The sequence below is a fragment of the Bacillus sp. MRMR6 genome (assembly GCF_001940785.1).
Taxonomy (GTDB): Bacteria; Bacillota; Bacilli; order Bacillales; family Cytobacillaceae; genus Neobacillus.
The window spans coordinates 57,672-173,014 of sequence record NZ_MSLS01000005.1 but is presented as its reverse complement, the minus strand read 5'-3'; the positions used below and the strand labels follow the sequence as shown (position 1 = coordinate 173,014).

General features: G+C 38.4%; 109 protein-coding genes and 5 pseudogenes (2 of these 114 cut by a window edge). 93 read left to right on the top strand and 21 right to left on the bottom strand.

Annotation, left to right across the window (positions count from 1 at the left end; all coding sequences use genetic code 11):
- From BTR25_RS07890 to BTR25_RS07880, 3 genes are all read right to left on the bottom strand, one after another.
- A protein-coding gene (locus BTR25_RS07890; protein WP_075687517.1) for a DMT family transporter crosses the window boundary here: on the bottom strand, positions 1–141 show its 5' end (the start). 324 nt of this gene lie to the left of the window's left edge; 141 of the gene's 465 nt are visible here — the first part of the coding sequence; the start codon lies at positions 139–141; its stop codon lies off the left edge, out of view.
- An 11-nt stretch (positions 142–152) separates the two neighbouring features.
- On the bottom strand, positions 153–581 hold the full coding sequence (locus BTR25_RS07885; protein ID WP_075687516.1) for a DMT family transporter: 429 nt from the start codon (positions 579–581) through the stop codon (positions 153–155).
- An 84-nt stretch (positions 582–665) separates the two neighbouring features.
- Entirely contained in the window at positions 666–980 is a 315-nt protein-coding gene (locus BTR25_RS07880; protein WP_075687515.1) for an ArsR/SmtB family transcription factor, read from the bottom strand.
- Positions 981–1,161: 181 nt separating this feature from the next.
- On the opposite strand from BTR25_RS07880, the gene BTR25_RS07875 reads away from it, so the two are divergent.
- Positions 1,162–1,473 carry a hypothetical protein gene (locus BTR25_RS07875; RefSeq protein ID WP_075687514.1) on the top strand — a complete coding sequence of 104 codons (312 nt, stop codon included), beginning with the start codon at positions 1,162–1,164 and terminating at the stop codon, positions 1,471–1,473.
- A gap of 225 nt (positions 1,474–1,698) precedes the next feature.
- Here the strand turns inward: BTR25_RS07875 and BTR25_RS07870 are convergent, their stop codons facing one another.
- On the bottom strand, positions 1,699–2,451 hold the full coding sequence (locus BTR25_RS07870; protein ID WP_083652283.1) for a response regulator transcription factor: 753 nt from the start codon (positions 2,449–2,451) through the stop codon (positions 1,699–1,701).
- Positions 2,423–4,195, bottom strand: a complete 1,773-nt coding sequence (locus tag BTR25_RS07865) for a cache domain-containing sensor histidine kinase (protein ID WP_075687512.1) — start codon at positions 4,193–4,195, stop codon at positions 2,423–2,425. Before BTR25_RS07865 ends, BTR25_RS07870 begins: the two co-directional genes overlap by 29 nt.
- Positions 4,196–4,612: 417 nt before the next feature.
- Here BTR25_RS07865 and BTR25_RS07860 point away from each other — a divergent pair, with 417 nt between their 5' ends.
- From BTR25_RS07860 to BTR25_RS07795, 16 genes and pseudogenes are all read left to right on the top strand, one after another.
- Positions 4,613–5,962, top strand: coding sequence for an ABC transporter substrate-binding protein (locus BTR25_RS07860; protein WP_075687511.1), 1,350 nt, complete (start codon positions 4,613–4,615; stop codon positions 5,960–5,962).
- A gap of 68 nt (positions 5,963–6,030) precedes the next feature.
- A complete protein-coding gene (locus BTR25_RS07855; RefSeq protein WP_175596727.1) occupies positions 6,031–6,972 on the top strand; it encodes a carbohydrate ABC transporter permease in 942 nt (313 codons plus the stop codon).
- A gap of 1 nt (position 6,973) precedes the next feature.
- Positions 6,974–7,810 carry a carbohydrate ABC transporter permease gene (locus BTR25_RS07850; RefSeq protein ID WP_075687510.1) on the top strand — a complete coding sequence of 279 codons (837 nt, stop codon included), beginning with the start codon at positions 6,974–6,976 and terminating at the stop codon, positions 7,808–7,810.
- A 44-nt stretch (positions 7,811–7,854) separates the two neighbouring features.
- The gene (locus tag BTR25_RS07845; protein WP_075687509.1) at positions 7,855–8,211 is read left to right on the top strand and encodes a cupin domain-containing protein; all 357 of its coding nucleotides are present in this window, start codon (positions 7,855–7,857) and stop codon (positions 8,209–8,211) included.
- Positions 8,212–8,250: 39 nt separating this feature from the next.
- Positions 8,251–9,336, top strand: coding sequence for a Gfo/Idh/MocA family protein (locus BTR25_RS07840; RefSeq protein ID WP_075687508.1), 1,086 nt, complete (start codon positions 8,251–8,253; stop codon positions 9,334–9,336).
- A 12-nt stretch (positions 9,337–9,348) separates the two neighbouring features.
- The gene (locus BTR25_RS07835; RefSeq protein WP_083652280.1) at positions 9,349–10,266 is read left to right on the top strand and encodes a sugar phosphate isomerase/epimerase family protein; all 918 of its coding nucleotides are present in this window, start codon (positions 9,349–9,351) and stop codon (positions 10,264–10,266) included.
- Positions 10,259–11,494: a Tm-1-like ATP-binding domain-containing protein gene (locus BTR25_RS07830; protein WP_075687506.1), complete on the top strand. Its 1,236-nt coding sequence runs from the start codon at positions 10,259–10,261 to the stop codon at positions 11,492–11,494. Before BTR25_RS07835 ends, BTR25_RS07830 begins: the two co-directional genes overlap by 8 nt.
- Positions 11,487–12,332 (top strand): phosphoenolpyruvate hydrolase family protein, encoded by an 846-nt coding sequence (locus tag BTR25_RS07825; protein WP_075687505.1) that lies wholly within the window; start codon positions 11,487–11,489, stop codon positions 12,330–12,332. Before BTR25_RS07830 ends, BTR25_RS07825 begins: the two co-directional genes overlap by 8 nt.
- Before the next feature lie 141 nt (positions 12,333–12,473).
- Entirely contained in the window at positions 12,474–13,397 is a 924-nt protein-coding gene (locus BTR25_RS07820; protein WP_075687504.1) for a DMT family transporter, read from the top strand.
- Between the two features lie 231 nt (positions 13,398–13,628).
- The gene (locus BTR25_RS27475; RefSeq protein WP_175596726.1) at positions 13,629–13,772 is read left to right on the top strand and encodes a hypothetical protein; all 144 of its coding nucleotides are present in this window, start codon (positions 13,629–13,631) and stop codon (positions 13,770–13,772) included.
- Complete coding sequence (locus tag BTR25_RS27470) at positions 13,765–13,938, top strand: hypothetical protein (protein ID WP_175596725.1); 174 nt, start codon at positions 13,765–13,767, stop codon at positions 13,936–13,938. Before BTR25_RS27475 ends, BTR25_RS27470 begins: the two co-directional genes overlap by 8 nt.
- 71 nt (positions 13,939–14,009) lie before the next feature.
- Positions 14,010–14,324 carry an Ada metal-binding domain-containing protein gene (locus BTR25_RS07815; protein ID WP_075687503.1) on the top strand — a complete coding sequence of 105 codons (315 nt, stop codon included), beginning with the start codon at positions 14,010–14,012 and terminating at the stop codon, positions 14,322–14,324.
- Positions 14,325–14,431: 107 nt separating this feature from the next.
- Positions 14,432–15,361, top strand: a complete 930-nt coding sequence (locus tag BTR25_RS07810) for an HNH endonuclease (protein WP_075687502.1) — start codon at positions 14,432–14,434, stop codon at positions 15,359–15,361.
- Positions 15,362–15,586: 225 nt separating this feature from the next.
- Entirely contained in the window at positions 15,587–15,991 is a 405-nt protein-coding gene (locus BTR25_RS07805; protein WP_075687501.1) for an SRA domain-containing endonuclease, read from the top strand.
- Between the two features lies 1 nt (position 15,992).
- Positions 15,993–17,849: pseudogene (locus tag BTR25_RS28050) on the top strand (DNA/RNA helicase domain-containing protein).
- A gap of 663 nt (positions 17,850–18,512) precedes the next feature.
- Complete coding sequence (locus BTR25_RS07795) at positions 18,513–22,277, top strand: AAA domain-containing protein (protein WP_075687500.1); 3,765 nt, start codon at positions 18,513–18,515, stop codon at positions 22,275–22,277.
- A gap of 1,210 nt (positions 22,278–23,487) precedes the next feature.
- On the opposite strand, the gene BTR25_RS07790 is transcribed toward BTR25_RS07795, so the two are convergent.
- Positions 23,488–23,688 carry a hypothetical protein gene (locus tag BTR25_RS07790; protein WP_139311196.1) on the bottom strand — a complete coding sequence of 67 codons (201 nt, stop codon included), beginning with the start codon at positions 23,686–23,688 and terminating at the stop codon, positions 23,488–23,490.
- Between the two features lie 562 nt (positions 23,689–24,250).
- On the opposite strand from BTR25_RS07790, the gene BTR25_RS27465 reads away from it, so the two are divergent.
- The 15 genes from BTR25_RS27465 to BTR25_RS07725 all read left to right on the top strand — a co-directional run bounded on the left by BTR25_RS27465 (position 24,251) and on the right by BTR25_RS07725 (position 37,849).
- Positions 24,251–24,424 carry a hypothetical protein gene (locus BTR25_RS27465; RefSeq protein ID WP_175596722.1) on the top strand — a complete coding sequence of 58 codons (174 nt, stop codon included), beginning with the start codon at positions 24,251–24,253 and terminating at the stop codon, positions 24,422–24,424.
- The gene (locus BTR25_RS07785; protein ID WP_075687498.1) at positions 24,424–24,726 is read left to right on the top strand and encodes a hypothetical protein; all 303 of its coding nucleotides are present in this window, start codon (positions 24,424–24,426) and stop codon (positions 24,724–24,726) included. Before BTR25_RS27465 ends, BTR25_RS07785 begins: the two co-directional genes overlap by 1 nt.
- An 18-nt stretch (positions 24,727–24,744) precedes the next feature.
- Positions 24,745–24,885, top strand: a complete 141-nt coding sequence (locus tag BTR25_RS27460; protein WP_175596721.1) for a hypothetical protein — start codon at positions 24,745–24,747, stop codon at positions 24,883–24,885.
- Positions 24,886–25,304: 419 nt separating this feature from the next.
- Complete coding sequence (locus BTR25_RS07780) at positions 25,305–26,345, top strand: LacI family DNA-binding transcriptional regulator (RefSeq protein ID WP_075687497.1); 1,041 nt, start codon at positions 25,305–25,307, stop codon at positions 26,343–26,345.
- A gap of 23 nt (positions 26,346–26,368) precedes the next feature.
- Positions 26,369–27,502 carry a galactonate dehydratase gene (dgoD, locus tag BTR25_RS07775; protein WP_075687496.1) on the top strand — a complete coding sequence of 378 codons (1,134 nt, stop codon included), beginning with the start codon at positions 26,369–26,371 and terminating at the stop codon, positions 27,500–27,502.
- 45 nt (positions 27,503–27,547) lie between these two features.
- On the top strand, positions 27,548–28,870 hold the full coding sequence (locus tag BTR25_RS07770; RefSeq protein ID WP_075687495.1) for an ABC transporter substrate-binding protein: 1,323 nt from the start codon (positions 27,548–27,550) through the stop codon (positions 28,868–28,870).
- 62 nt (positions 28,871–28,932) lie between these two features.
- Entirely contained in the window at positions 28,933–29,814 is an 882-nt protein-coding gene (locus BTR25_RS07765; RefSeq protein ID WP_075687494.1) for a carbohydrate ABC transporter permease, read from the top strand.
- Complete coding sequence (locus BTR25_RS07760; RefSeq protein ID WP_075687493.1) at positions 29,801–30,643, top strand: carbohydrate ABC transporter permease; 843 nt, start codon at positions 29,801–29,803, stop codon at positions 30,641–30,643. The genes BTR25_RS07765 and BTR25_RS07760 overlap by 14 nt, the downstream gene beginning before the upstream one ends.
- Before the next feature lie 22 nt (positions 30,644–30,665).
- Positions 30,666–31,784 carry a galactonate dehydratase gene (dgoD, locus tag BTR25_RS07755; RefSeq protein ID WP_075687492.1) on the top strand — a complete coding sequence of 373 codons (1,119 nt, stop codon included), beginning with the start codon at positions 30,666–30,668 and terminating at the stop codon, positions 31,782–31,784.
- Positions 31,785–31,882: 98 nt separating this feature from the next.
- Positions 31,883–32,833: a U32 family peptidase gene (locus BTR25_RS07750; protein WP_075687491.1), complete on the top strand. Its 951-nt coding sequence runs from the start codon at positions 31,883–31,885 to the stop codon at positions 32,831–32,833.
- Positions 32,834–32,862: 29 nt separating this feature from the next.
- Positions 32,863–34,329 (top strand): alpha-ketoglutaric semialdehyde dehydrogenase GucD, encoded by a 1,467-nt coding sequence (gene gucD, locus BTR25_RS07745; RefSeq protein WP_075687490.1) that lies wholly within the window; start codon positions 32,863–32,865, stop codon positions 34,327–34,329.
- A gap of 38 nt (positions 34,330–34,367) precedes the next feature.
- Entirely contained in the window at positions 34,368–35,321 is a 954-nt protein-coding gene (locus tag BTR25_RS07740; protein ID WP_075687489.1) for a sugar kinase, read from the top strand.
- A gap of 12 nt (positions 35,322–35,333) precedes the next feature.
- On the top strand, positions 35,334–35,978 hold the full coding sequence (locus tag BTR25_RS07735) for a bifunctional 4-hydroxy-2-oxoglutarate aldolase/2-dehydro-3-deoxy-phosphogluconate aldolase (RefSeq protein ID WP_075687488.1): 645 nt from the start codon (positions 35,334–35,336) through the stop codon (positions 35,976–35,978).
- Between the two features lie 371 nt (positions 35,979–36,349).
- A complete protein-coding gene (locus tag BTR25_RS07730) occupies positions 36,350–36,835 on the top strand; it encodes a hypothetical protein (RefSeq protein ID WP_075687487.1) in 486 nt (161 codons plus the stop codon).
- A 252-nt stretch (positions 36,836–37,087) separates the two neighbouring features.
- On the top strand, positions 37,088–37,849 hold the full coding sequence (locus BTR25_RS07725; protein WP_083652278.1) for an enoyl-CoA hydratase/isomerase family protein: 762 nt from the start codon (positions 37,088–37,090) through the stop codon (positions 37,847–37,849).
- 88 nt (positions 37,850–37,937) lie between these two features.
- On the opposite strand, the pseudogene BTR25_RS07720 reads toward BTR25_RS07725, so the two are convergent.
- Positions 37,938–38,144, bottom strand: a pseudogene (locus tag BTR25_RS07720) (transposase); the annotation flags it as partial.
- Between the two features lie 118 nt (positions 38,145–38,262).
- Positions 38,263–38,607 (bottom strand): winged helix-turn-helix transcriptional regulator, encoded by a 345-nt coding sequence (locus BTR25_RS07715; protein WP_075687486.1) that lies wholly within the window; start codon positions 38,605–38,607, stop codon positions 38,263–38,265.
- A gap of 134 nt (positions 38,608–38,741) precedes the next feature.
- Between BTR25_RS07715 and BTR25_RS07710 the strand changes: the two genes are divergently transcribed.
- From BTR25_RS07710 to BTR25_RS07680, 7 genes and pseudogenes are all read left to right on the top strand, one after another.
- Positions 38,742–39,800, top strand: a complete 1,059-nt coding sequence (locus tag BTR25_RS07710) for an LLM class flavin-dependent oxidoreductase (RefSeq protein WP_075687485.1) — start codon at positions 38,742–38,744, stop codon at positions 39,798–39,800.
- Positions 39,801–39,812: 12 nt separating this feature from the next.
- Positions 39,813–40,379 (top strand): NADPH-dependent FMN reductase, encoded by a 567-nt coding sequence (locus BTR25_RS07705; RefSeq protein WP_075687484.1) that lies wholly within the window; start codon positions 39,813–39,815, stop codon positions 40,377–40,379.
- A gap of 307 nt (positions 40,380–40,686) precedes the next feature.
- Positions 40,687–40,971: pseudogene (locus BTR25_RS28395) on the top strand (group II intron reverse transcriptase/maturase); the annotation flags it as partial.
- Between the two features lie 560 nt (positions 40,972–41,531).
- Complete coding sequence (locus BTR25_RS07695; RefSeq protein WP_075687483.1) at positions 41,532–41,978, top strand: hypothetical protein; 447 nt, start codon at positions 41,532–41,534, stop codon at positions 41,976–41,978.
- A 3-nt stretch (positions 41,979–41,981) separates the two neighbouring features.
- Positions 41,982–42,206, top strand: coding sequence for a helix-turn-helix transcriptional regulator (locus BTR25_RS07690; protein WP_075687482.1), 225 nt, complete (start codon positions 41,982–41,984; stop codon positions 42,204–42,206).
- A 41-nt stretch (positions 42,207–42,247) separates the two neighbouring features.
- Complete coding sequence (locus BTR25_RS07685) at positions 42,248–42,967, top strand: DUF4386 domain-containing protein (protein ID WP_075687481.1); 720 nt, start codon at positions 42,248–42,250, stop codon at positions 42,965–42,967.
- Positions 42,964–43,926 (top strand): NAD(P)-dependent alcohol dehydrogenase, encoded by a 963-nt coding sequence (locus tag BTR25_RS07680; protein ID WP_075687480.1) that lies wholly within the window; start codon positions 42,964–42,966, stop codon positions 43,924–43,926. The genes BTR25_RS07685 and BTR25_RS07680 overlap by 4 nt, the downstream gene beginning before the upstream one ends.
- Before the next feature lie 808 nt (positions 43,927–44,734).
- Here BTR25_RS07680 and BTR25_RS07675 read toward each other — a convergent pair.
- Together BTR25_RS07675 and BTR25_RS27455 are read right to left on the bottom strand one after the other, a co-directional pair.
- Positions 44,735–45,058: pseudogene (locus BTR25_RS07675) on the bottom strand (redoxin domain-containing protein); the annotation flags it as partial.
- Between the two features lie 18 nt (positions 45,059–45,076).
- A complete protein-coding gene (locus BTR25_RS27455) occupies positions 45,077–45,244 on the bottom strand; it encodes a lipoprotein (RefSeq protein ID WP_175596720.1) in 168 nt (55 codons plus the stop codon).
- 348 nt (positions 45,245–45,592) lie between these two features.
- Between BTR25_RS27455 and BTR25_RS07670 the strand changes: the two genes are divergently transcribed.
- The 4 genes and pseudogenes from BTR25_RS07670 to BTR25_RS07655 all read left to right on the top strand — a co-directional run.
- Positions 45,593–46,336: an SGNH/GDSL hydrolase family protein gene (locus tag BTR25_RS07670; protein WP_075687478.1), complete on the top strand. Its 744-nt coding sequence runs from the start codon at positions 45,593–45,595 to the stop codon at positions 46,334–46,336.
- Between the two features lie 339 nt (positions 46,337–46,675).
- Positions 46,676–47,362 (top strand): response regulator transcription factor, encoded by a 687-nt coding sequence (locus BTR25_RS07665; RefSeq protein WP_075687477.1) that lies wholly within the window; start codon positions 46,676–46,678, stop codon positions 47,360–47,362.
- The gene (locus BTR25_RS07660; RefSeq protein ID WP_075687476.1) at positions 47,337–49,409 is read left to right on the top strand and encodes a HAMP domain-containing sensor histidine kinase; all 2,073 of its coding nucleotides are present in this window, start codon (positions 47,337–47,339) and stop codon (positions 49,407–49,409) included. Before BTR25_RS07665 ends, BTR25_RS07660 begins: the two co-directional genes overlap by 26 nt.
- A gap of 308 nt (positions 49,410–49,717) precedes the next feature.
- Positions 49,718–50,324 (top strand): annotated as a pseudogene (locus BTR25_RS07655) (cytochrome ubiquinol oxidase subunit I); the annotation flags it as partial.
- Between the two features lie 453 nt (positions 50,325–50,777).
- Here the strand turns inward: BTR25_RS07655 and BTR25_RS07645 are convergent.
- Complete coding sequence (locus BTR25_RS07645) at positions 50,778–51,800, bottom strand: glycoside hydrolase family 88/105 protein (RefSeq protein ID WP_075687474.1); 1,023 nt, start codon at positions 51,798–51,800, stop codon at positions 50,778–50,780.
- Between the two features lie 197 nt (positions 51,801–51,997).
- Here BTR25_RS07645 and BTR25_RS07640 point away from each other — a divergent pair, with 197 nt between their 5' ends.
- The 3 genes from BTR25_RS07640 to BTR25_RS07630 all read left to right on the top strand — a co-directional run bounded on the left by BTR25_RS07640 (position 51,998) and on the right by BTR25_RS07630 (position 55,048).
- On the top strand, positions 51,998–52,846 hold the full coding sequence (locus BTR25_RS07640) for an AraC family transcriptional regulator (protein ID WP_075687473.1): 849 nt from the start codon (positions 51,998–52,000) through the stop codon (positions 52,844–52,846).
- Positions 52,847–52,924: 78 nt separating this feature from the next.
- On the top strand, positions 52,925–53,914 hold the full coding sequence (locus BTR25_RS07635; RefSeq protein ID WP_075687472.1) for an aldo/keto reductase: 990 nt from the start codon (positions 52,925–52,927) through the stop codon (positions 53,912–53,914).
- A 90-nt stretch (positions 53,915–54,004) separates the two neighbouring features.
- Complete coding sequence (locus tag BTR25_RS07630) at positions 54,005–55,048, top strand: oligogalacturonate lyase family protein (RefSeq protein WP_075687471.1); 1,044 nt, start codon at positions 54,005–54,007, stop codon at positions 55,046–55,048.
- Between the two features lie 212 nt (positions 55,049–55,260).
- Here the strand turns inward: BTR25_RS07630 and BTR25_RS07625 are convergent, their stop codons facing one another.
- Positions 55,261–56,631 carry an MATE family efflux transporter gene (locus BTR25_RS07625; RefSeq protein ID WP_075687470.1) on the bottom strand — a complete coding sequence of 457 codons (1,371 nt, stop codon included), beginning with the start codon at positions 56,629–56,631 and terminating at the stop codon, positions 55,261–55,263.
- Positions 56,632–56,705: 74 nt separating this feature from the next.
- Positions 56,706–56,957: a hypothetical protein gene (locus tag BTR25_RS07620; protein ID WP_075687469.1), complete on the bottom strand. Its 252-nt coding sequence runs from the start codon at positions 56,955–56,957 to the stop codon at positions 56,706–56,708.
- Positions 56,958–57,119: 162 nt separating this feature from the next.
- Here BTR25_RS07620 and BTR25_RS07615 point away from each other — a divergent pair, with 162 nt between their 5' ends.
- Positions 57,120–57,962, top strand: coding sequence for a helix-turn-helix transcriptional regulator (locus tag BTR25_RS07615; RefSeq protein ID WP_083652277.1), 843 nt, complete (start codon positions 57,120–57,122; stop codon positions 57,960–57,962).
- A 301-nt stretch (positions 57,963–58,263) separates the two neighbouring features.
- Here BTR25_RS07615 and BTR25_RS07610 read toward each other — a convergent pair whose 3' ends face one another.
- Positions 58,264–58,866 (bottom strand): TetR/AcrR family transcriptional regulator, encoded by a 603-nt coding sequence (locus BTR25_RS07610; protein ID WP_075687468.1) that lies wholly within the window; start codon positions 58,864–58,866, stop codon positions 58,264–58,266.
- 191 nt (positions 58,867–59,057) lie between these two features.
- Here BTR25_RS07610 and BTR25_RS07605 point away from each other — a divergent pair, with 191 nt between their 5' ends.
- The gene (locus BTR25_RS07605) at positions 59,058–59,816 is read left to right on the top strand and encodes an SDR family oxidoreductase (protein ID WP_075687467.1); all 759 of its coding nucleotides are present in this window, start codon (positions 59,058–59,060) and stop codon (positions 59,814–59,816) included.
- A 46-nt stretch (positions 59,817–59,862) separates the two neighbouring features.
- Positions 59,863–61,536, top strand: coding sequence for an FAD-dependent oxidoreductase (locus BTR25_RS07600; protein WP_075687466.1), 1,674 nt, complete (start codon positions 59,863–59,865; stop codon positions 61,534–61,536).
- 290 nt (positions 61,537–61,826) lie between these two features.
- Here the strand turns inward: BTR25_RS07600 and BTR25_RS07595 are convergent, their stop codons facing one another.
- Positions 61,827–62,195, bottom strand: a complete 369-nt coding sequence (locus tag BTR25_RS07595; RefSeq protein ID WP_075687465.1) for a hypothetical protein — start codon at positions 62,193–62,195, stop codon at positions 61,827–61,829.
- 312 nt (positions 62,196–62,507) lie between these two features.
- On the opposite strand from BTR25_RS07595, the gene BTR25_RS07590 reads away from it, so the two are divergent.
- Positions 62,508–62,708 carry a hypothetical protein gene (locus BTR25_RS07590; RefSeq protein WP_075687464.1) on the top strand — a complete coding sequence of 67 codons (201 nt, stop codon included), beginning with the start codon at positions 62,508–62,510 and terminating at the stop codon, positions 62,706–62,708.
- Positions 62,709–63,105: 397 nt separating this feature from the next.
- A complete protein-coding gene (locus BTR25_RS07585) occupies positions 63,106–64,386 on the top strand; it encodes an NfeD family protein (RefSeq protein ID WP_083652291.1) in 1,281 nt (426 codons plus the stop codon).
- 324 nt (positions 64,387–64,710) lie between these two features.
- On the opposite strand, the gene BTR25_RS07580 is transcribed toward BTR25_RS07585, so the two are convergent.
- The gene (locus BTR25_RS07580; RefSeq protein ID WP_075687462.1) at positions 64,711–65,667 is read right to left on the bottom strand and encodes an alpha/beta hydrolase; all 957 of its coding nucleotides are present in this window, start codon (positions 65,665–65,667) and stop codon (positions 64,711–64,713) included.
- Positions 65,668–65,813: 146 nt separating this feature from the next.
- On the opposite strand from BTR25_RS07580, the gene BTR25_RS07575 reads away from it, so the two are divergent.
- Positions 65,814–66,233 (top strand): Rrf2 family transcriptional regulator, encoded by a 420-nt coding sequence (locus tag BTR25_RS07575; protein WP_075687461.1) that lies wholly within the window; start codon positions 65,814–65,816, stop codon positions 66,231–66,233.
- A gap of 123 nt (positions 66,234–66,356) precedes the next feature.
- On the opposite strand, the gene BTR25_RS07570 is transcribed toward BTR25_RS07575, so the two are convergent.
- Positions 66,357–67,118, bottom strand: a complete 762-nt coding sequence (locus tag BTR25_RS07570; RefSeq protein ID WP_075687460.1) for an MBL fold metallo-hydrolase — start codon at positions 67,116–67,118, stop codon at positions 66,357–66,359.
- Positions 67,119–67,246: 128 nt separating this feature from the next.
- Between BTR25_RS07570 and BTR25_RS07565 the strand changes: the two genes are divergently transcribed.
- The 26 genes from BTR25_RS07565 to BTR25_RS07430 all read left to right on the top strand — a co-directional run bounded on the left by BTR25_RS07565 (position 67,247) and on the right by BTR25_RS07430 (position 96,456).
- Positions 67,247–67,657: an Lrp/AsnC family transcriptional regulator gene (locus BTR25_RS07565; RefSeq protein WP_075687459.1), complete on the top strand. Its 411-nt coding sequence runs from the start codon at positions 67,247–67,249 to the stop codon at positions 67,655–67,657.
- Between the two features lie 291 nt (positions 67,658–67,948).
- Positions 67,949–69,292, top strand: coding sequence for a multi antimicrobial extrusion protein MatE (locus tag BTR25_RS07560; RefSeq protein WP_254842652.1), 1,344 nt, complete (start codon positions 67,949–67,951; stop codon positions 69,290–69,292).
- A gap of 479 nt (positions 69,293–69,771) precedes the next feature.
- Positions 69,772–70,359, top strand: coding sequence for a TetR/AcrR family transcriptional regulator (locus BTR25_RS07550; RefSeq protein ID WP_075687457.1), 588 nt, complete (start codon positions 69,772–69,774; stop codon positions 70,357–70,359).
- A gap of 62 nt (positions 70,360–70,421) precedes the next feature.
- Positions 70,422–71,561, top strand: a complete 1,140-nt coding sequence (locus BTR25_RS07545; protein ID WP_217696960.1) for an acyl-CoA dehydrogenase family protein — start codon at positions 70,422–70,424, stop codon at positions 71,559–71,561.
- A gap of 17 nt (positions 71,562–71,578) precedes the next feature.
- A complete protein-coding gene (locus tag BTR25_RS07540; RefSeq protein WP_075687456.1) occupies positions 71,579–73,210 on the top strand; it encodes an AMP-binding protein in 1,632 nt (543 codons plus the stop codon).
- Positions 73,211–73,220: 10 nt separating this feature from the next.
- Positions 73,221–73,988, top strand: a complete 768-nt coding sequence (locus tag BTR25_RS07535; RefSeq protein ID WP_083652275.1) for an enoyl-CoA hydratase-related protein — start codon at positions 73,221–73,223, stop codon at positions 73,986–73,988.
- A gap of 19 nt (positions 73,989–74,007) precedes the next feature.
- Positions 74,008–75,267: an ABC transporter substrate-binding protein gene (locus tag BTR25_RS07530; protein ID WP_075687454.1), complete on the top strand. Its 1,260-nt coding sequence runs from the start codon at positions 74,008–74,010 to the stop codon at positions 75,265–75,267.
- Between the two features lie 65 nt (positions 75,268–75,332).
- Positions 75,333–76,199, top strand: a complete 867-nt coding sequence (locus tag BTR25_RS07525; protein WP_175596719.1) for a branched-chain amino acid ABC transporter permease — start codon at positions 75,333–75,335, stop codon at positions 76,197–76,199.
- A gap of 22 nt (positions 76,200–76,221) precedes the next feature.
- Positions 76,222–77,235, top strand: coding sequence for a branched-chain amino acid ABC transporter permease (locus tag BTR25_RS07520; RefSeq protein ID WP_075687453.1), 1,014 nt, complete (start codon positions 76,222–76,224; stop codon positions 77,233–77,235).
- On the top strand, positions 77,232–77,993 hold the full coding sequence (locus tag BTR25_RS07515) for an ABC transporter ATP-binding protein (RefSeq protein WP_075687452.1): 762 nt from the start codon (positions 77,232–77,234) through the stop codon (positions 77,991–77,993). Before BTR25_RS07520 ends, BTR25_RS07515 begins: the two co-directional genes overlap by 4 nt.
- A gap of 1 nt (position 77,994) precedes the next feature.
- On the top strand, positions 77,995–78,699 hold the full coding sequence (locus BTR25_RS07510) for an ABC transporter ATP-binding protein (RefSeq protein ID WP_075687451.1): 705 nt from the start codon (positions 77,995–77,997) through the stop codon (positions 78,697–78,699).
- An 18-nt stretch (positions 78,700–78,717) separates the two neighbouring features.
- A complete protein-coding gene (locus BTR25_RS07505; protein ID WP_075687450.1) occupies positions 78,718–80,307 on the top strand; it encodes a class I adenylate-forming enzyme family protein in 1,590 nt (529 codons plus the stop codon).
- Between the two features lie 13 nt (positions 80,308–80,320).
- Complete coding sequence (locus tag BTR25_RS07500; RefSeq protein ID WP_075687449.1) at positions 80,321–81,100, top strand: SDR family NAD(P)-dependent oxidoreductase; 780 nt, start codon at positions 80,321–80,323, stop codon at positions 81,098–81,100.
- 1,006 nt (positions 81,101–82,106) lie between these two features.
- On the top strand, positions 82,107–84,089 hold the full coding sequence (locus BTR25_RS07490; protein ID WP_075687448.1) for a sigma-54-dependent Fis family transcriptional regulator: 1,983 nt from the start codon (positions 82,107–82,109) through the stop codon (positions 84,087–84,089).
- Between the two features lie 269 nt (positions 84,090–84,358).
- Positions 84,359–84,625, top strand: a complete 267-nt coding sequence (locus BTR25_RS07485; RefSeq protein ID WP_075687447.1) for a hypothetical protein — start codon at positions 84,359–84,361, stop codon at positions 84,623–84,625.
- A gap of 14 nt (positions 84,626–84,639) precedes the next feature.
- On the top strand, positions 84,640–85,047 hold the full coding sequence (locus BTR25_RS07480; RefSeq protein WP_075687446.1) for a PEP-utilizing enzyme: 408 nt from the start codon (positions 84,640–84,642) through the stop codon (positions 85,045–85,047).
- Positions 85,048–85,060: 13 nt separating this feature from the next.
- Positions 85,061–86,653 carry a hypothetical protein gene (locus BTR25_RS07475; RefSeq protein ID WP_075687445.1) on the top strand — a complete coding sequence of 531 codons (1,593 nt, stop codon included), beginning with the start codon at positions 85,061–85,063 and terminating at the stop codon, positions 86,651–86,653.
- Positions 86,650–87,138 carry an acetyl-CoA carboxylase biotin carboxyl carrier protein gene (locus BTR25_RS07470; protein ID WP_075687444.1) on the top strand — a complete coding sequence of 163 codons (489 nt, stop codon included), beginning with the start codon at positions 86,650–86,652 and terminating at the stop codon, positions 87,136–87,138. Before BTR25_RS07475 ends, BTR25_RS07470 begins: the two co-directional genes overlap by 4 nt.
- Before the next feature lie 22 nt (positions 87,139–87,160).
- Positions 87,161–88,624, top strand: coding sequence for a hypothetical protein (locus BTR25_RS07465; RefSeq protein WP_075687443.1), 1,464 nt, complete (start codon positions 87,161–87,163; stop codon positions 88,622–88,624).
- Between the two features lie 94 nt (positions 88,625–88,718).
- Positions 88,719–90,254 carry an acyl-CoA synthetase gene (locus tag BTR25_RS07460; protein WP_075687442.1) on the top strand — a complete coding sequence of 512 codons (1,536 nt, stop codon included), beginning with the start codon at positions 88,719–88,721 and terminating at the stop codon, positions 90,252–90,254.
- Between the two features lie 37 nt (positions 90,255–90,291).
- Positions 90,292–90,894: a hypothetical protein gene (locus tag BTR25_RS07455; protein WP_075687441.1), complete on the top strand. Its 603-nt coding sequence runs from the start codon at positions 90,292–90,294 to the stop codon at positions 90,892–90,894.
- A complete protein-coding gene (locus BTR25_RS07450; protein WP_075687440.1) occupies positions 90,895–92,988 on the top strand; it encodes a pyruvate, phosphate dikinase in 2,094 nt (697 codons plus the stop codon).
- Between the two features lie 32 nt (positions 92,989–93,020).
- Positions 93,021–93,374 carry a Zn-ribbon domain-containing OB-fold protein gene (locus tag BTR25_RS07445; RefSeq protein WP_075687439.1) on the top strand — a complete coding sequence of 118 codons (354 nt, stop codon included), beginning with the start codon at positions 93,021–93,023 and terminating at the stop codon, positions 93,372–93,374.
- 21 nt (positions 93,375–93,395) lie between these two features.
- Positions 93,396–94,544, top strand: a complete 1,149-nt coding sequence (locus BTR25_RS07440; RefSeq protein ID WP_075687438.1) for a thiolase family protein — start codon at positions 93,396–93,398, stop codon at positions 94,542–94,544.
- Between the two features lie 21 nt (positions 94,545–94,565).
- Positions 94,566–95,921 carry an acetyl-CoA carboxylase biotin carboxylase subunit gene (locus BTR25_RS07435; protein ID WP_139311195.1) on the top strand — a complete coding sequence of 452 codons (1,356 nt, stop codon included), beginning with the start codon at positions 94,566–94,568 and terminating at the stop codon, positions 95,919–95,921.
- 10 nt (positions 95,922–95,931) lie between these two features.
- Complete coding sequence (locus BTR25_RS07430; protein ID WP_075687436.1) at positions 95,932–96,456, top strand: 5' nucleotidase, NT5C type; 525 nt, start codon at positions 95,932–95,934, stop codon at positions 96,454–96,456.
- 28 nt (positions 96,457–96,484) lie between these two features.
- Here the strand turns inward: BTR25_RS07430 and BTR25_RS07425 are convergent, their stop codons facing one another.
- Positions 96,485–96,862, bottom strand: coding sequence for an ABC transporter ATP-binding protein (locus BTR25_RS07425; RefSeq protein ID WP_083652272.1), 378 nt, complete (start codon positions 96,860–96,862; stop codon positions 96,485–96,487).
- A gap of 225 nt (positions 96,863–97,087) precedes the next feature.
- On the opposite strand from BTR25_RS07425, the gene BTR25_RS07420 reads away from it, so the two are divergent.
- Entirely contained in the window at positions 97,088–98,995 is a 1,908-nt protein-coding gene (locus BTR25_RS07420) for a 3'-5' exonuclease (RefSeq protein WP_075687435.1), read from the top strand.
- Between the two features lie 66 nt (positions 98,996–99,061).
- Here the strand turns inward: BTR25_RS07420 and BTR25_RS07415 are convergent, their stop codons facing one another.
- Positions 99,062–99,556, bottom strand: a complete 495-nt coding sequence (locus BTR25_RS07415) for a DEAD/DEAH box helicase family protein (RefSeq protein WP_139311194.1) — start codon at positions 99,554–99,556, stop codon at positions 99,062–99,064.
- 130 nt (positions 99,557–99,686) lie between these two features.
- Here BTR25_RS07415 and BTR25_RS27450 point away from each other — a divergent pair, with 130 nt between their 5' ends.
- The 6 genes from BTR25_RS27450 to BTR25_RS07385 all read left to right on the top strand — a co-directional run bounded on the left by BTR25_RS27450 (position 99,687) and on the right by BTR25_RS07385 (position 104,284).
- The gene (locus BTR25_RS27450; RefSeq protein WP_075687433.1) at positions 99,687–100,244 is read left to right on the top strand and encodes a DUF6155 family protein; all 558 of its coding nucleotides are present in this window, start codon (positions 99,687–99,689) and stop codon (positions 100,242–100,244) included.
- A gap of 217 nt (positions 100,245–100,461) precedes the next feature.
- Positions 100,462–100,749 carry a hypothetical protein gene (locus BTR25_RS07405; RefSeq protein ID WP_139311193.1) on the top strand — a complete coding sequence of 96 codons (288 nt, stop codon included), beginning with the start codon at positions 100,462–100,464 and terminating at the stop codon, positions 100,747–100,749.
- A gap of 61 nt (positions 100,750–100,810) precedes the next feature.
- Complete coding sequence (locus BTR25_RS07400) at positions 100,811–100,990, top strand: hypothetical protein (RefSeq protein ID WP_075687431.1); 180 nt, start codon at positions 100,811–100,813, stop codon at positions 100,988–100,990.
- A 119-nt stretch (positions 100,991–101,109) separates the two neighbouring features.
- Positions 101,110–101,319, top strand: a complete 210-nt coding sequence (locus BTR25_RS07395; RefSeq protein ID WP_075687430.1) for a GNAT family N-acetyltransferase — start codon at positions 101,110–101,112, stop codon at positions 101,317–101,319.
- A 105-nt stretch (positions 101,320–101,424) separates the two neighbouring features.
- Positions 101,425–102,636, top strand: a complete 1,212-nt coding sequence (locus BTR25_RS07390) for a threonine synthase (RefSeq protein WP_075687429.1) — start codon at positions 101,425–101,427, stop codon at positions 102,634–102,636.
- A gap of 502 nt (positions 102,637–103,138) precedes the next feature.
- Positions 103,139–104,284, top strand: a complete 1,146-nt coding sequence (locus tag BTR25_RS07385; protein ID WP_075687428.1) for a GerAB/ArcD/ProY family transporter — start codon at positions 103,139–103,141, stop codon at positions 104,282–104,284.
- A gap of 34 nt (positions 104,285–104,318) precedes the next feature.
- Here the strand turns inward: BTR25_RS07385 and BTR25_RS07380 are convergent, their stop codons facing one another.
- Positions 104,319–104,948, bottom strand: coding sequence for a YesL family protein (locus BTR25_RS07380; protein ID WP_075687427.1), 630 nt, complete (start codon positions 104,946–104,948; stop codon positions 104,319–104,321).
- A gap of 253 nt (positions 104,949–105,201) precedes the next feature.
- Here BTR25_RS07380 and BTR25_RS07375 point away from each other — a divergent pair, with 253 nt between their 5' ends.
- The 7 genes from BTR25_RS07375 to BTR25_RS07345 all read left to right on the top strand — a co-directional run bounded on the left by BTR25_RS07375 (position 105,202) and on the right by BTR25_RS07345 (position 113,335).
- Complete coding sequence (locus tag BTR25_RS07375; protein ID WP_075687426.1) at positions 105,202–106,161, top strand: carbohydrate ABC transporter permease; 960 nt, start codon at positions 105,202–105,204, stop codon at positions 106,159–106,161.
- A gap of 19 nt (positions 106,162–106,180) precedes the next feature.
- Positions 106,181–107,014: a carbohydrate ABC transporter permease gene (locus BTR25_RS07370; RefSeq protein WP_075687425.1), complete on the top strand. Its 834-nt coding sequence runs from the start codon at positions 106,181–106,183 to the stop codon at positions 107,012–107,014.
- A gap of 72 nt (positions 107,015–107,086) precedes the next feature.
- The gene (locus BTR25_RS07365; protein ID WP_175596717.1) at positions 107,087–108,412 is read left to right on the top strand and encodes an ABC transporter substrate-binding protein; all 1,326 of its coding nucleotides are present in this window, start codon (positions 107,087–107,089) and stop codon (positions 108,410–108,412) included.
- A gap of 86 nt (positions 108,413–108,498) precedes the next feature.
- Positions 108,499–110,301 (top strand): cache domain-containing sensor histidine kinase, encoded by a 1,803-nt coding sequence (locus BTR25_RS07360; protein WP_075687424.1) that lies wholly within the window; start codon positions 108,499–108,501, stop codon positions 110,299–110,301.
- A 6-nt stretch (positions 110,302–110,307) separates the two neighbouring features.
- Positions 110,308–111,903, top strand: a complete 1,596-nt coding sequence (locus BTR25_RS07355; protein ID WP_075687423.1) for a response regulator — start codon at positions 110,308–110,310, stop codon at positions 111,901–111,903.
- Positions 111,904–112,105: 202 nt separating this feature from the next.
- The gene (locus tag BTR25_RS07350; protein WP_075687422.1) at positions 112,106–113,014 is read left to right on the top strand and encodes an acyl-ACP desaturase; all 909 of its coding nucleotides are present in this window, start codon (positions 112,106–112,108) and stop codon (positions 113,012–113,014) included.
- A 36-nt stretch (positions 113,015–113,050) separates the two neighbouring features.
- Positions 113,051–113,335 carry a hypothetical protein gene (locus tag BTR25_RS07345; RefSeq protein WP_075687421.1) on the top strand — a complete coding sequence of 95 codons (285 nt, stop codon included), beginning with the start codon at positions 113,051–113,053 and terminating at the stop codon, positions 113,333–113,335.
- Between the two features lie 178 nt (positions 113,336–113,513).
- Here BTR25_RS07345 and yeiL read toward each other — a convergent pair whose 3' ends face one another.
- Complete coding sequence (gene yeiL / locus BTR25_RS07340; protein WP_075687420.1) at positions 113,514–114,185, bottom strand: transcriptional regulator YeiL; 672 nt, start codon at positions 114,183–114,185, stop codon at positions 113,514–113,516.
- Between the two features lie 84 nt (positions 114,186–114,269).
- On the opposite strand from yeiL, the gene BTR25_RS07335 reads away from it, so the two are divergent.
- On the top strand, positions 114,270–115,343 hold the 5' portion of the coding sequence (locus BTR25_RS07335) for a 3-phenylpropionate MFS transporter (RefSeq protein WP_075687419.1). It continues 129 nt past the right edge of the window; 1,074 of the gene's 1,203 nt are visible here — the first part of the coding sequence; it begins with the start codon at positions 114,270–114,272; the stop codon falls past the right edge of the window.

The following is a 115,343-nucleotide window of genomic DNA, read 5'->3' as shown; positions in this document are numbered from 1 at the left end:
TAGAAACATTGTTCCAGTTAGAAAAGTTAAAAGTGTCGTTTCGATTGTTCCAGCTTTACGACTGAATGTACCATTAATAGCTGACTGTGCGCTTAATGTGATACCACCTAAAAAGGTGAATAGAATCATTAATATACCCATTCTTAGACCTCCTAGTAAACTAAAACAAGTGCTATAATCATTGAGATGATAGCTACTATTTTTTCTTTATTGATTCTAGATTTCTTGCTTCCAAGCCAACCATAATGTTCAATCACCATACTCATCACTAATTGACCAATAATTACTGCAACCATAGTTATTCCGACACCAACAAATGGAACACTAATCACAATAGATGTTAAATAAACAACCCCCAAGACACCACCAAGTAGTGTCCATTTAGGTGCTTCAACCGCATAGGAAAGTTTACCTTTTCCAAAGAAAAGCCATAATAATCCGAGGATGATTGAACCCACAAAGAAGTTATAAAAACTTGTTTCGAGCTTTCCTATCGTTTTCCCTAATTCACCGTAAATAGCTCCTTCAAAACTAAGCGCTGCCCCTGCTAATAACGCTAATATATATGAGATGTAACGCATTAAATGAATCCCTCCTTAGTTCGTCATTTTTAAATATCTAGAATAATCGATATACTTTTTATAAAAAAACAGAAATCAACCAACTCAGATTTCTGTTTTAAGATATTCAGCAAATTGACGAATGACTTCTTCGTTTCTTCGATAGTACGTCCACTGACCATAACGATCAGATTCAAGAAGACCAGCTTTCTGCATCATATTTAAGTAGTGAGATACCGTAGATTGAGAAGCCTCGGCTTTTTCTTGAATGTCTCCTACGCATACTCCGCCCTTATAACTTACCTCCTTTGGCAGGTGAGCGCCTTGTTTAGGAAAATGCTTCTCTGGTTCCTTCAGCCACTGTAAAATGTTAAGTCTAGTTTTATTTGATAACGCCTTAAATACATCGATTGGTTCCATAGTTGTTATTATATATCGACTTATTTCGATATGTCAATTAGCAGAGATTAGGTGCACCTAAGTTTACTTATTACAAATCATTTATTTAAATAAGGCATGGCTTACTTAACTAACTGGGTCCTGCACAGTACAACGAAACTGTTCAGCAGGAAATACCAAAAGGAGGATAAGGTAAAATAAAATGGAAAATAACATTGAAAAAAAGATTGGTGAAATTTTCAATCGTATTGAAAAATATCCATCATACTCACCAGATCCAATTAAAATAACCAAGTTTTCATTGAATCAAAATGTGGAAGATTTTAAGGTTGTATATTACTTGGCTGATCAAAAATATGTGTTTCATTATAATGAACAGATCGCCAGCCGAATAGGAATTCATTTTTCAAATAATCCTTTAGAGCAACTGGAGAACGAGGTTCTTTACATTAAAAGGATGTACGAGCGAGGGATTGGGGCTAAAGAATATTATCCATTTACGGATTTTGAATAATTAATTTTTAAAGATAATCAGCTAGTCCAAAAATGCTAGAAGAGCAGTTAAACCCAAAGCTGCTCTTCTAGCATTTTTTTCAAAGATTTAACGATCGGTTACAAATTTTCAGGACGTACTTACCGATAAATTACTTCCTTAATCTTTTTTAATCTTTTATTAAAATTCCGTGATGCTTGGTACTAAACGGTAAAAAAGGGGATACAATCAACATCCTGATGTATATTATTCAACCCTAAAGAATTGTTTTCGATAGTCTCTTGGTGTCATACTGTATAATTTTTGGAAGGTTTTTGTAAATGATTTCGTATCCTTGTATCCCACTAACGTCCCAATTTCATAAATTTTGAGGCTTGGGTTTTTGGTTAATTCACAAGCTTTCTCCATTCGAACCCTTGTTAAATATTGTAAAAATGTTTCGCCTGTAATAGATTTAAAAACCTGACCAAAGTAGTGATCTGTAAGATGCAATCGACTTGCAATCTCTTTTAATGTTAGCGGTTTCATTAAGTTCGTCAATATATATGATTGGGCACTCAAAACAAGCCGTTCGTGATAGGTGGTTGGTTCATTTTCAGACTCGTTGTCCTTATTTGTAGGTTTGTTAATGTCTGTTTGAATCCGATCTACTGCATCCATTAGTTCATCCGTATCGATTGGTTTAAGCACATAGCCTTTGGCATTGTATCTCATTGCTTTTTGAGCATAAGAAAATTCCTCATATCCACTCATAATAATCACTTGGATGTTAGATTTCTTTTCATAGATAAATTTGGTTAATTCAATACCATCCATTTCAGGCATTCGAATATCAGTTAGAATGATGTCTAGTTTTTCATTTTCGATCCAAAAAATAGCCTCTTTTCCATTTTCCGCAGTACCAATAACATCGATATTTCGCTCGTGCCACTCATCCAAAGATTTCAAACTATCTGATATAAGCCAATCATCATCTACTATTAACATTTTGAGCATCATGTACCTCCATGGGGATTGAGATTGTCACCGTTGTGCCTGCATTTGGCCGGCTATCCATCAATATTCCAAAAGACTTATCATAGTGTGCATGTATTCTCGTTTGGACGTTATAAAGGCCAATTTTATTTTTATATTTTGCTAAATTCATTGAGTTGAATTTAAGCTGGTGCCGAATCTGTTGAAGCCTTACTGCATCGATTCCCACCCCATTATCTTTAATGGTAAAAATAATCGTTGAATCCTTGGTCTCCCCAATAATCTCTAAAATCCCCTTTGATTTAATAGGGTCAATCCCATGAATAATCGCATTTTCAATAATTGGCTGTAGAATCCATTTGACCGTTAAATATTCTTCTATTATTGGATCAATTAATAGTGTATAAGTGAACGGTTCTCTCATCCGTGCCTTCTGAATTTCTAAATAATTAACGATGTAATTGATTTCCTGTTTAATTGGGATTTTTTCTTCAAATGAACTTATACTTGATCTTAAAAGTCTTCCGAGAAGGACAATTAAACGACTAATCTCATGTTCTCTTTTTTTCCGAGCTAAAGAATTAATCGTTTCTAAGGTGTTATAAATAAAATGAGGATTAATCTGTAGCTGTAGGGCGGTAATTTCGGCTTCTTTCTTTAATTTTTCTTCGTGTTTAACAGCCTGAATGAGTTTCTTTATTTCGACAATCATCGTATTAAAGCCTTTTCCAAGGTCACCAATTTCATCATTCGAATGGACAACAAATTTTTCATCAAGATTTCCCAGTTCCACCTTTTTCATTACTCGTCCAAGTTTCTTAATGGGTGAGGAAATTCGATGTGAAATAAATAAAGCCGCAAGTAAACAAATGAATGCTGTGGTTAATGTAGCGATTAAAGCGATTTTTTTAAAATCATTAACAGGCCCATAGAATGCGTTCTTCTCGAAATACTCTGTTACAAACCATCCTGTTTGTGGAAAGTGTTTCGAGAAAATAATAAATTCGTCTCCGGAACGACTTTGAATCGTAGAACCGGTTTTAGCCGCTGCTACATCCTTATATTCTAGTGTATTGGCTGGTGCTAAAACAAAACCAAGCTTGTCATGGATAAAGGTACCCGAATTATTAAAAGAATTCCCACCATCATTTCTTAGAATATCTTTTAACAGATCCTCTTTAAAATCGATGATAAGGAATCCATAGGACTTTAAATTTCGATCCCATACTTTTTTAACATAGGAATATACTTTAAGATTTTTATCTTGATTTGAATAAGGTCGATTATGTAGGGTTGTAATTTGTGGGGTTAAGTAATTATTTTGTCCTATATCTTCGATCCACGGAAGCTTTCTAAAGTGCTCGTGAGAAAAATGTAAATCATGAGAATATCCATAATTGTAAAAAAAACCATTGTTACTTACGATCATGATTCCAGCAGTTTCAGGCCTTATATTTTGAATACTAGTAAGCAGTTCATCAAGCTCTAAATAATGCCTCGGTTGTTCTAAAGGATTGGTGTTTTTTAGAAATTCAGAAAATACCTTGCTCTGAGTGATCCCTTTATCCATTCGTTCTAAATCCTTTAATAGCAGTGAGAGTCCACCTATCTTTTGTTCCAATATATCATCTGCATGATATTGTAAATTTTCAAATAAGGAGTTAGAAATTATTTTATACGCAAATGAGCCAACAATAGTCGTTGGAATAAAGGAAAAAAGAACAAAAGTAACCAATAGCTTTATAAAAATAGAGTTAATTAATTTCATTATATTTCCCCCGAGGATTTGGTATATTTAGGAATCTAAGAAATGAATACCCACGTTCAACCCACCTTTAACCATCTTCCACACCATTGAAAGAAAATTCTAATCATTTAGAATTATTAGTAAGCAAACTAGTTCTCATTCTCTAACGAAAGGATTGTGATAGGTAAATAATATTTTCGTTATTCCAATAAGTAAATGAACACGAAAAGAGATCGGGATGTTAATGAGGGGGAAAATATTCACCATGATTCACCACCCATCTAACCATTATCTGCACTATTGAAAGAAAGTTTAAATCATTTAGAATTATTAATAAGTAAATGTTACTTATATCTTATGGAAATAATCTTTAAAAGTAAATAATAGTTTCATTATTCTTTTATATGTGCCTAATACAAAAAGGGGATGGGGATATTTATGAAGGGGAACAAACATAGGATTGCTCTTTTACTAGTATTATTAATGCTTTTTACTGTAGCTTGTCAAGCACCCACATCATCAACTGATAATCAAACAAAAACAGGTTCGAATCAAGGGAATAATGAAACAGCAAGTGGGGATGGTGAGACACTCGATCTATTAATTCCAAACTTCTACAACGATGTTGAGAAGCAGCAGTGGACAAATGTTGTTGCAAAGTTCAAGGAAATTAATCCAGGGATTGAAGTGAATCTTACCAACGGGGATGTACAAGTAGAGTCTGGAAAATTACCAACCCTGTTACAATCAGGAATTGAACCTCCAGATGTAATCTTAATGAATGCTGGTCCTGGAAGGGTATCGATTCTCTCAGATGTTAATCTTATCCAACCTTTAAATAATCTTTACCAAAAGAATAATTGGAAGGATGCTCTTAGACCATTTGCCTATGATCTCATTTCAAAAGGCGAAAACATTTATGAGGTTCCACACATGTTAGATGCCATTGGAATGTTTTATAACAAAGATATTTTTGAACAGCATGGTGTTGAAGTACCAACAAATAAAGGCGAATTTTTGAAAGCGCTTCAAACCCTTAAAGATAAAGGTGTTGCACCAATAACAGTTGGGGCAAGAAATGGATATGCGATTGGTTGGATTTTCGGGGTCATGATGGAGAGTGTGATGGGGACTGAGAAGGTAGAAGAATTATTATATGGCGATGGAAAATGGAATGACCCAGAAGTAGTCGAGGTTGCTGAAATGATGTCCGAATGGGTAGAAAAGGGATATATAACAAAAGAATCAGTTACACAAACACAAGCGGATTCAAAGTTCAGATTTTTATCGAAACAAGCCGCAATTGAAGCGGAAGGAACTTATCTAATTACTGATTTAGCTGACCAAAAACTTGAGAACAGTGTAAATATGTTTATGATGCCATCTTTTGTTGATGGAGAGGTTGCACAGCCTGTCGGTGGAGTAGGGTTAACATGGGTAGTTCCTACAAAGGCAAAAAACGCAGATTATGCTGAAAAATGGATGGACTTCATACTATCTGAGGATTATAGCAATATCGTATTAAATCTACCGGATTATAACTTTATCCCAGCTTCAAAAGCCTCTATAAATATTGAACCTGTAGGGGAAGTATTAAAAACAGCCATGAAATCTATTGAAGAGGGATCTGGCTACAATCCAAGTGTATTTATCGGTGTAGAAGCTAAGGAAGCCTACTATCAAAACCTACAGGGTCTTGTTGGTGGATTGATTACCCCACAAGAGGCAATGGACAATATAGAAAAAGGAGCAGAAAAAGATCGAGCTAATGGATTTAGTCTAAAATAACAATTTGTTTATGGGACTTTAGTTCATGTGTTCATATGACTAGGTCCCATAAAGGAAGGAGGTTATTAATGAGTTATTCACCGCCTGTATTAGAAATGGATAATAAAAAAGGTGTAGCATTCGTTACTAGTAAATCGAAGATGAAGATGAAGAAGGCGATGACAATTGCTTCTTTTCTTCTTCCAGGATTGATTTTATATGCAGTCTTTATGCTATATCCAATGATCGACGCATTCCGATACAGCTTCTTTAATTGGGATGGAGCATCGCCAACGATGAATTATGTAGGATTGGAAAACTATGCCCAACTCACAAAGGATGACATATTCTTAAGATCATTGGGTCATAACTTGTTATGGGTTGTACTAAGTCTTGCTCTTATGGTGGTTCCCACATTAGTGCTAGCAGTATTAATCAGTAGAGTAAAGAAAGGGAAAATGTTTTTCAGAGCGGGATTTTATCTGCCAAGTGTTCTTTCTCTAGCGGTTGTCGGAGTACTTTGGTCGAAAATCTATGACCCGATGATGGGACCAATTAATGTTTTTCTAAAAGCAATTGGGTTAGAGAGTTTAGCAAAAAACTGGTTGGGCGAACCATTATTTGTTATACCAGCTCTAGTTATTGCCAGTACCTGGGCATTCTATGGACTATACTTAATCCTTTTCCTAGCAGGTTTGCAGAGCATTGACTACAGTCTCTATGAAGCTGCAGACATTGATGGTGCTGGTCCATTGAGCAAGTTTTGGAATATAACCATTCCTAGCTTGAGAAACACATTAAATGTTGTCATCAGTATGGTTATTATCCACGCACTTAAAGGGTTTGCATTAATTTGGATTATGACGCAGGGTGGACCCTTCTACATGAGTGAAGTTGTTTCCACTTATGTGTACAAAGCGGCATTCAGTATGAATAAAGTAAGCTATGCAACAGCTGGTAGTGTGGTATTAGGAATTATTGTAATCGGGTTCACAATTGGATTTAACTATTATCGAGAAAGGACTGATTAGTATGGTGACGCGATTGAGACAGTTAAGAGGATCGCAAGTAACACTCTGGCTTACGTTATCAGTATTGTTACTTTTTATTACAGCACCTATTTTCTACGCCATATTAGCTAGTTTTAAATCGAATATGGAGATTTTTTCTTCCCCTTTCTCATTGCCTAAATCGTGGAACTTCGATAATTATATTGGCGCTTGGAACTTAGGAAACTTCAAAACTTACTTTCTAAATAGTGCTTTTATTACGATAGGTGGCATGGTGCTAGTCGCACTAGTTGCAGCACCAGCAGGCTATGCGTTTGCACAGCTTTCATTTAAAGGAAATAACCTTATTTTTTACTTAGTCTTATTAGGAATGGCACTTCCAGTTCAGGCCATTATCATTCCGATTTTTTATCAGCTTAAGGCTATGGGAATGGTAGATACTTTAACTGGTGTTACGTTAGTATCAGCAGGGCTTGCACTTCCGTTTTCCATATTCCTTATGAGAAATACGTTTCGAGATGTACCGAAGGAATTGCGTGAATCAGCTGCAATTGATGGAGCCGGAGAATGGCGAACCTATTGGTCCATTATGTTACCTTTAGCAAAACCAGGATTAGTTGCTCTACTAATCTTTACTTTTATGAATATCTGGAATGACTTCTTACTTCCACTCGTTCTATTAATCTCTCAAGAAAAATTTACGATTTCGTTAGGCCTTTATTCCTTCCAAGGAGAACAAGCAACAAACTTTGGACTTATCTTTGGAGGAACAGTAATCAGCATGGTCCCAAGTATTATTGTTTATTTAATCTTTCAACGTTCCTTTGTTGAAGGAATGGCTAGTGGGGCAAATAAATAATACTTGTAGATTTATATTTGAAACTAAAAAAGGAGCGATTTAAAATGGCGACAATTACAGACTTAAATCAGGAGAAACACTTGTTACCAATGGATTGGGGGGGGATTCAATGGTTATGTGGAGAGGAAATCGATCCTGAATCCGAGATGACGTTTGGTATGGTGTATATCAATGCAGGTGAGTCAAATCCACGACATATACATCCAAATTGTGAAGAAGTGATCTTTGTACTTTCTGGTGAGTGTGATCATACCCTAGGTGACGAAACCTACCACCTTAAACCAGGAATGATGTTACGCATACCAAGAAATGTTCCTCATAATGCAACGGTTACTAGTTGGGAACCATGTAGAATGATCATTGCCTATTCCGCACCTGACAGACAAACAATTGGTGAATAAGACCGAAGAAAACATTCTAATGAAAAGGGAGTCCTGACAATGGAACCAATTAAATTTAACTATGAGTATACGAATAAACTTCGCATAGGCTTTATCGGCTGCGGTGCACATGCATATCGTAATGTATTTCCTACATTTGATTATTCACCTATTGATCTTGTAGCTGTTTGCGACTTAAATCTTGAAAGGGCAAACCTTTATAAGAACCGTTTTGGAGCTAAAAGTGCATATTCCGATTACATGGAAATGATCAAAAAAGAAGACCTCGATGCAGTATTTGTTGTTCTCAACTTTGATAAAAATGGTCATCCACTCTATCCGAAAATTGTTCCAAATATCCTTAAAGCGGGGCTCCCTGTATGGATGGAAAAACCACTTGCTTATACGACCAAAGAAGGCGAAGAATTACTCGAACTAGAAGCTCAGACAGGTCAAACTGTCCTGGTATCGAATAAACGCTATTTTTATCCTACCTTTGTAAAAGCAAAACAAATCTTAGAATCTAGCAGTTTTGGAGAAGCAGCTTCCGTTACCGGGAGATATCCATTAACATTATCTCCGTTTGATGAGAAGCTTGGAGAAAGAACGGGGTTACATTGGTTCTTAGATATTTGTCATCCAATGTCAGGAATCCAGTACCTTATGGGTGATGTAAAGGAATTGCTATTTATCGAGCATCAGCCAAGCGGAAATGTTCAAACACTCTTAAATTTCAAATCTGGTGCAATTGGTAATTTAGAGCTGCCATCAACACAAGCAGATACTAGTCCATTAGAGCGTTATGAAGTGATTGGCAACAAAGAAAATGTTGTAATTGATAATGCCATTCGCCTTGGTTATTACAAAGGATCAAAGGGTAGTGGAGAGTATGGAAAAGCTCCTATTTACATAGGGGATAATCCGGTAGAAGGTCCAGTGCACTGGGAGCCAGAGTTTTCACTAGGCCAGGTTTATAATAAAAACCTGTTTTTACAAGGAATGGTTCAAAGTGTAAATCATTTCGCCCATGCCGTATTAAATGATAGAAAAGTTGAACGTGCTACATTAAAACAAGCTGTGCATTTAACGAAGATATTTGAAGCTTATAAGAACAATCGCTCAGGCAAATGGATCACAATCGAGTAGACGGGGGGATTAATGATGATATTTAGTATTTTCACAGACATGTTGGGTACTGAGTCCTTTAAAGAATCATTGGTGCATGCAAAAAGCTTGGGTTTTCCAAATATTGATTTAAGAGCAAAACTAGATGGGTCTACCATTGATGATATCACACCTGAAAAGGCGAGAGGATTAAGTGAATTGATTCAAGAGCATGGCTTGCAGGTTAGCAGCCTTAGCTCTTGGGCAGTTAACTCTTGTACCTTCTCTGGACCACCTAAATATGATAACCATGATGAAGAGCACCATAAGAAGATGGGAGAGGTTCTGGACCGACTATTTGATTTAGCTGATATTTTTGAAGCCAAATATATTCGTATATATTCCCTTTATCGTCAAGAGGATTTTAATCTTCTATCCGATCAAGAAAAGGATACACAATATCGTCATAATGCAAATGTCATGCTGCGGCATGCTGAGCATGCAAAATCTAGAGATAAAATTCTCTTGGTGGAGAACGAGCCTCCAACTCTAACGAACAATTGCCAGGAACTCGGGATTCTTATCAAATATACCAACCATCCGAATCTAAAAGTGAACTGGGATGTATTAAATGGTTGGAGAGCAGGAGAGTACCCTTCAGTTGAAACATATGAGCATATTAAAGGCTATGTTCATCAAACACATTTAAAGGGTGCATACCGTTTATCAAACTCCATCACCAAAGAAAATCCAACCGGCACTTTTGGTAACTTTGCAATCGCTGGTAAAGATGATTATGATCATACACCTGTTATGAAGGCAATTGTGGAAAGTGACCCACAAGCGATTTTAACCATTGATACCCACTATCCATCATTCTATGTTCAAGATCGGATTGGTGAGGTAGAAGTAGTTCGCCAAACGAAAGCATTCTTTGAAGAGACAGTTGCGAAGGAGGGGGCACATGACTAAGAAGATAGTATTAATAGGGTCATTGGATACGAAAGAAAAAGAGTTTTTATATATCAAAGGGATCATTGAGGAGAACGGACTCGAAACAAAGTTAATTAATACAGGTGTCTATCCTGCCTTCTCTGAAGGAGATATTACCAGTGAGCAGGTCGCAATCGCTGGAGGTTCATCGTTGGAGGAGTTAAGGAAAAAGAACGACCGAGGTACTGCTGTTACAGTTATGGCCAACGGAGCCCGAAATATATTAAATCGATTGGTTCAAGAAGATAAGGTTGCAGCAGTGTTCGGTATGGGGGGGACTGCTGGAACGACAGTAGGAGCTACAGCAATGAAGGATATTCCCATTGGAATCCCTAAGCTGTTAGTTTCAACGGTTGCTTCGGGAAATACAAGACCTTACGTTGGGGAAAAGGATATTATCATGATGTATTCAATCGTGGATATTGCAGGTATTAACAGCCTTTCTTCTCTTATCTTAAAGAATGCAGCTAATGCTCTAAGCGGAATGGTTAAAGGAAATGAAATTAGAATAGAGGTTGAAGAAAAGCCAATGATTGGTACAACCATGTTCGGGGTTACGACACCATGTGTAAATAAAACAAGAGAAATCCTGGAGCAAAATGGATACGATGTTCTAGTTTTCCATGCAACTGGTTCAGGTGGAGATTCAATGGAAGCGTTAATTAAGGAAGGTTTCATTAAAGGGGTTGTAGATATAACGACAACAGAATTAGCAGATGGTCTTGTTGGTGGAATCTTCAAATCCAGTGAAACTCGACTTGAAGTTGCAGGACAGATTGGTATTCCGCAGGTAGTTTCAGTTGGAGCAATTGATATGGTGAACTTTGGGGCACCAGAGACCGTTCCTAATCAGTTCAAGGATCGAAAATTCTATCAACATAATCCAACAACAACGCTAATGAGAACGACTGTAGAAGAAAATTACAAATTAGGTGAAATCATCGCTCAAAAATTGAATAAGAGTATATCACCTGTTGTACTTGTTTTTCCAAAAGGCGGGGTTTCTCTATTAGACCGTTCTGGTCAACCTTTTGATGGTCCAGAAGAGCGTGAAGCGTTATACACTGCAATTAAAGAGAACTTACAAGACCATATAACTTTGATTGAAGTAGAAGAAGATATAAATAATCCGAGTGTTTCTGAGTTAATGGCTGCAAAATTATTAGAACAAATAAATGCAAAGAAAGGAAATACTACACATGTCTAAAACTAGAGCGGAAGTTATTCAAAAATTAAAGGGAAAAATTCAAAACAACGAGGTTATAATCGGTGGGGGTGCAGGTACTGGCCTATCTGCAAAAAGTGCTGAGACTGGAGGAATTGATTTAATTATCATCTATAACTCAGGGCGTTATCGTATGGCTGGCCGTGGATCATTAGCTGGACTCATGCCATATGGTGATGCAAACCAAATTGTTGTTGAAATGGGCAATGAAGTTTTAACAATTGTTGAGGATACTCCTGTACTAGCTGGTGTCTGTGGTACAGACCCCTTCAGAAATATGGATGTATTCTTAAAACAACTTAAGGAACAAGGCTTTACTGGCGTTCAAAACTTTCCAACAGTCGGTCTTATAGATGGTCAATTTCGACAAAACCTTGAAGAAACGGGAATGGGTTACGACTTAGAAGTTGAAATGATACGCAAAGCACATACTATTGGTCTTGTAACTTCACCATACGTATTTAGCGAAGAAGACGCGATCAAAATGGCAGAAGCAGGAGCAGATATTTTAGTAGCTCACGTAGGGCTGACTACAAAAGGTGCAATCGGTGCACAAACTGCGATGAATATTGATGATGCTGTTGAATTAGTCCAGAAGATTCATGATGCCGGTAAATCAGTTAACCCAGATATTATTGTATTATGTCATGGGGGTCCAATCTCAGAACCAGAAGATGCCGCATATGTACTTAGCAGAACAAGTGGGGTTTCGGGATTCTTCGGAGCTTCTAGTATTGAAAGATTACCAACTGAACAAGCCATTTCTGGTCAGGTCCAACAATTTAAAAAGATTGAACTAAGCTCAAAGGTTCAATCGTAAGGATAATATATTAATTTAAAATCTTCACCCTTTAACCAAACTAATGACCACTGTAATCTCCTATTCTTGTGAGTAATTGCAGTGGTCTTTTTGATGGAAAAATAGTAAAAGAGGAAGATTTTATGGACTGGAGAGTATTGAATGAGGCAGATTAATCTATATTTAATGCTAACCGCTATGATGGCCGCATGGGGCTTTAATGTAATTGCTGTAAAAATCGTTGTCATTGAATTTCCACCTGTTACAATCACAGCACTTCGTGTTTTTATAGCATTTCTAGCACTAGTACCATTTATCATCTATAAAAAATTGTATCGTAAATTAACTAGAAAAGAATGGTATTACGTAATTGGTATTTCCGCTTTTGGTATATTTGGTTTTCAATACTTTATGTCTGTTGGATTAAATTATACAACGGCAACAAATGCGGGGATACTATTAGGGGCATCACCCATAGCGACTGCAATTGCAGCGGCTATTTTTCTCAAAGATAAATTTACTTTTCTAAGTGGTTTAGGCTTTGTATTAGGCTTTATAGGCGTTAGCATTATTGTTATAGCAGGAAGTAATGAAGGATTTTCGATTTCAATTGGTGATTTGTATCTTTGCATCTCCGTCATTGTTCAGACAGTTAGCTTCGTGTTGATCAAAAAAATTTCTGAAACACTGAATACGACTTATATGACTGGAATGACCCTATTAATAGGTTCATTTATACTATTCTTTCATGCAATTATCACTGAACCTAACGGTATCTCACAAATACCTGAGGGTAGCGGTGTTGCTTGGGTACTATTGATTTTCTCTGGTTTTGTTGCCACTGGATTAGGCTACTTAATTGTGAATTCTGCCATCCAACAGGTAGGTGCTGGTAATTTCGCAATCTTTTTGAATCTGTCTCCTTTCTTCGCAGTAATTTCTGCCTATTTCGTATTACATGAAAGGATTTATATGTCACATTGGGCAGGATTTGTTTTAATCGTAATCGGTGTACTTCTAGGAGCTAGAATAAGGCAATTCAAACGAAATAAAGAAGGTACTGTCAGTACTACAATAAAAGTATAAGTGAACAGAAAAAACGTAAAACTATTCTAATCTTGGGTACTCAAGATAAGATATTACTTGGGGAAAGTGGGTTAAGTACAAAGGAAAGAAAAGCGTATGAACTGATAAATAAGGGAAAAGCAATAAGAATTTTGAAGGAAGAGGAGTTTATGGAATTGCTTAATCAAGTAATTAGTTAATCCACTTCAACATTAAGAACAAGAGACTGATAATGTTAAAGGAAGATCATAAATGAAAAATATTGAAGAAAAGATTAGCGAAATGTTTAATCGTATTGAAATTTTCCCACCATACTCACCAGATCCAATTATAATTACACAGTTTTCATGGAATCAAAAATATGGAAGATTTCAAGGTTGTTTATTTTTTGGCTGATCAAAAATATGTGTTTCATTATAATGAACAGATCGCCAGCCGAATAGGAGCTCATTTTTCAAATAATCCTTTGGAGCAGCTGGAGAACGAGGTTCTATACATGAAAAGGATGTACGAGCGAGGGATTGGGGCTAAAGAATATTATCCATTTACGGATTTTGAATAATTATTACTTAAAGAAAACTCTAAACTTTTTGCTGAGGCGGAAAATTGAAATAGCAGTTGAAGGAGATGAATATGGTGGGAATAATCAATAAGAGTTCAGAAGATAAACCCAAAACCTATACACTTTTGGGAGTAGATAATCTTCCATATGTGAGTGAGACTCCAGGTTTATTGGGAGGAAATAGCAAAAGTAAAATTTATGGGCGTTTTGATTGTGGTGCTGCAAACCGTGCTTTAAAAATTGGTGGGTATGAAGAATATCGAGTATTCTTTGCCGATGAGGAGACTGCCATTGCGGCAGGGTATAGACCTTGTGGAACATGCATGCGTGAGCAGTATGCAATATGGAAAAACCAAAAAGGCAAGTCTGTTAACAAGAATCTGTAGGTATACTTGGCAAGGAGAGTAATTTCAATTCTTTTCAATAAATCACATGATTCAAATCAAATTGAACAAAATGGTTAACAATTAATTTTGATAAAGCTGGTGAAACGATGGACAATATACTGGATCTTTATAAACAAGAGCTCAATGATCCTTCTCGAGGGTATTTTATTTTTGATACAAAAGGAACTGCCAAGGACCATGATGATGTTGACTTTGTCTCCTACAATTGGTCACCAAGCAAATTTAATCGTGTAAAAGAGGGAGATTTATTTCTGTACCGGAGGCCGAGTTCGGCTTCAGAAATTAATGGGAAGTTCTATTTTTTTGGAGCAGGAAAAATAGAATCCATTGAATTTATTGGCGAGGATCGAGTGAAAGGGATTATACGGAAACCGATCGCCTTTACTCCCGTCCTGCTTCCTAATGATGTAGAGGATTTCCGGTGGACGTTTAAAGAAAGAGGGAAAAACTGGGGATATTTCTTTAATCAATATGGGATGACGACGATTACAAAAGAAGATTTCATGGGGATTGTTCAAGAAGCTTTTGCCCAACGAATGGATGCCTTTCCCACAACAAAAGCAGAACTGTTATCAGAGGTTGAGACCATTCAAGAACTGCAAAGACAGCATTATTTTGTGGATGATCATTTTGGCCAACAAAAAAAGCGGGTCGGACAACCTGTTTTTTCAGAACAGGTAAAGAAAAATTACGGGTACGCTTGTGCGATTACCAAAATCCAGACAAAATCCTTTTTGATTGGCTCGCACATCATTCCTTGGTCGGAACGAAAGGATACTCGGTTGGATCCGCAAAATGGCATTTGTTTGTCTGTATTACTAGATAAGGCATTTGATAAAGGGTATATCACGATTACACCTGATTATTTCATAAAGGTTTCAACTAAAATTAACGATGACCCAGCATTAGCTGCGGAACTATCCAAATATCATCTTCAAAAAATGAAAGTACCAAAGTATCAACCACCTAAAAGAGAATATCTCGAGTGGCATAATGAGGTTGTTTTTAAAGGTTAAAAAATGATTTAGGCAAGCCTAAAATAAACCAGAAGGTAGAAAACAATTAAAAGTTGTAGCTACCTTTTTTTCGTCAGAACGTAAAGCTATTCTCCTATATTTATATAACCCTCAATTTACAAATGGTATAATTTAACTAAAATAGAAAAGTAGGTGTCACGATGATGGCTCTATGAAAGACTGGGAGTTTTTTAGGAAATGGGTAAGAGGAAGTGAGGAGTAGAAATGTTAAAAGAAGGGAAGATTTATAGAAGAAAAGATTTGCATACTAAGCTAGGAGGTCAGCAGCAATCTGGTATAAGTACACCTAGTCAATACCCCGTGATTATGATTTTTTCCGGGGAGAGTGGAAAGAATTTTGGATATAATGATGGTTGGCAGGATAACGATGTTTATTATTATACGGGTGAGGGCCAAGAAGGGGATATGAAGTTCACCAAGGGAAATAAAGCGATCAGGGATCATCAGCTGAACAAAAAAGCGATATGGTTGTTTCAAAATCATAAACCAGGTCTGGTTAAATTTATCGGTAAAATGAGTTGTATCGGCTACCATCATCGAAATGCACCAGACCGAAATGGCCATGATCGAGAAGCAATCGTGTTTGAATTGATACATAAGAAAAAGTAAAATGAGTTTCATATTTTCCTACATAGGAGATACAAAAATGGAAACAAGACACTATTTAAGATGTGGTTGGTCAGGTACGATTCATCAGTTTTTACAGCTGGAAGAATCTCAATTTATTGCGAGCTTAACTGAATTTGTTGGTGAAGCAAAAGCTGTGCAGGTGGAAGCCTGGAGAGATTGCTATCACGTATTGCAGAATAGCCTCCTCCCGTTTGAACACGAGAATTGGCAGCTGATCTTTGAATATGAGTTACCTAGGGAAGGAGGACGTCGCCCAGATGTATTGCTGCTAATCCATGGTGAATTACTTGTATTGGAATTCAAAATGAAAGGCAATCCACGTTCATCCGACTGGGAACAGCTCTCTAGCTATGTTCGTGATTTTCATCATTACCATGAAACGATTGCCAAGTATAGCTTACGGGTCAGAGGTGCACTCGTTCTTACTTTTTTTAAAGAAGCAAAAATGCAAGTAAATACAGAAAAACAGCTATATTTAACTTCAGGCACAGGGTTAGGGGATTTTCTGAAGATACTAAAGAAAAACGCTAATGGAAAATTGGTGGATAGCGAAGAGTTTCTTCAAGGATCATACGAAAGATTACCGACCCTTGTTGAAGCTGCTAGGGCGATTATGAAGCATGAGGCCATCCCTTCGATTAGAAAAGTTAACAATACCAATATTCCTCAGGTACTCGAGACACTTGTTGGTATTGTAGAGGAAGCAAAAAAGACGAAAAGTCACCATTTGGTTTTGTTAACAGGAGTACCGGGTGCTGGGAAGACGTTGGTAGGTTTACAGTTCTCACATATGGTCGAAGATGCAGTCTATCTATCTGGAAACGGACCATTGGTGGATGTCCTACAAGACGCCCTTGGAAATAAAACGTTTGTACAAGCATTGAAGAATTTTAAATGGGAGTATCTAAAGCATCGTAAGATCCCAGTGGAGCATATCTTTATTTTTGATGAGGCGCAGCGTGCTTGGGATTCTAAGAAGATGAAGAAGCCTTTTTCTGAACCGGAGCTGATGGTGCAAATCGCACAGGACCAGAAGGATTGGTCGGTGAATATTGGCTTAATTGGCGAAGGGCAGGAAATATATGAGGGTGAAGAAGGTGGGCTTCCGTTATGGAATACAGCCATAAAGAATGGGCAATGGACCGTGCACTCCCATGAAAATTTAGATGGTCAATTTCCCCATGCCACTCAGCACGTAACGCATCCCCATCTAAACTTAAATGTATCACTACGAAGTCATTTGGCTCTTGGCTTGCACGCTTGGGTACACCATTTGCTGACAGGCAAGATCAATGAGGCTAATGAGGAGACAAAACAATTAAAACAAGATCGGTTTACGTTATATGTTTCTAGAGATTTAGAACAAATTAAGAGCTTTGTACGGACACGATATCAGGGGCAGGAGCAGGCGAAACAGTTCGGGCTAGTGACTTCCTCGAGAAGGGAGTATGGTATTCGCCAGCCTTATCATTTTGTAAAGGGTTTACCTCTTCCCTCTAGGTATACAACAAAACCCTATGTCTCTTATTTTAATCACACTCAATCTGATTACTATTCTTCTACACTACAATTTGCCGCTTCGGAATTTGAAACACAGGGGCTAGAGCTTGATTTAGCGGTAGTATGTTGGGGCTATGACTTAACCTGGAATGGAAGAGAATGGATCGATCATTTCTAGGATAGGAATCTACTTGACCCAAAAAGGATCCGATTGAATAGTTATCGTGTCTTGCTGACACGTGGACGGGATGGGATGATTATCTATATTCCCGATGTAGCGCATTTTGATGCCACTTGGTCACTTTTTAAGGAGATTGGTGTGGAAGAATTGAGGTAATATAGACATTTCTACTAAAAGATACTTAGCGTTTAAAGAAACTGAAACATACGATGAGTCATATAAAGAAGAAATTCTTTCTAGATTGAAGAATTCTTACGAGGACAGGAAATTACTAAGCTAACAGTAATTGATATTGTCAAAAAGATTCAAAAGGAGAATCCATCTTCTGAGAGTTTTGTACATTGGAGAAATACCGGGGACTTGGTGAAATATGCTGAGCCACGGCTAGGATCAATGGGATCACAGAGTTAAGATAGAAGTTAAGACAATCAATTTAGATGTATCTTGGTCAGACATTTACAATAAACTGATTTCATTTATAAAATGAAAACAAAACGGTAGATTGGACTCTGCCGTTTTGTCTATAAAGGGTATACCCATAGGTTCAACTTTATTATGGATCAGCATGCCTGGTCTTTTTTTATTGGTTAATAAAAACCGTAAAGGATTTCTTTCTATATATGTTAGTGCTCCTATTGGTTTATTACTAATTCCAGTTGGCTGATTTTGTCAAATCTAGTAGAATTAAGTTGGAGTAGCAATTTTGAAACGACCAGTTTATTTATAGGGAAACCAAAAGTCACATTATACCCAAAGTAATAATAGGGAATATATGAATATATAATGAATGGAATCGGAATTTGAAAAGAGGTCCTGTGAATGAAAGACAAGCTTATACATATGAGGGACAAACTTAATGATATCAGTCGGCGTAATCGTTCCATAAGACTAGTCAAGCTATATAATAAGTGGAGCTTCGATTTAACCGAGCTGGACAATTTATCAAAGCTATCAAAGGAAAAAGTCAGTGAGTCCATTGTCGAGCAAATTATAAGGCGTCCCAAAAATGAACTGATGTTATTAAAGCCAACGCTTGATCATGAAACTTCTATGGCCATTTCTAAAAAGCTGACGGATTTGTATCGGAATATCAAGGCAATAGAAGATGAAACGGGTATTCATGATTTCTATCTCGGGTTTCCCTTTTTATCTGGCACCTTTGCGGATGGGACATTTTTTCAAGCACCATTATTCTTATATCCTGTTAGGTTAGAAAAGAACAATGTCCATTCTCAAAAGTGGGTTCTGAAGATCGAGGATGATGAACCCCAGATTAATCGGACGTTATTTTTAGCGTTTAGAAAGTTAAATAATCTTAACTTTACAGAAGAGTTCTATGAAAAAGCTGCCGAAATGGCTGTCAATTATAACTACGACGATTGGGTCAGTTTTTTAAAGAGCTTTGAAATGAAGATTTCGTTCTCTGCTCAAGGTTTAACGAAACTGAAAGAATATAGAAAGGAAGAAGAGCCTGAAGCTGCAGGATTAACCTTGTTGGAGAATGCAGTAATTGGAAATTTCCCACAAGGCGGGTCTTCCTTAGTCAAGGATTATGAGGACCTTATTTTGTTATCTGAAGAAAGTGATTTATCCTTAGCCGGCGAACTGATTGAGCCTCTAGATCAAGTGGTAGAGGCTGATAGTGAACAAGTGGTATCCGAAAATGCAGCTGTTCAGGAAAAGGAATCAGAGATTTTAAACTTATTACAGGCAGATGGATCTCAAGAAGAGATTATTAAAGAAGCACGATATAAAAAAGGGATTGTGGTTCATGGGCCGCCTGGAACTGGCAAATCACAGGTTATTGTGAATCTGATTACGGATGCATTGCAGCAGGAAAAGAAAGTATTGGTTGTTTGTCAAAAACGTGCGGCCTTAGACGTTGTTTTTCAAAGGCTAGATGGATTGGGATTAAGCAACCATGTGGCTCTTGTGCATGATGAAAAGAATGATCGGAAGAAGCTATATGCAAAAGTAGCAGCGGTTATCGAACAAAATAAAGTTTCATTTGAGTATGCAAATAATCAGCTGAATTCCACTTCAAAGAAGTTGTCGTCACAGGAAGAGCTCTTGAACAGCATCGCTAGTGCTCTATACAGCTACCAAGACTTTGGGCTACGGTTATATGATTTATATGGATTAGCAAAGCCAGTAACGGAAACCACCCAAATGATCGATCTCCATGCAGTGCTACCGGCATTAAATAAAGATGTGTTGGTCGATATTTCTGAAAAAGTTTATACCTATGCCGAATGGTATGAACGATTTGGGGATGAAAATTTCCCGTTAAAAGAGCGAAAGTCCTTCGCTAATTTTAATATGAAAGAAAAACTTGAAGCGATTGAAATCTTGAATGATGTCATCGACAAAGCCAAGCAATCAGTTGAATACATTGAATCACTTGATCATGAGAAAATTACCCCTGGTTACACTTGGCTGATTGAAAATAAATTAGGTAAGATTTATCCAGACCTTGAAGATGGATCGAAAAAGACGTTACAAGGGTTACGACTTTGGTGGTGGACCTCTGTATCAGGTAAAAACATCATCGAAGAGTTACTCGAAGGGGAAAAATTCAAAGGGACAAACTCCACTGAGTGGTTAAAGGTGAAGAAGTCACTCGTTATCATGCATCAATTAGGAAAAGTGACCAAAGCCATGGCGGAAGAAGTAGAAAAGTTGAAGAAGTTCCTTGAGGATTCCAAAATCAACACGCTAAAAACGAGAATCTCAGAAGGCGATATTCCATTACCGGAATTAGATAAAATATTGGAATACATTCATCGTGACTTTGAGGAACTGCAGCAAATGGATGTGTATTGGAATCAATGCAATGAGGTTGAGAAGAAGGTCATTCAGCTTCTTAGTAAGAAAACCGCAGCGAATGAATTAACATTATCGGCATATTGGGTTGAATTATTCCAGAATTCTGCTTATGTGCATTGGATTGATCAAACGGAAAAGCAGCATCCGCAAGTTCAGAAGATCTCCACCAATGAATTTGCAAGAATCCGAGAGTCGTTTGCTGGTTTAATTGAGGAAAAAAGAAAGGTTGGCACGCAGTATTTAATTCATACCTTAACGAAGAAAGTGGATACTGTTCAGAACCTCCATCCAAAGCCTATTAGAGAGTTAAAGCATCAGGTCGGAAAGAAAAGACAGGTTTGGCCGCTTCGACGGTTGGTGAATCAATTTGCCGCGAATGGTCTCGTGGACATTTTGCCTGTATGGCTTGCTTCACCAGAAATCGTGTCATCCATTTTTCCATTACAAGAAGGGTTATTTGATATAGTCATCTTTGACGAAGCCTCCCAGTGTACAGTAGAGAGTGGAATTCCAGCGGTTTACCGTGGAAAACAGGTCATTATTGCGGGTGACGAGAAGCAGCTGCCACCATATAACTTGTTCCAATCCTCTGTTGTAAATGACGAAGACGAGGATGAAACATATGATACCGATGAATCAGTCAGCCTATTGAACCTAGCCAAGAGGAGATTTTCTGAAAAAATTCTACAGTGGCATTACCGTTCGAAGTATGAAGAGTTAATCAATTATTCCAATCACGCTTTCTATAACGGTCATGTTCAAATCGCTCCAAATGTGGTTCCCTTTAAACAGCCGCCGGCCATCCATTGGCAGAAGGTGGATGGAAGGTGGATCAATCAATGCAATGAAGTGGAAGCGATAGAGGTAGTGAATATTCTCAGGGAGATCTTAATCCATCAACCTGGAAAAACAGTGGGGATTATCACCTTTAATGCCAAACAGCAAACGAAAATCCAAGATCAGATTGACAGGCTGCTAGGTGAAGATGAGAAGTTTAGTGCGGTCTATCATCAAATGTTAACCAGGGACCTAGATGAACAGGTTTTTGTGAAAAACATTGAGAACGTGCAGGGGGATGAGCGGGATATAATCCTTTTCTCGATCACCTATGCGAAGAATGAAGAAGGCAAAGTGGTGAACCGTTTTGGTGACCTTAATAAAAAAGGTGGAGAAAACAGGTTAAATGTTGCGGTTTCAAGGGCAAAAGATGCCATTATTGTTGTATCCAGCATTGAACCTGACGAACTTAATGTAACCAACACGGCTAATATGGGACCGAAACTATTCAAAGCATATCTGAAATATGTAAAGGCTGTTTCCAACTCTCAGGTTGATGAAATCAAAGCCGTGGTGCACGAAGTGAATGAAAATGTAAATACCCATGTCCAACAGAAAGAGTTACACTTTGATTCTCCTTTTGAAGAGCAAGTGTATCAGCAGATGAGAAATCTGGGGTATGAGGTAACGACTCAGGTAGGGATGTCGAGTTATCGAATTGACATGGCCATTGTTCACCCTGATGATTCATCTCGCTACATTTTGGGGATAGAGTGCGATGGTGCGATGTATCATAGTTCTAAGAATACGAAGGAAAGGGACGTTTATCGCCAGAAATTCTTAGAAAGTAGAGGCTGGACCATTGAACGAATCTGGAGCCGTAACTGGTGGAAGAACGCATCTACTGAAATCGAGCGGATTGACCAGAAGGTGAAGGAATTGTTGAGAAGTGAAGGGGTAAGAGAGAAGATAGTGAAATAACCAATGAAATAAGGACCAGCACGATCTAGTAAATTTAGTGTGCTGGTTCTTTTTTGTTTTGGGAGAAGGGTGGTACGAAAAGTTGAATATGGTTGTTCCAAACTTTGATGTTGCTGAGCGAGAAGAAGAGATCATAAAAAACTGGACGAAGGAAAGATTTGAATGCCGCTTTCTCTATCATTTTTGAGAGGAATGTAAGGAATTCATACACTAAAAAGACTATGAGCGCTTCATGACGACCGTATTCTTGTATCTCCTTAAGTTTCGGGCCTCATGAACGCTTCATGACGACCGTATTCTTGTACCTCCTTAAGTTTCAGGCTCATGAACGCTTCATGACGACCGTATTCTTGTACCTCCTTAAGTTTCGGACCTCATGAATGCTTCATGACGACCGTATTCATGTTCCTCCCTAAGTTTCGGGCCTCATGTAAATTTAAAACCAGACCATGTATTTGGGATAGTCTGATGAAATGACAGTTAAAATAACAAAAATTGAGTATAAAGTTTGGTACTTAGTTTTAAGTTTTGATATTAGGAAAATTTGTCAGGTTAAATCCTATCCAAATAGAATGTATGTTCTTGTTGTAAGCTTCTTATGATATACTAAAAGAGCAATAGAATAGGTATCTCAAGGGTGGTCGGCTCACTCCCAACAGAAAGGGGGTGATGCTGTATGACGGTATTTGATTTATGATTGCGATTGCTTTTGCTAGTTTAATCGTAGCCGTACTGTCATTTAACCAAAAAAAATAATCCACCCTTGAGTTCACGGCTCTGGTGGATTATCTTCACTATATAGCTGACCCCCATTGAGGGACCGTCTATTGCTGGACCGAACATGTGACTGCATGTTCGGTCTTTTTAAAGTATGCAATTATTAAATATATTATAACCGATAATCGTGGTAAAAAGACAATTAAAAGTTGACTTAATAAAAGTAAAATCAAGAAAACTGTCGAATTAATCTAGTATAATTTCATATGCGAGGTGGATCAAAGTGGATAAAAAAAAGAATTCCATTAGGACATGATTGGCATTTGCCAAAATGCCAAGTGGTAAATGATTACAATGCGAATTGATCCTGAGATGGTAGCTACAGTAAAAAATCAGCACAAAGTTTCATTCTTCCCACACAATAGGCCATCCTTAATGAAGCTGAAGGGGAGCCCAATGATTAGGGAGGGGATGCCTGTCGGCTCTTATTGCATTATAAGGTTTTCGCAGAAGCAAAGGAAAAGATTTTAGTTAGAATAAAGGTGACAGTAGTTACAACAATCATGCTTATGACACTTTCTAAAAACATATCATCACTGTATTCTTCCATTTTAAATCCTAATGATAATGGAGCGCCATCCTCTAGTCCGGTTGGCAGGAAGTACAAGTAATGGTCAATGATCAAGTCCGCCACTCCAAACACCTGAAAAAATACGAAGCCAATTACGGCCGATGTTACGAAAAGTTTACCTGTTTCCGTTTTATTTTTGAGGTAGATTACAGATATAAAAGATAGGGCACCAATGATTATAAAAAATTCTCCCCACTCAACATATAGCGTTTAGTAATCATTAACAACAATAATAGTAATCCAAGTACCAACCCCAGTACCCATCTTTTCATCCAATTTCCTCCCCATGAAAAAAATGTTTATCTCTATACTACCACAAAAACCCATTGTTTCCTCCATTTGGATATTCGTTTAAAAGGGGTACAAATATGTAGGATTAGTTCTTTATAGGGCTTTAATTGAAGTGTTAATGCTGTCACTTTTCTTCATGTTTTATAGTTCTAAACCTATCTTTAATTTCTTCAAATCCTACCATACTTATATCTCACATGTTTCCTTCTACTCTGAACTCCTAAATTTAATTAAAAGATCTAAGGGGTTATTGCAAAGAAGATTGCAAATGGTCTGTTACCTGTTCCTGTTGTTAGAAAGATTGTAGTCAAGCCAAAAAAATGGAGGTATTGTCATGGAAGAAACACTAAATAAGATTCTTTCAGAACTACAACATTTAAATTTAAATCATCAAGATTTAATGGCAGCCCAGAAGGATTTAGTAGGTCGTATAGAAAATCTAGAAAAAGGTCAAAAAAATTCAGGTGCAACTAGTACAAGAAATATAAATAAGTTCATCAAGAGCTAATGTTCGGACAGCAGCAATTAAAGTTTCGGATGGAGGAATTAGAAAATAAATTTTCATTGGGGCAAAAGGAATTAAAAGAATTAATATTACGAACGACCGCTTATATGTCGGGAAGACTGTCTGTTTCGGAAAGAATGAAGATGGAAATCGACTGGTTAAATGAGAATGAGCGACACGAGCTTCTAATTAAAATCAATGTAAAAAATGGTATAAGCAAGGGCCATACTCGGTCAGACGATGGGGTGAAGATCAGTATAATGATTACTAAAGTAATACAAATAATGCAATCCGTTTTATATTAATAAAAACGGGGGTTTATTTTGGAAGAAAAACTAAATAGTGTACTTTTAGAATTAGGAAATTTAAATAAAGGCCAGAAAGAATTAATAACTCGTTCAGATAAAATGGAAAATGGGCAGAAGCAATTTTTGAATCGTACAGACCATCTTGAAAAAGGTTAGGATTTATTGTCCGCAGGTCAAAATGAAATAAAAGATTTAATTAAGCATAGAACCACTCTAATGACCGAAAATTTCACCTATATATTAAAAAAGAGTTGAATGATGTAAAGAGAAAAGTCAATAAACTTGAACAGAAATAATTTTTTTCTCAACTAGAGGGGTTATTTCACCATATAAACAAGTGGAGATTTTGCATGGGTTTTGCATGGGGACGGTTCTCCTGCTTCCTAAGTATTTCAAGGAAGCAGGAGAACCGTCCCCAAGCACTTTCACTATATAGGAATAGTAAAAAAAAGAATAGTAAAAATATTTAAAAAAACTGTATTGACGTTTAAATTTGAAGTTGTTATTATTTAAATCAGAAACCGGTTTCAGAAATCGGTTTCAGAAACCGGTTTCGGATATCTGGGGGAATTGTTGTGGCTACCATTGATGATGTAGCAAAGAAAGCTGGAGTATCAAAGAGTTCAGTATCAAGAGTTTTAAATAATAATTATAACCACATGTCAGAAGAGATGAAAATTAAGATACAACAGGCGATACAAGAATTAAATTACAAACCCAATTCTGTTGCACAAAGTTTAAAAAAGAAAGAGACGATGGTGATTGGTCTTGTTTTAGCCGATTTAGCTCCCTTTTGGGCAGAAGTAATCAAAGGAATACAGGATGAAGCAATGAAAAATGGTTATAGTTTAATGGTAAGTGACTCTTCCATGAACCCATCAAGTGAAGAAAATAATATAGACCTACTCGTCAGTAGACAAGTCGATGGGTTAATAATTAATACAATTAATCCAAATTCAATGATTTTTAATCAATTAAAGTCTGAAAAGATTCCATTTGTTTTTGTTAATAGTAGATCAGAACAGATAGACGAAGATTTAGTGGTTGTAGATAATACGCATGGAACAATTGAAGCTTTGGAATATTTAATTGAATTAGGACATAAACGGATAGCGATTATGCTATATCCAATTGAAAATATTATGGTTCGGCAAGAGAGACTCGATGCTTATCGGAAGGGATTAAGACAAAACAATCTTCCAATAGATGAATCATTAATTAAAATATGTAAGCCCGAAAAGGATAACGGTGTTGAAACCACGTTAGAGCTATTAAAGATGGAAAATAGGCCGACTGCCTTTTTATCTACTAATGCTAATTTAACACTAGAAGTATTAAAAGGTGTTAGAATGGCTGGGCTGCACGTACCAAATGATATTTCCGTCATCGGTTATGATGATTTTGATTGGACCCCTCTACTAGATCCACCCCTTACAACGGTTGCTATCAATGGGTTTGATATGGGTTCAAAAGCAACAAATATCTTAATCAAAAAGATTAAGAGAAAAACAAAGAAGAAACCCGAGACTCTTAAAATCATACCAGAACTTATTATTCGTAATTCTTCGGGTATGTTAAAAGCTAATGCTTTTGAAGAAATAAATTCAAGTATTTAAACATGAGAAGGGGGATCGTACTATTGAAGATTACAAGATTAGAAACTTTACATGTACAACCAAGGTGGATGTTTTTAAAAGTACATACCGATGAGGGGATTGTTGGCTATGGTGAACCGATTGTGGAAGGACATGCTCACACGGTAGAAACGGCCATAAGAGAATTGGAAACGTATTTAATCGGTCAAGATCCCCTTAAAATTGAACATCATTGGCAAGCCATGTACAGAGGCGGCTTTTACAGAGGCGGTCCCATCCTCGTTAGTGCAATCAGCGGGATAGAACAGGCATTGTGGGATATTAAAGGCAAGTATTATAATCTGCCAATCTATGAAATGCTTGGGGGAGCTTGCAGAGACAAAATTAGAATGTATGCCCATTGCCATGGAGATTCGATTCAAGAGGCTGTTGACCTGGCATTAAAAAGAAAATCGCAGGGATTTACGGCCATAAAGATTGCCTTGGATGCCCCGGTTCAGATTGTCGACAATAAAAATTACGTAGACAAGCAGGTTGAGAGACTTTCTGCTATTAGGGCAGCGGTCGGAGATGAAATGGATATTGCCATTGATTTTCACGGCAGAGTTAGTCCAGCGATGGCGATCCGATTGGCTGCAGCATTCGAACCTTTTTACCCTATGTTTATCGAAGAACCCTGTTTGCCAGAAAATGTTGATGCAATGGTGAAAATCGCAAACTCAACCACGATTCCGATCGCAACCGGTGAAAGGTTATTTACAAAATGGGGATTTAGAGAAGTGATAGAAAAACAAGCCGTATCGATTGTCCAACCGGATTTATGTCATGCAGGCGGCATTTTTGAAGCCAAGAAGATTGCGGCCATGGCTGAAACGTATTATGGAGCTATCGCACCTCATAATCCTTTGGGGCCGATTTCATTAGCAGCCTGTCTACAGTTGGATGCATGTACTCCAAATTTTTTAATACAGGAACATCCTACGTTAGATGACCTATCAGACTTAGGAAATGGATTTCTAAAACATCCGTTTAAAATTGAAAGCGGTTTTATTTCTATTCCGGAAGGGCCAGGATTGGGAATTGAACTGGATGAAGAGGCATTAAAAGAAAGAATATTTGAAGGTAAATGGGAAACACCAAGGCTTTATCATGAAGACGGTTCTGTAGCAGATTGGTAAAGATCTGCTTTTAGAATAAAAAAACAAAATATTCGGGAGGTTCCTATGAAAAAGAGTAAAACCTTGAAAATGTTTTTATTATCCATTCTTACGTTGTCTTTACTGTTAGCTGGGTGTTCACAAGAGAGTGGCAGTTCCAATGGAAGTAAGTCAGATGGTTCACCTGAACAAATTACACTGAAAATCCTCTCTCCTACGGTGGTAGAAAATCCTGAAGGTGAAGTCGAGAAACAATATGCAGAAGATTATATGAAAGAAAATCCAAATGTCAAAATTGAATTTATTGGAGTTCCCATGAATGAGGTTTACACTAAGTTAACCACAATGGCTACTGGTGGTGAAGTTCCAGATATCTTTATTAATTCACCAGAATTTTATGGAAAAGCACAGGAAATGGGAATCGTTGAAAACTTAACTCCTCTATTAGGCGAAGACTATGTCAAAGGTTTTTACCCCGCAACTTTAGAACAAGCAACACTAGATGGTGACTTGCAGTTTGCTCCATTTTTTACAATTCCAACTGGATTATTGTATCGAAAAGATTGGTTTGAAGAAGAAGGTTTACAGCCACCAACGACTTGGGATGAATTCTTAGAGGCAGCTCAGAAATTGACAAAGGACACAGACAATGATGGGAAAAAGGATCGTTGGGGATTTGCAATGGTTGGAACCAAGAATGGTTCAGGTGGTTCTCGCTTTATCCCGATGATGCGTACATTTGGCGCAGCCGAATTGGTTGAAGAGTCAGGGGAATGGGAAACTCAATTTGATTCACCTGAAGCGATTGAAGCGTTCAAATTTTTTGGAGAACTGGTTACCAAGCATGACGTAGTACCTCCTGGACCGTTGCAAACTGGCTATCCAGAAGCTGTCAGTTTAATGGCCTCTGAAAAAGCAGGCATGATGATCACTGGTCCACATTCTATTGGTGCAATCTTAAAACAAAATCCTGATTTGAAAGGTAAGATTGCCGGTGTTCCACTTCCAGCTCCAGAAGGAGAAAAAACAGTATCCGTTCTTGGAATGCTAGGATTCTCTATATCTGCAACAAGTGAACATAAGGAAGAAGCCGCAAAATATCTAAAATTCATGTTAAATAAACAAAACCAGTTGAAATGGAATGAGATAACAGGACGACTTCCTGCTCGAATTGAAGCTGGCGATGATCCGCAAGTGAAAACTCCTGAGCTGGAAGGATTTATTGAAGCATTAGACTTTGCATTTGAATTACCAACTGTTCCTTATTATCCGAGTGTTCAACTTATTTCAGCAGAAGCTTATCAAGCCATTATCTCTAAAACCTCAACCCCTGAAGAGGCAGCTAAAAAAGCGGCAGAGTCTGTAAGAACCGAAATAAAAAATAATTAAAACATTGTTTAATAGGGAAAGGTGTTCTTACCTTTCCTTATTAAACTAGTAAGGAGGAAACCGTGAGAAATACATATGCACAGCAAAATAAATGGGCGGGTTATTGGTTCATCCTGCCGTCCCTTATTATCATGATGCTTTTAATCGCGTATCCTTTATTATTTGGTGGATATATTAGTTTATTTAATACCAATCTCCTTAATAAATGGGAGTTTGTTGGATTTGATTATTATCTTCAAGCGATTAAGGATCCTGAGTTTCTCCAAAAAATTGGTTTAACGTTTAAGTATACTGGACTAGTTGTAATTGGCAATTTATTTGTTGGAACATTCCTGGCAATCATCTTAAATATGAAACTTCCAGGGCGATTGATATTTCGAGCTATTCTAATCCTGCCTTGGCTTTTCCCAGATGTTGTGGTGGCACTGCTTTGGAAATGGCTCTTTAATCCTTTATATGGGTTAATTAATCATATTTTGGGTGGAATGAATTTAATTAGCGAACCTATTGCTTGGTTGGATAAACCAGAGTTCGCTCTGTTCGGAGTTGTTATGGCAAGTATTTGGAAAGGTTATCCTCTCGTTATGATTCTTGTACTTGCCGGGTTACAATCCATTTCAAAAGATTTATATGAGGCTGCGGAGATTGATGGAGCGAATAAATGGAAATCGTTTTTACATATTACTCTGCCAGGTCTTATGCCTGTTTTGGTTGTTACCATCATCCTTGAAACTGTCTGGTGGTTTAAGCATTTTACGATTGTTTGGTTATTAACGGCAGGTGGACCAGTAAATGCTACAAGTGTCATTAGTATTGATATTTATAATACCGCGTTCCAGGATTTTAGATTTGGAAAAGCTGCAGCCACGGCCGTCATCGTCTTTTTCATTTGTTTATTAATCAGCTATCTTTACAGGAGGTTTTTAGCGAATGATGACAACTAAAAGAAGAAAAACTCTCCAATATACCGCAGCTTACAGTATTTTAGGTATTGTCTCGTTGATGGTCATTATACCCGTTCTATGGATGCTATCTACCGCTGTCAAAAATGATCAGGAGATCTTCACCGTACCGCCTAAGTGGATTCCAGATCAACTTACGTTTGAAGCATTTTCTAGAATATGGACCGATTATCCATTTGCACAGTACTTCTTTAATAGTTTTATTGTTGTTACTACCGCTACATTTATTTCACTGATATTTTCGTGTTTGGCAGGATATGGTGCCTCTCGGTTTAATTTTAGGGGCAAAGGTGCATTTCTTACCTTTTTATTAGTAACACAGATGTTTCCTTCCATTATGCTGTTAATTCCTTTTTATAAAATTATTCAATCGCTTGGCCTCGTTAATACCTATTTGGGCCTCATTCTAACCTATATTTCATTTACCATTCCATTCTGTTCATGGATGATGATGGGATATTTCCAAGGCATACCTAAAGAATTGGATGAAGCAGCTGCGATTGATGGCTGCAGCAGATTCCGGATTTTTTGGCAGATTATTTTTCCTTTAAGTGTACCAGGAGTGGCTGCAACAGCTATTTATTCCTTTATTGTTGGCTGGAATGAATATATGTTTGCCCTTGTTCTAACTCAATCTGAAACGATGAAGACGGTGCCTGTAGGAATTGGTCAATTGATTGGGCAATACAAAATCATGTGGAACGATATGATGGCAGCCTCGCTTGTAGCCACCATCCCGCTTTTACTTTTCTTTATGTTCTTTCAAAAGTATCTGATCAGCGGTCTCACTGCTGGTTCTGTTAAATCTTAGAAGAAGAAAGGAAACTAAAAAAATGAAAATTACCAAATTGGAAGTTGTGCATGTAAAACCTCGTTATTCTTTTTTAAAAGTCCATACAGATGAGGGAATCGTTGGGTTAGGTGAAGCTTGTCTGGAAGGTCGAGCCCGTGTAGTAGAAATGGCAATTAAAGATTTTGAATATTTATTAATTGGTGAAGATCCCCGTCGGATTGAACACCTGTGGAATCTTATGTACCGAGGAACTTTTTATCGGGCAGGAGCGATACTAAGCAGTGCCATTAGTGCGATTGACCAAGCGTTATGGGATATCCTTGGAAAAAGTCTTAATGTACCGGTCTATAAACTGTTAGGCGGAGCAGTAAGGGATAAAATAAGGGTTTATAAGCATGTGCATGGAGATAATATCGAAGAATTTAAAGAAAATGCAAGAGTTGCTGTAAAAGAGGGCTATACCATGATTAAAACAGCTGTCCATGAAATGGCCCATGTAGTCGAAACAAAAGCGTATATTGATAGACAAATAGAGAGAATGGCGATTCTAAGAGATATTATTGGTCCTGAAAGAGATTTCGGTATCGATTTTCATGGGAGAATCAGTCCTGCATTAGCCATTCAATTAGCAAAAGAATTTGAGCCTTTTAAACCAATGTTTATTGAAGAACCTTGTTTACCTGAAAATGTAGATACTATGGTAACAATCGCACGTTCTACCACGATCCCGGTTGCAACGGGGGAACGACTATACACAAGATGGGGGTTCCGTGAAGTGTTGGAAAAACAAGCTGCAGCCATTCTCCAGCCTGATTTGGCTCATTGCGGAGGAATAACTGAAGCAAAGAAGATTGCGGCCATGGGTGAAGTGTATTATGCAGGATTTGCTCCGCATAATCCGCTTGGACCAGTGAATTTGGCAGCAAGCATTCATCTCGATGCAACGGTTCAGAATTTTGTGGCCCAAGAACAAATAACACTTGGAGAAGGTTTAATTAAACAACCATTCGAATTAAAAAATGGCTATCTTGATCTTCCAACATTACCTGGTTTAGGCGTTGAATTGGACGAGGAAAAGTTTGCTCATCTCTTATACGAGGGGGATTGGCGTCTTCCACATTGGTATCATTCCGACGACAATTCATTGGCAGAATGGTAATGATGATTGAATACTAGTCCTTTGGTCGTTGGCCAGAGGTTTCATTTTTATACTGGCATTAATCAAATATGAAGTACTTATAGATAGGAGATGAAAGAATGAGAGATTCAAGAGAACTTCTTAGTTCCTTAGGTTATCCTGCAGGAGATTTGTATAATCTTCCTTCATCGACAAAACGTTTTCCAGATGGAGCTCAATACCGGATTGAGCTTCCTAGTGTGGAAGGTCCAAAAGCATTAAGAGCAACGTTAGAGGAAATAGAGCGATTGAACCTTACGGTCCATCGTGTATCACAAGGGAGCGGCATCATGCTTTTGACCGATGAAGAAATTAAAGAAATGTGTGAAATGTGTGCAGAGAAAAAAATGGAATTAAGTCTATTTGTGGGACCACGTGAAACATGGGATATTAGTGCACAGCCACATACCTCTGCTGGAAAAGCGATTGCTCTTCGCCATGAAGGAGCCGATCAATTAGTGTATGCAATGGAGGATCTAAAACGTGGAGCAAGCTTAGGGCTACGAGGGGCTTTAGTAGCAGATGAGGGCTTGCTGCTGCTAACTAAAGAAATGAAGAAACAAGGGATTCTTCCCGAAGATTTTGTCATAAAAGTCTCTGTTCAAATGATGGCAGCAAATCCGGTATCGGTAAAAATAATGCAAGATTTGGGTGCTGACACCTATAATGTACCAACTGCATTAACATTGCCCAAACTAGCTGCGATCCGCCAGGCGGTCGATATTCCGATTGATTTATATGTTGAGGTTCCAGATAATCTCGGTGGATTCATCCGGTATTATGAGATACCAGAGCTTATTAGAATCCTTGCTCCAGTGTATATCAAATTTGGATTACGCAACCATCCGGATGTTTATCCTTCGGGCAGCCATTTAGACAATACGAATATTTCTTTATGCAAGGAAAGAGTACGTCGTGCAAAAATCGGCATGCAAATGATGGAACGATATTATCCTGAAGCGGTTACTTCAGAATTAGGTGGTAAAGGTCTTGGTATTCCAGTTGTTAAAGGAAAAGAAGTTGTACTATGAAAATTTTTTAAAAGAAGGTGGTCACAAATATGACAACAACATCAGCAGTTAAGACGTATTTAAATTATATTGATGGTACATGGACAAATTCCTGTTCAGACAAAACCTATGGTAGTATCAACCCGGCAAATAAACATGAAATCGTAGGATATATTCAAGTATCATCCCAAAAAGACCTGGATGGAGCTGTTAAAGCAGCCAAGAATGCGAAAAAAGCATGGCGGAAATTGTCTGGAGCAGCTAGGGGAGAATTTCTTTACAAAGTGGCAGACATCATGGAAAAGAGAATTGAAGATATTTCTCAAACGATGACAAGAGAAATGGGGAAAACCTTACCTGAGGCAAAGGGGGAAACTGCCCGCGGGGTGGCCATTTTACGCTATTACGCAGGAGAGGGAATGCGCAAAATCGGGGATCTGATCCCTTCAACCGACAGTGAAGCGTTAATGTTTACTACAAGAGCTCCATTAGGAGTAGTAGGCGTTATTACCCCATGGAATTTTCCAGTTGCCATTCCTATTTGGAAAATGGCCCCTGCACTTATTTATGGCAATACGGTAGTCTTAAAACCAGCTCAAGAAACTTCGGTTACTGCCGTAAAAGTCATCGAATGCTTTCATGATGCTGGGTTACCAAAAGGAGTTGTAAATCTCGTAACGGGTTCAGGAAGCGTCATCGGTCAAGGCCTGATACATCACAAAGATATTAATGGAATTACGTTTACTGGCTCTGACCAAGTTGGAAAGAAAGTCGGAGAAGGAGCATTTGCTCGAGGAGCTAAATATCAATTAGAAATGGGAGGTAAAAATCCCGTTATTGTAGCTGCTGATGCCGATTTGGATTTAGCTGTAGAAGCAACGATTAGCGGGGGGCTTCGTTCTACCGGTCAAAAATGTACGGCTACAAGTAGAGTCATCGTTTTAAGTGAGGTGTATGATGAGTTTAAGCAAAAATTAATAGAAAAAGTGAAAGAAATTAAAGCCGGAAATGGATTAGAGAATGATACATGGATGGGCCCATGTGCAAGTGAAAGCCAATTGAATTCCGTTTTATCTTATATTGAAAAGGGAATTTCTGAGGGAGCCACACTTCTATATGGTGGAAAAAGATTAACAGATAATGGACTTGATCATGGTTTTTACATCGAGCCAACCGTATTTGAGAATGTTTCTCCAAGTATGACCATTTTCCAGGAAGAGATTTTTGGACCGGTTTTAGCACTGATAAAAGTGGATTCATTAGAAACAGCAGTGGAAGTGGCAAACGATGTAAAATTCGGGTTGAGTGCTTCAATTTTTACTAGGAATATAGGGAATATGCTTTCCTTTATTGAAGACATGGAAGCTGGACTTGTTCGGATCAATGCAGAGAGCGCGGGGGTAGAATTGCAAGCTCCTTTTGGGGGAATGAAACAGTCTAGCTCTCACTCGCGGGAACAAGGGCAGGCAGCAATTGAGTTTTTCACTTCCATAAAAACAGTATTTGTTAAAGCATAAGTGAATTTACAGGTTTAAAAGAACAAAGAGGTGTGGACATGGACGTTGTAAGTATTGGAGAAACAATGATTTTATTTACACCACACACAGATGGTCAAATGAGATATGCTCAAAACTTTTCTACTCGTATCGCAGGTGCAGAAACGAATACATTAATAGGGTTAGCAAAGCTTGGGCACCAAACTGGATGGATTAGCAGGGTGGGGAAGGATGAGTTCGGCTCCTCCCTTTTGTCCACCGTTCGCGGAGAGGGGGTAGATACTTCGCAAGTTATTTTAGATAATCAAGCTCCCACAGGCATTCTTTTTAAAGAAATACAAAATGAAAGTACTATTAGAATCTATTATTATCGTAAATATTCAGCTGCCAGCACTATGAACCCTAAAGATATTAAAGATGACTATCTACTTTCTGCGAAATACCTATATGTAACAGGCATTACACTGGCATTAAGCCCAAGCTGTCGTGATACTGTTTTTTATGCTATACAATTGGCTAAAAAGAATGGATTACGGGTTATTTTTGACCCCAATCTTCGTTTGAAATTATGGGGAGAGGCAGAAGCGAGGAAGACATTACTGGAAATTTCAGCTATGTCTGATGTTGTATTACCAGGTGTCAGTGAAGGTGAGTTTTTATTAGGAACTTCCAATTGTGAAAAGATAGCAGAAGAGTTTCATCAGCTTGGTGTGGATACCGTTATCGTAAAACGAGGTGAAAGAGGGGCTTATTACTCCAATCAACAGGAAAAAGGGTATGTTGAAGGTTTTAAAGTTAATAAAGTAGTAGACCCTGTTGGAGCTGGTGATGGATTTGCTGCAGGCGTTCTTTCAGGGATGTTGGAGCATATGAGTCTTAAAGATTGTGTGAAAAGAGGATGTGCAATTGGTGCCATGGTAACCACCACTAGAGGGGATATCGAAGGGTTGCCTGACCGAGATCTTTTAAATTCATTTATGCAATCATCGAAAAATGATGATGTATTACGCTAGGGGTAGATATGAATGAGTAATTTAAGTAGGAATACTTTAGCAACCATTTTGGAGCACAAAATAGTTGCGATTATGCGCGGTGTAAACCGGAAGGACACACTCCAGATTGTTAACGCACTTCAAAACGGCGGCATCCATGTTATAGAAATTACCTTAAATACACCAAATGCCTTATCCATTATCGAAGAAGTTTCCAATGAATTCGGAGGTAAAGTATTGGTCGGAGCAGGTACCGTTCTAGACCCGGAGTCGGCAAGAGCAGCGATATTAGCTGGCGCTAAATTTATATTGTCTCCAACTGTGAACAAAGAGACTATTAAAATGGCTAAAAGATACGGGGTAGTTAGTATACCAGGTGCCTTTACTCCCACCGAAATTCTAACTGCGTACGAATATGGCGGGGATATCGTAAAGGTTTTCCCTGCAACATTAGGTGAAAAATACATAGCGGATATTCGTGGTCCTCTTTCCCAGATCCCATTACTTCCAACTGGTGGAATAAACTTAGGCAATATTAGAGACTACCTTAAAGCTGGAGCAGTGGGGGTAGGATTAGGAAATTCACTTGTGAACCCAAAAATGGAGATAAATGAACTGTCACTTTCCAAAACAACAGAAGTAGCTAGAGCATATGTTGAAGCTGTAAAAGTAGATTAAACACATACTTTAATCTGTGTTGACACAATCGTTCTGATTTAAAACACAATAGTTGCGTTAATGCGTTGCGATCAGTTTGTTTGGAATGGCTGAGCGGCTTAGAGTGTTACTAGACCAAACTTGTTTTTCTTTGGTAAGAGATAAATTTTCGCATTGCAGCCCAGCTACTTCAAGTGAGAAACCAGATCAAAGAGCCTGCATTTATAGTAAGGGTCCCATTAAAAACCATTTCAAGATAACCGTTTAAATAAAAAACACAGAAAAACTCTCATTGTTCAAAAATGAGAGTTTTTCTATGCTATGTTTTTACATCCATAGTCAGCTAATCTTAGTAATTTTTATTTTTCGAATGGAATCGGGAGTATCTTGATATGCCTTTTGTAATCCGTATGACAATATATTTCCCTTTCCCTGCCATAATGCTTTATTCAATTTATGATTATTTAATGAGTATCATAGATTGGGAGAAAAATACGGACCCAGATTTTTATAAGAATTATTTCATGCCCCCAAAACCTGTCCGTCCGATTGAAGAAATGCAAGAAGAAGGTTATGTAGAAGAATGGATCTGTTACAAAAGCAAAGTAGTATCAGCTAAAAGGCTTACTGTATTCCCAGGACAAACGGTCAATATTTCAGACAAAGCAGCATATGGATTCTATATGCTACAAGGTCACGGTAAGTTTGGAGTATGGGATATTGAAACACCTTCCATGATCCGCTATGGTGAATTAACAAACGATGAATTCTTCGTGACCGCCCCTGCAGCTGAAGCAGGAATCAAAATTACGAACCATTCAAAAACAGAGCCGATTGTACTTCTTAAACACTTTGCAGGTAATAGTGTACTAGAGTAGTTTTTTATACCTTTTCGTGTAGAGTAGACTTCCATGGTCTACTCTATTTTTGTATTAACTGCTAAAGTTAATGCCAGATAGAAAAGTTTTTTAAGACATATTTCCATAGTCATAATCTTTATCAAAAAGAAAAATGGTTATCTCGAAATTCAATGAGTCTTTTTAAAGAATATATTTAGTTAACAACCCGCTTTTAAGAGTCCTCCCTAGAAAAGGAGGACTTTTCATTCATTCAAAGGAAGTAGTGAGTATATGAGATATCAGGAATACCAAACTCTTAAAATAAAGATTAACAGCGGAATAGCGTTTGTTACCAATGATCACCCGCCCATTAATTTATTTGACAGTGTTTTGTTTAATGACCTAAGTAGATTTTATAAAGAGGTGAAAGATGATTATAGTATAAAAGTTATTGCCTTTAACAGTGCAGACCCAGATTTCTTTATCCCTCATTATGACGTTGAAGATATCTTGAAGTTATCCGAACAGCATACAACTGTCCCAAGGAATGGGGCAAAATTAACTTCCTTCAATATTTTATTTGAAAATTATCGAAAACTATCAAAAGTAACAATGGTACGAATAGACGGACGAGTCGGTGGCGGGGGAAATGAGTTTATTCTAGCACTCGATATGAGATTTGCAACCATAGGTAAAGCCTATTTTATACAACCGGAAGTAGGCTTAGGAGTTATTCCTGGTGCGGGAGGGACGCAATATCTCCCAAGACTAATGGGTCGATCTCGTGCACTAGAGGTCATACTAGGATACCAAGATATCGATGCACTAACGGCTGAAAAATATGGAATGGTGAATCGTGCGCTACCAGAGGCCGAAATGGATTTTTTTTTTGAAGAGCTTGCCATTAGAATAGCATCATTCCCTCAAGAAGCCTTACAATTGGCTAAAGAAGCAGTTGATAAGGCAAATACACATATTTTTGATGGACTTCTTGAAGAAAGACAACTTTTTCTTCAATCGGTGATAATCATTCGGCTTCACAGGATAGAATGAGGCGTTTTTTGAAGAAGGGCGGACAAACACGTCAGGTTGAACAAAAAATTGAGGATGTCATTTCTGATTTGTAAAGATATGCGCTTTATTGAATGAATGCCATTTTTATTAATACAACAGGATCTATACTGGGACGTCCGCGTTCAGCAGAGTACATCTCTTGAACAAGAGGATATATAAATGAAAAATCTATAGCAGCTTCCACTTTTCGGACCAAGTGGTTCTCAGGCACCAACTGTTCTAGAGTTACCATTTCTAATTGTTCTCGATTTATCTGAGTATTTTTCGTTAGCATTTTCTTCATCACCTTAAGAATTATTAGTTAATTATACAAAAAAACAGTAGACAAGTCCCCCAAAAAGGGGGATTTGTCTACAGTCTGAAGCTACCATAATGGTAGCTTATTATTATTATTATTTCTTTTGTTTCAATTTCTCCATTTTATGTAAAGTATGCTTTGTTCCCCATTCATGCATTGCTTCTAAAATTGGTTCCAAGCTCTTTCCGTAGTCTGTAATTGAATATTCTACTTTGGGAGGAACTTGGGGGTATACAACACGCAAAATAATATCCTCATCTTCTAATTCACGTAATTGGGTAGTCAACATCTTTTGCGTAATTCCAGGCATACTACGTTTTAATTCACTGAATCTTTGAGTACCCATCTTCAATAAATGCAATAAAATAATTGGTTTCCATTTCCCAACTAAAATACCTAAAGCATCATCCACCCGACATAATTCTGGCTCTTTTTCCATTCTTAATTCCCCTTTAGTATCCTTTTATATACTATACCACTTTAAAGTGCGTACTTCTTAAAAAGATGTTTATAAATCATAATAACAGTGTCAGATAAAAAATAACAACTTTATATAAAGGTAGGTTTAATAATATGGAAAAATATCGAATCGACCAAAGTAAAGGTCTAGAATTTGGTCTTTATACTTTAGGAGATCACATGCCAGATCCTAAAAATGGAGAACGAATTTCAGCTAAGCAACGGATTCACGAAATTATTGAATTGGCTAAGCTGGCTGAACAAGCAGGTATTGACTTTTTTGGTGTAGGAGAAAGTCATCAAGAGTATTTTGCTACTCAGGCACATACTGTTGTTTTATCGGCTATTGCCCAAGCAACAGAAAAAATAAAAATCGGTAGTTCTTCTACAATTATCAGTACATTAGACCCCGTTCGTGTGTATGAAGATTTTGCAACAATTGACTTAATTTCGGATGGACGTACTGAAATCATTGCAGGAAGGGCTTCGCGTATCGGTCTTTTTGAACTACTAGGTTACAATATACGTGACTACGAAGCTTTATTTGAGGAAAAATTTGAATTACTATTAAAATTAAATGAAGAAGAAGTTGTTAATTGGAGTGGTCAGTTCAGAGAACCGTTGAAAAATGGTGAAATTTTACCTAGACCTAAAAATGGTTCACTACCTATTTGGCGTGCAGTGGGAGGTACACCTGCGAGTGCGATAAAGGCTGGTTCTGTTGGAGTTCCAATGACATTAGCAATGCTAGGGGGAGCTTCTAGTTCATTTAAAAGAACAATTGATGTTTATAGAGAAGTTGCAAAAAGTAATGGTTTTGATCCTAACACTTTGCCCGTTGCAACAACTGGTTTCTTTTATGCCGCGAAAACAACTCAGGATGCCTTAAAGGAATATTACCCTCATATTAATCAAGGGGCAATTTTGGCGAATGGTCAAGGTTTTCCGAAACAACTTATGGCACAAGGTACTGATGTTCGTAGCGTGTTGAATGTTGGAAGCCCGCAACAAATTATCGAAAAAATCCTATATCAACATGAACTTTTCGGTCATCAGCGTTATCTTGCTCAAATCGATTTGGGTGGAGTTTCATTTGATAAATTAGCTAAAAACATTGAACTAATAGGTACAGAAATTTTACCTGCTATTAAAAAATATACGGAGAAATATTAGGAGGCGATAAGTTTGAAAATTGTTGGAATTGCAGGTTCAATTGTAGGATCTAAAACCAAAACAGCTATGGATTATTTATCTAAAGAAATTGCTGAAAAATATCCAGAAGCAGAATTGAGTCTTATTGATTTAGCGAATTACAATGTTCAATTCAGTGATGGGCGTAATTATTTGGATTATGAGGGTGATACTGCGTTTGTTACAAAGAAAATCATGGATGCGGATGCTATTGTGATCGGAACACCCATTTTCCAAGCATCAATTCCAGCAACTTTGAAAAATATTTTTGATTTGCTGCCAGTTAATGCATTTCGCGATAAAGTGGTAAGTATACTTGTGACAGCAGGTTCATCGAAGCATTATCTTGTTCCTGAACAACAATTAAAACCTATTATAGGTTATATGAAAGCACAAATTGTTCAGTCATATGTATTTATCGAGGAAAAGGATTTTCATCGAAAAGAAATTATCAATGACGATGTGATATTTCGTATCAATCGTTTAGTTGAAGATACAATAGCATTGACGGAAACATATATCAGCATTCATAAAGCTAAAGAAGAAGAATACGATTTTTAAATGAAAATTGGATAGCAAAAGAGGTACCGACGAAAATTTATGTTCAACTTGATTGTGACTGTGATAAAAAAAGGTTGCTAGGCAACCTTTTTTCTTGTTGAACAAAAGAAGCAAACAACCCTTTCTCTGCTACCGAAAACAAGAGATTGTGAAGCATTGTACTGCGCGAAACGTTTCCTAATAAGTGCCAAAGCACGAAATAGGAGAATTACTAATAAGCAAATACAACTGTTTGATTGAAACTCGGAATGAAAGCCGTCTGAACATATTTTATCCAAAGAAAATATTTAATTAGCCTTTCGAAATATCGAACACAGGTTCAAAAATTGCAGGAACTGATGGCATCACGATTGATAAATATAAGATTGAAAACGCTGATGAATTTATCAAGGATATTCGAAAAACACTAAAGAATTATAAACCTCAAACGGTACGAAGAGTTGAGATACCAAAACCCAATGGCAAGAAACGCCCATTAGGTATTCCGACTATGAGAGATAGACTAATTCAATAGATGTTCAAACAAGTATTAGAGCCAATTTGTGAAGCTAAATTTTATCACCATTCATACGGTTTTAGACCAAATAGGTCGGGATACTAGTCCCCCAGGGAACTAAAGCTTTAATGCACCGGGGGACCAATTTGGTTGTCTCAAGGGTGGTGGCACTCTCCCAGATCGAAAGAGGGTGATGCTGAATGACAGTTTWTGAAACGTTCATGATTGCGATTGCTTTTACTAGCTTAATCGTAGCCATACTGTCATTTAAACAAAAATAATCCACCCTTGAGTTTTAGCGGCTCGGGTGAATTATCTACACTATAGCCGATCCTATTGAGGGAAGCGTCTATCGCTGGACCGGACATGTTACTGCATGTTCGGTCTTTTCTAATATATTCACTTCTTTATTATATTATATCTGATAATAATGTAAGGAAATCGAATATACAAGAGGCTGACTTAAAGCGGTGTCATTCGCCGATCTTATGAGCAGCCTATTTGAAGTTCTTGTATAACTGGCCCGCTTTCAATTAAAAAAGGAAATGTTCTGCCTATTATTGTAAAATGTACTTGACTCGATGTATAGTTTGATTTACATTAAGTATAGTAATTTTTACCAATTGTAAAAATAATCATACATGAAGAGGTGAATCATGACGTATCAAGAAAAGAAAAGTATCGTTTCGATTATGAGTGCAATTCTCATTTTCGTTTTGTATTGTTTGTTCATGTACCCCCGGTATCCGGGTGAGGGGGCGGAGGCGAGTGAGGTTTTTCATTACTGGGGTACCTTTGTCTTGTACCTGACTTTGTTTTCCATCGTCGCACATATCATTATCAGCATTATTTTTAACATTGTCATTCGAATCACGACCAAAGAAAAAGAACCAGGATTTGCGGATGAATTAGATAAGTTAATTGACCTGAAAGCGTTCCGAAATTCATTTTTTGTCTTTGTCATTGGTTTTATTTTGGCCATGGGATCGCTGGTTTTCTATCAACCGTCACATGTGATGTTCATTATTCTGATTTCTTCAGGTTTCATTTCAGATGTCATCGGCTCGGTTACAAGACTTTATCACTATCGGAGAGGAGTGTGAAAAATGGCTAAAAATCTTGTCGGCAATCACATCCGAAAATTACGATTCAATCATGATGAAATGACACAGCAGCAGTTGGCTGACAAGGTGGGAGTAACCAGACAAACGATTGTGGCTCTTGAAAAAGGAAATTACTCTCCATCTTTAGAACTGGCTTTTCGCATCGCTCATGCCTTTAACCTACCGTTGGAAGAGGTCTTCTTTTACGGGGATAACAAGAACGATTAAGCTGCTTTACCGTCTTTGAATTTATATAAGTGAGGGGATTAATGATGAATTCAAAAAAATCAGCAAAAATTGTAGGAGTACTGTTTTTACTCGCAGCTGTTACAGCTGTGATAGGATTAAATTTATACGATCCAATCTTAAAAGGTCCCGATTACCTTATTACAGGCTCCAAACACGCCAACCAAGTGATTGCAGGAGCATTAATGGAATTAATGCTTGTTGTTTCAGCAGTTGGAACTGCAACTACCATGTTTCCATTATTAAGGCAGTATAATGAAACAATCGCTCTTTGGCATGTTTGCTTCAGGTTTCTTGAAGCGATCATTATAACAGTTGGTGTCATTAGTGTCTTATCCCTTTTAACCTTAAGTCAGGAATTTGTCGCAGCAGCAGCCCCAGATCCTTCATCCTTTCACTCTTCAGGTATTATCTTAAAGGCCATCCACGACTGGACATTTATGCTAGGTCCACTTTTCATGCTCGGTATTAATACGGTGATGTATAGTTATATCTTTTATAAAACCAGGCTTGTGCCCCGATTCATTTCAATCCTGGGTATGACAGGAGCTGCTTCTGTTTTCGTTTGTTCTTTGTTCGTCATGTTTGGTGTATTTCCTCAAATTTCTTTTTGGGGTGCTATTTTGGCTGTACCAGTAGCAGCCAATGAAATGATTTTAGCAGTATGGCTTATTGTTAAAGGGTTTAATGAAAATGCGATTGCAACTATCTCTACCAAAAGGAAAGGGGAAGCGGCCATATGAGAGCCATGATTTGCACAGGTTATGGTTCACCGGATGTTTTCCAACTCCAAGAGGTAGATACGCCAATCCCCAAAGATCATGAAGTCCGGATTAAAATACATGCTGCTTCAGTAGGACCATCGGACTGTACGTTTCGAAAAGGCTCCCCAATCGTTAAGCTTGTTTACGGTCTGAAAAGGCCAAGAAACGCTATATTTGGTACGGAGCTGTCCGGCGAAATTGATGCCGTGGGCAATAAAGTAACAAGGTATAATGTAGGCGATCAAGTATTTGGGTTAAGTGCAAAGACGTTTGGTGCCCAAGCAGAATACAAATGTCTGCACGAAGATACACCCCTGGCAATCAAACCTGCAGCCATGTCCTATGAAGAAGCGGTCGCCGTCTGTGATGGTGCACCTACCGCATTGACGTTCCTTCGCGATAAAGCAAAGCTTCAGCGCGGACAACGTATTCTGATTAATGGTGCATCTGGAGCGGTGGGGATTTATGCCGTACAGATTGCGAAATACTTGGGCTCCGAAGTCACAGGAGTCTGCAGCACCGCCAATGTGGAGCTGGTAAAGTCGCACGGAGCCGATCAGGTAATTGACTATACCCAGGAGGATTTTACACAAAACGGTCAGATCTATGACGTCATTTTCGATGCTGTAGGTAAACGCACCTTTTCACAATGTAAAGGGTCGCTCACCCAAAGTGGCGTCTACCTTTCCACGGTACTTTCTTTCTCCGTTTTATTAGACATGTTACTGACTGCAGCGCTTGGTAATAAGAGAGCCATTTTTGTTACTGCGGGACTTATGCAGAACCAAGCAAATATGATCTTCCTTTCAGAACTTTATGAGTCTGGAAAGATTAAAACGGTCATCGATCGACGATATCCATTAGAACAGCTTGCCGAAGCTCACCGTTACGTGGAAAAGGGTCACAAAAAAGGAAATGTTGTCATCACTTTAGAGTAAGATAGAAGCAAATAAGCTAGTTCCAATGATTTGATCTTCTTTCAAATTGCTAATATACCATTTTAATGCACCGGGGGACTGACCCCGATTTTAAAATGACAAACGTTTTGACATAGCGATTGGTATTTTATCGCTAAAACTAGGATGAACACCACATCCCATTGGAAAACCGGAGAAGAAGGTCTTCATAAAGGTGATGAAGACCATTTCACTTTGAAAAACCAGAGAGAAAGGTCTTCATAAAAGCGATGAAGACCATTCCCTTTGAAAAATCAGAGAAAAAGGTCTTCATAGCAAATGCCATTTGTTTTCACCAACCTGAATTGCTTAGCAATTAGAAAACTCTTAACAATTACCCCTAAATCGACATTGAAATTGACAAGTAATTTGGCAATATTTATTAATTGTACAAGAATTATTGTACATCATAAAAATGATGTGAATTGTTATAATCGGAGATATCGAGATTACGTGACACGGGGACGGTTCTTGTGCTTCCTTCGTTATAGTTAAAATACTATGATGCCCGCAAAGTTGTATAATGTTTATATCAATTTTGTATAGAAAGTTAGCATTTTCTAAGAATAGGAGGTATCAAAGCTGGTGATGTACTGTCCTTTTTGCGATGGTCAAGGTATTGTAGTCCATGCTACTGTTAAAAAGTTAAATAGAAACATACATATTTGTGACGAATGCATCCCAATTGTTAGATCGTTATGTCTAACAATTGGGGTGTAGTTCATTCAAGATTAGCTCCTCTTTGCAACCCATTGTTTAAAACTGAAATGTGATAGAAGGTATTGGGTTTTCATTCTAGTTTTTTATATTCCTTATTAATTTTTTCAACCGTGTGATCCATGTTTTCTCCCCAGTGGTCGTTTACCGTTTTGAAAATGACCTTGCCATCCTGGTCAATCATTCCATAACCTCTATAGGCCACATCACCATTTTTCATTCCCATCAAATCAATTAATTCTAAATCAGGGTCTGATACAAAGGTAAGGCTTTTACCATACATTCTTTCTAATTCTTTATATAATTGAAGTTGTTCTTCTGGTGTATCTTTACTAATAACGTACATTTCAGCATCAATGCCTTCAAACCTTCCGAGATTTTCATGCAACTCAACTAGTTGCTGGTGGCAGAGACTTCAGGTATAGGTCGTGATAAAAAAGAAGATCGTTGGCTTGTCTTGTGGAAATGTTACTTCCTGCTGGTCCTGAGTTAATAATGTAATCGGCTCACTAATAGTCTTTTGTCCACACGCTGATAAAACTAGAACAGCTATAAGGAACAAAACGATGATTCTTGGGTTCATATATTACTCCTCACTATGTTTTTTAGCTGATAAGTTCCACTACCATTGTAGTGAAAACCTAAACGTGTATCAATATAATTGCATTAAGATTTCATAAAAGCTAAATATCACCATCCAGATTCTTCATCTTGTTCTTATTTGCTATCTTCAGCGATGGATGCAGTTGCTGTTTAAAGTCATACATTATCAACTCCCTTATTGAGTTCTCCGTTAGCTGATTTATCAATATACTCCCTACACGATAGAAATTGAGAGATGATTGCTTAATTATTTTCTACTCGGGAAGGAAAAGTAGTTCTTAATAGAGAACGTTTAACTGAATAAAATTTAGTAAGGGGAGAGAGAGTTATGAAAATAAGAAAAGGTTTAGTAAGCGCACTGATGATTAGTTCGCTCGTTGTATCAATACCATTTACCGCTTCAGCAAAGAATATCAAAAAGGAACAGTTTGATTATGTCGCTCTAGGTGATTCCCTCGCTGCAGGTCAAACACCATACAAAGAGGATCGGGATGGTTATGTTGACTATCTAGCAAGCCGTTTTGAGCAATCTCAATACCAAGTTGAACTTGATAATTATGGTGTTTCGGGGTATAGGACTACACATATTGTAAATGAGCTCTTCAATCCCATTAATCCGAAGTATGCTAGTCTTCGAGAATCTATTGCTGATGCGGAGTTGGTCACAATCGATATTGGAGCAAATGATTTACTCGCAGAGTTACCTAGAATCCAAGCAAATCCAGCATTGGCTCCAGCGGTATTAAAAGGTATAGGAGAAAACGTTTTTGCGATTTTAAGTGAAATTGATAAAATCAATCCTGATACTAAGGTATATGTAATGGGCTACTATAATCCATTTCCACATTTACCAGTAGAACAACAAGCAGCCCTATTGCCACTACTAGATGCTTTCAATCAAACGATACAAAGTGTAGCTAGTATGAATGGTGATATCTTCGTTCCAACCGCTAAAGTGATTGAWAAACATGAGAAAGAATACCTTCCGAACCCAGCTGACATTCACTTGGACGTAGAAGGATATCAAGTGGTTGCTAAAGAGTTCTGGAAAGCGATTCAAAAAAATAAGTAGGATTCATAGATTTATAGTTTCGCACAAAGGATCATCCTGTAATTGGATCATTCCTTTGTGCTTTTTACATTCCTATTTTTATAATATAGGCGAAATGTAAATGGTATTTCTAATTTAAAAAGTCCGGTCCGGTTCCAGTGTATTCCTTTTTCAAAACCGTTACTCGTTTTCGCCCTATCAATCGTCATAGCATGATAGAATAGGCACGGAAACCCAAATCGTAAGAAAATCTTAAGAATTGCATTCAGTGATTGTTAATATTTGATTGATATCATTTCCTTAGAGCTAATAATAAAGGAGTGATAGAAATGTTACCACCATATATAGGAGTGAACTGTTATGAATATTTTGGTTTGTGATGATGACAAAGCCATCGTAGATGCGATCGGAATTTATTTAGAGAATGAAGGCTACACCATATTCAAAGCTTTCAATGGACTAGAAGCGATTGAGGGAGTCAAAGATCATGAGGTTCATCTGATTATTATGGACATTATGATGCCGAAGATGGATGGGATCAGAGCGACGATGGAAATTAGGAAACGAAATAATATTCCTTTAATTATGCTTTCTGCTAAATCTGAAGATCATGACAAAATATTAGGGTTAAATTTAGGTGCAGATGACTATATTACCAAGCCTTTTAACCCGTTGGAGTTGATTGCAAGGGTAAAATCTCAGCTGAGAAGATATACAACCTTTGGCAGCCTTGAAACGAAAACCAATATATATCAGACTGGGGGACTTTTGATTGACGATGAAAGTAGAACCGTCACCGTTGATGGTGAAGAGGTCCATCTTACACCCGTTCAATATAAGATAGTCAAGCTTTTGACAGCAAATGCCGGAAAAGTATTCACCATTGAGGATATTTATGAAAAGGTATGGAACGAACCATCCTTTAACCCGGAAAATACCGTAACCGTTCATATTAGAAAAATCAGAGAAAAAATAGAAATAAATCCGAAAGAACCAAAATATTTGAAGGTGGTGTGGGGAGTTGGATATAAAATGGAAAAAATATAGCCATTCCATCATAACGAAAACTATTGTTTTTATCATTGCCATCCTATGTTTTACAGGAATGGTTCAAGCAATTGTTAAAGTTGAGATTGTCAATGATGGAGATTTTGGCCGTGTAACCGAGAAAGGTTACATAGAAAGCCGGGCCTATATACAGGAAAGTGAGAAGCTGATTAGTGACCTCACTAGACTAGTAGGGGAATATAAAAATGAAGAATACATTTTAAGCGGCGAAACCATTGGTACGGATGAATGGAAAAGGGTAGAAGAAAACGTATACTACTCAGAATATCAATATTCTAGAAGTTATGACCCTGAGTTAGGAAGAGAAAAGAATTTCGAAAAGTTTAAAGAAGAATTTGCCGACAAACTTACTGAAACGAAAGAACAGATGATCAAGGAAGATATGAGGGAGTTTCATCAGCTCATGCAAAAYCTCGAAGAATATGAGCCATTGTTCTATGCCAGTGATGGTGTCAATGTGTTTGCAAACAGTTCGATGAGTACCAAAGAACAATTTGAAACCTACCCAGCCTATATGACTTTTGAAGAATACAAGAAAGAGCTTTACCCAAAAGAAACAGTAGAAAATGAATATTTATATCGAATTACAGCAAAGTTAGATGGAATAGATATGGAAAACACGGTTGTGTTTGTCGCGTTTTCAGAACCATTTCTCAATCAAAAAGCGGAAGAGTGGAAAAAAGGCAAAGCAATTGCTACAACAAACTTATATCGTTTATTAGGATTTTTGGCAGGATTTATTCTTTCATTTATTTATCTGGTGCTCGTAGTTGGAAGACAGACTTTTAACGATCAAGAGCTACACTTCCGCCCGGTAGAAAAACTATATAATGACATCAATATCGTTCTATGTATTTTTCTTTGGATTGTCTTAGTGGATGAAGTATTTAAAAATATGGTTGGGATGTTTACGATCATCACCATTCCTATTGCCGTACTTGAATTAATGCTGATTCTGTTACTTGTGAAGCATATAAAAAATAGAACACTTTACAAACATTCATTGATCTATACAGTAATCTCCAAAATAGTGAAATTTATTGGAGATGTATACAAAAGTGGAAATCTTGCCGTAAAGACCGTATTACTGGTAATTGGCTACCCGCTATTGGTGGCTGCAACGTTTTTCATGTTCCCGGTTACGATTGGGCTAGCAGCTTGGTTTGCTTATAGAAAGGTCAAGACCTTCCAGAACATCCAACATGGTATAGAAGTCATTAAGGAAGGAAATCTTCATCATCGCATTGAAGTCGCAGGAAATGGAGAATTCGCAAGACTTTCTAGTAACATCAATAGCATTACCGATGGGCTGAAAAAAGCAGTGGATAGTGAACTCAAAAGTGAGCGGTTAAAAACGGAGCTTATTACGAATGTCTCACACGATATTCGAAATCCTCTAACTTCCATTATCACGTACGTCGATCTATTAAAAAATGAAAAGGACTCAACAAAAGCAGACGGATATATCGAAGTGCTTGATCAAAAAGCACAAAGGCTCAAACTATTAACGGAAGATTTATTTGAAGCATCAAAGGCATCAAGCGGAAATATTCCCGTTAACGTGGAGAAAATTGATATCGTGTCTTTACTTACCCAGGGTCTTGGGGAATTGAATGACAAAATAGAAACAATGGGTCTTGATATGAAGGTGAGTCATCCTCCGGAAAAGGTGTATGTGACAGCCGATGGGAAATTATTGTGGCGATCGATCGAGAATGTTTTATCCAATATCTTTAAATATGCACTCGAACGCTCTAGAGTTTATATCGATATCGAGGAAGTTGACAATGAAATCCGAATCAGTTTCAAAAATATCTCGGCCTATGAGCTAAACATCTCTGCAGACGAATTAATGGAGCGATTTAAACGAGGCGATGAATCCAGAACCAGTCAAGGCAGCGGGTTAGGTCTTTCCATTGCAAAAAACCTTATTGAAATTCAAAAAGGCAAATTTACCATTCACGTGGACGGAGATTTATTTAAGGCGATCATCTATTTACCTAAACATAAAACTGAAAATGAGTGATTGCTGTGTTGGCAACAAAAAATAGGATGTCAAAGGATGTCCTATTTTTTTTTGTGCAAAATGAACGGAACTACCTATCTACTTTGCTCTTACAAATTGCCGAATTTTTGTTGAACAAGGGCCAGATCAAATACTTAAACCTCGCCAAATTGCGGCGAGGTTTTGCCTTTTTAATAAGGATTTTCCCTCCCTCTAAGAAAGATAAATTTGCTTATTAATTAAATGAATTGCCTAATCCTAAATCCTTACATATTAATGGACCTATTGGAAATAAATGTCAAAACCATAACACTTGAGAGGTTGTATGGATTTTKAGTGATCTATTAATAGCCCGCTCCTTATTTGGAACGACGATGGCCATATTATTTTTGCAACAATCGGAGTCGGCTTACCGCTAATGATTTTAGCGGCAAAGCTTCTCTATCAAAAAACAAAAGACCTGGACTATGTGGTAATGGCGAAGCGCTGGACAAAGGCATTCGCCGTGTTACTGGGTGTTGGTATCCCTACGGGTACTATTGCGGGAGTTCAGTTATCGTTATTGTGGCCTGGTTTTATGGAAGTGATTGGTCGTGTCATGCCACTTCCTTTCCAAATTGAAATCTACGCTTTTTTTATTGAGGCTTTGTTTATGTCAATCTATGTCTATGCAGCTGAAAGAATTGCCCCTTGGATGCGAATCGTCAGCTTAGTCCTGGTCGCGATTGGAGCACTATCCTCAGCCGTATTAATTACAAACGTCCATGCCTTTCAAGGTACACCAGCTGGATTCCGTTATGAGGATGGAAATTTCTTGATATTGACCCTTGGGCTGCTTTTTTTAACCCAAGCTTCTTTGTCACAGCGGGACATGTGGCATTGTCCGCCTATGTAGTGGGAGCTTTTGTCGTCGCTTCTGTTGTCTCCGTTAATCTAGAACAAACCATTCTATACCATACTGATCCAGCTCTTGTTGGAACAAGGGCAAATAAGAATAGTATCGAAAACGCATTCAAATGATGAAATTGTTGGATAACAAGGTTAAGATGGCCAATCTGGAGCCGTAACTGGTGGAAGAACGCATCGGCAGAATGCAAACATTAATCGTTTGTACAAAGTGTAAAAAAGCTAAGGTTAAGTTTGTTGAAATTAAGGATTCAAATAAGGCTAGCAAAATACATAACGCATAAAACACCATGCTCCTCCTGGTACCCGACAAAAGTGCCAGGCACCATCCATTTAATTGGTGCCTGGAACGGTTTTCCTTTTTTTAGATAAAGCTCAAGAGAGTTATGAACATATGTTCTAATGTTTTTGTGTGATTATAATATAATGTAAAGTAATAAAAATACAAAGTGACGGGTAAAGTTTATGTATTAGTTTTTTAACTTAATTCTTGTTTTCAAGCAGCGCAGCCAGGAATGCAAGAACAAGCCCTTGCCCCCATCCCTGTACCCTTTTTTTAGGAATCAGCTTGTAATCTTCAGCTGTATACATTACTGCCGTACCAGAAGAAACATTTCTAACTGAACCGTCTTCATCAATGTTTGATAATATTCCCTCATATGCTTTTGCTATATATTTCTGATGCAATGGATGTGCGTTTACGGTCAATGCAGCAGCAATACCGGCTGTAGCCGAAGTTTCAAGGTATGAGCTTTCATCGTTTAAGATGGTATGCCACATATTATCTGGAGACTGTAATCTGACCAGTGCACTCAATTGATCTCTTAAAGCATCGCCAATCTGCATCCACATAGGCATAAAGGGGTTGAGCATTCTGAATGCCTTTGCCATTGTATAAGCCGCCCATGCATTTGCCCTTGCCCAGTAAATTCCAGATAAATGATCCTTTCTAGTATTATCCCATGCGTGATAGAACAAATTTGTCTTATTGTCCTGCAAGTACTCCTCATGCCAATAGAACTGCTTCAATGCATCATCAATATATTCCTTGTTATCAAGCTTAAATCCGATTCGAAGCAGGAAGTAAGCTGCCATGAACAATGTATCTGCCCATGCCTGTTCTGGGAAATCATTCTTCGATGAAACCGTATGCTGGAACACTCCATCCTCGAAACGGATCGCATCCTTTCGAAGATACTCAGCCTTCATCACTGCAAGATCAAGGTATTTTGAATCCCCTGTAGCTTCATGCAGTGTCAGCAATGTATGTCCCATAGCACAAGCATTAACCATCAATGGGGGAAGCCCTATTTCAAGATATTCGTCTACCCAGTTGACCAAGAAGTCAATATATTCCTGGTTTCCGGTTACTTCCCAGGCTTTTCCGATACCATAAAAAGCCACCCCACATGACCAGCCCCATGTAAAATCCATATTCATTGTTCTTCGGACTAAGCAGTCAATGATTTCCTTTACTTCGTTTTCATCATATTCAAACCTTTGCATTGCCATCTTCCTCTCTATATACGTTTTTATGTAACCGTTCGACTTTGAACCAGATACAAATCCAGGTCTAACTAGTTATAACCGTGTCGCTCTATTTGCATCTAAGTCAAATTATATCGCCTCAATCAGTGTGAAAACCATGCTAAATAGGCTTTCATTTATGGTATAATGTCAGTATTTATCGAAGGAGGGATGGCGTGAGAACTTATTATTTTAATCCGGAAAAGCCGGACCGCGAGAATTCGGAGTTGCACTTACTTTACTGGGGAAGGGAAGAGTGTGCGCCGGGACATGCCGTTGGCCCGATGGTTCGGGACGTCTACAAAATTCATTTTATCCACAATGGCTACGGCATCGTCCAAGTAGGAAAAAATACCTTTTCCCTTGAAGCTGGGCAAGCCTTTCTTATTTACCCGGATGTTTTGACCTTTTATAAGGCGGACATGCAGAAACCCTGGGTGTATTCGTGGTTGGCCTTCTGCGGTGAGCAGGTCGAACAGATATTGGCGCGTACACGGCTTATCCCAGAGCAACCGGTGTTTCCTATGGACATTAGGTTCATGCCCGATATGTATAATCAATTAACGTTGGTTTCCGGACAAGAAACTGGCTCCGACCTAATGATCAAAGCGCTTATGTATGAATTTTTATCCGTTCTCACAGATACTGTTCCGCTTTCTACTCCTGCAAGTTTAAGCACAAAGAGACATAATGCCTATATTGTGCAAGGTATGGAATTTATTCATGCTCACTTTCATGAACAGGTATCCATAGAACAACTTGCTACGTTTATTCGACTGGACCGCAAATATTTCTCCACCATCTTCAAGGAATCAGTTGGTTTGACTCCGCAGCAATACCTACTGAAATATCGGATGAATAAGGCTTGTGAACTACTTAGTAAAGGGCAGTATACCGTTGGAGAAGTGGCTCGGTCTGTGGGCTATTCCGACGCCCTATTATTTTCAAGAATGTTTAAAAAAATAAAAGGAATTGCTCCGAAGCATTATCGCCAACAGATAATTCATTCAGACATAAATCCATAAACCACATCCTTACTGATATAGGCTTGACCCGCCAAACCCCTTAAAATGGATTTAATTCACAAGGGAGGTTTTCATAAGATGGTCTACAGAGCAAGCACAAAACGGTATGATAGGATGGTTTATCGCCGCTGTGGTTCGAGCGGACTGAAGCTGCCGGCGGTTTCTCTCGGACTTTGGCATAACTTCGGAGGCAATGATTCGTTTGAAAATGGAAGAGCTTTAATTCGAACAGCCTTCGACTTGGGCATCACTCATTTTGATCTGGCAAATAATTATGGTCCACCGGAGGGTTCGGCGGAAGAAATGCTCGGCAGGATGCTTCAAACTGATTTGGCACCCTACCGGGATGAGCTGATCGTCTCGACTAAGGCCGGTTACTATATGTGGCCAGGTCCTTATGGGGAATGGGGCTCTCGCAAAAGTCTAATCGCAAGCATTGACCAAAGCCTGAAACGGATGAAGTTGGACTATGTGGATATTTTTTATCATCATCGCCCGGACCCCAACACCCCACTGGAAGAGACGATGGGAGCACTCGATCAGATTGTCCGACAGGGCAAAGCTCTCTATGTTGGTATTTCTAACTACAAACCGGAAGAAACTCGGGAAGCCGCGCGTATTTTGAAGAGGTTGGGGACCCCTTGTCTGATACACCAACCAAGATACTCGATGCTGACCCGGGACATTGAAAGCRGTCTTCTGGATGTGCTGGGAGAAGAGGAGATCGGTTCAATCGTATTCTCGCCACTAGAAAAAGGGATTTTGACGGATCGCTACCTTAAGGGAATTTCTGCGGATTCGCGTGCGGCGGGGCCAAGCTCGTTCCTGAGACCTGAGGATATTAGCGAAGAGCGAATGGACAAGGTGAGGCGTCTGACCGAGCTAGCTGAACGGCGCGGGCAAAAACTCTCGCAGATGGCGTTAGCTTGGGTATTGCGGGGAGAACGGGTGACCTCCGCTTTAATCGGAGCGAGCAAGGTCTCCCAAATCGAAGACGCGGTCGGTGCGTTACATACCTTAGCTTTTACCAAGGAAGAACTGGCGGCAATTGACGACATACTTATGTAAATTTGGTCATTATTGAACATATAGAATGCGATACAATCCGGCAAATCTACTAATAGCTGTCTGTAAAAGAATGAGAAAAGGGGTGTTTTTATGCAAAATTTAATAACCTACACGGATTCTGTTACAGGATATGAGATACGTCAATATACTCAAGGTCCTGAACGCAATACTAAACTGTATTTCACTACAGAGAATTTTACTACCGATGACCGTTTTTTCTTCTTCAACAAGCAGATTCCTACAGGATTAAAGAATGAGGTCTACCAAGGAAATGGAGAGCTTTACAAAGCGGAGGTTGAAACTGGCGAGCTGAAACTGGTGGCAGGCAGTGAATACAGTGGCTTTGCGATGGACAGGTTTGAAAACTACGGGGTCATGACAAAGGGGAATATCGTTTGCCGCTATGAATGCGACAGCGATAAGATTATTGATCTGGGTGCGCTCCCTGCTGGCGGTCATATTACGGGTCATTTAACTACTAGCAAAAGCGGAATGATCGTTTGTAGTTATAAACAAAAAAACTGCATTTCTGCCTTGGTCACACTTGATCCTCAAACAGGAAAAAGTGAAGTAGTTTATCAGAGTGATTATCATTTGGGACATGCACAGGTTTGTCCCACCGATGAAAATACGATTTTCTTTATTCATGAAACAGGTGGCGACGCATTGCAGCGGATGTGGCTATTCGATGTCACCACTTCTACCGCACGGCCGTACTATGTCGAATCCGAGGGGGATTGGATTACCCATGAGGTTTGGACTGCTGACGGTGATAACATTGTGTTCATGAAGTTGCCATCATATTTAATGATGGGGACAAAAGACGGTCATAATTTTCGCATCATTACTAAGGGAGAGCAGCTGCTCCACCCTGGAGTTACATATGACTCGAAATGGTTTTGCGCTGACCGTATCGGCTACCTTGGAGTAGAAAGCCCTAATCTGGTTTATCTTGTAAATGGTGAAACAGGGAACTCCCTCATTCTCGCCAGCACTGATACACCAAGAAGTGGTGCGGATCATCTTCATCCTTCTTTCAACCGTAAGGGCGATAAAATCTTGTTTAACCGTCCGTTTAATAACGGCAGTACACAGGTTTGCCTTATTGATTTAAATCAGGTTGAAAGRCCCTAGCTTCAATGCCCATTCCAATATTAGGTAAAAGGGGGCTGTCTCAAAGTCCTGCTTCTACCTGGTGGCAAATGATGTATATATAGGGTTTGCTGAAGCGTAAAGACATGTAGGCTATATCTTAAAGAAGACCGACAGAAATGTCGGTCTTCTTGTTGTGGTAAGGACACTATAAAGACTGTAGATGCCAGTCTATGCCAGAATGTTCGAAGTGTTTAAGAAGCACTAGATTGCACCTTCATACTTATCGTCTTCTGACGCCATTTCCCTTGGCGCCATCTCCAAAGCATGAGTACACCCCTTAACCATTCATCAACAATAAATGCAATCCATATTCCAACGAGTCCGAATTCAAAATGTATTCCAAGGAAATAAGCTAACGGAACACTAACTCCCCACATCGAGAGAATCCCTATGAAAACAGGGAAATTCACATCTCCCGCTGCACGTAAAGAGGTGATAACGACCGCATTAAACGAACGGCCTGGTTCAACTAAGGCTGTCAATAACAGAAGGATACTCCCTGTTGCAATGATATTTTCATTGGTTGTAAAAAGAGTTAAGATTGGCTTGCTAAATAGATAAAGAATTAACCCAACTACACTTGTTATGCCAATGGCAATTAAGAGACTATGAACACAGCGTTTATATGCAGCATCAAATTGCTTCGCACCGATTTGATGTCCAATGATAATTTGGTTGCCTTGACCGATGGAGATTGAAAAAAGCAGCACAAACATCCCAATGTTTTGAGCATAAACCTTCGTCGTTATTGCTTCCGTACCAAGCATCACAATAAATGATGTGATAACAAGCTGTGATCCATTAAATGAAAGGTGTTCCCCCGCTGAAGGAACTCCAATTTCAAGTAACTTTTTCAGCTCTATATGTGGGAATTTCTTAAATACATACGAGAAGGGTAGTGTAGGTCTAATTCTTTTATATAAAATGATGACGATGATGGCTAATCCAATGAATCTACTAAGTATAGTGGAAATCGCTACTCCTGTTACACCAAGCACCGGAAGGCCAAACATCCCAAAGATAAAAAGATAATTACCAACGATATTAATAGCATTCATTGCAAGTGTGACGTACATAGCATCTCTCGTGAAACGATAACTACGTAAAATGGCTACCATCGTCATAATACCTGACTGTAAAAAAATACAACCGCCAACAATCTGCAAATAAAGTGTCGCTTCTGAATTAAGATTGCTAGAAACACCCATCATGTAAATAATGTCCGAAGCAAAAAAGACAATTGCTACCCCAATAACTAGCCCCACCAGTATATTTGAAACAATGGAAACAACCGCTATTTGACTTGCTTCTTTGAATGAATTTGCCCCGAGACTCCTAGAAACAAGTACACTCGTTCCAGTAGCTATGAAGCCAAACAACACACCAATTAACATTAATACTTGATTTGAAACACCAACAGCTGCAACAGCATCATCTGAATACTGACTAAGCATAAGTGTATCAGCGTTACCCATCAATAAATGTAACATAGTTTCAATAAAAATGGGCCATGTGATTGCAAAGAGAGTGAGCTTTTGAACTGGATATTCTTTCGTCTTCATGTTGAGCTCACCCTTCTATTCTCAATGATTTTTATAAGTAATTCCTCCTCAGAAGCTTTTATCATCCCTTACCTCTATAGTAAAACTTTTACAACGATACTTCTCTTGGGAGCCGCATCGTTTTTGAACCATGCTACGCCTTCATAGTCGTACATGTTCAGTTCGTTATTCCAGCATGATGGAACATACATAGAGTGGGAAGCTTGTGGAAAACGCTCATACCACTTCTCTTTAACTCCCACATTGGAAGGGTCTTTTAGAAGTTCCACGGACCGTTTAATAACTATGTAGTCCGATATATTATGCTCTTGAAATGTCCTTAACAACTGTATCTCCCCTCAAATCAAAGACCTTTATAGCTATCTTGGTGCTTATTTGATAGTATAGATAGTAACATATGGTCATCTGTTTCTGAATGCAAAAAAACTCAAATAACTTGTAAAAATCAATCTTTTTATTACATAGAATACTAAAGGGGAGATACAGGTTTGGAAATCCGTAAATATAATTTGAATCACCTTGGGGTACATATTCATTTTGTTCTTGATAAATTAACATATCCTGGCTGGGAAGACATTCGAAATCTGGTGAATGTTCATAGTTTGTATTGGATTCATGAGGGTGAGGGGACATTCGTGACTAATACTGAGCACAAGGTACAGGCTGGTATGATGACTTATTTAAGACCAGGTCTAGAGATGTCAATGCGCTCAGAACCACATGCTCCACTCCGTATGACCATGATACTTTTCGATTGTGCAGAGCTAATTTACGATGCAGTATGGAAAGATATAATTCCCATAGATCAACTGCGGCTTCCTTTCCTGAGTCGATACACTACCAAACAGTCGGAGGAACTGGGCCAATTATGCAGGGAGATACATAATGAGTGGGCACCGGGAATTGCCGATGGTGCTTCCATGTCTCAAGCTAAATTACAAATTCTTCTGCACAAGCTTCATCAAATTGAGCAACCTGATTGGAGCATAACTGAATCAGGCGCACTCTCCGCCTTCGAGCATGTTAAAAAACGTCTAGAAAACGGATATATGGAAAACCTGCGAATTGAATTGCTTGCTGAGGAATACAGCATTTCAGCATCATACCTTCGGAAGCTGTTCTTCAAATATACTGGTATGGGACCAAAAGAATATCTTATTCACTTACGTAACGAACAGGCATGCCGCTATCTAATATTTACGGATTATCCTATTAAGGAAATCGCTAAGCTATGTGGATTTTACGAAGAATACCACTTCAGCAAGATGTTCAAAAAGGTAAATGGTGTTTCACCTAGGATCTACCGAAGTATGGAGAGGAGCGAAGAGTAGATCTCCCAGAAGGAAATCTCCCTTTCGTGAATTATTACTTCTTTCGTCCATAACTTGTTGTTAATACTTCTCAAACATCTTTATATGAGAAAAGCACAGGGAGAACCGTCCCTGTGCTTTTCTCCCTTGCCTACGAGGATGCATAAATTAAATGATCGAGCTAGCTTGGAATGTGGTATCTTGGGGGAATATGCGAGTATAAAAAACGTACCTCCTGAGCTGACTTCTCGTGATTAGCAGTGAAAATGGTTAGGCGAGGTGTTCTATTCCCTTCACTTAAGAAAAACCGTCCCCGTGTTTTCTATATCCTCGGTTTATAGACAGGATTTGATTGTTTATTTCTGATAAATTCAAGTAATTGTTCAGCCATGTAAGTGGAGCTGTATTTAAATCCTCCATTGATCCATTCGATTATTATTCCTAGAATGGCGTAGGCTTGATAGCTGGCATTTAATTCTACGTTGATATTGGGATGACTGATTTCATTTTTAAAATCATTTAAAACAACGTCTTTTACTATTCCGCAAAAACGATGTTGAAAACCAGCCAATGTATTGGTTCGAACCATGAGAGAATAAAACTCTGCAAATCTTTTAACGTGGTCGAAAATTTTGATTGCCGTAGAAGTAAGTTTCGTAAGCTCAAACACCTCCATGTTTTTATAGGGCTCGCGAAAGGAATCGATCAAGTCTAGTATTACCTCATCGGTTATTTCCTCTAGTATATCCTCTGTCGTTTGATAATGTTTATAGAAGGTACCTCTATTTATATCTGCCATTCGTACGATATCTGTAACGGTAATGTCTCTAAATTCTTTCTCGGTCATCAATGATAACAACGCAGCCTTCATGGCTTTCTTCGATCGAATAATTCTCCTGTCCATAAATTCATTTTTAATAGACATAACACACCCCCATTGTTCAATAAAAAGGATTTACTGCTCACTCGTTGGTAATGGTGTTTCTTAATAGACATATTGCCGTTGCTCTGCTGATTGTCCTAATATTTCTCCATCATTATACTATAAGTAGAAAGAAAATTATGAATTATTAAAACAAGGTGGAAACGCATACAAAAATAATTGGGGGAATGGATATGAGACTTCAAAACAAAGTAGCGGTCGTAACAGGTGCTGGATCTGGAATGGGAAAAGCAATTGCCCTTCTTTATGCAAAAGAAGGGGCCAGAGTGGTAGTTTCAGATATTAATGTAGAAGCAGCCAATCTGACAGTGGATCAGATTAAGACCAGTGGCGGGGAAGCGATTGCTGTCATGACGAATGTAGCCAAGGAAGAGGACATTCAAAATCTAATGGATACTGCCGTTACGGCATATGGAACATTGGATATCTTGGTGAACAATGCGGGGATTATGGATAATTTCGAACCGGCCGGTGATATACAAGATGAAATATGGGAAAGAGTTTTTGCGGTCAATACAACGGGTGTTATGCGTGCCACTCGGAAAGCTTTATCGATCTTTTTAGATAAACAGTCTGGAGTCATTATCAATATAGCATCCGCAGGAGGGCTTCAAGGGGCAAGGGCAGGGGCAACCTATACCGCTTCAAAGCACGCAGTTGTTGGGTTTACAAAGAATACAGGTTTCATGTATGCCCCGAATGGGATTCGGTGCAACGCCATTGCCCCAGGCGGGGTTGAAACCAATATCGGAGCTTCGATGACAACTATTAACCATTTTGGCATGGGCCGCATTCAGCCAGGACTCGGCTTAAATCCACGCGTGGGCAAGCCTGAAGATATTGCCAACATCGCCCTTTTTCTTGCCTCTAATGAATCCAGCTTTGTTAATGGAACCGTGATTACTGGAGATGCTGGTTGGACTGCCTATTAATCGTTAGGAAAAGCAGAATCGTAAAACAAACACGGGAGGCGGATAAATGGATTGGCAATCTGAATATGATGTAGTGGTCGTTGGTAGTGGTGCAGGCGGGTTGGTTTCAGCCATTACCGCAGCAAATCATGGTTTAAATACACTTATAATTGAAAAAGGAACCGTGTGGGGAGGGTCCTCGGCATTATCAGGCGGTGGTTTGTGGATTCCAAATAATCATGTTTCAAAAAAAGCAGGCTTGCAGGATAGCGAGGAAGAAGCGCTGACTTATATGCAGGAGGTGATTGAAGATACGGGACCAGCCTCTACGTATGAAAGAAAAGCAGCCTATGTTAAAAATGGCCATAAGATGGTCAAGTTTTTAGAAGAGCTAGGCATGAAGTGGGTAGCGGGATCCTTATATCCTGACTATTATCCCGAAAGGACCGGCGGAAAGATTGGGCGTTCGATTGAAGGGGAAATCTTCGACTCTCGGCTACTCGGCGAACTCGAGGAGACACTCCGTAAAGGAGAGATTGAGGCGCCGCTGCCTTTGTATTCAGGAAAAGTATCCTCACTACCGAAAGCCTTCACAAACCTAAAGGATTTTAGTGTGGTAATCGGCATGTTTCTTAACGGCTTCAAACATAAAATAAAAGGAGAGCGTGCGATTTCGATTGGTGCAGGATTGGTCAGCCGACTGCTTAAAATCGCCCTCGATTTAAAAGTCCCCTTATGGCTTTCGACCCCGTTAAAGGACTTAATCATCGAGGATGGCGAAATACAGGGTGTCCAGGTTGAGAAGGATGGAAGGACCTATTTGATAAAATGCAAGGCGGTTATACTGGCGGGAGGCGGGTTTGAACGAAATCCCGAGCTAAGAGAAAAGTATCATCAAATCGGTACGGATTGGACAGCTGCAAGCTCTGACAATACCGGAGATCTGCTCTTAATTGCCCAAAAGCATAACCTAGATACAGCGCTGCTTGACGATGCATGGTGGGGACCAACCGCCATCGATGCAGAAGGTCGCCGGAAGTTTCTTGTTTATGAGCGGTCGATGCCGCACTGTATGATTGTCGATCAAACGGGTGAACGATATTTCAATGAATCTCAGTCCTATACAGACGCGGGCCATGCCATCTTAGAGCGTCAACAAAAAAACGGCAGGGCGATTCCTTCCTGGCTCATCATGGAAAGTAGAAATCGCAATCGGTATTTGTTTGGTGACATGCTTCCTCGAAGGACACCGAAAGATGCCATCGAAAGCGGCTTTTTAGTGAAGGCTGATACGATTGAAGAACTAGCGGAAAAATGCGGGATCGAGTTACAGGGCTTAACGTCAACCCTAGAACGCTTTAACCGATTTGCAAAGGCAGGTATAGATGAGGATTTCGGCCGCGGTAATTCTGCCTATGATAATTATTACGGCGACCCTACCTATCAAAATCCGAATTTAGGTGAAATTGTTAAACCGCCATTTTATGCGGTGAAAATTTACCCGGGTGATTTAGGAACAAAAGGCGGGATTGTCGCAAACGAGCACGGGCAAGCATTGCGTAACGGTCTGCCCATTGAAGGCTTATATGCTACTGGCAATTGTTCCGCATCTGTCATGGGCCGTGTCTACCCAGGTCCAGGATCCACACTCGGACCTACAACCGTATTTGGCTATATTTCTGCTAATCATATTCATCAACATCTTGCGAAACCTGCGAATTCAGAGTTGCATGTCGTGTAGGTAGTCACGAGGGGATTTCGATTAGACTCTTGAAGGAAATAGTTGCTTACTAACCATATAATGGGTTCTTATTTGAGGTGTAAAACAATTGGGTGCTAAGTCGAAATGATTTTAGCATCCTTTTTTGTGGATATGAAGTTTACTTCAACAAGCTACAAAAATGGCTCAGGATGAACTGAGCCATTTTATATTTAATTGCAAAACAAAAGGGTATTCAAGTTGGCTACAATTTCGATGCATTCAAGGGTTTTTACGATACAAAACGGAACTGCTACTAATTCAGAATTTTTTTATTGAATAGTTTTCGCATCAGCAAAGGAAAAGATTTTAGTTAGAATAAAGGTTATTACAACTACTATACACATACTTATAATACTTCCTAAAAACATATCATCACTGTATTCTTCTATTTTAAATCCTAATGTTAAGGGTGCGCCATCCTCTGCACCGGTAGGCAGGAAGTACAAATAATGGTCAATCACCAAGTCCGCCACTCCAAATACCTGAAAAAATACGAAGCCAATTACTTCCGAAGATACGAAAAGTTTACCTGTATCCTTTTTGTTTTTCAGATAGATTACGGATGTCAAAGACAGGGCGCCAATGATTATAAATAACTCTCCCCACTCAACATATAGCGATTTAGTAATCGTTAACAATTATAATAGTAATCCAAGTACTAACCCCAGTACCCATCTTTTCATCCTATATCCTCCCTATGAAAAAAATGTTTATCTCTATATTACCATAAAAAATCAATGTTTCCTATATTTGGATATTATTTTAAAAGGAGTAAAAATATAGGGCTTTTATTGTAATGTTAATGCCTGTATGATAAAAATAGAAAAATGGTAATAAATGATTGCTGGCAATGACGAAAAATAATAGGGTTTGATTTTAATGAAATGTGGGAGTAGCATTGGTTAAAAAGTAATCTTACCTAATAAAAACGAGGAGCAGACAATCTAATTATGATCTCTTTTGAAGCAAATAAAAAATGGCTTGCGATTCCAGTGCAAATACGCAAAGAGCTGGAACGAAATGTTTGGTGTAGTAATTGTTGTGATGTTGTACAAATTGTAAACTTTGAAGTCAAAGAATCACCTCCCGGAATTGTCCTAGAAGGCAAATGTAAAAATTGCGGAAAAGATGTAGCTAGATTCATTGAATAAAAATGCCAAACACATTTAATCTGGCTCCATCCACTTTTGGTTGGTGCCTGTGCAATTGTTCCGGTTTATCGACAACCCCATGAAAAGATGAAATAATCCATTTTGTTCCCCCTGAATTTTTCCTTTCATTCCCCAACCAGCAATTGCACGAGATTCCCTACAATTCAGAATGCTGTCACTTTTCTGGATGTGAGAGTATGTACAGGGACGGTTCTACTGCTTCCTTAGTATTTCAAGGAAGCAGTAGAACCGTCCCCGCGCATTTTTTGAAACCTTTCTTGTATAATAGCCGTAATAAAGCTATATTCTTATGTAAGAGAAAATAAGAAGGGAGGCAAAAAGAGTGAAACGAATTCGGTTATTTTCCATTCTATCATTGTTATTGGGCTTTTCCCTTATGCTTATTCCTGTTGATAGCTCTGCGAAAGGGGAAGTTGTCTATGTTGTTCCGATTGAAGAAACAGTTGAAAAGGGCTTGTACGCCTTTTTGCAAAGAGCGGTTGAAACGGCTGAGAAGGAGAATGCAGACGCCATTATATTTGAAATTAATACTCCTGGTGGAGCTGTAGATGCCGCTGCTGGGATTGGGAAGCTGCTGACTTCCACAAAGGTCAAGACAATTGCTTTTATTAATAACCAAGCGCTCTCCGCAGGTGCATATATTTCCTTAAACATGGATGAAATCTACATGGTTAGAGGGGGCACGATGGGATCTGCTGCGATCATTGACCAGTCGGGTAATACTGCTGGAAAGAAAGCGGAATCGTATTGGTTTGCGGAAATGAAAAACGCAGCTCAGCATGCTGACCGGGATCCTATTTATGCACTTGCGATGGCAGATGAAAATGTTGATCTGCCAGAATACGGAGCAGAAAAAGGGAAATTATTAACCTTGACCTCTGAACAGGCTGTTGAGGTTCAATACGCTGAAGGAATTGTGAACAATCTTGATGAACTGTTAGCTCAACTCGGATATTCCGAAGCGGATGTACGCTCTCTTGAAGTAAGCTTTGCAGAAAAAGTAGCCCGTTTTATCACCAATCCATTTGTTTATTCGATTTTACTGACGATTGGCAGCCTTGGTCTCGTTTTGGAGTTGTACTCACCTGGTTTCGGTGTTCCTGGGTTTATGGGTTTGTCCGCATTGCTGTTGTTTTTTTACGGACATCTCGTGGCGGGGCTGGCGGGATTTGAGACCCTTATTCTATTTATTGTCGGGCTCGGTCTTATCTTATTAGAGTTTTTTATCGCTGGCGGTATCGCAGGGGCGCTCGGTTTTGTCGCCATTATTGCCAGTTTGTTCATGGCAGTTGATAATGTACTTCATATGGCCATTTCCCTGCTTGTAGCCATTGTCATTTCTATCTTAGTTTCAATTATATTAATCAAGATGTTTGGCAAAAAATTGCGCATGTTTCAAAGAATCATCTTAACTGATTCCACGAATACCGAAAGCGGTTATATCTCGAATCAAACTCGTTCAGAATTAATTGGATTGGAAGGCTATACGTTAACCGTCCTGCGGCCATCCGGCACCATAATCATTGAAGACGAACGGATCGATGCGGTAAGTGAAGGTGCATTTATTGATAAAGGTACCAAAGTAAAAGTGGTAAAGGCAGAAGGTGCACGGATTGTTGTAAGAGAAATTCCTAACTTGGAAAAGAAGGACCAATAGGAAAGACATAATACTTACTGCCGTAATCATCTAAAAAAGGGGAAACAATTTCACCAATTGTTTCCCCTTTTTTTGTTTAAAAACTATTAGTGCGAATCACCATGGGCATTGGGACCGTGGGAGGAACATGATCGGAATGCTCTTTTATGGAGAAAATTATTTAGAGGACCGATTTTAGTAGCAGCAATGGGCTTGAAATTAACACCACCATCATTTTTTCTTAACTTCACTACAATCAAAAAAAATCCGCAGCAACAAAAGTGCCAGGCACCATAAAAAAATGGATGGTGCCTGGCACTGGTTCTAATAGCTAGAATTTAAGAGTTAAACCTTTACCTTTGAGAGTCTTTCAAATCCATTCTTAACTGCTTGTATATATTCGGTTACCGCACGAACAGATACCTCGGTAGCAGGATTTAATACCTCAAACCCATGATAGGCTCCAGGGTATAAATGAAATTCGACATCAACACCAGCTTCTGCAAGTTTGGATACATAGGTTAAGGTTTCACTGCGGAATGGATCTAATTGACCGACACAGGTATATGTGTATGGTAAATTGCTAAAATTCTCTGCACGAGCTGGGGCTGCATAGGAGGGAATATCATCCGATCCATATAAAGCACCTAAATACATTCGCCAGCCAGCCTCATTTGTCTTTTGATTCCAAACAAGTCCTTCTTTAATTTCATTTGCAGAAGGAGTATTATTTCGGTCATCAATCATTGGATAAAGTGGCATCTGGAAACAGAGAGAAGGATATTGACGGTCACGTGCTAACAGTGTCACTGCGGCTGTCAGTCCTCCGCCAGCGCTAGCTCCTGCAACACCGATTCGGTTTGAATCAATGTTTAATGACTTTGCATGATCAGCAATCCATTTTAACGCCGAATAACAATCCTCAATCGGTGCAGGATAAGGATTCTCCGGAGCTAACCGGTAATCTACAGAAACAACCACACAGCGTGCTTCTTTTACGAAATTCATACAGAGCTCATCATTATCTTCTACTGAACCGAGGACATAACCTCCGCCGTGGATCCATAATAAAACAGGTAATGTTTCATTATTTAGTTTTGGCCGATAAATTCGTAATGGTAGTGGATTAGCATCAGGACCTACAATCACTTCATCTGTTAATGAAATGGATTCATCTACATTGGCAGGTTGTCTCATTTGAGCCATACCCTCTCGAATTGCTGGCAAATACTCTGGCCGTAATTCAAGGTCTTGAAACAATTCTAATGCTGGTAATAATTCTGGATTTACTCGATTTTTCATACTAACACTCCTTTTTGTAATCGTTTTCAAAAAAGTGAAGTATATTCTTAGAGGTATAATTGTGATAAAATCATCACAATTAAATTGTAAGGAGATATGGTATAATTGTCAACAGAATATTTTGAAAATTCAAAGGAGGAAGTATCATGCAGCTAATCATACAAGCAGGAGATTTAGGACCAAAGTGGTTTCATGTGGCATTAAGAACACTTGTCTTGCTTGCCTCCTCAGAAAGTGTGATAAAAAGTCATCATCTAGCTAAATTGTTAGGTGAGGATCCAACCTTTGTCCGAAAGATATTATCAAAGCTAGCAAAAGCTGACTATGTGAAATCTCATGGAGGAAGATATGGCGGTTATATGATCAATATTTCACCAGAAGACATAACTGTAAAGGATGTTTATCAAGCATTAGGTGAATCTTCAACAACTCCATTTTATACAGTACCTTCTACGGGTGTAGAATTTTTTATATCTCAAATCATCGATCAAGCAGAAAAGTGTTTTCAAGAAGAGCTGAACAATTTCTCCATACAAGATTTAGTAGATTTTAAAAATAGGAATTAAATACGAAAGAAAAAAAGTGCTAGGCACCATCCCTTTTTCAGTTTGGTGACTGGCACTTATTCTAGTGATGGGGAGAGTAAGGGCTAAATGGATTCGGTATTAGCATCTTCACTCCGTAACCTGCTAAAATGAATAGGACTCACCGTCATCCGGTACTAAAACGTTAGACGAGATTCCTTTTTCATTAATAAAACGTTTCAATTCTTCCCTTGATAACGTCCAATGATTGATCGCTTCCATATGAACAGAAATAATTTTTGCGTTAGGGGCTGCCTTATAGACTTCATAGATATCATCTTTCCCCATAACTAGAGAACCGCCTTGCAGGAATTGATTGTCTCCACCATTTACCACAATGATATCAGGTTTCTGCGTTTCAATGACTTCTTGGACAGCTTCATACCATACTGTATCTCCAGCTACATATAACGTTTTCTCATTGGTGTGCTTGAAGACCACACCACAAACTGGACCAGCCAGCTTTAAGATTTCTCCTCTTCCATGTTCGCCTTTTGTTTTCATCAAATGGATCCCTTCGAAAACGGTATCCTCTTGCAATACCTCGACATTTTGGAATCCAGCTTTTCGAATTTCTGTCGCATCTTCTTCTTTCTGAGAAAAAATCTTGATCTCTTTAGGTAATGCTTCTTTAGCAGCATCATCCCAATGATCTGAATGTAGATGAGTTACGATAACTGCATCAATATTTTGAATTATATTCTCAATCGATGTTGGTAAGCTTACTAGAGGATTTTTTTGATCTTGTCTTAATGAATTTGGGAAAGCTGGGTAAGTCCCTTTTTCTGCTAACATGGGATCGATTAAAAACTTTTTACCTGCGTATTCTACCACTAATGTTGCATTACGAATTTGTTGTATTTTCATCTATATGAACTCCTTTTATTGAATTTCCTTGGAACAATGTTTATTCTAAACTATGACCCATTCACCAATACATAGTTTAAATAAAGTGTTTTGCCCGTTTGACTTTATTAATGAAAGGAGTTAAATGAATGCTAGACAACACGGATTTTCAAATCTTAGATGAGCTATCCAAGAACAGTCGGATAACCATGAAAGAGTTAGGGGAGAAAGTCCATTTGACTGGACCAGCTGCAACGGCAAGAGTTGCCAAGTTAGAGGATAGTGGAATTATTGAGGGTTACACCATTAAAGTGAATCAAGTCAAATTGGGATATACTATACATGCTTTTATTACGATTATTACACAAAGCACGAACCATCAGCCTTATTTGATGTTCTTACAAACACAAGAGGAATATCTAATAAAGAACTATAAAATCAGTGGAGATGGTTGTTATCTTCTTGAGTGTAAATTTCCATCAAATGAACATATGAATCAATTTTTGGAAGACTTGAACGAGCATGCAAACTATAAATTATCGATTGTTATTAGCAAATAGCCATTAGTCAGAATGAGATACACTTATATCCTCCAAGCAGGTCAATTCATTTTAAATAACAAAGGAGCCTACCGTAATGTTTTGGGCTCCTTTGTTAGTTTTTCTATCACTTATAGCGGGACCAGGCTTTTAGCGAAAGCAAATAAACGTTCTGTTCTTATTGCTTCTTTGCTCTAAAATCGTTCGCTATAATTACTATTAAATTCAAATTTATTGTATAATAGTATCTAAATCATTTAGAGAATCGAAATAATCAAAGGGGTTTTAAAAACCAAAAGGTGTTGAGCAGCTGTGAGTAAAAAGGGTGTGGGGTTAGATCTAAAAACCTTGTTGTTTTTCTTTATTCCATTAGGGATATCCGCAAGTTTGGTTACGTTATCTCATATTATCATTAATAGTACGTTGGTAAGAGCGGAGAATTCGGAATTTATCATTGCTAGTTATGCGATTGCGATGAGTTTGTTTGGGATCACTGAGCGGCTTGGAGTGTTACTGCGTCAAACCTGTTCATCTTTGGTAAGAGATAAATTTTCGTTTACCTTAATGTCTAGGTTTACATATTACCTGATTGCTAGTTTGATGCTGATTGCCTTTGCAGTGGCCTATACACCAGTAGGAAATTTCATTTTTTCCACCATTTACGGTGCGGATGATCGCATGGTGGAAAATATCAAGGGCATTTACCAAGTCCTTATTTTCGTGACGATTTTCTCCGCTTTCCGCTGTTTGAACCAGGGCGTGATTATCTATAACCGGCAAACAAAGTGGTTGACCATTGGAATGGGAATCAGGCTAGCTGCAATGTATTTGTTGTCGATTTATTTTATTCAAACAGGAAATATATCCGGTAAAACAGGGGCGATCATTTTTTTAGTCGGTATGATGATTGAATCACTTATTAGTTTCATAGAAGCAAGGGTGCTAGTACGAAAAATGCCTGAAAAGCACGAGCAGCTTCAAATTAAATCAAAGCAAACGATCTTTAAATTCTACAGTCCACTTATGTTTTCTTCAGTTATTGTCGTTATGATTGGGCCAGCGATCAACGTATTTTTGGGTAAAACAGCTGATATTGAACTTGCGATCGCCAGCTACGCGATTGCTCTAAGTGTGGCACATTTATTATTAAGCTTTTTCTCGTATATCCACCAGATTGTGATTAATTTTTATGCTGATCATCAAGCTGATGTCAAAAGATTTTCTTTTCTTATTGGGCTGATCCCGTTAATCTTGGTTGGAATTTTTTCTTATACAGCGGTTGGACCCTTCTTCTTGGAGCATGTGATGGGGGTAAGCGGCAGACTTTTGGATGCTAGCTTACAAGTGTTAAAGGTTTTCATGTTAATGGCTCTTTTATTCCCGTTCATCGATTTCTTTAACGGACTGTTAATGGTCCATAAACAAACAAAAGTAACCATTCTCTCACAATCAGCCAATCTCGTCATTACAATGATTGTATTATTCGTCGGTGTAACATTTGCTGCACAGTGGAACGGAATCATCGGGGCATTAGCGCAATCCATTGGGATGTTAGCCGAGCTCATTGTTCTTACAAGTATCGTCAATGCACTAGAAAGGCGTTCAAAAAATAAAAGTACTTTGTTCCAGATGAAAGGTATGGGCAAAGAGCGATAAGGCTTGTATGTGTACTCGAATGATTGAGGTCGGCTCACTCACAATACTGAATGACGGTGTTTGAAATATATATGAGTGCGATTGCTTTTGCTAGTTTAAACGTAGCTGTACTGTCATTTAACCACAACAATCTTTATTATTTTAAAATGGCTATGAGGAATGAAATCTGGAAGTGCCAGGACAATTGTATGTTGTTCTGGCACTTTTTTTACTTAATTCCATCGGCTAGAAATTACTCAAAAGCTTCTGGGAAAGCGGATAAGATTTGCGTGAAGGAGGGATGAAGGGCTTATTAACAAAGCTTTTGCTAACTGGTAGGAGAGTAAAAGATAGGTGGTTGTTGCAAGCGACTGTTTTGCTAAAATTTTTTGAATTTTTAAAAAGTATCTTGACCATTAAAGATATATAATTTAAAATAAAAACTAACTTGAAAGGTGATTCATATTTTAAGTAATTAAAATCTAAAAAGGATGACCATTATGAATAATAATACCGGCCCTAAGACTGAAAGAGGAAAACAAACAAAAAACAAATTATTGGAGGCTGCTGAAGAGGAGTTTGGTAAATTTGGATTTTATCAAACTGGAATTGTGGAGATCACCAAAAATGCCAAGGTTTCACTAGGAACGTTTTATACTTATTTTGAATCTAAGGAAGCTATATTTGCTGAATTGGTACTTGGCATTCAACGTGAATTAAGAAAAACGATAAAAGAGAAAACTCATGGTATAACCGACCGTATAGAGTTAGAGGAAATTGGTTATAGAACTTTTTTTGAGTTTCTAAAAAAACATCGCTACATGCTGCGGCTATTTCGCCAAGCCGAATTTGTCGATGAAACCCTTCATAAACAGTATTTCGCAAATTTAACTGCAGGCTATATTGAAGGAATGGCTGATTCTGTACAAAAAGGAGAAATCCAGAACGTAGATCCTGAGTTCCTTGTATACGCTTTCATGGGAATATCAGATTATATTGGAATGAAATGGATCTTGTGGGATGGCAGAGAGGTAGATGAGTGTGTCGATGAAATGATGAAGCTAATTAAGAATGGTATAAAGATTTAGCTTTWTTTTGGCTCTTTAGTCAGAAAATTTTAAATAATAAAATACGTTAGGGGAGAATTTATTTGAGTACAATTTTATCTTTTGAGCAAGACTTATTTATGCAGAGTGTAAAAAGATTCGCTAAAGAGAAGGTGGCACCTCTTGCTGAAGAAATTGAAGAAAGCGGGCATTTCCCAGAACATCTAGTTAAAATGATGAGTGAGCTAGGAATTATCGGACTCCCTTATGAAATGGAATATGAAGGTGGGGGCGKCAGTCTACTTGCTATGAGTATGGCAATGGAAGAATTGGCAAAAGTTTGTGCTAATACAGCTATGGTCCCTACTACACAAGAGTTAGGTGCTATGCCTATTATTGTTGGTGGAAGTATCGAACAAAAGAAAAAGTATCTACCGGATATTGCAAAGGGAACAAAAAGAATTTCTTTTTGCTTAACAGAGCCAGATGCAGGATCCGATGTTTCTGCTATGACAACAAGAGCAGAATTTGATGGTGAGAACTATATCATTAATGGAGCAAAGAGATTTTCCTCTTACGCAGATGTTGCTAGTCTACTTTGTGTGTTTGCAAAAACAGACGTGACAAAAGGCCATAAAGGTATAAGTACCTTTGTAGTAGACGTCAATACGCCTGGAGTTACCATTGGTAAAAAAGAGAATAAGATGGGTTTTAAAGGATTTTCAGCTTGTGAAGTCTATTTCGATCATGTCATTGTTCCTAAGGAAAATATACTTGGTGTAGAAGGTGAAGGCTTTAAAATCGCCATGAAAACTCTTGACAAGACTAGACCACTAGTGGCTGCGATAGGTGTTGGGTTGGCGCAAGGTGCTCTTGATTATGCGATTGCATATTCAAAAGAACGAAAACAATTTGGGCAATCAATTTCAGAGTTTCAAGGGTTAAGATGGATGATGGCAGATATGAGAACTGAAATTGAAGCAGCTAGACAGCTTGTCTACAAATCAGCCACTATTATTGATAATGGTGAACCTGATGCAGCATTATATGGCGCCATGAGTAAATGTTATGCAACTGATACAGCAATGAAAGTGACCACAAATGCTCTCCAAATATTGGGTGGGGTAGGTTATATGAAAGAATATCCAACCGAGCGCTATTTTAGACAAGCAAAACTACTTCAAATTGTTGAGGGTACTAATCAAATTCAGCGAAATGTGATTTCTGGACAAATATTAAGATAGAAGTAGGAGGACTAGGAATGGTAAGTGTTATAAACCACCGAGATGACTATATTAGTCAAGGTTACTGGAGAAACGAGAATATTTACTCATATTTACAAGATGCTGTAAATTGTTTCCCTAATAAAGTGGCAATAGTTGACCCATATGACCGCTTAACCTATCAAGACTTAAATGATCAAGTCAAAAAATTAGCAGGTGGATTACTATCAATAGGTGTTAAGAAGGGTGATGTTGTATCCTTCCAAATGCCGAACTGGATTGAATGTGCTGTCATCCATCAGGCAATTTCCATGATTGGCGGAGTTAGCAATCCTATCATTCCAATATATCGGAATAAAGAAGTTAAGTATATTCTTAAACAGTCTAATACAAAAGTCCTTATTGTCCCGGCTACCTTCCGCCAGTTTAATTATTTAGAGATGGCACGATCTATTTTGTATGACGGGGAAGTAGGTACGGTTGAAAAAATACTTGTAGTAGATAAATATAGTAATCACCCAGTATTAAATCCTGAAATCGAACTTGACTTTTCCCAATTTATTAAGAACTCTTACTCAAACGATGATGTTGCTTCTATTAATGAAACAGATCCAGCATTACTCCTATACACCTCAGGAACTACTGCAAATCCTAAAGGGGTTTTACACTCCCATAATACATTACTCCACGAAAATCGAACAATAATCGAACTATACAACTTAACTGAAGAAGATACTGTTTTTATGCCCTCTCCGGTAACTCATATTACTGGCCTGCTTTATGGACTCGAGTTGTCATTTATGATTCAGGGGAAAGTAGTGTACCAGGATATATGGTCTCCGGCGGACGCAATTCAACTTATGATAAAGGAGCAATGCTCATGGACCGTTGGTGCTACTCCATTTTTAAGAGGAATTGTGGAATCGCTTACAAACGAGGATAAAAAACATTTAAAACTCAAGGCTTTTCCATGTGGAGGTGCAGATGTACCGCCTGAGCTTATTAAACAAGCATCAGATGTCCTAGGTTGCTACGTAACAAGGGTGTATGGGTCCTCTGAATACCCAACTTTGACAGCATGTAATGCTAGGGATCCATTGCATAAGGCAGCCTTTACAGATGGCAGATTAATAGAGGGATCCAAAGCAAAGGTGGTTGACGATAATGGTGAAAATTTACCATGTGGCACTGTCGGAGAACTTGCAGTAAAAGGTCCAGAGATGTTTTTGGGATATACACAAAAGGAATTTAATAATGATGCGTTTCTAACTGATGGTTATTTTTTAACTGGTGATTTGGCATGTATTGATGAAGATGGCTATATCGAAATAATAGGAAGGAAGAAAGATATTATTATTTGGAATGGAGAAAATATCAGCGTAAAAGAAGTAGAAGAATTACTTTACCAACATGAAAAAATCAAACAAGTGGCTATTGTTGCAATGCCAGATCCAAAAACTGGTGAGAAAGCATGTGTATTTGTCGTACCGAAGCCGGAAAACTCTATCACTCTAGAAGAAATATCACAGTTTTTGATTGAGAAACAAATCGCCAAACAGAAACTACCAGAACGTTTAGAAATAATTGATGAGATGCCGATGACTGCAAGTGGAAAAATCCAAAAGTTTATGTTGAAAGAAAGAATTATTAATAAATTAAAAGGAATTTGAGGGGAAATTAATGATGAAATTTGTAAAACTCGAAGTAGAAAATAATATAGGTATTGTAACCATTGACCGTCCGCCGGTTAATGCCATCGATGCACAGACTTATGATGAGGTTCAAAGAACTTTTGAATCTATTAATGATCGAGATGATATTCGTGTTGTCATTTTCAGAACAGCCGGTAAGAAGGCTTTTATTGCTGGTAACGATTTAAATGAATTTGTAACAATGACTCCTGACAATGCAGGGGAACGAATGGAAAAAGTAAGGGAAAGTTTTTGGTCGGTTTATGATTGTCGTGTTCCAGTCATTGGTGTTGTTCAAGGAGCGGCTCCAGGAACCGGTCTTGCTTATGCTGCTGTATGTGACATTTTAATCGCCTCCGAAAATGCTAAATTCAGTCTACCAGAAATAAATGTAGGGGTAATGGGCGGGGCAAGACACCTTTCACGACTCGTGCCTCAGATGGTCGTACGATATATGCATTATACAGGAAATGCAATGACTGCAAGAGAAATGCAACAATATGGTGCAATTCTAAAAGTTGTTCAACAGGAGGAACTGATGGAAACTGCTATGGAGGTAGCTGGAGAGATTGCTAGTAAGAGTCCAATTGCGATAAAAATGGCAAAGAAAAGCCTTAATACTATTGAATTTATGAATTTGAAAGAAGGATATGAATTTGAGCAGGGTCTTTCAGGTGAATTATCGGCATATGAGGATTCAAAAGAAGCAGTTAATGCATTTTTTGAAAAAAGAGAACCAGTCTTTAAAGGTAAATAATTATTAGAGGAGGATATTCATGAATAAAGCTCGTAAAGCCGTCTCACTATTGATGTTGATTGCAGTCTTACTTTTGTCTGCATGCTCAGGTTCGTCGATGTCTTCGAACAAAGAAAGCGAAAATAATTCTTCAAATTCAGGCTCAGAAGGTCAAACTGATGAAAAAATAAAGATTGGTTTAATTACAAGTTTATCTGGCTCTAATGCTAGTTCTGGTGAACCTATGAAACTGGGAGTAGAATTAGCCGTTAAACATATAAATGATGATGGTGGAATTAATGGTAAAGAAGTTGAACTCCTAGTCCGTGACGATAAGGGAAGTCCAGAGGAAGCAGTTAAGGTTGCCCGAGACTTAAATAATCAGGGAGTACATCTCTTTCTAGGGGTTATTAGTAGTAGTGTAGCACTAGCACTTTCTCCAGCAATGGAAGAAATGGATTCTATTTTAATTACTGCAGCTGCACACTCTGACCGCTTAACAGGTGCAGACTTTAATAAACATTATTTTAGGATTACCGACAATGCCCAAATGAGGAATTACGCTGGTGCGAAAATTATCGCGGAACGCTATCCAGATATTACGAAGTGGGCAACATTATCTCCAGATTATGAATACGGTCACAGTACCCACGATAATTTCTTTAAAGCATTAAAAGAATTTAACCCTAAAACTGACTTAATACACGAATCATGGCCGGCATTTGCTGCACCAGACTTTAAGAATTACATTACTGCTGTTCAAAATGCAAAACCAGAAGGTGTATTCTCATCACTTTATGCAGGGGACGCCATTGTCATGTCAAAGCAAGCCGAACCATATAAGTTTTACCAAGATTTAAAAGTATTTGTTAATCCATCTGCTGAAGAAGATATTCGTGACCAGTTAGGCGAAATTATGCATGAAGAGTGGGGTGGACTTCATTATTTAGCCTCTGCATTTGACAATCCAATCAATAACAAATTCGTAGAAGATTATAAAGCTGCAAATGGAAAAGATCCAATTGGATTCTCTGCTGAGCCGTATAATGCAGCACTCGCTTATAAAGCCGCCATCGAAAAAGTTAAATCAACGAAAACAGAAGATGTGATTTCTGGATTAGAAGGTCTTAAGTTTGATAGTTTATCAGGAGAACGGACTATTCGTGCAGAAGATCATCAGGCTATTAAAGAGATTATCTGGATTCATATTGTTCCAACAGATGCAGCTCCTGGTTGGAAAGTTGAGGAAATAGTAATTATTCCAGGGGAAGATATCGTTCTACCACCAAGTGTAAATTAATTAGAAATTAGTTGAAATACCAGGTGAGTTTCACCTGGTATTTCATGAAAAAGGAGCATATGACAATGGCAACAATACTAAGTCCATTTGTAAATGGTTTGTCACAAGCAATGTTGTTATTTTTAGTAGCTTCGGGATTAACGTTAGTTTTCGGAGTTCTACGTATTTTGAATTTTTCACACGGTGCTTTTTTCATGTTAGGAGCCTATATAGGTTTTTCTATAACAAAAGGAGCCATGATAGCTCCTTGGCTTTACTTCTTAATTGTTCTAGTTGCAGGAATCATTGTCGCAGTTTTAGCTGCTTTCATTGAATTAACCGTATTGAGGCGAATTTATAAGGTTGATGAGATTTTCTCTTTAATTGCAACATTTGCGGTTTTACTCATTCTTCAAGGGGTAGTCCATCAAATATGGGGTGCTGCCTATTTATCAGTTAATTTTCCAAAGGGTTTAGGTGGTGGAGTTGATTTTCTAGGTATGACCATACCTCTTTACTATTTAATTATCATCGGTATTGGTTTCCTGGTGGCTTTCTTGTTATGGGTCTTTATTCAAAAGACATCCGTGGGGACTCTCATTCGAGCGTCCGCAGAGGATTCTATTATGACAAATGCACTTGGGGTAAATGTTCCTATCATCTATACAAGCGTATTTGTTATTTCAGCCTTTTTAGCTGGGATTGCTGGGTTGATCAGTGCACCAAGTACGGTACTAACTCCAACACTTGCGATGACATTTATCATTCAAGCATTTGGAGTGGTTGTTGTGGGTGGATTAGGAAGTATACCAGGTGCATTCCTTGCGGCTATCATTCTTTCATTAATTGATTCTTACTTAACTGCCTTTGTACCATTACTTGCCGGTGTTTCATTTTTTATCGGTATGATTGTCATTTTGCTATGGWAACCAAAAGGATTGCTTGCACATTAAATGAAATGAAGGAGGTGAGGAAATGGTTCTAAAGAATAAAAATATGCTTATCACAATATTTATAGGGTTGGCGATTCTATTACTATATGCATTTCCTTATATGGTTAGCAGTAACATCATTTTTCGGTTATCTTCCATCCTTGTTATGGCTTTGTTTGCTACAAGCTTTAACCTTTTATTAGGATATACTGGATTAGTTTCTTTTGGCCAAGCCGCTTATTTTGCTATAGGTGGGTATAGTATAGCCCTGATCATGGATGCACACTCTTCCTTTCTATTAGGTCTACTTGGAGCTGTATTTTTCAGCGCCATATCAGCGTTGTTACTTGGTTTTGTTGCTTTTAGGGCAAAAGGGATTTACTTCGCCATCCTAACGCTTGCCTTAGGTGAATTAATCTATCAAATATTCTTTCAATCTAAGTGGTCAGGAGGTCAAAACGGTATTGCTGGGATTAAAGCACCCCCCATCAATGTCGGCTCTAATACTTTTAGTCTTAATGGAATGCCGAACTACTATTATGTTGTGTTAACCATTGTAGTTTTTTGTTTATTTTTACTATGGTTAATTGTTAAATCTAGATTAGGAAAAACACTCATTTCTATACGGGAAGATTCTACACGCGCAGCATTTCTAGGTGTTAATGTTAAGCGCTTTCAATTAATTGCTTTTGTTATCTCAGGTACCTTTACTGGAGTTGCAGGAGCATTAGCTGCCCCACTAAATAGTATTATTACAGCTGATATGGCTTCTTGGGTCCATTCTTCAACACCAATCATTATAAGTTTATTAGGAGGTTTCACCTTTTTCCTAGGACCAGTAGTAGGAGCTTTTATTTATGAAATTTTCCGTTTTGTGACTAGTTCCTTCCTAGATTCTGCTGATTTATTAATCGGTTTGCTATTACTTATAGTTATTATGGTTCTGCCAAAGGGTGTCTTAGGACTGATTGAAAAAATCACAAATCTTCGTAAAAAAAGTCAATTAAAACCAACAACTGAAAAGAAAACTACGAGCACAAAGGAGTTACGTTCATGAGCAAATGTTTAGAAGTACAACAAATTTCAAAAACTTGGCCAGAGATACGTGCTTTGACGAATGTTAACTTTTCGCTTGAAAAAAATGAAATTCACGCTATTATTGGTCCCAATGGAGCTGGAAAAAGTACATTGTTTGGTGTGATCTCAGGGGAAATTGAGCCGACAACCGGTCAGGTGCTGTTTTTTAACGAAAATGTAAATAAATTACCTGACTGGAAAAGAGTTCGTATGGGGATGGCTAGAGCATTTCAAGTGCCGAAGGTGTTCCCTAGTTTAACGATAGAGGAAAATATCTTAATATCATGCAGAATAAATGACCAGTGGAAAAATCGTACAGGATTAAGGGGATTTTTTAAGCCTTCAGCAAAGGTGAAAGAAAAGGTCCAACAAAGTCTAAATGATGTGGATCTATACAATCAAAAAGATAAACTGGTAAGCAATATTTCTCATGGCGATAAGAAACGTTTAGAAATTGCTATAGCTATAGCGCTTCAGCCCAAGTTATTGTTATTGGATGAACCTACTGCAGGTATGTCACCAGAGGATACAGCTGCAACTGTAAAATTAATTAGACAACTTCACGATTCACATGATTTAACGATTTTACTAACCGAACATGATATGGAGGTTGTTTTTACATTAGCAGATCGAATATCAGTATTAAATCGCGGCGAACTCCTCGTCACGGATTCCCCCCAAGAAATAAAAAAGAATGAATTAGTAAGAGAAGTTTATTTAGGGAAGGAGGTAATTTAGAATGCTAGAAGTCCGGGATTTAGAGTCATTTTATGGAAGTAGTTATATCATCCAAAAGTTGTCGCTCAGAGTGAAAGAAGGGCAAGGCACTGCATTACTTGGAAGAAATGGAGCAGGTAAGTCGACTACCTTAAAGAGTATCATGAATGTTCAGCCTAAGGTAAAAGGAGAAATTCTTTATAATGATAAACCCATCATTGGTGAAAAACCATATAGGTTAGCAAGAATGGGTATAGGATATGTGCCGGAGGATCGTAGAGTTTATGCCGACTTAAGTATTGAATCAAATTTAAAAATGGGTGTTTTTGGTGCAAAAAACCGAATAGCTCCATTCACAATAGAGGAAATGATGGAGCTCTTTCCTATCATCCATAATTTTAATAACCGTAAAGGTGGCCAACTAAGTGGCGGAGAACAGCAGGTCGTGACGATAGCAAGGACACTAATGGCAAAACCAAATATTATGCTACTAGACGAACCAACTGAAGGTCTTGCTCCATTAATAGTAGAATCACTCGCTGAAGTTATTCGAAAAGTGATTAAGGAATTAGGAGTGGGGGTTCTCCTTGCTGAACAAAACTTAAGTTTTAGCCGAAAATTGACCGAGTATGTTTATCTTATTGACCAAGGGCGACTTATTTTTGAAGGTACATGGGATGAATTTGACGCAAGGCCGGAGCTAAAGGAGAAATATTTAGCGGTATAGTATGAAAGAGGTAAAAACATGCAGAAACTACCTTCCTTTTTTAAGAACAGAACGATTGTAGATTATTTAAAACTTAATGCTCAAACGTTTCCAGAGAAGACTGCATTAGCTGCCTGGAGTGGAATGAGTAACAACAAAAAGTACTTAACATACTCCCAGTTAGACATCTATACTAATAAAATTGCAAATGGATATCTAAAGCTTGGTGTTAATAAAGGAGAAAGAATCGCTATTTTTATGGATAATGCCCAAGGACTTGAGTGCATTCTATCATTCTATTCTGTTCACAAGATTGGTGGAATAAATGTACCAATCAACACAAGCTACTTTGGCGAAGAATTAAAATACATTCTTTTACACTGCTCTGCTAAAGGGGTCATCATTTCCAACAATCAGATACCAGTGATATTAGAGATAATTGAATTTTGCCCTAACCTAGAATTCTTAATTGTTGTAGGAGAGATACCATCCGACTTATTTGGAAAGATCAAAATTTATGCGTATGAAGAAATACTTAATAATGGGGAAAATAGAGACCCTCTAATACAAGTCATAGAAACAGACGACGCCGATTGGCTTTATACGTCTGGAACAACCGGTAAACCCAAATGTGTAATGCATACTCATTCAAGTTCGGTTGCAACAGGCTATTCTGTTGGAGGAGCAATTGGCATTACAGAAAATGATATTTATCAAAGTGCATTTCCGTTCTTTACCAGTTCCGGGTGTCATTTTAACCCTTTAAGCACTCTAGTCTATGGTGCAACGTATATAATGGATCGCAAGTTTGATGTGGAAGAAACTTTATGTACGATTCAGGAAATGAAAACGACCATTTATGTTGGTGTTCCTGCAGTTTATTCTTTTATATTGGAATCGAATCTTCTAGGAAAATTTAATTTGTCATCATTAAGAATTTTGGATTATGGTGGAGCTCCCATGCCAAAACAGCTGATATTAAATTTATTTCATAATTTCCCCCATGTTGAGCTTAAGCAAACATATGGACTGACAGAAGCGGGACCTACGGGTACATTTTTACCTGGAGATTTCGCTCTTACTAAATTAGGATCTGTTGGTAATCAAGGAATGCCGCTTGTAGATATTAAAATTGTTAATGAGAACAATCAGGAAGTTGGGACAAATGAAATCGGTGAAATCTGTTACCGTTCCCCAGCTAATATGAAGGGTTATTACAAAAACGAGATTGCAACAAGAGATACCCTTATAGACGGCTGGCTTCATAGCGGTGATTTAGTTTATCGTGACGAGGATGGCTATATCTTTCATGTTGACCGAAGAAAGGACATCATTATCCGTGGTGGTTTTAATATTTCTAGCTTGGAAGTAGAAAATTGCTTATATACACATCCTGCGGTTCTCGAGGTAGCAGTCATTGCAAAACCACACAAACACTTAGGTGAGGATATTAAGGCCTTTGTTGTACTCCGAAAATCCATGGTCATTTCCCCTGAAGTGTTAACTGAATTTTGCAAAAGTAAAATTGCGGATTTCAAGGTTCCCAGAGATATAGAAATTATTGATGCACTTCCAAGGAACCCTATGGGGAAGGTTTTAAAAACAAAATTACGAGAATTAATCGACTAAAGGGGATGGCTTTATGCGCTTTAAGAATAAAGTTGTTCTAATTACAGGTGCTGGCAGTGGAATTGGGGCCGATATGGCTGTCAGATTTGCTAATGAAGGGGCAAAAATTATCGTAAATGATATACACAAAGAATCAGTCGAGAAAACCCTTTCCACTCTTCCGCCTTTTTTATCGTTAGGGATTACATGTGATGTAACAAATGAATCAGATGTTGACAATATGGTCTGCAAAGGGATAAAGAAGTTTGGTAAAATTGATATTCTTATCAATAATGCCGGTATTGCAGATACCATTACTCCAACCCTCGAACAAGACGTAACCCATTGGCAGCGAATTGTTGATATTCATCTTCGAGGGAATTATTTGTGTAGTAAAACAGTTGGGAGAAATATGATAGAAAATAAATATGGGAAGATTATTAATATATCATCCATTACCGGTTTGGATGGTTTCCCAAGACGTAATGCTTATGGAGCAGCTAAGGCAGGCATCATAATGTTTACTAAGAACCTGGCCTGTGAATGGGCACAATATGGGATAAATGTAAATGCCGTTGCTCCAGGTTATATCATGACTCCAATGTTAGAAGAGCTATTTACCAATGATAAAGTAAGTCATGACAAAGTACGAAGAAGAATACCTTATGGTAAATTCGGTAATACAAAGGATATCTACCATGCCGTAGCTTTCCTTGTTTCAGAAGAGGCAAAATACATTACAGGTACATGTTTGCCAGTTGATGGGGGATGGACTGCGTTTGGAGCAAGTGGAGATGCCTACGATATAAAGTAAATCTTTTAATTATAATTTTAGAGAAGCCTTATGAAAAGTACTGTCATTTAAACAAAAAAAATAATCCACCCTTGAGTTCGCGCCTCAGGTGGATTATCCCTACCTAGCCGGATCCCCTTCAGAGGGAACCTACTATTGCTGGACCGGACATGTTACAGCATGTTCGGTCTTTTTTAAAATTATGCAATTCTTAGTAATATTATAACCGATAATCGTGTAAAAGAAACAATTAAAATGACTCAAAAGATAATGATACTCGTAACATGCTGTTACTTTTTCTGTAAAACACCTTTTTTTACTAGATTAACAAGGGTCCCCTTATTTTTATACCGATTATAGGCAATCAATCTATTTAAATCTTTAATCGTTAACTCCGATGGGGCTATCGCCAATTCATATTCATTCCTTACCTTTTCGATTAAGGAACATGCATATTCAATTTGTTTATCGGTTAAGGAGGGATAAGCATGGGGACGGTTCTTAAAGCGGACAATCGGAAGTATTGCGCGTAAAAAGGCACAACTAGTGTAATGAGCTAGTTGTGCCTTAGATGTTTTTTGGAAGAAAATCCATACGCAAAATTTTTGATTGCCAGAGAAGAATGAAGTCGCGGCCCTGGCTTATGATCTAAAATAATTTGATTTAGCCAAAAATAAATTTTTATTCGCAGAAGGTTTTTTGTCATTTACGTCGTATTATGGGGATTCAATTGATCAACCATATTCTATACATTTTTATACGAGTGCTCGGAACTATTATACAGTATAATTACTTAAATATCATTTGAATTTTCTTTTAGAGCCATCGCATAGCGATTTCGTTCTTCTCCTGCTACCTTGAAAATACTAAAAAAGCAGGAGAACGTCAGCGTGCATTTTTCATTGATATAATTCTGAAAATTATGTATATTTTAACTATAATACACTCTGATTTGAACTTTCTAATGGAATGGTGACCTCATCTAGTATATACATAAAGAATGTTACGGGTAAACTGGGGGGATTGCATGGATTATCACCTTTTAAAGTCGGTTAAAAAGTTTGATGAATTTTATAAAATAGATAAGAGTATTCGAAAAAATTGGGAGCGCTTTCAGATGGGAGGACTAAACGTTGAAAGCGTGAGAGATGAAATCATTCATTCATGGAACCGTAGTAAGCAAAATGGGATTAATCCTTTCGAGCGGACAAAATCCCCCTCTATGGTCTTACATTTATTAAATGAAAAAAGGGACAAGAATCGAATTCTACTAGATGCTGCAGTCCCGATATTACAAGATTTCTTTCAACGAAACTCAGATTTAGTTTGGGACCTTGTCGATCCTGAAGGAACTGTACTTGAAACGATAGCGAATTCAAGATATATGCAGGAAGCGGAAAATATTAATTGTGTACCAGGTCAGAACTTTAGTGAGGCTTCGATTGGGACGAATGCAACTGGTATTGCGTTGATGGAAAAAAAGACGATTCAAGTTTTCGCTGCAGAACATTTTGTCCAAGAGCTACAGCCCTATGTGGATACTGCATCGCCTATTAGGGACCCGTTTACTGGGCAGTTAGTGGGCATTCTTCATATGACTTCTGACAAAAATGTTGTTTTAGCACATGACATTTCATTGATTGAAATGAAGAAGAATCAAATTGAACATGGAATTGGTACAAGAATAGTCGATGAAAATATCTTTATTTTTAAGAATTTATTCGAATCAATCCAAGAGCCATATATCCTCTTTGATAATAAAGGGACAATATTGCGCTGTAATGAAGCAGCACAGTATGTCCTCCTTGCACAGGTAGGAAGGTCTTTATTCGATGTGCTTGGGATATCTTCGATTGAGAATAAATGGGATAAAAATCTGTTGTTAGGGATGCAGGAACTTTTACGAATGAAAGACGGGAGCGAGTGGAAGATTGAATTTCTACCCTATAAAAGGGAGGGAACTGTTCAAGGAGGAATGGCCATCTTCCAAAAAAACCGCTCGATCCAGCCTATTATTAATAAACCTAAAAAACCTACTAGATATGAATTTTCAGATATTTTAACCCAAGAACCATCCATGTACAAAGTCTTGCAATTATCTAAGAAAGCGGCCTTTAGTGAGAAAACGATCCTATTAATTGGTGAATCAGGTACTGGTAAGGAACTGTTTGCCCAGTCGATCCATGCCTATGGGCCGAACAATACGAAACCTTTTGTTGAGGTGAATTGCGGAGCTATCCCTAAAGAACTTATTGCAAGTGAGCTTTTTGGTTATGAGGGTGGGGCCTTTACAGGAGCGAAGTCCAAAGGTCATAAAGGGAAGTTTTTATTAGCAGATCAAGGTACAATCTTTCTAGATGAAATTGGTGACCTTCCCCTTGAAGTACAAGTTTATCTCCTTCGTGTTTTGGAAGAGCGAACAGTTCTGCCGATAGGAGGGGATCGTCCCATTCGGATTGATGTTCGTGTGATTGCAGCTACTCATAAGGATTTAGAATTAGAAGTAAAGGAAGGCAGATTTCGAGAAGATTTATTTCACCGCTTAAACGTGATTCCAATTAGAATTCCTGCATTAAGAGAGCGAAAAGGAGACATTCCACAATTAACACGTTTTTTCCTTGATCAATATAAAGAGGGGCTGGAGCCGCAAAAATTGGAACCAGAAGTCATGGAAGTTCTTTTAAGATATCCATGGCCAGGTAATGTTCGGCAGCTAAAGAATATGATTCAGCGGATGATCTTTACATCAAATGGGCTAAGTATTCGAATGGACGATCTTCCAAACGAGCTGGAACTTGAGCGGAATAGATCAGATAAAGAATTCACTCCAGCTCAGTTGAATAACAATAATCAATGTGAAAGTACCAATTACTTGAAGAATCAAATTGATAAAGACCTTTTAATTCAAACACTAAAAGAAACGAATGGAAATATATCTGAGACGGCACGAATTCTTCAAACCTCACGCGTAACGATCTATAAAAAAATAAAAAAATATCAATTATCATAGCTTGAAGTGACATAGTGTAAACGTTTACAACTTGTAAATGCCAAGTTTACAACCTTTACAATGTTTACATGATTTCATTGAAAGTATGGGGTTTACACCTACACATGAAAACCAGGTAGAAAGGGTTCAATCGAACCCTTTACCTGGTTTTTTTTATTTTTCAATCATCACTTTTCTTTTTAAAAAAGTTGGCACAGTTTTTGCATGTATGTAAATAGGTGATTCATTCACTAGGTTTTAGATTCAATCATTTGAAAGGGTGATGGAGAGTGAAACAAGCAAAATGGGGAAAACCCGCAGCGACTGAAGTAGGTGGCCTATGGAGGGAGAAAGTCAGGGAGCTGGTAAACAAAAGGACAGAGGAACTTTTAGAAGTTCATAATGACTGGAATACCATTGTTAACCTTCGCACAATGGATCTTATCACAACAGAGGATTTAAAGAGAATAGATGAAGAGATCCTCTCTTCAGGACGGCGTTATGATTGGTCCGCTCAGATTTCCCGTAAAGAAGAACCCCATAAATATAAAAACTAAGGAGGCATTCATATATGAACAAAGTTGGAATTGAAATTGGAAGAGGAGACAATGTAAATAAATTTCCGCAACGAGTAAAAGGAACAGTACGCAAAATCTCAACAACAGAAAAAGTAATGGAATATTTATTAAACGGAGTACCTGAATCGACAATTGCTCTCATTGACGACTCTGGCGGGACATTGACAGCTCCCATTCTTGAGGACTTTACAGGGATCATTTGTTTAGGCGGTACAACCCGTTCTCATTTAGGCATTTTATCACGTGATTACGGAATTCCGTGTTTAATGAATGTTGAGCTTAATGGTGCTGATTTTGAAGACGGGGATGAGGTAGAAGTGGAATATGATTGTCTGCCACCAAGTGACGAAGACCATTACCAACAAAAAGAACGCAAAGCAAGAATCTGGAAGTTAAAATAAGGGAGGGCTACTAATGAGCAAATGGAGAATCGAAGAACACGAGTTAGATGAACTGAATTATTTACTACAGAAGAATTCTGATGTGACGTATTGGCAGTGTGTAACTCGTACTGTACAGGAGTCTAAGTTATTTCCAGTACCAAGTTATATGTTATTAAGCTATCTAAACGCTTATTATAAATGGCCGGACCTATTAAGAGAAATTGCAAAAGAACGTACACCAGAGGAACTCGGTTCAAGAGCACGTGAGTTATCGACCCGCCCTACGACATTGCTTGGAAACTGGAGTATTCCAAACTTTTATTTAGTCGGGCGTGAAATGCTCATTAATCATGATTTAATCCGGCCTGAAGATAATCTTGAAGATTTGAAGTTTATACTAGATTTTTGGAAGCGCTTTAGTCTAGCCTATCATCGTAATAACGGACACCTCGTCAATATGGAGGCAACAAACCGGAGTAAAACACTTCCAGAACGTACCCTTCAGGTCTTTGATGCAGACCTTTATGATGTCGAACCAGGTGACGAACTTCATTCAGCAGCCTCTAGATTAATTGCAACCTTAAATCAATATACGTTTCTTGCCAACTGCGAATGTCGTGTGGGGATTAATAATGATGGGCCATACAACATGGGCGAAGGGCGAGAAATGATTATCCGTGAATTTGTAGATTTAGCAGAAGGTGATTATCCTTGGTTGGATGATCTTGCTGCTGACATGCCTTATAACAACCTGATTATTCCCATTGTGACAGAAGGAATTCATTTCCATATTGTGGATGGCTGGGGAAGCTTTGAAGCAAAACCTGAATATACTTCGGCCAGTATTCGCCGAGTTGGCCTCTATACATCAGATTACCTTAGTGAACGTTATATCCCAGTCAGCATGGGCAGCCGTCAAGAATTACTGCAAAGCATGAAAGATATTAATAAGTTGGTAAAACAAATGATCGCAAAACTATGGATAAAAATTTCCACTTGGTCACGAGACCAAATGATGGATGCTGGTGCGTTAGTGTATTACTCCTCCATCAAAGATTTAGCCCATATGGCTGGAACCTATCGGCAAGAAGACTGGTTTACGATTGATCCTCGTGCCGAGCGATTTCGTCCCATGTTAAATGATGAAGTCGGCCGTGATCTCCTAGGAGAGATGGTCGGTATACTTTCTCTTCCATACCAAAGTCGTGATGAGTACCATATGTCAGCTTATTCAAATTCTTCAAACGAAATGTTTAGTCCTGTTCCATATTCCATTTTGGAAAATCATGATTACAGTCTTCGTGTCAATGAAGCTGGAGTAAAAATGGGAGAGGGTGTGACCCATCTTCCGCCAAAGACGGGGTTATATACAACGTCAGCCGGCAAATTCAGCTTAGATGAATTGAATGAAAAAGCAAGGAATTTCACGCCAAAAATGCTCGATAAAAAATGGCGATATAAAGATGACCAATGGGTGAAATTTAACTGGAATACGTCTGAAGCTGACGAGTTATATAAAATCACTCAAGAAGGTTCTAGAAACCTTGAAGGAAAGGGAGCAAAACTGAAGAGAGCGGATATTGAAAAGATTCGACAAGAGCAGGGCGGTGTCATTTCTAAATGAGTTTAACACAGGAAGATGTCGCTAAAATACTAGAATTAATTAAAAACTCTCCTTATGATGAAATGAAACTTGAAATGGGAGATTTAAAGTTAGTACTGAATAAACAAGGTACACAATCCAGCACAGAATTTAAGTCAAACTCTGTCACAACAGTGCTTGAACGATTAGAGGAACAGGACCAGACGGTTCCTCAAACTGACACCATTGTCGCAAAAGAAACAGTAGATAGTTCGGTGGAAGAGAACGCAACGGCCATTCCAGCACCAAGTGCCGGTTTATTCTACCGTGCACCATCACCTGGTTCCCCGCCATTCGTGGAAGTAGGTTCGATGGTTTCTCCAGGCGATGAACTAGGAATTGTTGAGATTATGAAGTTATTCATCTCAGTTAAAGCAGAAATAAAAGGTAGGGTTGTGAAGATCTGTGCGGAGAATGAGCAGCAGATCAACACGGGGCAAACTTTATTCTACATTCAACCGGAGTAGAGTACGAGTATAAGTTGAAGGGGTGAGAATTATTCGTGAAGTCAAATTTGTTGATCAAACGATTCGCGACGGCCAGCAAAGTTTATGGGGGATGAGAATGCGCGGTGGAATGATTTTGCCTATTGCTCCCACAATTGCCCGTGCCGGTTATGATGTAGTCGATTATGTGGGCAGTTCGATGTTCGAATGTCTTGTTCGTTATTGTCAGGAAGATCCTTGGGAAGGTTTGCGCCGCGTCGTTAAGCAAATGCCAGATACCATCATAAGGGGAGGTACACGAAGTAACGGGATGGTTTCGTTCAAACCTGCCCCTGATTCGGTCATGGATTTGTGGGTTAAAACACTTTGTGTAAATGGGATTCGAAGTTTTTGGATTTACGATAACCTATACAATTGGGACAAAATTTCGCGGTTAACGAAGGTGGCAAAAGAACATGATGCAGAAGTTGTTGTAGCCATCATGTATTCCCTTAGCCCGATTTATACCGATGAATATTTTGCTGAAAAGGCTCGCGAAATTGCAAAAATCCCAGGTGTGGACGGCATTTATTTAGAGGATGCAGATGGTGTTTTGACACCAGAACGTGTCCAAACTTTAATCCCTGCCATACGCAAGAATGCTAGTGAATTAAAATTAGAGTTTCATATGCATAATACAACAGGAATTGCTCCGCTCTGTTACCTAGAGGCGGTAAAACTCGGTGTAGATCGGGTCCACACAGCCAGTCGACCTCTAGCAAACGGTCCTTCTCTACCGTCTACGGAAATTATTTCTAAAAACCTGCGCTATTTAGGTTATCAAGACAGTTTAGATAATGAGGCATTGGCCGATATTTCTAGTCATTTTACGCATATTGCAAATAGCGCTGGTCTTCCTACAGGGGTCCCGCAGGAATATGATTTAGCTCATTATGATCATCAACTGCCAGGGGGCATGACAGGAACACTGCTGAATCAATTGCGTGCACAAAATATGGAACATCGCTTCTCAGATATACTAGATGAGATTGCTCTTATTCGTAAAGAATTAGGTTATCCCGTCATGGCAACTCCTTTCTCGCAAATCATCGGTGCTCAAGCTGTTATCAATATTATCCAAGGTGAGCGTTATCAATTGATTTCAGACGAATTGATTCAATATGTATTAGGTCATTATGGACCAATCCAAGGAACAATTAATCAGAACATCTTGGATAAGATCCTAAGTTCACCAAGGGCGAGGGATTTTAAAAATTGGGAATTGGAACAGCCATCGATTGAGCAATTAAGGCGTAAACTTGGCATCCATTTAACTGATGAAGAATTATTACTTCGATATTTTATTCCAAAAGAAATGGTGGATAAAGCGTTATCGACTCCCTTTGAAACAAACTATTCAAATGGAGCGAAGCCAGTCACTACCTTGATCGCAGAATTAGCAAAACAGAATTATTCCTATATTCATTTGATTAAGGGTGATTTTAAGTTAACGATGCAAAGTCATTAGAGATTAACAGAATGGGAGGCCCCGATACGTTCGCACCTAAGACGAGAGAGAATGAATGGGAACCTCCCTAAATTCTTTTAGTAAGGAGGATTTTATGAAGGTAGGAACATTAATTCGACGTGCAGCACAAAGATACCGACATCTTCCAGCATTGATTATGGAGGATAGGACCTTTAGTTTTCTTGAACTCGATGAACGATCAAACCGCTTAGCCAATGCCTTGCTTGGAATAGGGTTGAAACCTGGAGACCGTGTAGCGGTACTGTTTTCGAATCAACCTGAGTCTGTTGAGGTGTATTTTGCCCTTGCGAAAGCAGGTCTTATTCGGACGCCGCTGAATTATCGGGAAACAACGGAAGATCATGTCTATAAAATAAATGATTCAGGTTCGATTGCACTACTCTTCGGCAAGGGGTTCTCAGACGAAGTTTTCAGTATTCAAGAAGCACTTTCTGAGATGAAGGTGATAATTGGTCCAGAGCGAGTGGGACCATTTGTAAGAGACTATGAAAGTATTCTGGCACAAGCCTCTTCGACTGCACCTCCAGAACCAACTTCTAGCTTTTATCGATTAGGCTACACAGGGGGGACAACTGGGCGGCCTAAAGGAGTCATGCTTAGCCATGAAAACGAGTTTTCACAGATTAATAGTTTTTTAATGGAATTATTGCCGGTTAAACAAGGTGATATCATGCTCCATTCAGCACCGATTGCCCATGGAAGTGGAGCTTTTGTACTTCCACATTTCCTTCGTGGTGCAACCAACTTGATTTTGCCAAAGTTTGATCCTGAGAGGTTCAGTCATATGGTAGAAAAAGAGAGAGTCACAACCACATTTCTAGTTCCGACTATGATTGGTTCTCTCCTAGAATCACAATTAGAAAAGTATGATTTAAGCTCGTTAAAGTCAGTTGTCTATTCCGCCGCTCCGATGCCAGTGGAACGGTTAAAGGAAGCGATTACCCGCATGGGGCCAATCTTTGCTCAAACTTACGGGCAGACAGAGGCACCTATTGCGATTACTCGGTTGTTAAAAGAAGAACACTCAATGGCATATGAAGGCAGGCTTTCTTCTGCTGGAAGAGAGTATTTATACATGCAAGTATCAATAGTGGATGAGAACGGGAACCATCTGCCTCCTGGAGAAATTGGTGAAGTAATCGCTCGTGGGCCGCAAGTCATGTTAGGGTACTGGCAGCGACCTGAGGAAACGGCGAAGACCATTCGAAATGGCTGGCTACATACGGGTGATATGGGATACCTGGATAATGAAGGCTATCTATTTCTTGTTGATCGAATGAAGGATCTCATTATCTCTGGAGGATATAATATTTATCCGCGGGAGGTAGAAGAAGTTCTTTATCAGCATCCGGCGATACTGGAAGCTGCCGTTATCGGTGTACCTCATGAAAAATGGGGCGAATCGGTTAAGGCTGTAGTCGTGACAAGACCCAGCCATAGCCTTAGTGAAAAGGAAATCATTCACTACTGTAAACAAAAGATTGCCCATTTTAAGTGCCCAAAATCGGTTGACTTTATTTCCACCTTACCCAAAAGTGCCGTAGGAAAAATATTGCGAAGAGAAATTCGTTCTCCTTATTGGCAAGAAAAAGAAAATAAATTGGTTTAAATCCTTTTGAAAAAATAAACGTTTGGCGGTGATTCATTTGATAAATGACTCTTTTGCACTTCTAAATTGTATTGATTTAAAGGTGGTCGCTCGTGTAGAGGTCATTTCAGAGGTGTTGGAGAAATCGATTCAGGAAATTGAGCAACAGGTAAAAGAACTTACGCAGGAAGGTCTTCTTTTGGAGACACGGAAAGGTGTCATGTTAACCCAAGAGGGACGGTCAAGATTAAAAGGAGAATATGATGAACGTTATCACGCCTTACGAAATACAGACCATATTTTACAACTTCACAGCAGATTTGACGTTGTGAACGCGGAATTCCTAGAAGCAAGTTCGGATTGGCAACAAATGAAGGTAGCTGGACGCAGCATTCCGAATGACCACAGCGATCCGGATTATGACGCTGAGGTCATCGCTAGAATGGTCCAAACCGTTGAGACTTTGGAACAGATTCTTAATCAATTAACACCTCATATCCCGAGATATACTACCTATGCAAAAAGGTTTAATGCTGCACTAGATCAAGTCGATGATCTAAATTATCAATATTTACTTGATCCAAAGGTTGACTCTCTTCATACGATTTGGTTTGAATTCCACGAAGACCTGTTGAAGGTGTTAGGGAGGGGACGTAGGTAAATGACAAAATATGTTTACGCTATTCAGGAAGGCTCGGCGAAAATGAATGACCTGTTGGGAGGAAAGGGCGCGCATTTGTCTGAAATGGCCGCAATGAATCTGCCTGTTCCTCCTGCGTTTGTTATTACAACGGAAGCCTGTCGCGAATATCTTCTCACAGGTCATTTATCTGATCATCTTTGGAATCAAATCCTTGAACACCTTAACGCCTTAGAGCAGGATAGTAAGTGCTCATTTGAAAACCTTGAACATCCACTGATTGTATCCGTTCGCTCTAGTGGTCCTATTAGTATGCCAGGGATGATGGATACGATATTAAATCTAGGCCTGAATCCTACCATTGCCCAGGTCATGTATCAACAGGAACTTTCGATCGATTTGACCAGTAGATTTCTAGAAATGTTCATCCATTCTGTTCACGGTCTTAAACAAGGAGTCCACATTCAATCAGGAATGACGGTTCTTCAACTGTGGGAAGAGACTGAACGAAAAATAGGACTGCATATCCCGAGAACACCGATTGACCAATTAAAAATGGCTATAGAAGCCGTTTTTCGTTCATGGGGGTCTCGAAGGGCCAGAACCTATCGAAAACACCGAAATATTCCTGAAGATCTAGGGACGGCGGTAGTGGTCCAAAAAATGGTGTTTGGTAATCGCGATCAACATTCTGGAACAGGGGTATTCTTTTCACGAAATCCGCTCTCTGGGGAGCGGGAATTATATGGCGACTATTTAATCGGAGCCCAAGGGGAGGATATTGTATCGGGGCAATCCACACCTGCTCCGTTGTCTTCTCTAGCATTAACGGACCTATCACTCTATGAAAATTTGAAAAATATCAGTAATCGATTAGAGAAACACTACCGTGACATCCAGGATATTGAATTTACAGTTGAGTCAGGAAACTTGTATATATTACAAACACGAACAGCCAAGCGAACCGCAGAAGCGGCCGTAAAGATTGCTGTAGATATGGTACAGGAGGGGATTATCTCCCCGAACGAAGCCTTGCTGAGGGTAACACCTAATCAAGTATTACAGCTCTATGCACCAAAGTTTGATGGCGATAAAAAAGAAAAGGCGATCACAGATGCACGCTTGTTGGGCATCGGTACACCAGCATGCCCTGGTTCTGCAACAGGGGTCATTGTTTTTGATTCAGAAAGAGGTGTGACTCTTTCTGAGGAAGGAAAGAATGTGATATTGGTAAGACCGGAAACTAGCCCGCATGATATTGATGGGATGCTATCGGCCGTTGGGTTACTGACTACTCAGGGCGGATCGGCTAGTCATGCCGCAGTTGTGGCCAGAGAATTGGATAAACCATGTGTGGTCGGATTCCAAGAAGGAGTCTTCTCCGACGACCTGAAAAGCATTACGATTGGAGAACAGGTCTTTTATGAAGGAGATACGATTTCAGTCGACGGAACCACAGGTGAGGTCATAAGGGGAGAATTACCATTCGCCATCTCACATCAAATCCAACAACTTGAACAACTTCTCTCATGGGCAGACGAGCAGATTAAGGGAAACCTCTATGCCATCACGGCTACAGATGAGCAGGTCCGTATCTCTAAAAATTCAGGAGTGGAAAGGTTTATCATCCCGCTTCAATCACACCACGACCATTCACAGCACTTAAAAGAAGCCATCAAGCCTGTACAAAGAATTGCTTATGAAGAAGAAATTTGGAAAACATTAGAGAATGGTCCCACTTGGATTTCTGTAGATACACCACGATTACTTCTTACCCTACAGGAGGCTGTACTGAACGAAAACTGCAGCGGTTTGGTGTATGACCTCCACCGACTTAAGTTCCTTTTAGATGGTTGTGCCGAGGATGACTTTATTCCCTATGAAACTCTTGATGAAGAAGGGTTAGTACCTCTATTATCGGAAAGTTTTAAAAGAATCCGCAGCCTTCACCCAGATCTCCCAATTATTCTTTATGGTGAATCAGTTTTATCTCAGAAAGGCTATGAATTAGCGAACCAATATCATTTGTCGATCGCTGCACCGCCAAATCGAATTCAAGAAATTCGATTAGAATGGGCCCATATTAATCTAGCTAATCAGGAACAGCCGGTTTAGGCTAACTTGTAAAATGGAAAGGAACGATCCTCATGGCCAAAGAGGCAATACAAAACGAGCTCTACATTCTTCATCAAGATGGTCCAAAAGTAAAAGTAGCCCTTTGCAAGGTGTGTAATAAATATTTTTTACCGTCAATTCAGTTCTGCAATCAATGCCAAAAAGAGACAACCGAGCAGTTATTTTCAGAAGGAACAGTCCACAGCTACACCACCGTTCACGTCCCTGCTAAGGGATATGTCTCCCCCTATACGATTGGATATATCGATCTTCATGATGAAGTAAGAATTTTAGGTCAGATTGTACTCGATAAAGAATTAATGTTAGATAGTAGAGTCAAGTTAACCCTCGATATTCAGAATAACTATCTATTTAACATAATTTAGAAGTAAAAGTGGTGAATAACGTTGTCAAAAGTATATGTACTTGGAGTAGGGATGAAGAAATTTGGAAAATATAAACAGTTGACTCTCGGTCAAATTGGTCAGGAAGCGGTGATCCATGCGTTGAAAGACGCTTCGGTCAGTTTTGATGAAATTGAGACTATCTACTGTGGGAATGTCCTAGGTGGACCGTTAGCAGGACAAAGACTATTAAGTGACTTGGCTACTACTGGAGTACCGATTATGAACGTGGACAACGCCTGTGCCAGTAGTTCTACGGCCCTTAATCTAGCATTTCAAAGTATTAAAAGTGGAGAGACGGATATTGCCTTAGCTGTAGGGGTAGAAAAATTGTCTGCTTTTGGGAGTGGTGTTCTTCCCACCGCTCAAGATGATGTGGATGCCTCATATGGTCTAACGTTACCGGCCATTTATGCGATGAGAGCAAAAAGATATCTTAAAACATATGGATATGATTCTCACCAGTTAGCAGAAGTGTCTGTTAAGAATCGCTTGCATGGTGCAAACAATCCCTATGCTCATTTTTACGGAAAATCCCTATTAACAAGAGAACAAGTAAACGACTCGATGATGATCGCAGATCCGATTACGCTATTACAAGCTAGTCCGAAAAGTGATGGTGCCGCAAGTGTCGTATTATGCTCTGAACGTGTGTTAAAAAGGTTTCGAACAAAAGCAGTTGAAATCATGGGAACGGCCGTGGTGTCAGGGAAATTTAAGAGAGGGTACCATGATATGGCACAACCCGATGAACCGACTGTTGAGTCGATTGAAAAGGCATATAAACAAGCAGGTGTTTCTGCGAAGGATATTGATGTCGTTGAATTACATGATGCTTTTTCAATTGCAGAAGTATTATATACAGAAGCACTGGGATTTTGTGATACCGGCAAGGGTCTGGAGTTTCTATTAGAGGGAAAAACCTATCATAAAGGGATAAAACCCATCAATGTAAGCGGCGGTTTGTTATCAAGAGGCCATGCTGTTGGTGCAACCGGTTTGGCACAGGTTGCAGAAATCTGTTGGCAGCTGCAAGGCAGAGCCCCTGGTTTCCAGGTTGACAATCCGAAGGTAGGTTTAACGCTGACATCCGGTGGTGGAATATCGAACTTCCAAAATGGTGCCAGTGTGGTTAATATCCTTTCTATTTAATTTTAAACAATGAGGTGTATTATGAAATTTACTAAAGTCGTTGTTGCAAATCGCGGAGATGTGGCAAGACGGATTATCCGTGCATTAACCACATTAAAGATCTCATCTGTTGCCGTCTATTCTGAAGCAGACGCTAGTGCACCATATCTATCAGAGGCTGATGAAGCATACTGCATTGGTCCAGCACCTGCTCTCTCCAGTTACCTAAATCAAGATGCGATACTGAAGGTGATAAAGAAGTCAGGTGCTGACGCTGTTCATCCGGGCTATGGTTTCTTATCTGAAAATTGGGAGTTTGCTAAGAAAGTAGAGGAGAATGGCGTGTGCTTTATCGGGCCGTCTTACAACTGGATTCGTGATATGGGTAATAAAAACCTTGCTCGGAATATGGTACAAAAATACGGAATGCCAGTTGCCCAAGGGTCAGACACCTTGGGAACGGATATGGAAGAGATCCTGAATGAAGGGAGAAGAATAGGTTTCCCTGTTTTAATAAAACCAGCTGGTGGTGGCGGTGGAATCGGAATGCTTCCTGCCCATAATGAAAGTGAACTAAAAACTATGGTCGAACGGGCAAGATTTCTGGCCAATCGCTCCTTTAATAACGATCAACTCTATATGGAAAAATTATTTGTAAAGCCCCGTCATATCGAATTCCAAGTACTTGCCGACCGTTATGGGAACGTTCAGCATCTATTTGAAAGAGACTGCTCCATCCAAAGAAGACATCAAAAAGTCATAGAAGAATCCCCATCACCAAATGTGAGAGAGATTGATCGTTTAGCCGAGCAAATTCAAAGTGTTTTAGAACGAATGGGCTATGACAATATTGGAACTGTCGAAATGCTGCGTGGAAATGATGGTTCCTTTCATTTTTTAGAGATGAATACACGATTACAAGTGGAACATGCGGTTACAGAGGAAATAACCGGGATAGACCTTGTTATCTCGCAAATTAAGCTAGCAGCAGGCGAAAGCTTATCGGATGTCTTGCCTGAGACGATTGAACGGAATGGTCATGCCATTGAAGCACGTGTTTATGCAGAAGATCCGGTCACCTTTTTCCCGTCACCAGGAAGGCTTACCGTATTCCGGCCGCCAGTGGATTCTTCTATTAGAATTGAAACAGGTTATCAAGAAGGGATGGAAGTAACCCCATATTATGATCCGATGATCGCAAAGGTCATTGTGCACGAAAATACAAGGAACCTAGCAATTAAAAAGCTGCAACAAGCATTATTACAATTTGATATTCAAGGGATCAAGACTAATATCCCCTTTATCATAGATATGTTGAAAACAGAAGAGTTTCTGTCAGGTAATGTTCATACTGGACTATCAACAGAGCTTATAGCAAGAGGAGCAACTTTGGGATAGGAGGGTGTAAATGAAAAGAATTGCCATTGATATGGATGAAGTTATTACCAATGCGGGTCAAAGATTGCTAGACTTCTATAATCGTGATTTTAACGAAGAGATTACCATTAGAGATGTCCATGGTACGACACTTCATACTATTCGACCGCATGCAAAAAAACATATCATTCGCTATTTATCAGAACCAACGTTCTTTCGTGATTTGGATGTAATAGAGGATAGTCAAGAGGTGATTAGAGAATTGAGCGAGCAATATGAAATTTATATTGCTACCGCTGCAATGGAATTTCCTACATCCTTTACAGAAAAATATGAATGGTTAAGGGAACATTTTCCCTTTTTATCAGATATGAATTTTGTGTTTTGTGGTGATAAAAGCATCATTCATGCGGACTATCTAATTGATGATAGGTCCGACAATTTCAAAGGATTTAAGGGGCAGGGAATTTTGTTTTCGGCCCCGCATAATTTGCATGAAGAAGGTTATTTAAGAGTGAACAGTTGGAAGGAAGCACGTGAGTATTTTTTAACATAAAACCATATGGGGACGGTTCTTATGCTTGTTACTTTTTCTTTAAAACACCTTTTTTCACTAGATTAACAAGGGTCCCCTTATTTTTATATCGATTATAGGCAATCAATCTATTTAAATCTTTAATCGTTAACTCCGATGGGGCAATCGCCAATTCATATTCATTCTTTACTTTTTCGATTAGGAAACATGCATATTCAATTTGTTTATCGGTTAAGGTGTAATCCTCCTCTTGGACCCCATTTACCTGCTCGGTTTTCATCGTTTCTAGCGCTGCAGCATGCTCCTTGATCTTCGCATCCACCAATGCCTCAACTTCTGCTTGGCTTATTGATTGATTCGTCGCTTGAGTAGGTTTGAAGATCTTATCTAGAATTCCTTTAAGCATCATTTTCACTTCACTTTCCATTTATACCACTCATTTTATAAAAAGGCACAATTTTACTATAATACTATTATTAAAATAAGTGACATTAAAAGACAATACTTTTGGTCTATAATTTGTTGATTTCAGTAGAATATTGTTAAATTCATAGGGATACTATTATAAAATAGGATAATTTCTGTGAATTTTTAGGCTGAAATTCCTAATTGTAGTATAATGGAGAAAATTGAAATTTTTGGAGCGGTTGTTATGGCGATTACAATTCCTGAGACTATTCGAACATCTGCGACTGCAGGGGAGAGGCTGCTTTTCCGGACGCTGAAGACCTTTCTTCCAGATGATTATATCGTTTACTTTGAGCCGGAAATTCAGGGAAAGAGGCCCGACTTTGTGATCATTGGCCCAGACCTGGGGATCGTGGTCCTTGAAGTAAAGGATTATACGAAAAGCACATTATTCCAACTAAACCATGATGAATGGCATATCGTGACTACTTCTGGTGACCAAGCGGTTATTAAAAGCCCGATGAAGCAGGCCAGGGATAATATGTTTCTAGTAGTCGAGGCCTTGAAAAAAGATAAAAGCTTGATTCAGTTAGAGGGTAAATATAAGTTTCAGTTAAAGTTCCCGTATGGACACGGGGTCGTTTTTACAAGAATGCAATCGAAGGATTTTGTCCAAGAAGGTTTGTACTCCGTTATTGAGCCAAATCTTTGTTTAACGCGTGACGAAATTGATCCTGACAAAGAGGGATTTTCTGAGGAAGTACTGATGGAAAAGATTTTGAATATGTTTGTGGTTCCGTTTCGATTAAGGGAGCCGCTTTCCTATGAAGACATTAATGCTATTCGTTATCACTTGTTTCCTGAGGTACGGATTAGTGCTGAATTCAAACCTCCCGTTCCATACCAGGATCAATTATTACTATCCTTGCATGATATTAAGACGATGGACCTCCACCAGGAGAATTTGGCGAAGCAAATTGGCGATAAAAATCGCCTGATCCGCGGAGTAGCGGGGAGCGGGAAGACGATTATTTTGGCAAGTCGAGCGAAAATGTTGTCGAAACAGAATCCTGACTGGAAGATTCTAATTCTTTGCTACAATATCTCGTTAGCGAATGCGATCCAGCAAATGATTAACCATATGCTCAATGAACCAGAGGATTTATTTGATTTTTATCAAAATGTAAAGGCTGTTCAAAACGAAAACATCATCGTCCGTAACTTTCATGCCTGGTTGAAAAATGACTTGAAGATCAAAGAGCAGCAATTACCGAATATGATGGAAAAAATAGAACGAAATGAAGCCATTCTTCCTACTTATGATGCCGTTTTGATTGATGAAGGACAAGATTTTGAAGCAGACTGGCTCCGCTTAGTTAGCTTACTGATTAACGCGGATACCCAGTCACTGTTATTAGTGGAGGATCGCGCTCAAACCATTTACCAACGTAAGCGTTCTTATCTTCAAGATACCGGTTTTAGCTTCCAAGGTAGATCAAAGGTGTTATCGATTAATTATCGAAATACCCAGCAAATTGTAAAATTCGCTTGGGATTTCTATCGTGAGCACTCAATGTTTAAAAATAAAGTCCGAAATCGTGAGTTAGAAGGGGAAATCATTGCACCACAGAGCACAAAGCGGAAAGGACCTGAGCCTGGCTTAATAAAAGCAGCTAACTTTTCAGATGAAATGAAAATTGTAGCTCGTTCGATTAAGAAACTGCATCTTGATAGGAAAGTGCCACTCGAAGACATTCTCATTCTTTACCGGGTCAAGCGCACACATCAATATCCGATTATTGATTTAATTAAGCGGTCGTTGAATGAAGCTGAGTTGCCATTCTACTGGATTACCGAGAACGACACTTCAAAGCGTTCATATGAAAAAAATGATGGCAAAATCAAAATAAGCACGATTGATAGCAGCAAAGGGCTCGACTTCCGAGCTGTGTTTATCGTCAATGTTGATTCAATGCCATTTCCATTAGAAGAAAATAAGGAAAGAGAAGTATCACTCCTGTACATAGGGATGACCAGGGCAAAGGAATATTTATGCTTATCCTACACTGGAGTCTCAGAGTTCAGCCAATACCTGGATGCGATATTAGAAGACAGGAAAAAGAAGAAAACGGGGAAGGAACAGGTTAATTAACCTGGTAAGCATGGGGACGGTTCTTCTGTTTCCTTCGTGAATCGAAGGAAACAGAAGAACCGTCCCTTATAACGGGTTGGCCCACACTGCATAAATATGATGGGGTGGAGGCCATCCTTGCGATTTGGCGTCGCTCTTCCTTTTGGCAATAAGTGCAGCAGCCGTAACCGTTTTACCGAAACCGGTAGTGGCGGCTAGTAGGCCATTATCATGCGTCACTAAGGATTGAATTGCATCCACTTGCTTAGATGTTAAATGACCATGGAAATTCACCTCTATTCTTTCACCTTCAAATGAATGGTCTTTCAACCCAAATTCAATAGAATGGAAATTAAGTAGGCCTTTTAAAGCCTCTAAACAACCACGTGGGAGGATGAGATAATCATTGTTCTCGCTTAAGCAGTTTATACTTTTTTGTATTCCATAAGTTGACATCCTTTTTGCTTGGGCTTTATAGTATTCTGGATTTCTAAAAGTTGCAAGTTTAATAATCTCGTTATATATCGCGGCTGGAATTTTATTCTTTTTTAATATATGTAATATCTTTTTATTCTTCAGCATTTCACATAACATAAAAATAGTAATATAAGAATATTTTTCGGCTTTAAATCCCTCTTAGTAATTAGATATAATGTAATTATATCTAGCTATCATGCTTTTAAAGAGTGTGCTACATTGGAGGTTTATTATAATGAAAATGAAAATAACTGAATTAAAAAAACAATTAAAGCAGTTTGAGCAAAAAGAATTGATTGAATTAGTTGTAGAGATGTTCAAGGCGAATAAAGAGGTTCAAGACTTTTTAGCTAGTAAATTTCTAGGTGATGAAGCAATTGAAGAACTTTTYCACCAAGCTAGAAAAAAAATAAAGAATGAATTTTTTCCTGATCGAGGAGATCCGAAACTACGATTAGCTGAAGCCAAAAAAGAGATTACCACTTTTAAAAAGCTTACAAATGATGAGAAACGAACTGCTGACCTCATGCTTTATTATGTGGAGCTAGGTGTTGAATTTACTTGTACATATGGTGATATTTCAGAAGGATTTTACTCTAGTATGGTGAAAATGTTTGATCAAGTGGCCTCTCAGTGTGATCGGGATGAAGAACTATATAAAGTATTTTCTGAGCGACTAGAAAACGTGGTGTCAGAGGCACCTGAGGGATGGTGGTTCCAAGATGCTTTACTGGAATCTTACTACACAATCGAGTGGGTCCATGACGAAGAGGATGAAGAGGATGAAGAATAAACTATTAGTAACAGCTCTATAATAGAAGATCAAATTTAGTTGAAAGAATAGGAACAAGGATGGCGAAGAGTAAAAAAAATCGAATAATACGCCCAGAAGAAAACGGTATAATCGATGCGCACGACTACAAAATGCTAAAAAGTGGGCACAGGAGTACAGCGGGAAAAATATTGCAAAAGGTTATAGTTACTGGTTTGGTATAGATCTTTTGTGTGCAATGACCGAATTAGAATTACTTGGGTACAAATTAAAAGATTCTTATAAAAAACAGCTAAACCAATCATTGATTGCCAGGCAAAAACATACAGAAAGAAGAAAGCTTGAAAAGGAACAGAAAATCTACGATGAAGATAATTTCTTTTATTATATTGAAGGATATACGGGTAGTGGATTTCCTTATGGAATTACGAGAGAAGAAATGCAAGAAATTGATCAGAGTTTTCCAAGTCAACCAGATAGAAAAGACGGTAAAGTATTTTGGGATGATGAGGATTTACCTTTTTAGTTTTATCTCATTTTAACCATAAATCGTTTATCATAAGGCATCAATTCTGGGGGAGAAGAAGATGACAAAGCATTCTGAAGAAGCAATAGAAATAGCCCTCCGCAATGCGAAGGCATCGATGGAGATCTCAGGTTTTAAAATTACAGAGGAAATTACGAAGCTTGTTCGCTCAAAGCTAAATGGGGAAATAAGTGAGGAAGAGTTTTTAAAAGAGGCGTTAGAAAGAGCGAAGGGAAAGTAGTGATAAATTACCGATCAAAAATAGATCATGTCTTTGAAATGGCTTTGAAGAAATACAAGGACAATTGTCATTTATGTTGTCTTGGCAATTTTTATTAGAAGTAAATGTGGAGAAAAGGATTGGCGGTAGAAGTGGTCGAGTGGGTGCTTGATTATGGATTTCATGCGATGAACCTGACCGAAATTGTTGCTGAAACACAAACACGAAATATTGCTTCCTGTAATCTATTAAAAAAGGTTGGAATGAAAGCAGTAGAAACACTTAAACGCTTCGGCAATCAACAAACTAAATTTGTGTTGGAATCAAAGGATTTTCATGAAGGACGGTAATAAAAAATTGGATGGTAGTTTGAAGCTAGCTCCTTTTTGCATTGGCCCTTACACCCGCAGGAGATTTCATTATTTTATTTAAATCATCAATGGAGGCTTTTAAATATGAAGTATAGCTATATTTCTCATTTGGTTTGTCCAAAGTGCAGTGAAACGTATAATCCTCAAGAAATCAATCAATTATGCGTGTGTGGTTCACCACTTTTAGTAGAATATGATTTAGATGAGCTGGGAAAGAATGTTTTAAAGAAAGATTTAGTTGGCAGATCCGCTAGTTTATGGAGGTATCATGAACTCTTACCGGTTGTAAGTGAAGAACATGTAGTGACGTTAGGAGAAGGGATGACTCCACTGCTTCCGATGCCGGTGATAGGGGGAGATATGGATATTCCTAGGTTGTATATGAAGGATGAAGGGATTATTCCTACTGGAACGTTTAAGGCGCGTGGTGCTGCTGTTGGGGTATCCAAAGCAAAAGAACTAGGAATAAAAGAATTAGCCATGCCTACGAATGGAAATGCTGGTGCAGCGTGGGCACTTTATGCGGCCAGAGGTGGTATCAAATCTACAATTGTGATGCCCGTAGATGCCCCTAAAATAACTAGAAATGAATGTGCTATCTCGGGTTCAGACTTACATTTGGTTGATGGGCTCATCAGTGATGCGGGTAAAATCGTGGGACAAGCAGTAAAGGACTTTACTCTATTTGATGCTTCCACTCTAAAAGAGCCATATCGAATCGAGGGCAAGAAAACCATGGGGCTAGAAATAGCGGAGCAAATGGAATGGAAAATGCCAGATGTTATTTTGTATCCTACTGGCGGTGGGGTAGGAATTATCGGGATCTACAAGGCACTCACTGAGCTAAAAAAGCTTGGCTGGGTAGACGGGAAACTTCCACGTTTGGTTGCGGTTCAAGCAGAGCACTGTGCGCCTATCGTCAAAGCATGGAAGGAAAACAAACTAGAATCTGAGTATTGGAACGATTCTGAGACGGTAGCATTCGGGATCAATGTTCCAAAAGCACTGGGTGACTTTTTAGTATTGAAAGCTATTTATCAAACGGATGGCTGTGCCATAGCGATTGAAGACGATGCGCTCTTAAAAGAACAGAAGAAAATTGCCGAACTAGAGGGTGCCTTTATCTGTCCAGAAGGAGCAGCTACCTTTGTAGCAGCTCGCAGACTAAGAGAGCAGGGATGGATCAAGGAAAATGAGGTTGTTGTTGCACTGAATACAGGTATGGGGATTAAATATCCTGACACAGTTACAGTCGATGTCAATGTCTTACAAAAATCTGACTTCATTATTAAATAAAGTCGGAAACTTAATGGTACATTTCTTTAAGCGACTTGTGAACAAGCTATCTTTAGTATTCAGATGTATGGCAGGAAAAAGGACTACAAGCCCCTACCCGTATAAAGGTGGGGGCTTGTTTTATGTCTTAACAATCGTTTGTTTTCTTCCTATTCTAAGTGTTATTCATTGTCATTTAGCTGTTGCTGCCCATTTTTAGACTACTATTCTTGTAAAATCCTAATCCGGATATTTTGGTAACAGCAAGGTATATCAACTGAAGTGTCAGAAACCACCCGATTTTCACCAGTTATCGGGTGGATTTCTTTAAGAAAGGGAAAGCCTTTTTCTAGTTCCAGTTACTAGAGTTGGATTGGAATAAAGCAGTGGATGTTGGAGAAAATATTTAGAATGATTTTTAGTAAATGAAGATCATCCAATACCGCTCATTTGGATAATTATGTGAGCCTTTTTAGTAATAAGGGTGATAGGGAAGCCTTATAATTTTGGGGGAAAAGATTCTATGGAAAAAGCTAAAATAAGTGCATATCAGTTGTTTGTACTCATAGTACTGTTTGAAATAGGTAGCGCTATTTTATTTAGTCCTGGATTAGGAGCCAAACAGAATGCTTGGATCGCCATTTTATTAGGGTTAGCGGGTGGTTTAGTTATCTTTTTAATCTATTACCGTCTATATAAATGGTATCCTGATATCCCCTTTACTAGTTATGTGAAAAAAATAACAGGAACTTGGATTGGAAGTATCATTGCCTTTTTTTATATTTTATATTTTCTTTATCAAGCTTCAAGAATTTTACGGGACTTCGGAGAACTTTTAGTTACGACTACTTATACAGAAACGCCTTTATTCATCATCAATACCTTGATGATTATAATCATCATGTTTGCGGTTACTAAAGGAATTGAAGTAATTGCAAGGGTCGGTGAACTTTTTTTTGCTGGAGTATATTTATTAGCCATACTCGGCTTTGTTTTAATTACATTTACTGGAATTGTTCATTTAGAAAATTTACAGCCTTTACTTGAAAATGGATGGAGTCCTGTCCTAAAGGCAGTAATAACAGATCAAACGATAAACTTTCCATTTGGCGAAATGGTTGTGTTCACCATGTTGCTACCGTATGTAAACAAACAAAAAAAAATATTAAAAATTTGTTTAGGTGGAATGTGTTTAAGCGGTATAAACATTGTGATTACTTCGATGATTAACATTGCAGTTCTAGGTTTAGATATTTTAATGCGGTCTCCTTTTCCGCTCTATAATACGATAAGAAAAGTCGAACTTGGTTTTTTTGAGCGTTTAGATATTTTCTTTGTACTTTATTTAGTAATCGCTGGTTTTTTTAAAATAACTCTCTATTATTATGTAGCTGTAATTGGAACTGCAGATCTTTTTAAACTTAAAAACAGGCATACGCTTAATCTTTCACTAAGTTTTTTGATCTTAATTAGTTCCATCACCATTTCTTCAAATTATTCGGAGCACGCTTACGAAGGGGAAAAGATTATACCTTATTATTTGCATTGGCCTTTACAAATAATAATCCCCGTTATCCTCCTAATCATCGCATTTCTTAAAAAGCAAAGAGTAAAAAGTAATTATTCAAAGGCTATAGGGGACGGTTCTCCTGCTTCCTTGAAAGAGTAGGAAGCAGGGGAACCGTCCCCATGCGTTGCCATTTTTACGTGCTCAATTTCTCTTGTTTTTGCGCAACTCTTTTATACGCTAGATTGGCTGATGATAGAATTACCAGGCCTAGAAGACTGATACTGAAGAAGAATCCTAATCCGGATATTTTGGTAACAGCAAAGTATACCGCCCCAAATCCAAATATCATAAACAGGCTGGGGAGGGGACTGTAAACCGTAATCAACAGGGCATTTTTCAAATGTGTTCCTAATGGTTGTTCAAATTCAACATAGGAAGCCAATGTATAGCAAATGATGAGAAAATACATACCACTCATGATGATGCTTGAATAAAAAAGAAAAGCCGATCCTTGATTAGATGAGGATTGTAAAAAGTTAATATTCATATACAAAATAAGACCAATTATAACGATGATGAGACCTAGTTTATTACTGTTGAAGAACTCTTTTTTATAATACTGCCAAAAAGTTCGGAATACGGGGGGATGATTCTTAAGTAAAAACTGCCTTAATGTAGCCAGCATCGCAATCGTCGCTGGGAAGAATCCAAACATCACGAAACCACTTAATGTAAAAAGAATCCATAATAGATTAATATAAGCTAATCTTGCAATCCAATCACAAAAGGTATAAACAGCATTTGAAAACGAACCTAATTTCATAGTGATACCTCCTTAACGATAAATATATCATGCACAATAGACATTCGTTTGCTTTTTTGCTATGAGGTAAAAATTTTACCGAACAAGTAAAAATAAGGCATAAAATTCATTTGCAAAAATAGCAGCGTACATAAGGTAGTAAAAATTTTCTCAATAATGTAAAGAATCCACATTGTTGAAAGCGGTTGCAAAAATTATACTTAACCTACATTAAAGATTACGAGCTTACAAGTTAGCAGAAGGGGTGAAAATCGTGAATAGCGAGGTAAAGGTCGAATCAAAAGCTATACAAACCAAAAGCAAAGTAAACACGATAACCAAAAAAAGGTCTCCTTTTAGAGGCTGGAAGGAGGATTTAGCAGGTTATGCCTTTATTGCCCCCATGTTTATTGGGACTTCTGTATTAGTATTATTTCCGATTCTATCTTCGTTTGTTTTAAGCTTTACCAATTGGAATTTTGTAGCCGGTTATGAAAATGCCAAATTTGTAGGATTTGAGAACTTTTCGAAATTACTTACCAATGCATTATTCCTAAAAGGACTATTAAATAATGTCATCTTAATTTTAGCGATCCCGATTACTTTAATGTTATCTCTTGGTTTAGCTGTGATCATTAACAAATATGTATATTTGAAAGACATGTTCAAAGTAATCTATTTTATGCCATTTATTTCGAGTATTGTAGCGGTTGCGGTTGTCTTTCAGGTGCTTTTCCACCCAACAAAAGGACCGATTAATCAGTTTTTGATGACAATTGGTATTGAAAATCCACCAGGCTGGATCGCAGACGTTAGCTTTGCGTTACCATCTGTGATGTTAATTATGATTTGGACAGGTATTGGGTTTAATTTAATTATATACCTCGCAGGTTTGCAGAATATCCCAAAGGAATTATATGAAGCCGCACAAATTGATGGCGCTACCGCATGGTCCCAATTTACGAAGATTACGATTCCACTAGTTTCACCTACCACTTTCTTACTGTTTGTGACCGGTGTGATTTCCAGCTTTAAGGTATTTGATTTAATTATCGTGTTAACAAATGGCGGACCAGCCAATTCGACGATTACACCAGTTGTTTACTTGTATCAGCAGGCCTTTATCGAGTTAAAAACAGGGTATGCTTCTGCAATTTCATTAGTTATGTTTGTAATTATTTTGATCATTACCTATATTCAATTTATCGGTCAGAAAAAATGGGTGAATTATTAACTAGAAAGGAGCAGTGCAAATGACAGCGAGATTGGATATAAGAAAATTGATCGTGACTGTGATCATGGTTTTAATCGGAATTTGTTTTCTCATGCCATTTTTGTGGATGATTTCTGCTTCTTTTAAAGTAGAAGAGGACGTTTTAACGTTTCCGATTCAATGGATTCCTGAAAGATGGAATGTGTTTGAAAATTATAAAGAGGTTTGGACAGGCTCCATGCCATTCCTTCTATTATATTGGAATTCAATCAAGGTAACGGTTCTAACCACACTCGTTTCATGTACGGTATCTTGTTTAGCGGCATACGGGTTTGCCAAAATTAATTTTAGAGGCCGAGAGTTCATCTTTTTAATCGTATTGGCCACTTTCATGATTCCCCCGCAAACGTTGTTAGTAACACAATTTCTACTATATAGATGGCTAGGCCTATATGATACTCACACAGGACTCATTCTATTAAATAGTTTCAGTGTATTTGGAACGTTTATGCTCCGTCAATTCTATCTCGGCATTAGTAATGAAATCATCGAATCAGCGAGAATGGATGGTGCTGGTCATCTTAGGATTTTCACTTCGATTGCCTTACCATTAGTAAGGCCTGCCATCGCCACTTATGCGATTCTGCGTTTTATATGGACCTGGAATGACTTCCAAAATCCATTAATTTTCCTCAGGTCGAAGGAGTTATACACGATTCAACTCGGTGTACAGAGTTTCTCAGATCAACATGGCAGCGTTTACTCACTCATGATGGCCGCATCCGTTTCTGCGATCTTACCGTTATTAATCATCTTTATTATCGGACAGAAAAACGTGATTGAAGGGATCCAGCTTGGCGGTGTGAAAGGTTAAACAATGGTAGGCACTCATTCTATTAATTTAGAGGGAGTTGATATACAAATGATAAATAAGGGGAGAAATTGGATGCTGAAAAAATGGGGGTTATGGCTACTCGTTGGACTATTCACCATGTTGACGTTAGCAGCTTGTTCTGGAAATGATAAAACTTCATCAGATAAGGGTAAATCTGATTCAGCTGATGAAGAAATCACGTTGAAATTTGTTCACTGGATCAATGAGGATGTTGGAAAATGGCAAGGTGTGATTGCCAAGTATGAAGCAGAGAACCCAGGAATAAAAGTGGAATCCATTCCACTTGTAGAAAACATGAACTCCCAGGATTATTTCAAACAATTAGATTTAATGGCATCTGCAGGGGAAGAAATGGACCTGATCCTATTCTCGAATGTTAATGATTTTGCTAAACGTGTGGATGCTGGTTTGCTTGAACCGGTGACAGAATACGTAGAAAAAGAAGGAATAGCTATCAATGAAGTGTACAATAATGGATATCCAGCTATTAATGGAGACTATTATGGGTTGCCGATGAAAAACGTAACCATGCTTGTTATGCTAAATAAAGCACATCTCGATAAAGCTGGACTAGAGATTCCAACCGACTGGACATGGGATGACTATGCGGAATACGCTAAAAAGCTAACGGCAGACAATCACTATGGTTCGTATTTACACACATGGCATAATCTCTATTCTGTCTTAAAAATGATGGGAAAAGCAAAAGATAATTTAATTCTGAACGAGGATGGTACCTCTAATGCATCGGATCCGATGTTACGTGCCTCACTTGAACTACGGAATAAATTAGAAATTGTTGATAAATCATCTGTTCCGTTTGCTGAAATTTTATCGCAAAAATTAGATTATCGTCAGCAATTCTTTAGCCAATCAGCCTCTATGGTTCCAACGGGAAGCTTTATGATCACAGAATGGGGTCAATTTACACCGGAATTTGAGATCGCCTGGGCACCATGGCCAAAAAATAATGCGAGTGATAAACTACTTGCATCGATGGGTGGGGATTTAATATCTATCGCCAAAAGCTCAAAACACAAGCAAGAGGCCTATGAGTTCATGCGTTGGTTAACAACAAAAGGGATAATAGAACAAGGAATCTGGTTACCTTCATGGAAGGAAGGAGATATAGCCCAAGCGTTAGAAACAGTGGTAAAAGGTACTAAAAAACCTGATGCCGTTCATATGGAATCATTGAAACATGCCCTTGCCTCCGTTGAGGCAACTGGAGTCATTGCACCACCGCCATATATTAATGAAGCCTATAACGAATTCGGGGCAGAAGTAGAATTATATCTACTTGGTGAGCAAGATCTAGATAAAACCATGAAAAACATCGAAGAAAAAATCCAAGCAGTAGTCAATGCTAATAAATAATTAGAATATTCATGTTATAATTAGAGAGAAAACTGACTCGTTTTCTCTCTATTAAATTTTTTTATTTTTCAGAAGCGGTGATCATCATGAAGGTTTTATGGAGAAAAATAAAGCAAATGTCACTCCGAACAAGATTAATCATATCCGTCATTCTTTGCATTTTATTTCCGTGGATCAGCACTTATATCGTATCAAACCATTTTACCAAAGATGTATTAGAACAACGTGCAGCCACACAATCGGAAGACGATTTAAGAATGATAGAATTAGGAATAAAGAACATTTTAGATGATATGATGTACACCTCTAATTATATCCAATTTGATTCAAGCATGAGGCAGCTGATCAAATCTCATGAGTTAATTGATGCAGATTCCTCCAGCGTAAAACAAGAAATCGCTCTTAATTATATTCAAATATCGAAAGAATTATCGGGAATTACCGATTTATTAAAGCCACTATATATATCCATCGTGTTTCCTAATGACTTTTACTACACCAATTATTCACAAATCGACCATAATCCTTTACAATTCAAAGAAACACCCTGGTTCGAAAAGTTGGATCATTTAAGCTTTTATCAAACCTATTGGCTGGGTGCACACCCTACCTATATTCAATCCGAAAAAGATACATACCCCTATCTGATTACCATTGGCAGAAAGATTCAAAGAGCTAATTCCGCCCATTCTTATTTAATTATTAGTTTAAAAGAAAAGGAGATTAAGAAGCTTTTGAGTCAATATCAAAGTGAAAGGAGAACGAAATTTTATTTGACCAATCAGACAGGGGAAATATACTCAAGTCTAGATACAAATGAGGTGGGGACGCTCTTACCCTATGATGTGACGCACGCTGATTATCAAATTGTTGACTTTGAAGGAGAGAGGCACTTATTGGTTTCCTATCCAGTCTCTTATTCGAATTGGCGATTGGTCAGCCTTGTCCCCTATAAGGACACCATTGGATCGATCAATATGGTTACAAGAACGACGATTTTAATTCAAGGTGGTTTTTTAGTTCTCTTTTTAATTGGACTGATCATCCTTGTACGAGAATTGACGAAACCCATCACAAGATTACATCAGGTGACAAAAGCAATCAAACAGGGTGATTTAACGGCAAGGATCCATCTTTCTGGAAACAATGACGTTGCCCAATTAGGCCATTCCTTCAATCATATGCTCGATACCATTGAAAACATGATTGAACAGATTAAAATCCAGGAAGCAGCCAAACGAAATGCTGAACTAGACATGCTTCAAGCACAAATTAACCCGCATTTTTTATTCAACGTCTTAAATGCAATCCGCTTAAAAATAAAAATGGAGGGGAACACCGACAGTGCTGCTCTTATTTATTCTTTATCCGCACTTCTACGAATGACGATCAATCGTAATAATGCTTTTATTCCTTTAGAGGAAGAGTTAACGATTGTGAAGCATTATGTTGATTTAATGAATTTTCGACACCAACATGATGTAGAATTGGAGATTCGTGTGATCGAAGCTGCTGCTAGGTTCGAAGTGCCAAGATTTTTCTTACAACCCATTATTGAAAACGCCATCATTCATGGCAGCAATAATCGAAATGAAACGATTAAAATCATTGCAAATGAACAAAGTGGCGAGTATTTGGAATTGGTCGTTACAGACAATGGTAAAGGAATGGACAAGCTCACATTAGAGCGATTAGAAGAGAAAGTTTTTCAACCAAACTGTCAACAAGACTCTAGTAAAAGTCATCATCAATCGTTTAACGGGATAGGTGTGCAAAATGTCTACCAAAGGATGAAATTGATTTATGGAGAAGCTTTTCAGCTGAAGATCGACAGCAGGGTAGACAAAGGAACCACAATAACATTTCAGATTCCAGTGCGTAAGGGGTGAGACGATATGTATGAAGTTGTTTTGGTAGATGATGATGTGATCGTGATTGAGTTTTTGAAAAAAGTCATTCCTTGGCACGATTATGGATTCCAGGTGATTGCCCATTTCCAAGATAGCAGTGATGCTTTGGTTTATCTGAAGGAAAAACCTTATGATGTTCTAATCACCGATATTGGAATGCCAAAATTAAATGGAATCGAATTAATCGAGCAACTTAGAAAATCAAAATTGAACGCCTATCATATCATCCTATCTTGTCATGATGAGTTCCGCTTTGCACAACAAGCTTTAAAATTAGGAGTCTATGATTATATTTTAAAAGAAACCATGGAAGAGATGGATATCATTGCTTTACTAGAAAGATTAAAGAAGACGTTGGACCAGGAACAATCTACAAAGAATCCGCACATTAAGGTAACCAAATTCTTAGAAACAAATCATATGACCTTAAAATTAAAGTTTATCGACAAGCTAATGGAACCTAATTTGGGTCAGACGGATTGGTGGACAGAGCAACAGGAACCATTGGGTATAAACTTTTCCGGTAATTATTTTACTCTGGTGCTATGCTTTATAGATCATTACCAGGAAGCGGTCAGCCAATATGAAAGTGAATCATGGCTTCAGTTAAGTGTAAACAATGTGTTAGAAGAAGTCGTTGCTAAGATCCCAGTATTCTATCTCCAAGGGTCATTTTTAATGCTTGTTCCTGTTAGGAGTATTAAATCAATCGAAACACAACAATTAGTAAAAGAAATCCATGGTCAAATTCGTACCAGTTTGAACATTAGTATTACCTCTGTGATCGGAGAACATCATGTAAAGCAACAGCAATTGATCGATAACATGCGATTATTGCTTAGAGATAAGCAGCAGAGGTTTTATTATCAACATGGTAGTATTCAAACCTATCGTCCTATTGCCTATACTCGCGACTCTATTTTTCAAGATTATGTGGAAATCTCGCAGAATCTAAAAGAGTTACTATTAAAAGGTAAAAAGGACCAGGTCACAGCGTGTGTTTCCCAGCAATTCACTAAAATGCGAGAAAAGAAACATTCACCAGAAGCTGTAAAGGATTGGGTAACGAAATTACTATTTGATATTAAATTATCCTTAAACGCATTAAAGCAATTCGACACCCAATCGATCCCCTTAACAGACTATTTCATCCAGCGTGTCGAAACCTTTGAACATTTAGAATCTGTCTTAGAAAATATTTGGGATCAGTTCCTTGACCAAATCAATTCTATTGATTTGACGACTAGAAATGAAGATATTTTAAAAGCACAAAAATATGTCCAAACCCATCTTTGCGAAAAGATTTCTTTAACGGAGGTAGCTGCCCATTTACATTTGAATGCCAGTTATTTCAGTAGAATGTACAAGAAGGAAACAGGAGAAGGTTTCGTGGAATTTGTAACAAGAGTTAAAATGGAAAAAGCAATCGAATTACTAGACCACTCGAACAAGTCAGTAGAACAAATTGCCTATGAATTGGGCTTCGAGAGTAAGAGTTATTTTTTAAAAACATTTAAACGATTTTATGGGTTATCTCCAAAAGCATATAAATATAAAGATAGAACTTCCGGTTTAACATAATAGTTAGTTTATTAAACAAATGTTTATGAAAGGAGCATTTTCCCAGTTTAAGCATAATAAGGCACCCAGTGGCTGTGAGGTTCAAATTTTTCTTTCGACAAAACAACTGTTATGATATGATTAGTCAGAATATCACTAGTTTACCACCTTAAGTACATAGTTTAAGGAATTTAATGAAAATCAATGAAAGAGAGTGTGGGAGATGTTAAGTACTGAGTTTGATGATCATTTAGAAACGAAAATAACGGAGTTATATAGGGTTCATAAAGAACGTTCTGCTAAAATCGATTGGAGTTATCATGAATTTATCCCTTGGGATAAAGCTATGTGTTTTAAGAGAGTTCCTTGGGATAAAAGTCAAGTTACACTGCCAGAAAATGTCATAGTAGCGGTCGAGACAGCACTCCTTACTGAGGTTAATTTACCATGGTACACAACTCATTTATATTACACTTTCCATAAATCAATGGAAGTTCTAAAAGACTTTATTAAAACGTGGACTGCTGAAGAGGATCAGCATTCTAATCTGTTAGAGACGTACTTATTAGTAACGAGAAATGTTGATCCCGAGAGACTTCATCAATTAAGAAAAAGTGTTGTAGAGAATGGCTGGACCCCTGATTTTACTCATCCAATTGAGACCATGGCTTATACTACATTACAAGAGCTAGCTACTTTAGTCTTTTATAGTAATGTCGCTAAGGTTGCAAGCCCATATGATAAAGATTTAGCTACTTTATTAAGAAGACTAGCAAAAGATGAATCACTCCATTATGCCTTTTATCGAGATACGATTAAAGCACATCTTGATTTAGACCCAAACTTAGTGATGTATTTAGATAATATAATCATGAATTTCTCCATGCCTGGAGCGGTAATGCCAGATTTCAGTGATCGAATGAAAATTATTGCCAATGAAGCAAATTACGGACCACTTCAATATTTTGATCAAGTATTAGATGTGATCGTCGAGTATTGGGATATTGAAAATTTGAAAACGACAACTGATGAAGCAAAAAAAGCACAATCCAACATTTTGACGTATCACAAACGTTTAAAACGAATCCGAGACCGTTTTGTGGGAAGCAGTAACATCGAGTTCCGGGAGTAAATTTAATTATACAGAGAAATACGAAAGGTGATATGTATGAAAACTTGTTGCGAGTTATGTGGGACAGCTACAAATGATAAAATGAGTTACTTAGAGTTAAAAACTTGGGAAATAGATCAATTAATCAAAGAAGTAAAGGAGTTTTACTCAATTTGTTATAAATGTTTTGACAAAGAAAGCGAAAAACAAATTGAAAAAGATGCTGATCATGATTTACGTAAACAACGTGCTTTACTTTACAAACAGCTTGAACAAGATGGATTTAAGTGCCCTTCCTGTGATGGAAAGTTTACCGTCGAACATGTGTGTCAAAGTAATTAAGATACTGTAGTACCTATGAGTAGAGTAAAAAGCCATTTCATATTTGAAGTGGCTTTTTGCCGATTTAGAACCGGAAGTCCATTATTGGGCTTCTTTATTTATGAAGGTAATTTCTGATGCATCTAAAAATATATTTCGGTGGGTTTACCATTGTATCCAAATTTGGATACAATGAAAACTAATTTTCTCTAACCTCATTCGCTAATTCCTGAAGACGGTCTTTGTCTCGAATGATGTAACCTCGGGATTGTTTTTCAATGATGTTGTTTTCACTTAACTGTGCTAGGACGTGCAGCAGGTGCCGATAGGAAACGCCTAGATATTCGCATACTTCTGTGTGCTTTTCCTTATAAAAATCATGATCTGCTGATAAAAGAATAAAGGCAGCGAGCCGATTGATCAGAGGATAAGCTTGCGTTTGCCCAATCTTAGATGTGTAAATCGACGTCTTATTACTTAAAAAAAGGCATAAATGTCTTAAAAAAGTGGCATCTGTTAATAGTTTTTCTTTACAGGCCTTCGTAGGAATAGCGAGACAAATCACCTGCGTGACAGCCTGAATTCCTTTCGTATACCTTTCCGAATTTAACAGTTCAATTTCACCCATGAAGGCAGGGGGGTGCAGAAAGCTGAGAATCGATACCTTCCCATTTTTTTGTGTAAAAAAAAGCTTTGCTTTTCCCTCAACAAGATAGTACAAATACTCAGGAAACGAGCCTTCCTGAAATATAAATTCACCAGGTTCAAACTTACAAACCTTAAGATACGGGGTAATCGGAAACGAAAAAAGTGATTGAATTGGGTATTTTTCAATATAAGAATCGCTTAATGTACCAGTTAAAAAATGCATCTTAGCCTCCATGTGAAATATGAGATATCTCATATTAGTGTAAGGACTTTCCTGATATCATGCAATACATATGGAGGGATCAATATGAATCATCAACAAACACTTAAACAATTAAATCTACAAGCTGCTTTTTCAGTCAACAATCAACGCTGGCTTTCACAGAGCTTTTTTATGTTTTTTCTTACATGGGGGATCTTTTTACCGTACTGGACCGGTTGGCTTGTTCAGGCGAAAGGACTGAGTGTAACAGAGGCCAGTATGATCATGGGCTTTGGTTTAGTGGCAAGGGGACTCTCTGCCCTGTTCGCTTTCCCCTTTGTATCAAGGTACTGGAGCAGTCACCGAGTGCTGCTCACTTTAATTACCGGTTCACTTGTGGCGGCCATTCTATATGTTCCGTTTTCTTCCTTTACAACACTTTTGATTGTTACGATTTTATTTAGTGTCTTTTTCCCGGCGATTCTTCCGGCACTCGATAGTACAGCAGGTACATTAGTCCAGCGAGGAGATGTCCACTACGGGAAAAGCCGTTCGTACGGGTCGATTGCCTTTGTCATTGCTGTCCTGATTATCAGTGTACTAACCGGCTTTTTTGGGGAACAGGCGATATTATGGAGTATGATTGCAGGTTTATTTTTGATGCTTTCGATGAGTTTTAGACCAGCACCAGGAATTTTGTTAGAAAAGCCCGTTGGGATGGATCGGCAGCTAAAACCAACGATGCAAGCTTTATGGCAGGTGAGGAGTTTCCCCGTTGTGTTACTGTCTGTCATTTTACTGCAAGGCTCACACGCATCTTATTATAATTATGGTTATATTTATTTACAGGAGATCGGGATCCAAAGCTTCTACATCGGCGTGATTCTGAATATTGCTGTTCTATTTGAGATTCTTTACTTCTTGAAGGCAGACCATCTATTCAAGGAATGGAAGCCTTCGTCTTTACTGCTGCTATCAGCTGCAGGGTCATCACTGCGTTGGTTACTCGTCTATTTCTTTCCAAACATATGGATCTTTATGTTATCCCAAAGCCTACATGCCTTATCATTTGGTGTGGCCCATTACGCGTTTATGCAATATATAACAAAAAACCTTCCTAAACAGCAAATCCCGAATGCACAAGGCATTTATTCTGCACTTGCCTTGAGTTTTAGCGTG

Coding starts and splice junctions, on each gene's coding strand:
- BTR25_RS07885 (WP_075687516.1), bottom strand. CDS start 581: ATGCGTTACATCTCATATATATTAGCGTTATTAGCAGGGGCAGCGCTT.
- BTR25_RS07880 (WP_075687515.1), bottom strand. CDS start 980: ATGGAACCAATCGATGTATTTAAGGCGTTATCAAATAAAACTAGACTT.
- BTR25_RS07875 (WP_075687514.1), top strand. CDS start 1,162: ATGGAAAATAACATTGAAAAAAAGATTGGTGAAATTTTCAATCGTATT.
- BTR25_RS07870 (WP_083652283.1), bottom strand. CDS start 2,451: ATGATGCTCAAAATGTTAATAGTAGATGATGATTGGCTTATATCAGAT.
- BTR25_RS07865 (WP_075687512.1), bottom strand. CDS start 4,195: ATGAAATTAATTAACTCTATTTTTATAAAGCTATTGGTTACTTTTGTT.
- BTR25_RS07860 (WP_075687511.1), top strand. CDS start 4,613: ATGAAGGGGAACAAACATAGGATTGCTCTTTTACTAGTATTATTAATG.
- BTR25_RS07855 (WP_175596727.1), top strand. CDS start 6,031: ATGAGTTATTCACCGCCTGTATTAGAAATGGATAATAAAAAAGGTGTA.
- BTR25_RS07850 (WP_075687510.1), top strand. CDS start 6,974: ATGGTGACGCGATTGAGACAGTTAAGAGGATCGCAAGTAACACTCTGG.
- BTR25_RS07845 (WP_075687509.1), top strand. CDS start 7,855: ATGGCGACAATTACAGACTTAAATCAGGAGAAACACTTGTTACCAATG.
- BTR25_RS07840 (WP_075687508.1), top strand. CDS start 8,251: ATGGAACCAATTAAATTTAACTATGAGTATACGAATAAACTTCGCATA.
- BTR25_RS07835 (WP_083652280.1), top strand. CDS start 9,349: ATGATGATATTTAGTATTTTCACAGACATGTTGGGTACTGAGTCCTTT.
- BTR25_RS07830 (WP_075687506.1), top strand. CDS start 10,259: ATGACTAAGAAGATAGTATTAATAGGGTCATTGGATACGAAAGAAAAA.
- BTR25_RS07825 (WP_075687505.1), top strand. CDS start 11,487: ATGTCTAAAACTAGAGCGGAAGTTATTCAAAAATTAAAGGGAAAAATT.
- BTR25_RS07820 (WP_075687504.1), top strand. CDS start 12,474: ATGAGGCAGATTAATCTATATTTAATGCTAACCGCTATGATGGCCGCA.
- BTR25_RS27475 (WP_175596726.1), top strand. CDS start 13,629: ATGAAAAATATTGAAGAAAAGATTAGCGAAATGTTTAATCGTATTGAA.
- BTR25_RS07815 (WP_075687503.1), top strand. CDS start 14,010: ATGGTGGGAATAATCAATAAGAGTTCAGAAGATAAACCCAAAACCTAT.
- BTR25_RS07810 (WP_075687502.1), top strand. CDS start 14,432: ATGGACAATATACTGGATCTTTATAAACAAGAGCTCAATGATCCTTCT.
- BTR25_RS07805 (WP_075687501.1), top strand. CDS start 15,587: ATGTTAAAAGAAGGGAAGATTTATAGAAGAAAAGATTTGCATACTAAG.
- BTR25_RS07795 (WP_075687500.1), top strand. CDS start 18,513: ATGAAAGACAAGCTTATACATATGAGGGACAAACTTAATGATATCAGT.
- BTR25_RS27465 (WP_175596722.1), top strand. CDS start 24,251: ATGGAAGAAACACTAAATAAGATTCTTTCAGAACTACAACATTTAAAT.
- BTR25_RS07785 (WP_075687498.1), top strand. CDS start 24,424: ATGTTCGGACAGCAGCAATTAAAGTTTCGGATGGAGGAATTAGAAAAT.
- BTR25_RS07770 (WP_075687495.1), top strand. CDS start 27,548: ATGAAAAAGAGTAAAACCTTGAAAATGTTTTTATTATCCATTCTTACG.
- BTR25_RS07760 (WP_075687493.1), top strand. CDS start 29,801: ATGATGACAACTAAAAGAAGAAAAACTCTCCAATATACCGCAGCTTAC.
- dgoD (WP_075687492.1), top strand. CDS start 30,666: ATGAAAATTACCAAATTGGAAGTTGTGCATGTAAAACCTCGTTATTCT.
- BTR25_RS07750 (WP_075687491.1), top strand. CDS start 31,883: ATGAGAGATTCAAGAGAACTTCTTAGTTCCTTAGGTTATCCTGCAGGA.
- gucD (WP_075687490.1), top strand. CDS start 32,863: ATGACAACAACATCAGCAGTTAAGACGTATTTAAATTATATTGATGGT.
- BTR25_RS07740 (WP_075687489.1), top strand. CDS start 34,368: ATGGACGTTGTAAGTATTGGAGAAACAATGATTTTATTTACACCACAC.
- BTR25_RS07735 (WP_075687488.1), top strand. CDS start 35,334: ATGAGTAATTTAAGTAGGAATACTTTAGCAACCATTTTGGAGCACAAA.
- BTR25_RS07730 (WP_075687487.1), top strand. CDS start 36,350: ATGCCTTTTGTAATCCGTATGACAATATATTTCCCTTTCCCTGCCATA.
- BTR25_RS07725 (WP_083652278.1), top strand. CDS start 37,088: ATGAGATATCAGGAATACCAAACTCTTAAAATAAAGATTAACAGCGGA.
- BTR25_RS07715 (WP_075687486.1), bottom strand. CDS start 38,607: ATGGAAAAAGAGCCAGAATTATGTCGGGTGGATGATGCTTTAGGTATT.
- BTR25_RS07710 (WP_075687485.1), top strand. CDS start 38,742: ATGGAAAAATATCGAATCGACCAAAGTAAAGGTCTAGAATTTGGTCTT.
- BTR25_RS07695 (WP_075687483.1), top strand. CDS start 41,532: ATGACGTATCAAGAAAAGAAAAGTATCGTTTCGATTATGAGTGCAATT.
- BTR25_RS07690 (WP_075687482.1), top strand. CDS start 41,982: ATGGCTAAAAATCTTGTCGGCAATCACATCCGAAAATTACGATTCAAT.
- BTR25_RS07685 (WP_075687481.1), top strand. CDS start 42,248: ATGATGAATTCAAAAAAATCAGCAAAAATTGTAGGAGTACTGTTTTTA.
- BTR25_RS07680 (WP_075687480.1), top strand. CDS start 42,964: ATGAGAGCCATGATTTGCACAGGTTATGGTTCACCGGATGTTTTCCAA.
- BTR25_RS27455 (WP_175596720.1), bottom strand. CDS start 45,244: ATGAACCCAAGAATCATCGTTTTGTTCCTTATAGCTGTTCTAGTTTTA.
- BTR25_RS07665 (WP_075687477.1), top strand. CDS start 46,676: ATGAATATTTTGGTTTGTGATGATGACAAAGCCATCGTAGATGCGATC.
- BTR25_RS07645 (WP_075687474.1), bottom strand. CDS start 51,800: ATGCAAAGGTTTGAATATGATGAAAACGAAGTAAAGGAAATCATTGAC.
- BTR25_RS07625 (WP_075687470.1), bottom strand. CDS start 56,631: ATGAAGACGAAAGAATATCCAGTTCAAAAGCTCACTCTCTTTGCAATC.
- BTR25_RS07610 (WP_075687468.1), bottom strand. CDS start 58,866: ATGTCTATTAAAAATGAATTTATGGACAGGAGAATTATTCGATCGAAG.
- BTR25_RS07605 (WP_075687467.1), top strand. CDS start 59,058: ATGAGACTTCAAAACAAAGTAGCGGTCGTAACAGGTGCTGGATCTGGA.
- BTR25_RS07600 (WP_075687466.1), top strand. CDS start 59,863: ATGGATTGGCAATCTGAATATGATGTAGTGGTCGTTGGTAGTGGTGCA.
- BTR25_RS07590 (WP_075687464.1), top strand. CDS start 62,508: ATGATCTCTTTTGAAGCAAATAAAAAATGGCTTGCGATTCCAGTGCAA.
- BTR25_RS07585 (WP_083652291.1), top strand. CDS start 63,106: ATGCTTATTCCTGTTGATAGCTCTGCGAAAGGGGAAGTTGTCTATGTT.
- BTR25_RS07580 (WP_075687462.1), bottom strand. CDS start 65,667: ATGAAAAATCGAGTAAATCCAGAATTATTACCAGCATTAGAATTGTTT.
- BTR25_RS07575 (WP_075687461.1), top strand. CDS start 65,814: ATGCAGCTAATCATACAAGCAGGAGATTTAGGACCAAAGTGGTTTCAT.
- BTR25_RS07570 (WP_075687460.1), bottom strand. CDS start 67,118: ATGAAAATACAACAAATTCGTAATGCAACATTAGTGGTAGAATACGCA.
- BTR25_RS07565 (WP_075687459.1), top strand. CDS start 67,247: ATGCTAGACAACACGGATTTTCAAATCTTAGATGAGCTATCCAAGAAC.
- BTR25_RS07550 (WP_075687457.1), top strand. CDS start 69,772: ATGAATAATAATACCGGCCCTAAGACTGAAAGAGGAAAACAAACAAAA.
- BTR25_RS07540 (WP_075687456.1), top strand. CDS start 71,579: ATGGTAAGTGTTATAAACCACCGAGATGACTATATTAGTCAAGGTTAC.
- BTR25_RS07535 (WP_083652275.1), top strand. CDS start 73,221: ATGATGAAATTTGTAAAACTCGAAGTAGAAAATAATATAGGTATTGTA.
- BTR25_RS07530 (WP_075687454.1), top strand. CDS start 74,008: ATGAATAAAGCTCGTAAAGCCGTCTCACTATTGATGTTGATTGCAGTC.
- BTR25_RS07520 (WP_075687453.1), top strand. CDS start 76,222: ATGGTTCTAAAGAATAAAAATATGCTTATCACAATATTTATAGGGTTG.
- BTR25_RS07515 (WP_075687452.1), top strand. CDS start 77,232: ATGAGCAAATGTTTAGAAGTACAACAAATTTCAAAAACTTGGCCAGAG.
- BTR25_RS07510 (WP_075687451.1), top strand. CDS start 77,995: ATGCTAGAAGTCCGGGATTTAGAGTCATTTTATGGAAGTAGTTATATC.
- BTR25_RS07505 (WP_075687450.1), top strand. CDS start 78,718: ATGCAGAAACTACCTTCCTTTTTTAAGAACAGAACGATTGTAGATTAT.
- BTR25_RS07500 (WP_075687449.1), top strand. CDS start 80,321: ATGCGCTTTAAGAATAAAGTTGTTCTAATTACAGGTGCTGGCAGTGGA.
- BTR25_RS07490 (WP_075687448.1), top strand. CDS start 82,107: ATGGATTATCACCTTTTAAAGTCGGTTAAAAAGTTTGATGAATTTTAT.
- BTR25_RS07480 (WP_075687446.1), top strand. CDS start 84,640: ATGAACAAAGTTGGAATTGAAATTGGAAGAGGAGACAATGTAAATAAA.
- BTR25_RS07475 (WP_075687445.1), top strand. CDS start 85,061: ATGAGCAAATGGAGAATCGAAGAACACGAGTTAGATGAACTGAATTAT.
- BTR25_RS07470 (WP_075687444.1), top strand. CDS start 86,650: ATGAGTTTAACACAGGAAGATGTCGCTAAAATACTAGAATTAATTAAA.
- BTR25_RS07460 (WP_075687442.1), top strand. CDS start 88,719: ATGAAGGTAGGAACATTAATTCGACGTGCAGCACAAAGATACCGACAT.
- BTR25_RS07450 (WP_075687440.1), top strand. CDS start 90,895: ATGACAAAATATGTTTACGCTATTCAGGAAGGCTCGGCGAAAATGAAT.
- BTR25_RS07445 (WP_075687439.1), top strand. CDS start 93,021: ATGGCCAAAGAGGCAATACAAAACGAGCTCTACATTCTTCATCAAGAT.
- BTR25_RS07435 (WP_139311195.1), top strand. CDS start 94,566: ATGAAATTTACTAAAGTCGTTGTTGCAAATCGCGGAGATGTGGCAAGA.
- BTR25_RS07430 (WP_075687436.1), top strand. CDS start 95,932: ATGAAAAGAATTGCCATTGATATGGATGAAGTTATTACCAATGCGGGT.
- BTR25_RS07425 (WP_083652272.1), bottom strand. CDS start 96,862: ATGGAAAGTGAAGTGAAAATGATGCTTAAAGGAATTCTAGATAAGATC.
- BTR25_RS07420 (WP_075687435.1), top strand. CDS start 97,088: ATGGCGATTACAATTCCTGAGACTATTCGAACATCTGCGACTGCAGGG.
- BTR25_RS07415 (WP_139311194.1), bottom strand. CDS start 99,556: ATGCTGAAGAATAAAAAGATATTACATATATTAAAAAAGAATAAAATT.
- BTR25_RS07405 (WP_139311193.1), top strand. CDS start 100,462: ATGACCGAATTAGAATTACTTGGGTACAAATTAAAAGATTCTTATAAA.
- BTR25_RS07400 (WP_075687431.1), top strand. CDS start 100,811: ATGACAAAGCATTCTGAAGAAGCAATAGAAATAGCCCTCCGCAATGCG.
- BTR25_RS07390 (WP_075687429.1), top strand. CDS start 101,425: ATGAAGTATAGCTATATTTCTCATTTGGTTTGTCCAAAGTGCAGTGAA.
- BTR25_RS07385 (WP_075687428.1), top strand. CDS start 103,139: ATGGAAAAAGCTAAAATAAGTGCATATCAGTTGTTTGTACTCATAGTA.
- BTR25_RS07380 (WP_075687427.1), bottom strand. CDS start 104,948: ATGAAATTAGGTTCGTTTTCAAATGCTGTTTATACCTTTTGTGATTGG.
- BTR25_RS07370 (WP_075687425.1), top strand. CDS start 106,181: ATGACAGCGAGATTGGATATAAGAAAATTGATCGTGACTGTGATCATG.
- BTR25_RS07365 (WP_175596717.1), top strand. CDS start 107,087: ATGCTGAAAAAATGGGGGTTATGGCTACTCGTTGGACTATTCACCATG.
- BTR25_RS07360 (WP_075687424.1), top strand. CDS start 108,499: ATGAAGGTTTTATGGAGAAAAATAAAGCAAATGTCACTCCGAACAAGA.
- BTR25_RS07355 (WP_075687423.1), top strand. CDS start 110,308: ATGTATGAAGTTGTTTTGGTAGATGATGATGTGATCGTGATTGAGTTT.
- BTR25_RS07350 (WP_075687422.1), top strand. CDS start 112,106: ATGTTAAGTACTGAGTTTGATGATCATTTAGAAACGAAAATAACGGAG.
- BTR25_RS07345 (WP_075687421.1), top strand. CDS start 113,051: ATGAAAACTTGTTGCGAGTTATGTGGGACAGCTACAAATGATAAAATG.
- yeiL (WP_075687420.1), bottom strand. CDS start 114,185: ATGCATTTTTTAACTGGTACATTAAGCGATTCTTATATTGAAAAATAC.